A 111,797-nucleotide genomic window follows, 5' to 3' on the forward strand; every position below is an offset into this window, starting at 1 on the left:
GCGCGCGTGCCTCGGCGAGGCAGGCGTGGAGGCCGGTCGCGTTTGCGGACCCCCGTGATTCATCGTTTCCGGTCGCGCCCGGCATCGGCGGCGAGAGCGGGCCGCCGCCGACATGCGCGTCGAGCCGGGCGAACGTGGGGCTGGGGACGGGGTTGGGCACCGGTCGCGCGGCTTCGCGTGCGGTTTCCTCACCATGGGACTGATCGGCGGAAGAGCCGGGGCCATCCGCCCAGCGCGTAATCGACGGGACCGCGGTAACCCGCCGCTCGGGGGCAGGCAGTTCGTCGTCATCTTCGCTCTGCGGGCGCGCCCCGCTGTCGAGCGCCTGATCGATCTGGAGCAGCAGCGCATCGGTGGTCAGCTGGTCGGCGACTTCCTTCCAGTTGATCACGCCATAGATGAAGTCGATCGTCTCGTCGTCGGACGAGAAGGGCAGCAGGATCCCGCGATAGAGCACGGTCGCGCCGGTATCGTTGACGAATTCCGCCTCGAACCCGATCGGTGCCTCATTGGCGAGGATCTGCAGATAGTGGTCGGTAATCCGGCTCAGAAGCGATCGGCTGGGCACGTCGGCCAGCGTCCGGATCGGGTGATCGCAATGGCATTCGCCGGCCAGCTTGTCGCCCAGGAACACGATCGCGGGGTCTTCCGTGCCGCTGGTGAAATCCAGAAGCACGCTGTTTTCGCTGAAATCGGGCAGCCGGTCGGATTCGATATCCTCCACGCTGGGGAAAGTCCGGTCGCCCAGCAGTCCCGCCCAGTAGTTATAGGCGCGCACCTGCATCCGGCGCTCGTCCTGGCCGACGAGGGAGGGCGGCGTCTCGTCCACCGACAGCTCGCCGTCGGTGTCGTTCTCCTCCCACGACGTGTCGTCCTGCAGTTCGTCGAACACGCCAGGATTTCCGCGCAAGCTATCCATCACCAAAACAGACCCTTTTTAAACTTCGGGTCCGTTGTGCAGCACCGTGGTAAATTTAAGGTTATGCTTCGCCCCGGGAAGGCGCGCCGTCGGCGGGTATGGCTCTAGCGGCTGAGATAGCGCATCCGGATCGTCTGATAGACCGGCGAATCCGCGCCCACGGTAAAGGCTGCGGCGGAGAATTGCGGCGGGCCGAAGCGGACCTTGGCATCGCGCGAGAAGCCGAACCCCTCCTTTGGGATGAACAGCGTCTTGTCCGCCTTGCCGTTGCCGTTCTCGTCATGCAGCAGCGAGATCGCATATTCGCCCGGCTGAACGTCGTTGAATACGATGGTAACCCGCGCATTGGCCCGCACGACCCGCTTTTGCGAGGTCTCGTCGTTGGCGCAATCGGGGAAGGTGCCCGATCTGTCGGTCAGACAGGCGAGCACGGTGCCCTGCGTCGAACGCAGGTCGACCACGGTGACCACCACATCCTGCCGCACCCCCGGCGCATTGCCGAGCGTGAGCATCGCCGCGGTGGCGAGCGTCAGGGTTGAAAGCTTTTCGAGAGACCTCGATCGGTTTTGCATAAACGATCCCAGAACCGGAAATAGAGTCCGTAATTGCATTGGTAGCGTTCGTGGTGGAGCTGGTGATGGCTCGCGGTGATGATCCATCCGCCCACAGGCGACCGGACCAGCCATCGCGGAAACATCTCCCACCCCATATGATTCGTCACCCCCATGACGGTCATCACGGTCAGCACCACCCCCAGCATAGCGATGTGAATCGGCACGAGGAAGACGAGCAGCGGGATAACCACCGCACCTGTGAGTGCTTCTATCGGATGAAAGCTCATTGCAGCCCATGCGGTCGGCGGGCGGCTGGCGTGATGGACCGCGTGTGCCACGCGGAACACGCGCGGCTCGTGCATCCAGCGATGCGTCCAGTAGAACCAGGTGTCGTGCGCGAAAAGATACAGGAACACCGATAGCGGCAGATACCATAGCGGGTAGGCATTCCAGTCGGCGTAGATCCGGGTCCAGCCCAGGCTGTTCCAGCCCCAGGCGACAACTCCTGCGGGAATGCCGTAGATCGCGGCGGACACCAGCGACCAGCCGATCTCGCGCCGGATCTGCCCGCTGAGCCCCTTGTGATGGCCGGGCCGCACCCGCGTCGTCAGCGCGGCGAAGGCCCCGCTGATCGCGAGATAGCGCAGCGCCACGATGGCGACCATCGCCATGGTGGAAAGGATCAGGGCAATCAGCATGATGGCGCGCCTTATGCCGCGCGCGCGAAGATTAGGCGAGGGGCTTGTGCGATGCCCCGGCATGCAGCCATTTTACCTCGCTGCTCCGCTATTTCTCGCCGCCCCAGGGCGCGCAATCGGGATCGCAGGCGACGGTCGTGCGGCGCATCGCGGTGCGGGCGAGCCGCTCCACCTCGACCTTGCGCCGCGCCGGAGCCAGAGGATGGCGCGCCGCCGGGCGGATGATCTCCGCATCGTAGCCATCGGCGACGATCAGCCCGCACCGTTCGGGCAGGAAGGCTTCTCCTTCGAGGATTGCCCGGTCGAGATGCGTACCGATGCCCCAATAGAACTTGTCGCAATGATCCAGATAATCGGTCCACTTGGCATCGCCCGTCAGGTCGGCGCGCGACACCTTGATCTCGACGATGATCACGTGGCCCTTGGCATCGATCCCCATCAGATCCGCGCGGCGGCCCCCGCGCAGCGGCATCTCGGTGGTGCACCAGATATCGTTGCGCGCAAACAGCCGCATGATCCCGCGCGCCGCGCCGCTGGCATCGCACGGATGCTGCGCCGCTGCGGGCGCCGGGCTGGTGGAAGGGTCGAGCAGGAAAGACGATTCGGCCATGCACCCCAAGAACAGGAGGTGAACACCGCTGTCAAGCGCAGCGTGGTCAGCCGCGCGTTGCCAGCGCCGCTTCGCGCAGGGTCGCCGCGCGGCCGCGCTGGTATTCGCGCCACAGGCAATGTGCCGCGGGGCGCGGATCGGCGCTCGTCCCGTGCGCGGCGAGCAGCGCGTCGAGCCCGAAGCGCATCGTCGCCACCAGTTCGTCGAGCGCCAGGATGGAGGCTTGCATGCGGCCAGCGTCGGCTCTGGTGAGGCGGGCGATCAGTGCCTGGGCGGGGGCGTCGAACTCGGGCGCGGGCTGCCCCGCGAGCAGCGCGACCACCCGGGCGGCATCTTCCACCGCCGCCCATTGCTCGATCAGGGTCGCATTGCCCCGCTCGAACCCGTCGCTGTCGCTGCCGGGCGCGCGGACGGGCGGATGGCCGGGAAAATGATCGGGGGCGAGATCGCTCATGACTGCACAAGGCTAGCGACCGTCCCTTGCCAATCCGCTAACGCGTGGCAAGATGATGCGCGGCGAGGATTTTCCGTTGGCGCACATCCGTTCGCTTTGCTAAGCGCGCCATCCGCATCGCGCGATGCACCCGTAGCTCAGCTGGATAGAGCGCTGCCCTCCGAAGGCAGATGTCAACAGGGTAGGTGAAAAAGAGGAGACGAAAAAGGCCTATAGGAACAAGGATTTGCGAGACTCTCGTTCTGATCTTTCAACTCGCGAAAAATTCACGTAAGCACTGCGTAAGCAGTTGCGACACGGTAAGCACCCATAGCTCAGCTGGATAGAGCGTCGCCCTCCGAAGGCGAAGGCCCCAGGTTCGAATCCTGGTGGGTGCGCCATTTTCTCCATATGTTTCATAGCGTTGAATCTCCCACGTCCGAGCGACGCAGCTTTCGGACGACGCATTGCGCTCACTAAGCTTCGTGCTGGGCGAAGCGTTCACCTTCGCTCGATAACTGCTCCGATGAACTAAATTCCTCCATTACTCAAATCGCTAATGCTCCCTGCAGGGCACTGACGCCAGACATTGTTTGTCCGCCAACGCACTTACTTGGAAGCTTATGTACTTTTGGGATCGGACGCTAAATTTGCCTTGGCCAAGTTCGACGTCGAATCGGGGGTTCCTGAAAGACTTGCGCAGGCTCAAAGCGCGGGCACCTACCCATAACTGGAAGACTGAAGGGCTTTCAGTCGGTGTCCCACTTGAACAATTGCGTCGAGTGCCGGGATCAACTCAAGACCCAAGGGCGTTAGCTCATACTCCGTCGATGGTGGCGAGGTCCGCCTCACGTGACGAATGAGCACGCCCCTTTCTTCCAGTTCCGACAAGCGAGCCGAAAGCACTTTGGCCGAAATGGGCGGGATATCGGCCCGAAGCTCACTGAAACGCCGGGGGCCGGCGCGCAGCGACCAGATCACATTCGGCGCCCAAGCCCCCGCGATCACCGCCATGCATTCCGTCAGCATGCAGGGCTCCGGCGGTTCGGGGCTTCGATTGCGCCTCATCTTGAGAGCCATGGCGGTTACCAAGTTTCCGTTGAGTAAGTCAATTATTGAGGTAACCATTGGTTATCATGTTGTCAATGGAAACCGAAACCGTCATCTACCCTCGTATCGAACACCATAGGAGATCGATACACCATGAAACTGTTCTACAAGCCTGGTGCCTGCTCGCTGGCGAGTCACCTCATTTTGCATGAGATCGGACGTTCGTTCGAAATCGAGCTCGTTGACACCGTGAGCGGACAAACAGCCAACGGGAACGACTATCGGAAGATTAATCCCAAGGGTTATGTGCCAGCGCTACAACTTGATGACGGTCAAGTCCTCACAGAGGGGCCAGCGATATTGCAGTACCTGGCTGATGGCGCGACAACCGCCGAGCTCGCGCCGAAGATCGGAACATTCGCGCGCGCACGTATGCTCGAACAACTTACCTTCGTTTCCTCCGAACTGCACAAGGCATTCGGACCTTTATTTCGTGATGATTCGACCGAACCGGAAAAGTCTGCGGCGCGAGAGGCCGTGGCGAAGAAATTCGATCATGTCGAAGCTTCGCTCGCGGATGGCGAGAAGCATCAGATGGAAGAGTCGTTTACTATCGCTGATGCCTACCTCTTCGTCGTTGCGAACTGGGCGAATTTCACGGGTATCGATCTGGCGAGATGGCCAAGGCTTTCTGCGTTTGTGTCCCGCGTCTTCGATCGACCCGCAGCCCAAGCTGCCATGCGCGCGGAAGGATTGATCCAATGACGTCCGAGGATCACATAGCGGTGTCCAGGCTGATGAAGTCGTATTTTGAAGGGCTGCATCACGCCGACAGCACCGCGCTGCGCCGCGTCTTTCACCCGCATCTCGCATATGTCTGCGCGACCGAAGGTGACGAACTTTACCTCGATCTCGATAGCTATATGGCCCGCGTCGACAAACGCGAGCCACCTGCAAAGCAGGGCGAGCCGCGCGACGAAGCCGTGCTGGAGATCGCATTTGGAGGCGACCGGCTGGCCCGCGTAACGGCGCGGATGCGCATGATGGGCCGGGACTATCTAGATTTTCTGACCCTTATCCGGGACGGCACCGAATGGCGGATCGTCACGAAAGTCTTCACATACATCTCACGCAAGGATTGAACAATGCCGTACGTCAATATCAAGGTCACCCGCGAAGGCGGACCGGATGGCAATGGACCGTCATCCGAGGAGAAAGCGCAGCTCATAAAGGGTGTAACGGACCTCTTGAGCGAGGTTCTGGGAAAAAGCCCCGCCACGACAGTGGTAGTGATTGATGAGATGGAACTGGAGAACTGGGGAATTGGTGGCCTGCCAGTCCCGGAGTTCCGGAAGCAGACGAGATGAAGACACGTCTGACCGAGCGCCTCGATATCGTCCATCCCCTGATCCAGGCGCCCATGGCTTTTGCTGCGGGCGGGGCCTTGGCCAAGGCTGTGTCCGACGCCGGGGCGCTCGGTATGATCGGCGGCGGCTATGGCGATGCGGCGTGGATCGATGAGCAGTTCGCCATCGCCAACGGAAGTCGCGTCGGTTGCGGCTTCATCACATGGGCGCTGGCGAGACAACCAGAATTGCTTGATCAAGCGCTTGAGCTCGGCGCAGCGGCCATTTTCCTATCCTTCGGCGATCCAGCGACCTTTTCAGAAAAGGTGAGAAAGGCCGGCGTTCCGCTTGTATGCCAAGTCCAGACCCTTCGAGACGCCAAGCGTGCAATCGAAGTGGGGGCCGATGTTATCGTCGCGCAAGGGGCTGAAGCCGGCGGACATGGCGAAACACGTGGTACTATGGCGCTTGTTCCTGAGATTGCGGATGAAATTGCGCGAACGGGTAGCGCGGCTGCGTTATGCGCTGCGGGCGGAATAGCGGACGGTCGTGGTTTGGCTGCCTCCTTGATGCTCGGCGCAGACGGCGTAGTCGTGGGCACGCGATTTTGGGCGACTGCAGAAGCTCTCGCGCATCGGAAAATCATGGCGGCCGCAATTGGCGCTGATGGCGACGCGACATTACGCACCCGCGTCGTTGATATCGCGCGCAAAATCGAATGGTCAGAGCGCTACACAGGGCGCGTCCTGTCTAACGAGTTCGTCCAGCGTTGGCATGGTCGCGAAGATCAACTTCAGGCAGTGATCGAGCATGAAGTCGCATCTTGGGCTCATGCGCAGGAATCGGGAGATGCAACAATTGCAGCGCCGTTCGTCGGTGAGGCGATAGGACTTGTTCACGACACGCCCGGAGCTGCGGATATCGTAAAATCACTCATCGTGAGGGCAAAGCAATTGCTAACACGCTTTGACAACTTAGAGGTCTAGCGCGCGACAAGCGTTGCGGCGAACAGCACGACAATGACTGATATCTCAGATTTGCAGACCCTACGCGGTGTCGAAATCCGCCACTTGCGTTACTTCATTGGCGCAGTTGAAAACGGAAGTCTTCGTCGTGCAAGCATTGCCTTGAAGGTGCAGGAATCGACAATAAGCCGCGCAGTTCGTGATCTTGAGGATAGGCTCGGCGCCTCGCTTTTTCATCGACAGGTCGGCGGAGTTTGTTTGACAATTGCTGGCGAGCACTTTTTGAAACGTACACGGATCATCCTTCAGCAACTCGAGGATGGCGTTCGAGATGTTTCGGCGGTCGGACGTTGTGAGGTAGGTCGGATCAAGGTCGGTATTTTCTCATCGATTGCTTCGGGATTTCTCGCGAACTTGCTGCGAACCTATGGAAGCAACTATGCTACCGTCATGATCGACCTCATCGATGGCAATCCGACTGAACATGTCTCAGCGGTACGACGGCTTGGTTTGGATGTGGCGTTCATCACCGGAATACAACGGTGGCGTGACTGTGAGACTACAGCTCTGTGGTCTGAACGGGTCTTTGTCGCACTACCTGATGATCACGTATTGGCCGCCAATAGCGAGCTCGACTGGTCGGATTTGATCGATGCACGGTTCATTGTCGGCGAAGCAACGTCTGGCAAAGAAATTCATAAATACCTAGTGCAGCGGTTCGCTTGTCTCGGCTGTCATCCTGAGATCGTGGTTCAGCGGATCGGTCGGGACAATCTCCTGTCGCTGGTGGCGGCGGGACGCGGGCTCACGATCGTTAGCGAGGCGATGACAGTAGCGCGGCTCCCTGGTGTTTCTTATCGTCCGATGGCCGGCGAAGTTATTCCTTATAGTGCGGTCTGGTCTCAGCGGAACGATAATCCAGCACTCCGCCGTTTGCTGAGCATGGCGCGTCAGATGTCATGCACCGCTGCTTCGTGATGGGCCATCAACGCGCGGTGTGACGCGACGGCCGCTGTCTTTGCGCGCCTTTGCAAATCCCCGATCCGTCGCCATGAAGCGCGCCAACATGGGCGCGATAAGTTTGGCCGGTTCATTCTTCTGTCCGGTTTCACGAGCCAGAGCGTCAGCATAGGCAACGAGATCGCGATGGATGTCGGCGGGCAGTTCGATGTTCAGTTTGACGGGTTTGTCGTCGGGAATTGTCCCGAGTTTCAGCTTGGTCATGCTTCAGCTCCGGTAGGGTTCGAGAATGAGATCGCGGGTGACCATCACGCGCACCGGGAAGCCCGGTCGAACGGTCAGGGTCGGCGGAATTGAAATCTGACGGCGGACAATTTCGTCGCCGGCGCGGCCGACGGTATCCTGTGTCCCCTCACGAATGGCGCGCGCGATATCGTCATCATCGTCGGCGCCAAGCTCCACCCCGATATTCAGGAAGGTGGCGAGCCCGGCCGCCATGAACAGACGTCCCCAATGATGATCGACGCCATCTTCGAGCCCGGCGTAGCCGGCTTCGTCGGCGCCGGGCTGGCGTTCAAGAGTGATGGAGCGGCCGTTGGGCAGAATCAGCCGGGTCCAGGCAAAGAGCACCCGGCTCTGCCCGAAGGCGACGCGGCTGTCATACTCGCCGATGAGGCGCGAGCCTTGCGGGATCAGCAGGAAACGCCCGGTCGGACTGTCATAGACATGGGATGTCACCTGGGCGGTAATCTGGCCGGGAAGATCGGAGCGCAGGCCGGTAATAAGCGCCGCCGGAATGACCGCGCCGGCCTGGACGACATAGGGGCTCGGCGGATCGGTAGGCCGGTCAGTACTCGTCGTGCGGCGATCGGCAGGTTCGTCGAGAAACGCCTCGCGCCGTTCCGTCGCGTCCGGCGCGGCGGAAGCCGTATTGGCGGGAAAGAATGACTCGGCGGTGGGCGGAGCGGCAGCCACTTGCGTGGTTGGCGATGGTTCCCGAACGGTGGTGTTGGCATCGGCGAAGAGTTGGCTGAGGCGAGCCGCTTCCATTTCCTGGGCGCGGCGCTGTTCCTCCGGATCGGCGACCGGGGTGGTGACAACTGGTGAGGGGACCGGCTCGCCGCGCTGCTGAGCCGACAGGATCGGCCGTCCGAGCTCGCCAGGCAGTGGCGGGCCGAGCTGCGGCACATCCGTGTAATCCGCCGGGAGGCGCGACAGGCCTTCGGCTTCCTGAATGCGCTCTGTGGAATAGAGCTCTTGCGGACCATCGACAGGTTCGCGGTCCTGCAGCGCAACGATCAGGATGGCCCCGAGCCCAAGACCGCCTACCGTTCCCAGAACCATGAGCGTCCGGCGTGAGAGCCGCATCACACGCGGTGGATCGGCGCGCAGTCTCAGCGACTCCGCGATGTCCTTCCCGTCTTCGATCTCCGGCCGTTTCTCGGTTTTCTCGCTCATTCGCGACCTCCACTGGAGGAACGGCGTGCGGTTACGGCCTGCCGCACGCCATCGGTGCGGACGATCCGTACCCGCTTCTGTTCGTCGCCGAGGCGCAGCTCGGCGGCGGCGAAGAGCCGGTCGACGATCATGTAGTTGCGGCGGATGCGGTAGTTGACGAGTTGGCCTTCGCCTTCGGGCCCAATGACAAAAAGTGGCGGCATCTCGCCCTGACCGATTCCGCGCGGAAACTCGATGAAGACCTGCCGCCCGTCATCGAAGGCGCGCCGCGGCCGCCAGGGCGCGCGGTCGCCTTCGATCCGGTAGCGGAAGCGCAGAGAGTCGAGCGCGACGTCGCGTTCGATCGGCAGAGCAGCCTCAGCCTCGGCGTTACGGCGTCTGAGGGCGATCAGCGCGTCCTCGGCATAGGTCCAGGAGACCGACGCCATATAGGCGGACGGATTCGCCCTCAGTTCGAGATGATAGGTCCGCCGATCCGTATTGATGACGAGATTGGTCTGAAGATCGGGCCGTGTCGGTTTGACGAGGATATGGATGCGCTGGGAAGCGCCCGAGCCGCTCTGCGTATCGCCGATAATCCAGCGTGCCGTGTCGCCGGCGGCGATGGGACCGGAGCCGGTCAGCTTCTCGCCAGGCTGAAGCGCGATGTCGGTGATCTGGCCTGGCGAGGTATAGACCTGATAAAGCGCACCCTCGCTATACGGATAGAGCTGGACGGCATTGATGAAACCGTCGCGCACCGGCTCCATTCGGGCGGCGGCGTTCGCCTCGGTCACGCGTTCGGCAGGATCGGTGGGCTCCGGCTCGCCCTCTTCGCCATCAACAGGCTTGAGCTGTCCCGGAAGGGGCAGCGGTTCGGTTCGCTCGACGATCCGCACCGGACGTTCCGGTTCCGGGAGAAGCGTCGCTTCGATGGCGGGATCGTCATAGGCGATTTCGGGCGGCTTGAAGGTCGCGCATCCCGACAAGGTGGTGGCGGCCAAAAGGACGGCGATGGAGGCTTTGCGAGGCGAACGTGTTCTTGTCATTGGGCAGTCTCCCGGGACCAGTTGATGGCGTTGACGAAAATGCCGAGCGGGTTCTTGCGCAGGCGCGCGGCGTCGCGCGGCTGTTGCAGGACGATGGTGAGAATGGCGGTCCAGCGCTCGGTCGCAGCGAGTTGCCCGTTCGTGTAACGGCGCTCGATCCAGGCAATGCGGAAACTGCTCTCCGAAGCGCGGATGACGCTTGAGACCTCAACCGAGATCTGCGTTTCGCCGACCTCGGCGAAGGGGTCGTTCACGCGGGCATAGTCGTTGAGGGCGACCGCCCCTCTGTCGGTGGTGAAGTCATAGGCGCGCAGCCAGTTCTGGCGCAGCACGATCGGATCGGCGGGGATCTGGCGCACATTCTCGATGAAACGCGACAGGTGATAGGCGATCTGCGGGTCTGTCGGGCGGTAGTCTGCGGTTGCGGGCGCTACGGCTTGCGCCGCGCCGAGCCGGTCCACTTCGACGACATAGGGCGTGATCGTCCCTTGCGTGGATTGCCACGTCAGGGCCGCGCTGAGCCCCGCCGACAGCAGCAGGCACCCGAACGCCATCAGCCGCCAGTTCCTGGCCTGGACGCGCGCCGAACCGATGCGTTCATCCCAGGCCTGGGCGGCTTTCTGATAGGGCGTGCCGGGCTCGGGGGTCTTGGAATAGCGAACGCTCGGGCGACGGAACATCATGATTTCTCCGAAAGGCTGACAGCGGTCCCGCCACCGCCATGGTCGCCGGAGCGAACGACATGGGCGGCGGTGGCGGCGCCGTGATGAAGGGTTTGCTGGTGTTTCATGCGGCGGGCCCAGGCGGGCGGCCCGCTTGGTGATCCTGGCGCGGACGCCGACCTTTCGGGGGCGTTGGTGAACCTGCCGCCGGTGGCTTCGAATGCTGCACGCGAACCGGACCGGTAGCTCTCGCTCATGGAACGACGAAGCGGACTTGTCGCGGCGCCGACACCGGCTTGTCCGACACTGGCTATGCCTGCCGCGACACCGGGAGCGCCGCCGCCAGCGGCCGTGCTTCCCATGTGGTAGGCGGTCGATGCCCCGCCGGCGAGCGCCGCGGTTCCACGGACCCCTGCGCCTGCCGCGCCGGCGGCGAGCTTTGCGCCCGCCACGCCACCCATTGCCATGCCGCCTGCGGCGAGACCGGTTCCGACCGCGGCGCCAGCGCCGAGCTGTGGTCCGCCTGAGACGATCCCGTTGGCGATACCCGGACCGAAAATGCCGAGCGCCAGCATGGAGAGCGCGGCGAGTACGATCGCCATGGCGTCCTCGATGGTCGGCTCGCCCGTAAAGCCAGCGGTGAACTCGCCGAAGATGGTCGAGCCGATGCCGACGATCACGGCGAGCACCAGCACCTTGACGCCTGACGAGATCACGAGCCCCAGCACGCGCTCGGCCATGAAGGCGGTCTTGTTGAAGAGCCCGAAGGGCACGAGGATGAAGCCGGCCAATGTCGCCAGCTTGAACTCGATCAGGGTGACGAAGAGCTGGATCGCGAGAATGAAGAAGGAGAGGAGAACGACGAGCCAGGCGAACAGCAGGATCGAGATCTGGAGGAAGTTCTCGAAGAAGGAGACGAAGCCCATCAACTCGGCGATCGAGGCGAGGATGGGTCGCCCGGCCTCAAGGCCAATTTCGGCGATGCGGCCGGGCTGGAGAAGCTCGGTGGCGCTCAAGGCTCCGCCCGAGGCGATGAGACCCAGCCCCGCGAAGCTTTCGAAAACGATGCGGGCGAGCGTGTTCCAGTTACCGATAATGTAGGCGAAGACGCCGACGAAGAGCGTCTTCTTGATAAGTCTGGCGAGAATGTCGTCGTCGGCGCCCCAGGCCCAGAACAGCGCGGCGAGTGTCACATCAATGACGATCAGCGTGGTCGCGAGGAAGGCGACGTCGCCTCCGAGCAGGCCGAAGCCGGAGTCGATGTAGGAGGTAAAGACCTGCAGGAACCGATCGATGACGCCAACGCCGTCCATGCCCTATTCCTTCTCGGAATTGTCGCCGGGAAGACCAAGAAAGCGGCGGCGATGCTCGGCCCAAGCGGCGCGGCAGGCTGTATCGGTGTCCAGATCTTCCGGCGTCATCGTCCGGCACCGCGCCAGCTCTTCCTGCAATGGATCGTCGCCCACCGACGGCTCCACCGGCGCTTCCGGAGCGGCATTGTTCGCCAACTCGATGGCTGCGAAGAGCGCCGCGAGCGCGCCGAGGCCGAAGGCGATGAGCCGTAGGATCTGGTCGGGGGAGCCTCGCATCGCGCCTTACCGGAACATGGTGACGGTGGTCGGTGCGTAGCCGCTTCCATAGTCGAGGAAGCGATCGAGGTTCTCGCGGGCCTGAGCCTCGGCGGAAGCCCTTCGGGCTGCGTCCAGCGCCTGCGCGCGGTTCTGCGCGGCGATGGCGGCGGTCAAATCCGTCATCTGCTGACTTTGCAGCGCGAGAAGCTGATTGCCGGCCTGTGTCGCCTGCAGGGCGCCGGTCGCGCTCTGGCTCTGGGAGACAAGATTGCTGAGCTCGGCGCGCGTTCCTTCGATATTGTCGACGACGCCCGCCTGAACCTTCAGGGCGTCCTCGTATCCGGCAACAGAGGTGCGCCAGCGCGCCTCGGCATTGGCGATCATGTCGGCAAAATCGCCGTTCGCGGCCGCCTCGCCATACTGTTCGTTGAACGCGGTTTCGATCTCGGAGACCTGATAGGCGATGTTCTGCGCCTCGTTCAGGAGATCCTGGGTGCGGGCGATCGTGTTCTGAAGCTGGGTGAGCGAGGAATGTGGCAGGCTCGCGAGATTGCGCGCCTGATTGATCAGCATCTGCGCTTCGTTCTGAAGCTGCTTGATCTGGTTGTTGATCTGTTCGAGCGTCCGCGCGGCGGTCAGCACGTTTTCGGCGTAATTCGACGGATCGAAAACGATGTCGCCAAAGCCGAACAGCGCATGGGCCGGTTGCACCGGCGCGAAGGCGATAGCGCCGGTCATCATGAGGGCGGCGAGTTTCTTACGCATGTGTATTCTCCTTGGTTTGAGGTGAAGAATCTGGATCGGGGACCGGGCCGAGCAGTTCGACGGCCCAGTCGAGTCCGAGCCGGGCGAGCCAGGCGGCGGCGAAGCCGTCCCGCCTGTGTTCGGCGAGGATGTCGGTGATGGCGGCCTGGTCGGATTTGGAGGATGCCGCGGTGAACGCGAGCGCGACCTCGCCGAGGCCGAGCGAGAAGAGCCGGTTGCCCCGCCGCGACTGGCAGTAATAGTCACGCTTCGGCATGGCCCGCGCGACGATCTCGATCTGGCGTTCGTTAAGACCGAAGCGGCGATAAATATCGGCAATCTGCGGCTCGAAGGCGCGTTCGTTCGGCAGGAAGATCCGTGTGGGGCAACTTTCGACGATGGCTGGCGCGATGGCGGAATTGTCGATATCGGCGAGCGACTGGGTGGCGAAGAGGACGAAGGCGTTCTTCTTTCTCAGCGTCTTCAGCCATTCACGGAGCTGACCGCCGAAGGTGCCGTCATCGAGCGCGAGCCAGCCTTCGTCGACGATGATCAGGCCCGGACGCCCGTCGAGGCGCTCCTCGATCCGATGAAACAGATAGGCGAGCACGGCGGGCGTCGCGGCCGATCCGATCAGCCCTTCGGTCTCGAAGGCCTGGAAATCGGCTGTTCCCAGTTCCTCCGTCTCGGCGTCCAGCAACCGTCCGAAGGGGCCGCCAAGACAGAACGGCGCCAGCGCCTGTTTGAGTTCGGTCGACTGCAACAGGACCGACAAGCCTGTCAGGGTGCGTTCCTCGACGGGCGCCGAGGCGAGCGAGGTTAGCGCCGACCAGAGATGATCCCGTGCCACCGGATCGACAGTGACGCCTTCGCGAGCGATCAGGCCGGACAACCAGTCCTGCGCCCAAGCGCGCTCGCTCGTCTCGTCGATATTGCGGAGCGGCTGGAGTTGGACGGCTGCCTCATTCTCAGACAACGCTCCGGCGAGATCCTGCCAGTCGCCCCCGCAGGCAACCGTCGCGCAGCGGATCGAACCCCCGAAATCGAAGGCAAAAACCTGCGCGCCGGCATAGCGGCGGAACTGCAGCGCCATCAGCGCCAGGAGCACCGACTTGCCCGAACCGGTGGGACCGACGACCAGCGTATGGCCGACATCACCGACATGAGGTGAAAAGCGGAACGGTGTCGACCCTTCCGTCTCGGCGTAAAACAGCGGCGGGCCGCCCAGATGATCGTTGCGCGCCGGCCCCGCCCAGATCGCCGAGATCGGGATCATGTGGACGAGATTGAGGGTCGAGACCGGCGGCTGGCGAACATTCGCGTAGAGGTGGCCGGGCAGCGAACCGAGCCAGGCTTCGATGGCGTTGACAGTTTCCGGCATGCAGGTGAAATCGCGGCCCTGTATGACCTTCTCGGCCGCCTTCAGCTTGGCGTCGGCGACCGCTTCGTCCTCGTCCCAGACCGTCAGCGTGGCGGTAACATAGGCGGCGCCCGCCATGTCCGCGCCGAGCTCCTGCAAAGCTTCGTCAGCGTCGGCGGCCTTGTTCGATGCATCGGAATCAAGCAGCGTCGAGGCCTCGTTGGTCATCACCTCCTTCAGGATAGCGGCGATGGATTTGCGCTTGGCGAACCACTGTCGGCGAATGCGGGTGAGGAGCCTGGTCGCGTCTGTCTTGTCGAGGCAGACGGCGCGCGACACCCAGCGATATTCGAAGGCCTGAGCGTTGAGTTCGTCGAGCAGGCCTGGCCATGTGGCGGTCGGGAACCCGGTGATGGTCAGCGTACGGAGATGATCATCACCCAGCTTCGGCGCCAACCCGCCGACAAGCGCACTGTCGGCCAGGAGCGCGTCGAGATGCATCGGCGTTTCCGGGACGCGCACGCGCTGGCGCCGGGTTGAAACCGTCGAATGGAGATAGGTCAGCGTCTCCTCGTCGGAGAGCCAGACCGCTTCCGGCATGAAGCCATCCAGAAGGTCGAGCAGACGATCCGTGCGCGCGGTAAAGCTTGCGACATGCTCCTGCGGGTTCAGACCCTTCTCCGGCGCGTCCTCATAGAGCCAGCGCCCGGCGCGGCTGGCATCGTCCGCTGGCGGCATCCAGGCGAAGGTCAGGAAATAGGCGCTCTCGAAATGGCTCGATGCTTCTTCGAACTGCGCCCGTCGTTCCGCATCGACCAGAGCCGAAACAGGATCGGGAAATTGCGAGAGCGGATAGTCCCGGGCGGGCAGTCGTTGCGCTTCGACGAAGACAGCCCAGCCGGAGCCGAGCCGGCGCAGGGCGTTGTTCAGCCTTCCCGAGACGGCGACGAGCTCCGCAGGCGTTGCGGAGTCGAGGTCAGGTCCCCGAAACCGCGCGATGCGCTGCAGGCTGCCGTCCTTGTTGAGGATGATGCCCGGCCCGATCAGCGCTGCCCAGGGCAGGAAGTCGGCGAGCAGCGAGGTTTTGGAGCGGTATTCGGCAAGGCGCATCATCGCTCAGACTCCGAACCAGGTTGGAAAACGAAGATGCCGCCGGGCGACGTCGACGATCTGGGCGTCATGCTTGGCAGCCCAGACGGCGAGCAGATGGCCGACGAGCCAGAGCGCGATCCCGACCACCCAGAGCCTGAGCCCAAGGCCGACTGCGGCCGCGAGCGTGCCGTTGGCGATGGCGATCGCACGCGGCGCGCCGCCGAGCAGGATCGGCTCGACCAGCGCGCGGTGAACCGGTGCATGAAAACCAGGGATTTCGGCCGCGCCTTCCATCAAATCAGCGCTCCGCCGCCGAAGGAGAAGAAGGACAGGAAGAAGCTCGACGCAGCGAAAGCGATCGACAGGCCAAAGACGATCTGCACCAGCCGGCGGAACCCGCCCGAGGAGTCGCCGAAAGCGAGCGTCAGACCAGTTATGATGATGATGATCACCGCAACGATCTTGGCGACCGGTCCTTCGATCGATTCCAGGATCGATTGGAGCGGCGCCTCCCAGGGCATGCCCGACCCGGCTGCATGGGCGGGCGCAGCAAGCAGAACGCCGACGGCGAGGGCCGTCGCATAGAGTGGCCAGCGTGGGTAAAGAATGGTGGTTCTGGTCATGAATGGTCTCCTGTCTGGGGGTGAAGAAGGGGCTGGAGCCGATAGTCGCCGGTCGCATCGAGGCGTTCGACGCGGGCGAGTTCGGACAACCGCCGCGCCGATCCGCGGCCCGAGAGGACGGCGATCAGGTCGATCGTCTCGGCGATCATCGCGCGCGGCACAGTGACGACGGCTTCCTGGATGAGTTGTTCGAGGCGGCGCAGCGTGCCGAGTGCCGAGCCGGCATGGATCGTGCCGATGCCGCCCGGGTGGCCGGTGCCCCAAGCCTTCAGAAGATCGAGCGCTTCGGCGCCGCGCACCTCGCCGATGGGAATGCGGTCGGGCCGCAGGCGAAGCGAGGAACGAACGAGGTCGGAAAGCGACGCGACGCCATCCTTGGTCCGCAGCGCGACAAGGTTCGGCGTCAGGCATTGGAGTTCGCGCGTGTCCTCGATCAGAACGACGCGATCCGCGGATTTGGCGACTTCCGCCAGCAGTGCGTTTGTGAGCGTCGTCTTGCCGGTCGAGGTGCCGCCGGCGACGAGGATGTTGGCACGCGTTGTGATGGCCTCGCGCAATGCCGTCGCCGCATTGTCCGGCATGATCCCGGCGGCGATATAGTCTTCAAGCGTGAAGACGGCGACCGCTGGCTTGCGGATGGAGAAGACAGGTGCAGCGACGACCGGCGGCAGCAAGCCTTCGAACCGCTCGCCTGTTCCAGGTAGCTCCGCAGACACGCGCGGGGCGCCGGCATGGACTTCTGCGCCGACATGGTGAGCGACCAAACGGACGATGCGCTCACCGTCAGCGGCTGATAGTTCTTCGCCCGTATCGGCGAGCCCCTCGCTCAGCCGGTCGACCCATAGACGCCCGTCAGGATTGAGCATCACCTCGACGACGCCCGGGTCCGCAAGCCAGGTGGCGACATGCGGCCCGAGCGCCGTGCGAAGCATGCGGGAGCCGCGTTCGATCGCTTCGGTTCTGAAAGGTTGGTCGGTCATTCGCGGCCCCGCAATTCTTTACGGGGCTCATCAAGAAGACCGTTAATGGGTCAGCAGCAACAGTGTTGTGGGCGTAGTAGTAGAAGGGCGTGTGAAGGCAGGAAAATGCGTAGGTAGCAGGATTGGAACACGGTCGGCTTTTCGGACTTTGCTGTTGCTTGTTTCGGTGACCCCAACGGCAGATTTAGCGAACCAGCGCAAAGCACCAAGAAGGTTGACAATGTAAAACGATCGTTTTACATTTGCACCATGAAAATAAGAAATCGTATCATCACTGCGGCGGAGACCGCTTTCGACCATTGCGGATTTACCGCTACGGGCATGGACCGTCTCACGGAGACTGCCAATGTCTCAAGCCGAACGCTCTACAAGCATCTTGGCAACAAGAACGCACTTATCGTTGCAGCTCTGGAACATCGCCGCCGACGTTTTTTCGCACAGCTCGATGTCCAAAGCGTGGATGCACTTTTCGCAGCCTTGCTCGACTGGACCGAAGCCGAAGGTGCGCGGGGCTGCCTTTTCTTGCGCGCGACTGGCGAGACGGGTGGGGAAGTTCCCGAGATTTCAGACGCGGTTACTGCCTACAGGACTGACCTGCGCGATTTGATCGAACGTCTTGTCGTGGCGGAGACCGGAAGCACCCACGAGACCGATACTATTCTGGTTCTCTTCGAAGGAGCCGTCACGGCTGCCTGCTATCGCGGCACTCAGGCCATCGCAGCGGCACGAACGGCTGCCGCTGTCGTGTTGAAACAGCCGCGACAACCTCAATAAGGATCACCGAAATGCGATTGCTCACTGTCTTTGCTCATCCCTTTCGGGACAAATATCCCTCAACTGTCATGGAGGCCTTTCACGCCCCCCTCCGCGAAGTAAAATGCGAGATTGATGTTCTAGATTTGCACCGGGAAGGCTTCGATCCGCGTTTCACCGAGGAGGACCATGCCCATTTTTGGGGCGGGCCCATCCCACCTGAGATCACCGCGGCACACGAGCGAGTAAACAAGGCTGACAGATTGGCGTTTATCTTCCCGGTCTATTGGTGGGGCATGCCCGCCTTGATGAAAGGTTGGATCGAGCGTGTCTTTACCATCGGATGGGCCTATCAGTTTGGCGACGGCGTTGATGATCGGGGAAAGGGTGCAAAATCTTCGCTCTTGGACAACAAACCAACTACCTTGATCGGCATAGCCGGATCGAAACAACAGACTTATGAAAGATATGGCTATGATGCCGCGATGCGCACCCAAATTGAGGTGGGCACATTCGCCTATTGCGGGATCAAAGATATCGAAAGCCATCTGATCTTTGATGTGGAAGGGGATCATAACGCAGACAAGCGTGATGCCGGATTGGTCATGGCCCGCGGGATTGCCGAGGAATTCATTGCTCCGGATCGTTTGGCAAGGGATGCCAAGGCTGATCACTTGCTCAAAAGGGCGAGTTGAAATGCAGGCTCAGGTCATGAACGCAGTTCTACTGATCGGTCATGGAGGCGTTGAGAAGCTCCAATTCCGTACGGATGTGCCTATTCCAGAACCCAAACCCGATGAGGTTCTTATTCGCGTAACCGCAGCGGGGGTGAACAACACGGATATCAACACACGCCTCGGCTGGTATTCAAAGTCGGTTACTGGGGCGACCCACGCAGATTCCGTGACAACATCTAACGAAGACGCCGGGTGGTCAGATACGCCCATCACCTTCCCACGCATTCAAGGGGCAGATGTCTGCGGTCACATCGTTGAGGTGGGGACGGATGTTGATACTGCACGCATCGGACAACGTGTTCTGATCCGCAATATGCTGCGCAGCTATGTGGACTGTCGGTCTTTCGAGTGCTGGACATTGGGCAGCGAATGCGATGGCGGGTTTGCTGATTACGTGGTGGCCCCCGCGCGTGAGGTATACGTGGTCGAATGCGATTGGTCGGACGCAGCCTTGGCGGCTGTGCCCTGCGCCTATTCGACCGCCGAAAACATGCTGACACGCGCTGGAGCCGGAGCGGAGCGCTTGCTGATCACAGGCGCTTCGGGTGGTGTGGGGTCGGCTGCAATTCAGCTCGCCAAACGCCGTGGAGCGCATGTGACTGCCTTGGCGAGTAATGATAAGACCGCAGCTGTCCAATCCCTGGGAGCCGATGTAGTCCTTGATCGCAGAGACCACCCAACAGACAAGATCGGCCAAGGACAAATCGACGTGGTCGTCGATCTCGTGGGCGGCGGGGCCGTGCAATCTCTCCTTGAAACGCTAAAGCGCGGCGGGCGCTACGCCATTGCCGGTGCCATTGCCGGGCCGCTTGCGGAAATCGATCTGCGCACAATCTATCTGAAGGATATTTCGGTCCTAGGGTGCACGTTCCAGGAAGACGGAGTTTTTGCAAACCTGATCCGCTACATCGAAAGAGGCGAGATTGATGCGCCCGAGCCGAAACTCTACCCGCTCAAGAAAATCGCACAGGCTCAACAGGATTTCATGCGAAAGGCACATACAGGGAAGATTGTGTTGGTCCCGTGAGGTAATCTCCGTAGATTATCGACTGCGAAAGCAGCCGTTTGCAGCTCCGCGGCAACTTTTTAAGAAGGGTCCAAAGCCGTCATTGCTCAGATCGGAGACCTGCAATGTCCTCCGATACTTCCTTCACCAGCGAGTTCCCCTTGGCAAGACGCCGGCCGAGCGTCTCCACAAAACCCTCATAGCGCTCACGCCCCTTAGCCTGCGCCGCGTCGCGCTTCGTGTCGGGCAGCGGGGGAGTCGTCGTGAGCCAGAACCGGACGAAGAGCGCCAGCGCTTCGGTGGTAATGGTCTGGTTGCGCTCCAGGCGTTCGACGGCGCGGGTCAGGCGATCGAGACGCCTGGTGATGGCGGCCTCGCGCTGGTCAGCGGCATCCGGCGATAGATAAGAGGCGAGCGCCGCCTCCACGACTTGCGATTTGGAAACCTTTCGGCGTGCTGCCAACGCTTCGAGCTCCGCTGTCAGCGATGGGTCGAAATACACATTGAGCCGGTCCTTCTTCATGGCGGGCCTCAAAGCTCGATGCCGTCATCGGGATCGAGCGAGGCCTGGCGCGCGATGCTTTTAAACCGCCCCTGCATCTGCCGGGCACGCTGCGCATCATCATCCGGCTCATCATCAAGACCTGCGAATTCCTCCCGTGCCGGCACCGTTCGTTCCGGAGCGATGTCTTCATGCTCGGGCAGTTCCGGTTCGCGACGGATGCCACCGTCACTGTCTTCACCCGCATCGCCGGAAGTCTTCTTCCTAGAGTCGGGTGCAGCGATGGACGCCCGGCCGTTCCAATCATCCGTTTGCGGTTTGTCGGACGCGGCGCGATCGGCAACCAGGTGCGGCGGTTTGACGATGCGTGACTTGAACTGCGGGTCGGCATAGTAACGCGCCTTCTTCCCCCGGATTGGCGGTGCGCCGGAGACGAGCACGATCTCGTCGTCCGGCGGCAATTGCATGATCTCGCCGGGGGTCAGCAGAGCGCGAGCCGTCTCCTGCCGCGAGACCATGAGGTGGCCGAGCCAGGGCGACAATCTGTGTCCGGCATAGTTCTTCATCGCCCGCATCTCGGTCGCCATGCCGAGGGCGTCAGAAACGCGCTTCGCGGTGCGCTCGTCATTGGTCGCGAAACTCACCCGGACATGGCAGTTGTCGAGGATGGCATTGTTCTGGCCATAGGCTTTCTCGATCTGATTGAGGGACTGGGCGATGAGGAATGCCTTGAGCCCATAGCCCGCCATGAAGGCGAGCTGGCTTTCGAAGAAATCGAGCCGACCGAGCGCTGGAAACTCGTCGAGCATCAGCAACAGGCGATGGCGCCTGCGATCGGTGTTCAGCTTTTCGGTCAGTCTGCGCCCGATCTGATTGAGCACGAGCCGGACCAGCGGCTTGGTGCGGCTGATGTCGGAGGGCGGCACAACGAGATAGAGCGTCGTCGGCCGTGTTCCGAAAACAAGATCCTCGATCCGCCAATCGCAGCGGCTGGTGACCCTGGCGACGACCGGGTCACGATAAAGACTGAGGAAACTCATTGCGGTCGACAGAACGCCCGAGCGTTCGTTCTCGGCCTTGTTGAGCAGCTCGCGCGCTGCTTGCGCCACGACCGGGTGCGGTCGGTCGCCGAGATGGGGCGTACGCATCATGGCCGCAAGCGTCGACTCGACCGGTCGTCCTGGATCGGAGAGCAAGGCGGCGACGCCGGCGAGCGTCTTGTCGGCCTCGGCATAGAGGACATGCAGGATCGCGCCGACAAGCAGCGAATGGCTTGTCTTCTCCCAATGGTTCCGGCGTTCGAGCAGGCCTTCGGGATCGACCAGGATATCGGCGATGTTCTGAACGTCGCGCACCTCGCTGTCGCCGCGCCGGACTTCGAGTAGCGGATTGTAGGCCGCGCTCTTCGCGTCGGTCGGATCGAACAGGAGGGTGCGGGAAAAGCGCGATCGCCAGCCGGCCGTGAGGTCCCAGTTTTCGCCCTTGATGTCATGGACGATAGCCGAGCCCGGCCAGGTCAACAGGCTCGGCACGACAAGCCCGACGCCCTTGCCGGAGCGGGTCGGTGCAAAACACAGGACATGCTCGGGACCGTCGTGACGGAGATAGCGGTTCTCGAAACGGCCGAGCACCACGCCGTCCTGGGCGAGCAGACCGGACGATTCAACGTCTTTGCGCTCCGCCCATCGTGCCGAGCCATAGGTGGTCACGTCCCGCGCCTCGCGAGCGCGCAGGACGGAGAGGAAGATGGCGACGGCGATCGCGGCGATCCCGCCGCTGCCGGCAATGATTGCGCCTTCAACGAAAACCCGCGGCGCGTAGGCGTCGTAGAAATACCACCAGCCGAAGAAGCTCCAGGGCGGATAGATCGGCCAGCCGAGAACGTCCGTCATCGGCGCGCCGAGTTGCGGCTGAAAGCCGAGACGCCATGCGGTCCACTGGGTCGCGGCCCAGATGAAGCTGAGCGCGACCAGCGTGACGATGATGATCTGGCCCCAGAGGATTCTGGCAGCCTGTGTCTGCTGGGTCTTGATCGGCATATCTTCTCCTTCCGGTGCAGCGCTCAGAGGCTGAGGCCCCGCTTGCGGCCGAGGCTCCAGTCGATCCCGCCGCCGGGCGTCATCGTCCCCGACACGCTTTGGCTGAGGTGGCGTTCGAGCTGGGGCTTCCAGGGGACGAGTTCGAAGCCGAGGCCGTCATCGATCATGGCGAAACGGCCCGAGGCGAGGTCGAGGCGCTGGCGATAGGTTCCGGCGATGCGCTCGCCTTCTGCGGGTTTGCGGCGCGGCAGGCCCGTCTCGGCTACGATCTTCGCCGCTGTCGCGTCGAGCTCTCGGTCGCGCAGCGTCTTCAGAAGATCGCGGGCGAAGGTGATGCGCCGACCGTTCCTGGTCGCCAGTCCTTCGGCGACGAGATGATCGCCACGTCGGTCCAGTGCCTCGCGAACTTCGGCGCCGAAACCGTCCATGCTGAGCGGCGCGTGATCCCTGGCCAGTTGCAGGCGGTCGAGCCAGGTCGCGCCGTTGGCGCCGATCTGGTTTTCGAGGTTGAGATCGGAGCGTCCGACCAGGGCCATGCGCTGGCGGTCGCTGTCGCCTGAACGCCAGACCCGCGTTTCGACAATGCCGCCTTCGGGCGTGTCGCCTGCGGCGTCGAGATCATGGAACCGCAGATGATGCACCCGGCCGTCGACAGCGTCGATCACGGCATAGGATTCGCCCCTCAGTTCATCATGAAGGCCGCGTTCGACCAGTCGACCGAGCACGGGAGTGTCCGGCGCAGCCTCGATCGCGAAGTCCGTTTGTGCGCGGCTAGGTCCGCTCGCCATGGCCCGATGCATGGTCTTGATGATGTCGCCACGCTCGGCAAGATCGCGCAGCGTCTGTTCTGCGCCAGGCTTCAGCGACCAGACCGCGGGGTCGAGCCTGTCCGCGAGACCGAGCCGTTCCAGTGTCTGCGCGCGGCCGATCAGCAGACTGCGCAATTCCGGATCGCGCGGTTCCGGCGAACCGGGTCGCAGATCGGCGACGCCGGCGCCGTCATCGGTGAGGCCCTGGAGCGCGCGGTCGAGGCCCGTCCAACGCTCTGCCGTGACCTCGGCCTGAAGCCCCGCGGCAATTTCGCGTTCACTGCGCGGCCCCAGCTCCAGCTCGACCAATTTCTCGGCGCGGCCGCGAAGACCCCGGCTGATATAGTCGCGAGAGATGACGAGGTCTTTTCCGTTCTCGGCACGGCCGCGCACCAGTATGTGCACATGCGGGTTGTCGGTGTTCCAATGATCGACGCCGATCCAGTCGAGGCCGGTGCCGAGATCGCGCTCGGCCTGTTTCATCAGGTCGCGCGTGAAAGCGCGGATATCTTCGAGGCGGTCGGCGTCTTCGGGCGAGACGATAAAGCGGAAATGATGCCGATCGTCTTCGCATTGCCCGGCGAAGGCACGATCATCAATGCCGTCCGCGTCGGCACTGAACATACCGGCTTCACGGCCGTCGCGCGTCACGCCCTCACGCTTGAGATAGGCGATATGCTTGGCGAGCGGCGCGGAGCGAAAGCGTGCACCGCGATGGCGGACGACGCGCGCCTTGACGACGACGCGTCGCTGCGTGCGGGACAGCCCGCGCGCCGCAGCGGTGAAACGTCCGCGGCCGAATTGTGAGCTTCGTCCGCGCGCCTTCGAACCGCCCAGCTTGTATCCGGTGTATCCGGCCTTGCGGGCGGCGCCCATGACCTGGCCGACGAAGCTCTGCGCCTTCCGGGCGCTTGTCCCCTTATTGCGGATACGGCCGGGCCGGATGCGCATGTCATTGTCGCGGTCGGTCATGACAAGGTGCCCGTTTGAAAGAGCGCGGCACGGTGAAACTCGTGTGAAAACAAGTGGTTAGATCGTGGGGCGGCACTGTGCCCCTCGCCGCGGCGGGCGAAATTTCGAACAACAACAACGACATAGCGCGCATCGGTGCTGCGCCTTTTATCTCGCCCTCCCGTCGTTGTTGCGCCGTCCGTCTCCGCCCTCCGTGCCGGGAACACACTGAAACGCGACGGACCGCGCTGGAATGCGATCAGCGATCTCATTGCTGATCCCCGGTTCGATTTGGCGCGAAGAGGCTGTCCGAAGCACCGGATGTGTGCGGAGGATAAACGCCTGAACCGCCGCTCGGGCGCGTTGCATCGGCAGAGTCTTGTCGGTCGGCATGCGCGGCGAAGAGTGGCGCCATGCGCCAGTCCATGACCATGACAGCGCTCTGCTGTTGTGGTTCTGCTGCATCCGGAAGACCGATAAGTGGTTCGAGCGCCGCCACATAGGCGCGGGTCTCACGGGGTAGCGGGCGGCCGGTCGCCAGGTGCTCGGCATAGCGCGTCGGTCCGGCGTTGTAGGCAGCGAGAAAGCCCGGCGACCCGAAGCGGTCATGCAGTTCGCGCAGGTAAGCGGCACCCGCTAGAATATTGTCGCGCGGATCGAACGGATTGCGCCCCAGACCGTAACGCGCGCGCAACTCATCCCACGTACCGGGCATGATCTGCATCAGCCCCATGGCGCCTTTTGGGCTGACGGCGCGCGCATCCCCGGCGCTTTCTGCGCGCATGACGGCGGCGACCCAGTGCGCCGGGATGCCGAACCGCTGCGCAGCTTCGGCGATATAGGCCGCATGGGGATTGCTGTGTGGCGCCGTCCCGGAGGGTGCGGTTTCTGCAGACACGCCGGTGGAAAAAACCACGCCGGAGAGCAGGCCGCAGAGGACGAGCCTCGCCATCAGTGCGCAGAGCTGAGACGGTTTAGCCGCGGTCATCGCGCTTCTCGGGGCGCTTTGCGGGACGGTTCCAATGCAGCGCCCAATGTCCGTCCTCGGCATCCGTCTCGAAGAGATTGGCGCGGATCGGAAAAGCGAATGTCGGATCGTCGATTTGCAAAGAGAGGTATTCGCCGGCCTTCTCGCCGGTGCGTTTCCAGCCGGCACCGATCTCCGGCCCATCATCACCACCATGATGGATGCGATAGTCGGGCGCGTTCTCGCTGTCCGACGGCGCTGCCGGGACGAGGGTGAGTTCGCGGTAGAGAATGAGCGTGTGAAGCCGACCGACAAAGCCGGTTTCCGTGCGCGTGAATAGGCCGATCTGAGCCATGGGAGGGTTCCTTTCATTTGCGGTCGGAAGAATCTGGAGGGGCGTCGGCGCGGCGCTCGGCGCGCCAGACATAGCGGCCATCGCCTTGGTTCTTGGTGAGTATCGGGATGGCGCGGCCGATCACGGCGTTCGCCGGGAGCGCGCCGAAATAGCGACCGTCGAGACTGTCGGGATGGCTCGGATTCAGGAGGAATAGTTCCGTCTCGGCGACGATATGGCATCCCTGCCATACGGGCAGATCGCGTCCGAAGCGGTCGCTTGGTTGCGCCTGCGCCATGGTAATGTCGCCGACCGTGACGACGGCGCCGTCACGACAAATGCGCTGTCCGGGAAGCGCAACGATGTGCTTGAGGAGCGGTACGCCGTCGGGCAGGTAGCCGCGCTCGTCGAGATAGATCGCAAGCGATTTCGGAGGATCGACAACGACCAGATCGCCGACAGAAAGATCGTCGTCCGAACCGACGGCGTACAGCCCGATCGGCGCACTCGCGGAGACGTTCCAGATCAGCTTCGGACTGACATGGACGAAGACCAGTCCGCCGATCGCGAGCGCCGAGAAACAGGTCGACATGACGTAACCGAGCCGGGTCATGATACGCTCCCCGCCGTGGCAGTGCGCTGTGTCTGTGGATCGGGCGGACAGGTCTGGCGCAGAAGCCATGCGCGGTGTTGAGTGGCTGTGTAGGAGCGCGGCCCCAAGCCTGCAGACAGCCTGTTATGAACGTGGCGCCAGTAGTCCGGCGCGGCGTCCGCCGGGTCGATGCCGAGGGCTTCGATTTCATCGACGATCTGGAGAACCCGTTCGACCTTGGGCCAGCCGGACAGGCGCAGCAAACTGTCGCCGCCGGGTGTCACATACGGAACGGTCGCGTAGGGCTCGCCCGGTCGGGGCGCACGCAGAATGTCGATCCGGCTTATCGCCGTGCCGAAGTCATTTGCCTGCCATCGGACGAAGGCAAAGACAGCGCCGGGATCGAATGCGGCGGTGCTGCGACTGCGGCTCTGAATCGTACTCCGCACGATTCGGCCGAAGCGAATCCAGTGCTCGATCCGCTTCTCGATCCAGACGAGTTCGACAGTGGCGCCGCCGCTCATGAGCGGGCCTTCCGCACATAGGCGGGTGAGATCGCGGCATGCCGCTTGGCGGGCGGAACCTCTTGGCCCGTGTCATCCGAGGTTGAATGCTTCTCACCGCGGCTGACCCAGGCCTGCAGATCCTCGATCGCATAGACCACACGCCCGCCGATCTTCGAATAGCGCGGCCCCGTGCCATAGGTGCGGTGCTTTTCGAGGGTTCTGCCCGACAGGCCGAGAAAACGGGCCGCCTCGGGTGTTCTCAGATAGCGTGGGGGAAGTCCGGCATTGGGGTCTGGCATGGGTCGCGTCTCCGGTTAGGCCGTCCCGCTGCAGGATGCGCGGGACTGTCGGAGACGAGAAAAGCGTGAGATGACCCCCTGGAGGGATGACGATCAGCGTACAGCGAAAACGTCACCCCCTAAACTACGGCAGTAAATGACGCTGCAGCGGGCTCGATCAGAACGGGATTTCATCATCCAGATTGGCGGCCGGTGTCTGCCGCGAGGCTTCTATGCGCTCGATGAATGCAAGCGAGGCGAGGACACAATCGATGATGAATTGCGCTTCGGAAACCTCAAGTAGCTCATTGTCGTGCGCGAAGGAGCGCTTGTTGCGCGCTTGGTTCAGACCGTCGAAGAGCTTGTGCTGAACGCGGAGTGTCGGCAGGGCGAACTCGCTGACGGCGCCTTCATCACGTAAGGCCTTGCCGTATGCGCCGAATATGGCGTCGAGCGGAGTCTTTGCATCGACGACCTGGTCCCGCGATGCGAGCAGATCGCGGAAGCGTTTGACGCAATAGGTATGCACACGATCCAGTGCGACATCCGGTTTTTCCGCTACAAGATCGGCGGCGATGGACGCACGTAGTTTGGGCAGCGTGGTGTCGCGCGAGAAGTCCTTGAACGCGTCGTCGAGGTTCAGCGTAGACGCATTTTCAAGCTCATTCGTGAACTGCTCAAGCCATGCTTTCAGGCGCTCTTCTTTCGCGGCGTCCGCATCCACATAGCCATCGAGACTGCAACGATACGCCCACAAGACGCGAAGAACCTGAGCGACGAGGCGCGGTTCAGCGACCTCGACAAAGCCTCTGAGTGTTTTGCCCTTGCTCGCGCCTTCGACCTGGAAGCGTTCTTGGAATATCTGGATGTCGAAATTTTCCTCAAACCACTCGGCCATGGTTCGGTCGGAAAAGTCGAGAACGTAGCCGCCGCCACTATGAAATATCTGGTCAAAGACAGCTCGTTGCTGAGACGGCAGCCGGCGCGTGCGTCCGATAATCCTGGGAAGGTTGGAATCAAGGTCTTGCGAAGGCTGAGTCATCCGATGAACATACCGAAAACCTTCCGTGGCGCACAGTCACTGTGAAGTATTGGCGGCCTCAGCGGCCTTTGCCCTGAAGAAGTTGGCGATAACCGCGATCGATCATCATCCGCCCGTAAGTGGCCAGCCGCGCAACCTGCGCCTTGAGCGAACTGGTCTTCCACGGTTCGGCGGCGACGCGATCAGCGCCGAAGAAGGCCGTGGCAATGGCACGATAGCTGGCGCCGCTCTGGCGTCCGTCGATCGTGCGGAGGGCGCGTTTCAGTCGCTCGCGCCGATGTGGCGTAATCGGCGGATCTGAGTCGCGCTCGATAAGTTGGCGATACAGTCTGTCAGCGGCAGCAAGCCGAACGGGCCAGGCGTCATCGAGAGGAAGCAGGAGACCTACAGGCCGATCATCGACCAGATTACCGACAAGATTGACGCCGTTCTCCAATCGCATCCACGACAGTCCGTCGTCGCCCGTTTCGCGATCTGTGATGCTGTCGGGAGGAATGGCGGCGGTCAGGCCGATGTCGGGCAGAGACGCGATCAGGTGAACCACTGCGGGTGCAGCGGAAGGCAGCCAGAAGACCGGGGCGCCAAGTGCGTTGAGCTCCGGGTCTACCGGGAAATCGCAACCCCCAATCGGCTGGAGCGCCGCCGCCCTCCTGCATCATGTCGTAGTCTTTGCGATAATGCGTGTTCCGCCGAAGGCACTCCCAGGCAAGCCCCGAGATGTCGAGCTGATCGAAATGATCATATTGGTGATCGTCGCGCCAGTCGGCCGGCATGGCGAACTTCTCCCAATCACACGCCGAAATGTTGGACGGCGTCAGCTAGTTGGGATGTTTCGCCGTAAATCGGCGGGTGCATAGTACGGGCACAAGCATCGTGCGATGCGTACAGTGCATCGCTACCGCCTATTCCAGGGGAAGACCGTTCCTGAGAATGTCCCGATATCCTTGTTCGGTCATCCAACGCGCGCGGGACAGGTGGCTGTCGTGCACACGGCGGGCCCGCTCCGGCTCCGCCCTCGCGTCGATGCCAAGCAAGACCGGCGACACCTCTTCCAGCGATGCTCCGGCGTCATTGGCGTCGAGAAGTCGCATGTAAAGCTTGAGGTGATCGCGATCATAGACGGTCACGGCCGCATCGTTCGGCGGGGCATCTGCGATCGTAAGCGGGGTGGCGGGCATCGGCGTCCTGGCGAGTGTGGCACAATTGTTAATGAACCGGAAACCATGACGCATGCAAGCGCCGGCCGGTTGAAATGCCGCCGGTGCGACGACTGCGGTGCGCTTCGGTCGGCATGTCGTCCGCGTATTATAATACGTCGCATCAAAATACGCGATCCGCATTTTACTTGCGGATGGATATTCGTGACGTTTTTGGAAAGAATCTCAAGCACTACCGGATGAAAATCGGCATCAGCCAGGACGCGCTGGCGGCCAAAATGGGCGTTGATCGCGCCCATGTGAGTTCGATGGAGCGCGGCCAGCAGAACGTGACCATCATCACCCTTTGGCATGCGGCGCTCGCGCTTGACGTGAAGCCGGCTGCACTTCTCGACGATCAGGCTCAGGATTAGAATTAGAGGCGCCCCGCCCGCTGAGCGGGGCGCCGGAAGCGTCAGTCGCCGTTCTGGCGGCGGGACCGCGACCAGATGAGACTGAAGCTCTCTTCGCCCTCGATGACGGTGTCGTCGAAGAGGTTGGCGTAGATCGGCGCGGTGAAGCTTGGATCGTCGAGCTTGAGGCTCAGATAGTCGCGACCTTCGTTCGAGCGTTTGGACCAAGCGGCGCCGATTTCGACGCGGCCTACGAAGACGCGGTGCGAGGGAGCGTTGTCGTTAGATGACCCCTCTTCAGGGACGATGCGGACGTTCTTCGCCTGAACATTCAGGGTGACGATCTCGCCGACGAACTCGTTGCCGGTCTTCTTGAAGGTTCCGATGGTGGCCATGTCAGTTCTCCTTTTGGCTTTCGAGCCCGCGCCCATCGCGGCCTCGATGGCGATCGGCACGGCCGGGGCGACCGCCGACGCAGTCCTTGCGACCCGCAGCGCAAGCGGAGGACAGCGGAGACGGAGTTTCTTGTTCCGCGAGGAATGGGCGAAGCCCAGGGGACGAAAGTCCGGCTCCGCCGTTGCGGCCAAGGGGGTCGAGGCATCAGCCGATCCCGGCCAGATCAGTCCATGAGAGGCTGAGACGGGCGTGGGGGAGGTTCAGGAGACCTGTAGAAAGTCGCCTGCGAATACCGATAAACGCCGGCAATATGTTTTGAAGGGTGGTCGCCCGCATTGGGCCAAGAGAAGAATGACGTCATCCGGGAGAGGGCAGATCGACAAGGCTGTGACCTGTCGTCGTCCGACGCGGCGCCCGATCGGCCCCCGCTGCCAGCGCACGAATTCGGCCACAGGACTCTCTAGCGAACCCGGTGCACGCGCGGCCAATTTCAGTCGATAAGCTGACAACTGGACGGAGCGGTTGGGAAAGGAGCTATGCGGACAAAACCGCCAACCGGACGGCACCAATGAATGTCCTCTTCGCGGCAAAATAGAATTTGTATCTGAGGCAACAAATGCCCGGCGACCATTGGCCGCCGGGCACTCGATAAAGGCACTCGTTACTTACTTGATTGCCAGAATGTCGAAGTTACTGACGTTGGCGACCACGCCGTCGTCCCAACCGCCCTCGACCAGAACCGACGCTTTTTCGTTCAGAAGCCCGGCAACCTGCCCAGCAAAGTGTGCCTCGCGACCTGAGTTGTCGGCGAAGATGTCAAAGATTGCGAAGTTGTTTTCGTCAATCTGCAAAGCCGCCCAGAACAGCGTCTTTGGCTCTGTATCGGCCACGATCGGGCCAGCCGCCGTCAACAATGCAGCCAGATTATCGGCCTGTCCTGGAGCCGCTTCGAGCCGGATATATGTTGCAGTTGTGGCACTGTAGAGATCAACCGGTGCTTTGGCTGACAGAACGTCCGAGTTGTTGATGTTGGCGACAACTCCAGCATCCCAACCGCCGTCTACTAATGTGTCTGCGTTTCCATTCAGTGCGCCTGCGACAGCACCTGAAAAATGGGCATTGCGGGCAGCTTCATCCTCAAAGACATCGAAGATCGCTAGGCTGTCGCCTGCTTGCAAAGCAAACCAGAGTTTGGTGCCGGGCTCGGTTTCTGCGACCAGTGGGGCAGCACCTGCAAGAAACTCGGCAAATGCGTCGGTCTGGCCGGATGCGGCGGGCATTTCGATAAAGCTGGCAGTGTGATCGTTCATGACGTTTTCCTGTGCGTTTGCGGAAGTTGTTGCAGAAATCAAAGCGAGTGCTGAGATGGTGTGAAGGATTATGGATTTCATTGGTCTTCTTCTGAGTTTGGGTTCATCGTTCGTTTTCGATGAGCCCTTGTCCCATGTGCCACCCTCATGACTCCAATCTTGAAGTCCTATACTTCGATAGGCATTGACTATGATTGATGCGCGGTTGAAGTTGCGTATGAGGAGGACGTCATGGAAATGAATCAGGTCCGCTACTTTTTGGCGGTTTGCGAGCATCGCAATTTCACCCATGCCGCGAGTGCTTCCAACGTATCGCAACCCTCGCTTACGGCGGCGATCAAAAAACTTGAGGACGAATTGGGCGATGCATTGTTCATCCGAGATCGTGCTGGCTGCCGCCTGACAGCGCTTGGTAAGCTTATGCAGCCAAGATTGGAACGTATGCAGTCTGAGGCAAGGGAGGCAAAAGCCGAGGCTGTCCGACATACGCGGCTAGAAAGAGTCCCGATTAGCATCGGAATAGGTGAAACGATAGGCCATGCCAAAGTCTCGGAGGCCGTCGAACGGTTTCGTCAACGCGTGCCGCAAGCCGAGATAGAACTGATCGTCGACGCAAACGACACTTTGTTGGCGGGACTTCGCGAGGGAGAATTTGATCTCGTGATATCAACAGTAGAGGTCAGTGAGGAGCTTTATCGCATAGACCCACTCTATCAAGAGGCCTATCGTGTGGTTGTGGCGAAAGGTCATCCCCTGTCTGAGTTGCCGGCCGTATCGCTTGCTGATTTGGCAGATACAACCATGTTGGATCGCCCAAATTGTGAAATGCGAGAGGCATTGCATGGGGCGTGCACGGACCATGGTCATACGCTCTATGCGGCATACCGGTCAAACCGCGTGGACTGGTTGGTCGAGCTCGCGCGGCGAGGCTCGGGGGCCGTTATCCTTCCCGAAACGTCGATCCCTGACCATGACAATCTCGTCTCACTTCCGGTAGCCGACATGGAAATTGCAAGAGATGTGGCAGCGCTTCGTTTCCGCCATCAGGCTTCTCGCTCAGAAACAAACGAACTGGTGCGGGAGTTTTCGCGGAACTGAGCTTTGTAAAGAGCGGACATTGGCGCTTCGTGCAGCATCGGTCAAAGTGGGCTCAAACCGGTCATTCGCCGCACCCCGCGCGAACGGCCGCAGTCAGCTTAGCGTAGGATTCCACACTCTCCCGCAAACGACCCCTTATGAGTAGTCAGAAAGATAACCGGCAGGCCAATCTGACGCGCGGCATCCGCGTCGAGATCGCCAGCCTCGTCTACAACATCATCGAGGTCGTCGTATCCGTCACCGTGGGACTTCTGACCGGCAGCGCGGCACTGGTAAGCTGGGGTCTCGACAGCACGGTCGAAGCCACCTCAGCCGCGACGCTGATCTGGCGCTTGAAGGGGGAGAAGGACGGTGCCGGCAAGCGCACGGTCCTGCACCGCAAGAAGGTCGCGCTCTACGTGGTTGCCTGTGCCTTCTGGATCGTCGTCGCGGCGATCCTCTACGAGGCGGTCTCCGCCTTCATTTCGCAGAAGGCGCCGGGCTTCAACTGGTGGGGTATCGCGATTCTGGGTGCTTCGCTCGTGGTCAACCCGTTCCTCGCCTGGGGCAAGTATCGCTATGGCAAACGGCTCGATGCGCCCGCCCTGAAGTACGATGCCAAGGACACCATGATCTGCCAGTATCAGACAATCGTGGTGTTGGCCGGGATCGGTCTGACGCAATGGATGGGCTGGTGGTGGGCCGACCCGGTCGCGGCGCTTCTGATCGTGCCCTACGTTGCGTGGGAAGCGTTTGAGGCCACCAAGGATGCGCGGTCGGTCGAGCCGGAGGAGGCCGACGCTACTGCCGACGCCTGACGTTGCGCATGATGAACCGGGATTTAGGCATGGGCGGCAGTTCTTCGGTTTCCAGATCCAGATCCTGATCTGGCACTTCGTAGTCGATGGCGTTCACGAAGAAACTGCAAAACGCCTTCATCTGGCTGATCGCGATCCACTCGCCCGGACAACGGTGGTTCCTGTGGTGATCACCACCGCCCTGCGGAATGAAGTCGTAGGGGGTGACCTCCCGATCGTGAAACCGCTCGGGCCGGAACTCTTGCGGCGCGTCCCACGAGCGAGCGTCGGTATTTGTGCCGTAGAGGTCGAGCAGAACCCTGTACCCTTTGGAAAAGCGATATCCGCGCCACTCGAAATCACTCTTCACCCGTGCCGCGACCGCGGGAAAGAACGGATACAGACGGCGGACCTCTTGCACGAAAGGTTCGAGCTGTCCCTCGTCGTCCTTCAGCTTTTGCCGCCACTCGGGATGCCGATGCAGGGCATGCGCCGCCTGGGCGATGAACGCAGAGACGGCGACGATCGGGCGTACTACGTTCAGAAGCTCCACGGCGGCAACCTTGGAGGTCAGCAGCTCCCCATTCAGATCGCGCCACGTCGCGACGACATGGGCGGCGCTTTCCTGTCCTGTCTGAAGGCTTCCGTCGCGCAGCCGTTCAATAATCCCGGCTGTCCAACGCTCTGCGCGATGCCGCGCCAGACGCGCACCCCAGTGCTTCCAGCCGACCGCCCCGGCGTCTTGGAAGAGCGCCGTCATCTGCGCCGTCCGCGTCTCGACCTCCGCTTCGGGAAGCGGCACGCCCGACCAGGCGCAGGCAGCTCTGGTGAGGATTTCGCGCACTTCGTCGTAGAGAACGACCTTCTCCGCCGCTTGCCAGTCCCGTGCGTAGCGGTCCAACAGGTCCCGCGTCGTGTTTTCGAGAGCTTCGATCCGCTCCGACGCCATGAGTGACATAAACATCCGCTTCCGATGACGGTGGGCCTCGCCATCGAGCCCCTGGATGCCCTTTTCGCCGAGCAGGGTTCTCTGGATACGCTTCGGCATCGAGCCTGCGCGCACGAGCCCATCCTCGGAATAGAAGACCTCCGCAGCTGCGGCACCAGTCATGCAGATCGTCTTTTGAAAGAGGATGCGGGTCTCGAACAGGTCGCCCTCAAGATCGCGGCATGTGTCCGGAATGAACTCATATGGGTTGCGCAGCAGGGCAAGCGTGCTGTCGATGCCCTTTGCGGATGGAATGCTGGACATCGATTATTTCCCCGTAACGTTTTCTTCTCGGTGGTTACGTTCGGGCTTGTTCTGCGCCGAGCGGAAGCTGTCCCAGAACAGCAGGGCCGCACCGCAGAAAATCGCCACATCCGCAAGATTGAAGGACGGCCAGTGGTATGTTCCGTAATGGAAATCCAGAAAATCCGGGACGGCCTGATAACGCAGCCGGTCGAGGACATTGCCGAGCGCGCCGCCGATGATCAGACCGAGAGCGGCAGCCGTCAGCCTGTCCGGCGCGCGCCACAACCAGATCAGCAGCCATGCCACGATCACGCCAGCAAGCGCGATGAGACCCCACCAAGGCACGATCCCGCCCAGCATACCGAAGCTGACTCCATCGTTCAGAACCCGCACGAGATTGAGAAAGGGTAGAACCTCGACGCCGCGCTCAAGCGCCGGTGTGTTCAGCGCAAGCGCCTTGGTACCCTGATCGAGGCCGAACGCCGCGATCGCGCAGAGCCCGCCCAGAACGCGGCTGTTCATGCCGCTGCCTTCAGATCGGCCCGCGCATCGCGGATGATTGCCCAAGACGAGTGCAGGAACAGTCCGGCGATGCCGAAGGCGACGATGAGGTCCGGCCAGGCGCTGCCCAGCCACGCCACGAGACCGGCGGCAACGACAACCGCCGCATTGCCGATGGCGTCGTTGCGCGAGAATAGCCAGACGGCCCGCATGTTCGCGTCGCCCTTGCGGAACCGCAGCAGCGGCAGAACGGAGATGACGTTGACGACAAGGGCGATCATGCCAAGCAGGCCCATTAGACCTGCATCCGGCGTCGTCCGTTCGAAGACTCGCACGATGGTCGTGCCGAGGACGCCAAGGCCGAGCAGGCCGAGGAAGATGCCTTGGATCAAGGCCGACCGTGCCCGCCAGGCGAGGCTCCAGCCGATGGCCAGCAGGCCAAGGAAGGTGATCGCGCCGTCGCCGATGAAATCGAGCGCATCGGCCTTCACGGCCTGCGATCCGGAAATGAAACCGCCGATCATTTCGAGGACCCCGTATCCCACGTTCAGGATCACGACGATCCAGAGGGCACGGCGGTAGGCCGGGTCCTGATGGGCGGGATTCGGCGGAATGTCTTCATCGCCCTCGATCCGGTCGAAGCCATAGCCTGTCACCGCGACTGCCTTTTCGATGTCCGGCAGGCGCACTTCGGGTGCAGTCAGTGTCATGATGTGCGTCGCGGCCGACACTTTCACATCGCCGGGCGCGACCCCGGCTGCCTGTGCCGCCCGCTCGATCTGCGCGGCATCCTTGGCGCAATCCATACCGGAAACCCGGTAACGGACGGGCGGGACATCTGCCGTCGATCCGGCATTTTCGGTGTTGGCCATGGTCGCGCTATTCCTGCTAGGATGAATCGAAGAACAACATATCAGCGAGGAGTGATATGGCGCAATTGGTCGATGACCGCAAGAGCGCAACCATCGAGCGACGGGCGAAGCTGTTCCGCGGCTTCGCGGACCCGAGCCGCCTGGCCATCCTCGGTGCACTTTGCAACGAGCCATTGGCCGTTCACGAGCTCGTCGAGCGGACCGAACTATCGCAACCCAACGTCTCCAACCATCTGAGGTGCCTGCTGGACTGCGGGCTTGTCGCCAGCGACCGCGAAGGGCGCTTCATCCGTTACCGTATCAGCAACCCGCGCATCACGGTCCTTCTGAACGATGTGGACGCACTTCTCGACGTGGTCGCAAAGGGTGTTGAGGCGTGTGACAATTATCGTGAGGCGTGAGTCAGAACGGACGGCCGGTCGACTCGGCGCAGATCGGTTGGAAAGATGTTGTCCGTGTGCAGGGTCCGACCGGAATCCTGCTGAGGTTCGACAAGCTGGCTTCGGAAGAGACACCATTCATGTATCACTGCCACATCCTCGAACACGAGGATGCGGGCATGATGGGGCAGTTTACGGTCACATAACAGGACCCCACCCGCTCGACACCGGGCGTCGTCAAGAGCTTACGTCTTCTTGCGGCGTTCTATCAGGTGCCGGTGTCGCCTTGTTGAAACGCATTACGGAGTATGTCTAGACCCGAACGGAGAACACCTCGCTAAGCTGCGGGTCCGCCGAAGCGGCCGTCCAGTCGCTCGGCAGCATTCGTCAAAAAGGGCTCGAAGTATGAATTCGCTGCGATCGCTTCGAACGGCCGCTTTCAAACCGGCTGAGGTGATTCTGGCGCTGCAAGGGACGCAATGCGCAGCCATGCAGTGACACCGACAATGATCGCGCCGACGCTGGCGAAGACGAGCGTCAAAGTCTCACCTGCGCCGCCGACTTGTGAGAGACCTTTCACTGCATGGAACCCAGCAAGACCTGCCGGCAAGGCGTAAAGTGCCCCGAGCGCAAGGCGGATGATCGGTGAGCGGATCGTTGCAAAGGCCACCTGCCCGAGAACAAGAGCTGCGGCGCCGACAAACAGTGCGACAACAATGGAGCCGATCAGTCCCGCATCGCTTTCAAACGCATAGTAGCCGACGGTGATGGCGACGAAGAAGGGAAGCGCATATACGGCCAAGCTGAACAGAAGCCAGCAGAGAAAACCGAGGCCGATGACACTGAGCAATGCGGACAGGAACATGGCGGTCTCCTTGTCGAGGGAGCGCCTCCACCAACCGCCACGGCGCTTCTGGCAGTATAGCGAAGAGTAACGCGTGCCGGAACCGTCCGGCGCGCATCAGGTGATGCATATGGCGCATCACGTCGCCTGCGTTGAACTTTGCCGGGACCGGAAGTCGTAAAGCGGCACGCCGAGCTTGCGGGCCTTGTCGGCGAGATTGTCGGTGATCCCGGACCCCGGAAAGAGGATGAGTCCGATGGGCATGGCCTCGAGAAGCACGTCGTTGCGCTTGAACGGTGCGGCCTTGCCGTGGCGTTTCCAGTCCGGCTTGAAGACGATTTGCTGGCATTTGCGGGCGTCGGCCCAGCAGGCGGCGATCTTCTCGGCGCCTTTGGGCGATCCGCCATGCAGCAGCACCATGTCGGCGTGTTTGGCCATCACTCGGTCGAGCGCCTTCCAGATGGCCCGATGATCGGTGACGTCGAGCCCGCCAGAGAATGCGACGCGTGGCCCGGTTGGCAGAAGTGGTTCGATCTCCGCGCGCCGCTTCGCCGTCAGATAGTCGCGGCTGTCGATCATGGAGGCCGTCAGCGTGCGGTGGCTGATCCGCGATCCCGAGTGCGGACGCCAGGTCTGGCCAATATGGGTCTCGAAGTGATCAGCGGCGATGTCGCGCATGAGTTCGTAGGCGTTGCGCCGCTCGATCAGCGTGACGCCCTGCGCCGTCAGGGCTTCGAGTTCGACAGAGCGTACTTCGGAACCGTCCTGTTCGCGCTGCGAGCGTTTCTGGGCCTGTTCGTTGTCGTCGAGGTCGCGATCGACACGGGCCGCTGTGCGATGAAACAGGTTCGTCACGGACCAAAAAAGGTCTTCGAGGTCCGGTTCCAGCCGCGTGTCGCCCAGCGTCGCGGCGAGCGCGTCGAAGATGTCCGTCATCGCGCCCTGGAGGGCGTCGATTTCGGGTAAAGGTCTCGAATCGGGCTCGTCGGCGAAAGGCCGATAGCCGTAGAGTTGCAATTCTTCGAGCACGGCGGCGGTTGCGGAACTGGCGTGTCGTTCGATGGTCTCGGCTGTCATGGGATCGTCTCCTGTTCGGCGTGGGCCGCGCCTCTCGCGGCCTTCCCGAGCGACGGAAAAGCGGGGGCTGGCCGGGACTGCACCGCCGTTCCCGGCGGCCGGAGCCACAGGCGGAGGACGGCGGAGGCGGCGCTCTTTTGCTTCGCGATGCAAAGCCGGGCGCACACATGGTCTGTTTTGCCACGCGGAACGCGTGGGTGGGCCCGGCGGCGGAAAAGAGCGCCGCCGCAGCCGTTGCCTGCCGGGCCGGGCTCCGCTCCGTCTCGCTCCTCCCGGAAGGCCGAAGGCGTGACTCTCGGGCAAGGAGACGACGATGTAGGCGAGAGCCGCGACAGGCCTGCTCAGCTGCTCAGGGATCGCAGGAAAGCAGCCGCGATAGATCAGCCGTGGCCAATTGCGGGCCGAGATGCGCCCGCAGGTCTTCTCGTCCGAGCTTGCGGAGATCTTCGTTGAAATCATCGCCAAGGGGAGCAAGCCGGATCGTCTCGATGCCGACGGCATCTGCGCGTTCCGTCAGTTTGTCAGCCGCCATGGCGCCTGCTTCGTCGGCGTCGGCCGCGATATAGAGACGCCGAAGCCCTGCCGGCAGGATCAGCGCGGCGAGATGGTTGGCCGATAACGCGGCGATGACCGGCAGGTCGGGTAACGCCATGCGCAGTGACAGCGTGCTTTCAAGCCCTTCGCCGGCAGTGAGAATGTCGGTCGCGATGCCGACCCGCACACCGTGCCCGAGCAGATGCCCCATCGCCTTGCGCGGTGAGTCAAGCGGGGCCTTGCGAGCCGTCGCCGGATCGAGCCAGGTGCGGTGGACGCCGGTGAGATTGCCTTGTCCGTCCGTGACCTTCGCGAGCAATGCGGGCCAAGTCTCCGACGGTGCATCTTTCGGCTGACCTTCACGCCAATAGTAGCAGCACGGATGAAATCGCAGCGCTGGCGCGCCGCCAAGCCCGGAAAGACCGCGTCGATGAAGATAGCGCTCGGCGAGCGTTCCACCGAGCGGTCTTCCCATGGCGAAGAGGCGCCGTGCAGCCTCCGGCGATCCGGTGGAGGCAACCACGCGTTCGCGAGTTGGCGGTTCAGGTCGTGGGAGGTTCAGAAAGATCCTTGCCTCATCAAGCGTCTCGCCGAAGGAACGAAGTTGGCGGGCGCCGGCAATGAGATCTAGCAGGTCACCATGTTCGCCCGTGGCGGCGTCGGTCCATTTGCCGGCAGCGCCAGGACCGTGGGTTGGTCCAGTGAGGCGAACGTAAAGACTGCGACCGGGCGTGTTCTCGATGTCGCCGACGATCCAGTAGCGGCCCTGCTTGCGGCCGTTGGAGAGGTAATGGCGGCAGACGGCCTCCGCCTCGCGGCCGAGCCGTCCTGCAATCTCGGATGCAGCGCTGTTCATTTGCGCCTCCATGCTGAGAGCAAAAAAGAAGGAGCCCGCCACAATGGGCGGGCTCCAGGGGCGGCTGCGGGAGCCGTTGGGGGGCTTGGCTCCCGGTCACTCGGCCGCAGTGGCGAAGGCGTTGCCGGTGACAGGTTCATCATCGGTGATGACGGCGGAATCGCCCATGGCCGGTTTGCCGCCGTTATCCGCCGATTGCGCTTCGCTTTCAGGGAGAGTCGGCATGCGCAGTACTTCGGGCAACCAACCGGTTCCTTCGAGAAGCTCTTCGGCCGCCGCGACCATGTCCGGTTTCTTGAGGCCGGCGATGCGGTCGGATGCTTCCGCGCCCTTCGCCTCGCGCACGGCCTCCAGAATGCGGGCCTTGGTGACGCGAGCGAGATAGCTCTCGCTGGTCGGCGCCCAGCCGGCCGCCGCCATGTCGAGCCCGAGCGTTGCCGCCAGCACGTCGGCATGGGCGAGCGCCCGCGGACGGCGGTTGTACGGTTCCTGGACGGCGTTGACGGTCATGGCGACGCAATGCGCGAACAGCGCCTCGCGGCTATCGTTGTCGAACCCGACCAGCGCCTCCCACAGATCCTCAGGCGCTTTCGGCAGCGCCCCTAGCCAGCTCGTCGTGCGATCGTCGATGCTGAGCGCGTAAGCCGTGTCGCCCAGGCCCGGCACCTGGGCGCCGAAACCGGCGCTGTGCGGGGTGACCTCGACGCAGCTATCCAGCGGATAGTGATAGAAGAGCCGAAGCGTCATCGCATGCAGGGCAGCGAAGAACGCCGTCTGCGGATCGTTGGCGAGCGCGTCGCGCAGGGCGAGCGTGCGATGCGCTGTCAGTTCCATGACGAGGCGATCGGATAGCGGCTTCAGGCTATCGTCTTCTTCTTCGGTCTCATCGCTGGAATCCACGATCTTGGCGTCATCGACCTGCTCATCAGCGGGAGCGTCGGTCAAATCGGCACCATCCTGACCATCGGTCTCGACCGGGGGTTCGTCCTCGGGACGGACATAGCCGCGCTCGACGCGCAAGCGACCGTCATGGCCGATGCTGACGAAGACGCCGGCCATGGCGATTTCGTCCGGCTCGAAGCGGACGGGCCGCTCCTGCAAGGTCTCCATCGCCGTTTCGATCTCGCCGAGCCGGATGTCGATCTCTTCCGGGAACTCCTCGGCGCTGGCGTACTCGTCTTCGAGCCGATCGTATTCAGCCTTGAGCGCTTCTAAGCTGGCCGTCTCCTCGTCGCTCATCGGCTCGGGCTCGCCGATAATCCGGCGCAGACCGTAGGTGTGGCCGTAAGGGAAGTCGGTTCCGATCTCGATCCATTTCCAGCCTTCGGCGCGGATCGCTTCGGCCTCCCGTTCGAGCTTTTCGTCGACGAGCTTCGCAAGCAGGCCGGCGTCCTGCAGCCAACCGCCATCATCGGACTGGAAGAGATCGCGCAGGATGACGCCGCCGGCGGCTTCATAGGCGTCGAGCCCGACGAACTGCGCCCGGCGATCGGAAGCGCGCACGGCGCCTTCTGTCAGCATACGGCGGATTTCGTAGGGCTGCTTTACGTAGGTCCGCTTGATCGATTCCCAGACCTGTTCCTGGCGCTCATGATCGGGATTGATCGTGAAGGCCATGAGCTGGTCGAGCGTCATTTCCTCCTCGGCATAGGCGTCGAGGAGCGACGGCGCGAGGGCAGCGAGCTTAAGCCGTTGCTTGACGACATTCGCCGAGACGAAGAAGGCCGCCGCGATCTCTTCCTCGCTCTTGCCCTTCTCCCGCATCGCCTGGAAGGCGCGGAACTGGTCGAGCGGATGAAGCGGCGCACGCTGAACATTTTCGGCGAGGCTGTCCTCTTCGGCGAGGCCGTCGGTGCGCACGATGCAGGGCACAGGCGCGGTGCGGTTCAGCCGCTTCTGCTTAACCAGAAGTTCGAGCGCCCGGTAGCGGCGTCCGCCGGCGGGGATCTCGAACATGCCGGTTTCAGCGCCGTCCTCGTCCAGCACCGGCCGGACGGTGATCGAGGATAAAAGCGTGCGCCGGGCGATGTCCTCGGCAAGCTCCTCGATCGAGACGCCGGCCTTGACGCGCCGGACATTGGACTGGCTCAGCACCAGCTTGTTGAAGGGGATGTCGCGCGAGGCGCTCAAGCGTATTTTCTGAGACTTGGTCATGTCAGTTCTCCGCGACGGGCCGGCCGAAAGCCTCTCTCTCGACCTCCAAACCCGTCACGAAAAAACCGGCCTGCCTCTTCCTCTTCAGGAAGCGACGGACCGAAGACAGACAGAGCGTCGATTTCAGACTACGCCGCGCGCTCCAGAAGTTTCTTCGCCTTGCCCTCCATATCGAGCCGGGCGTCCTGCTGCGGCTTCGACCGGGCGACCGCGGTGATGCCCTGCACGAAGTCGAACACGGACTCGGGCGGGCGACCTTCCTCGACAAGGACCGTCTCGACGATCCTGGCCGTCTCCGCCTTGGAGAAGCCCCGCTTGCGGAGGAAGTCGGTGCGGTCGTCGTCACTGCGGGCGACGATCCGCTCGCGCGCCGCACGGATACCTTCGACGAAGGGGCGTGGCGAGGAATCGGCGAAGCGGGTCAGCGCCGGCGCCGCCTCATGCGCGAAGCGATTGGCGGCGTATTTCGAATGCCGGATGCTGATCTCCTGGAAATCCTCGACGCCCCAGAGATTGCGGTTCTGGCAGACGGCCCGCAGATAGAAGCTGGCGATGCCAAGCGTCTTCGCGCCGACCTCCGAGTTCCAGCAATAGAACCCCCGGAAATAAAGGTCCGGCGATCCATCCGGCAGCTTGCCCGCCTCGATCGGGTTCATATCGTCGACCAGGAAGAGGAAAACGTCGCGATCCGAGGCGTAGAGCGTCGTCGTGTCCCTGATGATGTCGACCATCGGGTTGTAGGTGCCGCTCGACCAATCGAGCGTGCCAGGAACCTTCCAGCGCGTGTCGCCGGTGCCGTTGCCTGCGATCTTCTGCACGGCGGCGACAAGTTCGTGGTCATAGATGCGGCCATAGTCAGGCCCAGTGACGGCGCGCAACTCCGTGCGCCCGTCCTCGGTCTCCAACGTCTTGATCTGCTCGGCGCGGTGCGCGGTGAGCCCGTACTGCAGATTGATGCCCGCGAGCGGCGCCGGAAGCTGGCGCAGATAGGCCGCAGGCGCGCTGACCAGGCTGGCGAGCTGGCCGAAGCTCCAATGGGTCGGTGCCACCGGCGCCTCCGCATCGGGCAGGACAAGCGCCAGGTTTTCCGGATCGTCGCGATGCGCCTCGACGCGGATCGCGGCGCTTTCGATCGTCCGCGTGCGGCTGCGCTCGGCGCGGCCCTTCACCGAGGCGTAGAGCTCCGACAGGGACAGATAGCGCTCGTCATCCGGCCGGGAAAACCATTCCGAGGAGACGCGGCCGATCCGCTCGCCGCGCGATGCATCCACTTTATAACCGCCGCTCGCGTCGCGCCGGCCGTCCAGAGTTTCAAGGTTCGTCATGGGTCAATCTCCGCGACGGGCCGGCCGGGAGCCTCTCTCTCGACCTCCAAACCCGTCACGGCGAAAGCCGCCGAACTCTTGCTCTCTGGGGGCGTTGCGGGGTCTCCCCGCAGAAGGGGTCGACCGGGACCTGGGCCCGGACGCAGGGGAAGGCTTTCCCCAGACAGACTTCCAACGAGCAGTCGACTTGGTACCAATTAGCGGAACATTGACTCCCAATCAGCCGAAGCGGAACTTCCGCTCCTCCGACAGCCCGGTCCGTAGGGAGATGCCCCTCTTCCTTTGCTGGCTGGATCAGGGTTCTGCGGTCGACTTCACCAACGCTTTGTCTTTCCCTTCACCGTTGTGTGTGATACAAAACCTCACACTATGAATTCTGAAGTGCGAGAATATATATCCATGCCCCAGGCCCGATCCCAGCGCGATATCGCCCGCGATCTTCTCGCGGCGCGTGGGATTCTGCGCCTTGCGGAACTCAGAGACGCCGGCGTGACCGCCGCAACCGTCAGCCGCATGGAGAAGGATGGTGAGGTGATCCGCCTGGCGCGCGGGCTCTACCAGCTTCCTGACGCAGAGCTCGACGCAAACCATAGCCTTGCCGAAGCGGCCAAGCGTTTCCCCAAGGGCGTGATTTGCCTCGTCTCGGCGCTCGCCTTTCACGGACTCACGGATCAGCTTCCCAGGAAGGTGTGGATGGCGATCGGTCGGAACGACTGGACGCCGAAACCGAGCGACATGCCGATCCGTGTGCTGCGTTTCTCGGACGATCTGCTTGCTGAAAGCGTCGAGACGCATGTGATTGAAGGCGTATCGGTCAAGATATTTGGCGTGGCGAAGACCGTTGCTGACTGCTTCCGGCATCGTGGCAAGATCGGTCTTCCTGTCGCGCTTGAGGGCCTGCAGGAATCCCTGCGTCAACGTAAAGCCACGCCGGCCGAGATCGCCAGGGCTGCTGATACAGGCGGGGTCGGCACGGTGATCCGCCCCTATCTGGAGGCGCTGACCGCCAATGGCTAAGGAGATCAGGAATATCGGCGCCTCGGTGCGCGCGCGGCTCCTCAACCTATCCAAGGCGAACGGGCAGAGCTTCGATCTGGTGCTCACGCGCTTCGCGCTGGAGCGCCTTCTGTTCCGGCTCAGCCAGTCACCCCATGCCGACCGCTTCGTGCTGAAAGGCGCCATGCTGATGATGAGCTGGTTCGACGATCCGCACCGCGGGACGCGCGATCTCGATCTGCTGGGTTTCGGCGACCCGAGCGAAGCCGCGATGCTGGCGACATTCCGGGACATCCTCGCTCAGGATGCCGAAGACGGCGTCGTGTTCGATCCGGACACGCTGCGCATCGATCGCATTCGCGAGGAGCTCGACTATGGCGGTCTCCGGCTGCGTGCGATCGCTTCGGTCGGCGGCGCCCGGATCAACCTCACGATCGACATCGGCTTTGGCGATGCGCTGGAGCCTGGGGCGGAAGTCGTCGACTACCCCGTCATGCTCGACCTCCCCGCGCCGAGGCTGCGTGCCTATGCGCGAGAGACGGTCATTGCCGAGAAGTTCCAGGCGATGGTGGCGCTGGGCCGGGTGAACAGCCGGATGAAGGACTTCTACGACATCTGGGTTCTCAGCCGGTCATTCACCTTCGATGACGACAGGCTTGCGCAGGCTATCGCGGCGACTTTCGCGCGGCGCAAGACACCGATACCGACCGAGCTGCCCGATGCGCTCACCCCGGCATTTGCGGCGGATGAACAGAAGCAGCGGCAGTGGCGCGCCTTTGTCGAAGACCTTTCCGTGAATCCTGGCGAATTGGGCGACGTGGTAGGAGAGCTAAGAGTTTTTCTTATGCCTTACGCCTCCGTCGCGAGAGCAATCTGAAGACAAGGCGGACTGATCCGTCCGACGCGCCGACGCAAGGGTCGTGATTTCGACCGCGGATATAGTGGGGTTACATGACGCCCCACTTTCTCCTACACATATGTGTATCCATTGGCTACACTGCACCGATGGAAAAGGATGTCGGGCTACGCATCAGGGTACAGCGTGAGCTGCGCGAGCAGTTCGTGGCCGCCTGCCGTGCCGAAGACAAGCCGGCCGCGCAGGTGATACGCGAATTTATGCGCTCATACGTGAGCGACCAAAAGCGGTCGCAAGTCGTTGCCGACTCGACCAACAAGAATACGATGGGGTCGCATGGCAATAAAGAAATCTGAAATCTATCGTTCGCTCTGGGCAAGCTGCGACGCGCTTCGCGGCGGCATGGATGCGAGCCAATATAAGGACTACGTGCTCTCGCTGCTGTTCATCAAATACATCAGCGACAAGTACGCAGGCGAGCCCTACGCCCCGATCACCGTACCGGATGGCGCAAGTTTCGCCGACATGGTGGCGCTCAAGGGAAAGCCGGATATTGGCGACCAGATCAACAAGAAGATCATCGCCCCGCTTGCGAGCGAGAACCAGCAGCTCTCACAGGCCGACTTCCCTGACTTCAACGACTCGGTGAAGCTCGGCGACGGGAAGGAGAAGGCCGATCGTCTCACCAACCTGATTGCGATCTTCGAAAGCCCTTCCCTCGATTTCAAGGGCAACCGCGCGGACGGCGATGATATTCTGGGCGATGCCTATGAATATCTCATGCGTCACTTCGCGACGGAGAGCGGCAAGAGCAAGGGGCAGTTCTACACGCCCGCCGAAGTCAGCCGCATCATGGCGCAGTTGCTCGGCATCAAGGATGCCGCGACCAGCTCGCAGACCACTGTTTACGATCCAACGTGCGGCTCAGGCTCGCTGCTCCTGAAGGTCGGCGATCAGGCCGGGACGACGGTCACCTTATACGGACAGGAGAAGGATGCGGCGACGAGCGGTCTCGCGCGCATGAACATGATCCTGCACGACTACCCGACTGCTGAGATCCGGCAGGGCAACTCGCTCGCCGATCCCAAGTTCCTCGATGGCGAGGCGCTCAAGACCTTCGACTATGTCGTTGCTAATCCCCCCTTCAGCGACAAGCGCTGGACAACCGGCCTCGATCCCGCCAACGATCCGCACGACCGATTCAAGGCTTACGGCGTGCCGCCTGCGAAGCAGGGCGACTACGCCTACCTTCTGCACATCATCCGTTCTTTGAAGAGCACCGGCAAAGGCGCCTGCATTCTGCCACACGGCGTTCTGTTTCGCGGCAATGCCGAGGGTGAAATCCGGCGCAAGCTCGTGCGCAAGGGCTACATCCGCGCGATCATCGGCCTGCCGGCCAACCTATTCTATGGCACCGGCATTCCCGCCTGCATTGTCGTGATCGACAAAGAAGGCGCCCACGCCCGCAAGGGCATTTTCATGATCGACGCGAGCCAGGGTTTCATAAAGAACGGGCCGAAGAACCGGCTGCGCTCGCAGGACATCCACCGCATCGTCGATGCCTTCTGGAAGGGCAAGGACATTCCCGCCTATGCCCGCATGGTGCCGCTCGAAGAGATTGAAAAGAAGAACGACTTCAACCTCAACCTACCCCGCTACATCGATAGCCAAAAGGAAGTGGATCGGCAGGATATCGAGGGGCACCTTCGCGGCGGCATTCCGGCGGCCGATATCGACGCCCTGCAAGCCTATTGGGATGTTTATCCGTCACTTAAGCAGGCGCTGTTCGAAGAATGCCGCCCCGGCTACTTCGCGCTGCGGATCGACAAGGCGGATGTTCGGACAACCATCTTCGAGCACCCCGAATTCGTATCCTTCCGTGAAGATATGCGGCGGCACTTCGATGCGTGGCGCCAGCGTACCGCGGCATACCTGAAGGGCCTCGAAGCGGGCAGCCTTCCGAAGGATGTGATCTTCGAAGTCTCCGAGAACCTGCTGGCTCACTACAGCGGAAAGCCGCTGGTGGATAAGTACGACGTCTACCAGCACCTGATGGATTACTGGTCCGAGGTGATGCAGGACGATTGCTATCTAATCGCCGCCGATGGCTGGGTTGCCGAGACCTACCGCATCATCGAAAAGGGAAAGAACGGCAAGGAAAGGGATAAGGGCTGGGCCTCCGATCTGATCCCGAAGGGATACGTCGTTGCGCGCTTCTTTGCCGATGAGCAGGCCGAGATCGGCGGTCTCGCCTCAGAGCTCGAGGCCGTTGAAGCGCAGAAGGCCGACCTTGAGGAAGAGCACGGCGGGGATGAGGGCGCGTTCGCTGAGCTGGAGAAGATCAATAAAGTGAATGTTAACGCCCGCCTCAAGGAGATCAAAGGCGATCCTGACGCCAAGGAGGAAGCCCAGATGCTCAAGAGCTGGCTGAAACTGAATGACGCCGAAAGCGATCTGAAAAAGAAGATCAAGGACGCCGAGTCGAAGCTCGATAAGGCCGCCTACGAGAAGTACCCCGACCTAACGGCTGACGAGATCAAGGCGCTTGCTGTCGATGACAAGTGGCTCGCAGCGGTACAGTCGGTGATCGAGGATGAGATGGATCGGATCAGCCATTCGCTAGCTGAACGCGTGCGCACCCTCGCAGATCGGTACGAGTTCCCGCTGCCGGAACTTATTGCACGGGTGGCGAATCTTGAAGCTAGAGTAAATATTCATCTTGAGCGCATGGGGTATCCGCAATGACGGCCCTGTTGCTCAGCTCCCTAGATGACGAAAGTTCACCGGAGCCGCCTGTTGCCGCTCTCCGTGATGTGCGCTCCGATGGTAACATCCCAAAGGGATGGGAGCTTGCACAACTCACCACCGTGGCTCAGCTAGAGAGTGGCCATACTCCTAGCAGAAAAAAACCGGAATATTGGGGGGGTGGAATTCCGTGGTTGTCACTCCATGACACGGATATTCTGGACAGTTTCGAAGTATTTAATACTTCTCAGAGCATTACGCAGAAGGGCATAGACAATTCGTCTGCGCGAGTTTTGCCCAAAGGCACGGTGGTTTTTTCCCGGACGGCTACGGTTGGCAAGGCTACGGTGCTCGGCAGGGAGATGGCCACTAGCCAGGATTTTGCCTGCTACATCTGCGGCCCTCGTGTTCAAAATCACTTTTTGGTTTATCTTTTTCGACACATGGCCCCTGAATGGCGCCGGTATATGGCGGGAAGTACCCACAACACCGTCTATATGCCGGTTTTTCGTACCCTTCGGGTTCCTCTGCCGCCGCGACCAGAACAGGAAGCTATTGCAGAAGCGTTGCGCGACGCCGATGCTCTTATCGAATCCCTTGAACGACTGATTACGAAGAAGCGTGCGGTCAAGCAGGGTGCGGCCCAAGACCTGCTTTCCGGTCGCATGCGTCTTCCGGGTTTTGGTGAGGAATGGAAATATCCGCCGTTTGGCTCCGTCTTTGAATTTCTAGCAACCGCGACGAACTCGAGAGCCGACCTCAAGCCTGAGGGCGATGCATACTATGTTCATTACGGTGATATACATACGCGTTTCCACACGCACTTGGATTTCCGTGCCTCGACCCCACCCAAGATAACCCGCGCGAGGTGTCCTGCCGCCGCGACACTCCGGAACGGTGACTGGATCATGGCCGATGCCTCTGAGGACTTTGATGGTGTGGGTAAGTCGGTTGAGGTTCGCGGGTTGGGCCCGGACGACGTCGCTGTCGCTGGCCTGCACACCTTTCTGCTGAGAGAACGGGTGCCGACTTTCGTGCCTGGTTTCAAAGGGCATCTTGGCGCGGCGGAATATCTCCGAAAACAGTACATGCGCGTCATGACGGGCATGAAGGTCTATGGCGTTTCCAAAACTGCGTTGCGCGATCTTTTGATCCCAGTTCCACCCGCCGACGAGCAAGCTGCCTTGGTCGAAGTCCTCGATGACTTCAACGCGGATATTGCTGCTTTGGAGACCAGACTCGGAAAGGCCCGTCAGATCAAACAGGGCATGATGCACGAGTTGCTGACGGGGAGGGTGCGGCTGGTATGAGCGATGTGCGCAAGGCGGAGAGAGCGACCCAGCGGCGCGTAATCGAGTTATTTCGCGATCAGCTTGAATATCGCTTTCACGGTGACTGGTCTGACCGGGCTGGCAACAGCAACATCGAGGAAGGGCATCTCACCGCCTGGCTTGAGCGCCGGGGATACACGGCGGGGCAGATCAGCGCCGCGCTGCTGCGCTTGCGCACCGAGGCGACGAACAGCAGCCGGAGCCTCTACGCCAACAACGAGGCCGTCTATGGGCTCTTGCGTTATGGCGTGGCGGTGAAGGTCGAGGCCGGAAAGCCGTCCGAGACCGTGCATCTGATCGACTGGAACGAGCCGCTCAAGAACGACTTCGCAATTGCTGAAGAGGTAACCCTTAAGGGCGGGCATGAGCGTCGACCCGATCTCGTTCTGTATGTGAACGGAATTGCCGTTGGCGTGCTGGAGTTGAAGAACAGCCGCGTCAGCATCGGCGATGGTATTCGGCAGAGCCTCTCCAACCAGCGGCCCGAATTCAATGCGTGGTTCTTTTCCACGGTGCAGTTCGTCTTCGCCGGCAATGACGCCGAGGGACTGCAATACGGCGCCATCGGCACGCAGGCGAAATACTTCCTGAAATGGAAGGAGGACGAGCAGGAGGATGATGGTTATAAGCTCGACAAGTATCTTGCGAAGCTCTGCCGCAAGGAGCGGCTGATCGAGCTGATGCGCGACTTCATCCTGTTCGACGCCGGCGTCAAGAAGCTGCCCCGCCCGCATCAGTATTTCGGGATCAGGGAAGCGCAGGAATTCGTCAGACGCCGCGAGGGCGGCATCATCTGGCACACGCAGGGTTCCGGCAAGAGCATCGTCATGGTGCTGCTTGCCAAGTGGATTCTGGAGAACAATCCAAACGCGCGCGTAGCCATCATCACCGACCGCGATGAACTCGACAAGCAGATCGAAGGGGTGTTCGAGGGCGTTGGCGAGCCAATCGCACGGGCCAAAAGCGGGCGCGATCTACTGGCAAAGCTGAGCGAGGCGACGCCGCGGTTGCTCTGCTCGCTCGTGCACAAGTTCGGCAAGCGTGATGTCGAAGACTTCGACGCCTGGATCAAGGACATGGAAGGGCAGCCGAGCCCGACCATGGGCGAGATATTCGTGTTCGTGGACGAGTGCCACCGGACGCAGAGCGGCAAGCTGCACCGCGCCATGAAGGCGATGATGCCGAACGCCGTTTTCGTCGGCTTCACCGGAACGCCGCTGCTGAAACGCGACCGGGCGACGACGCTGGAAGTCTTCGGCCGCTATATCCACACCTACAAATTCAGCGAAGCGGTCGAGGACAAGGTCGTGCTCGACCTTGTTTATGAGGCGCGCGATATCGATCAGCGCCTTGGTTCGGAAGAGAAGATTGAAGGCTGGTTCGAGGCCAAAACGAAGGGGCTCAACGACTGGCAGAAGGACGAGCTGCGCAAGCGATGGGGGACGATGCAGAGCGTGCTCAGTTCGCGCTCGCGCATGAACCGCGTGGTCGAGGATGTGCTGTTCGATTTCAGCGTTAAGCCGCGCCTGTCGAGCCAGCGCGGAAACGCCATTCTGGTGGCGTCGAGCATCTTCGAGGCCTGCCGCTATTTCGAGCTGTTTCAGGGCACGACGCTGAAAGGAAAATGCGCCCTCATCACCTCTTACAATCCCAATGCGCAGGATGTGACAAAGGAGGAGATCGGCGCGAACTCCGAAACCGACAAGCAATATGTCTACAACACCTATACGGGGCTGTTGAAGGATGTGGTGCCGCAAGGCGGCAAGACCAAGACCGAAACCTACGAGGACGAGGCGAAGGCGCTGTTCGTAAGACAGCCCGCTAACATGAAGCTGCTGATCGTGGTGGACAAGCTGCTGACTGGCTTTGACGCGCCGGCCTGCACGTACCTTTACATCGACAAATCGATGCAGGATCACGGGCTCTTTCAGGCAATCTGCCGGACCAACCGGCTTGACGGCGAGGACAAGGAGTTCGGCTACATCGTCGATTATAAGGACCTGTTCAAGAAGGTCGAGAATGCGATTGCCGTCTATTCGTCCGAACTGGATGACAGCGCGCCGGGCGGTTCGCCGGAAGTGCTGTTGCAAGATCGCCTGACGAAGGGCCGCGAGCGCCTCGAAGATGCGCTCGAAGCTATCGAAGTGCTATGCGAGCCGGTCGAGCCGCCGAAGGGCGATCTCGACTACATTCACTATTTTTGCGGCAACACCGAAATTCCGTCGGACCTGCTGGAGCGTGAGCCGCAGCGCGCGATGCTTTACAAGACCGTCGCCAGCCTTGTGCGCGCCTATGCCGGTATAGCCGATGAGATGGAAGAAGCAGGGTACGACCAGGCCGACATCAAGCGGATCAAACACCGGGTTGAGCACTACCTTGCCATTCGCGACATCGTCCGCAACGCCAGCGGCGAAACGCTCGACCTCAAGGCGTATGAGGCCGACATGCGCCACCTGATTGATACCTATATCGAGGCGGACGAGCCGAGGAAGATTTCTCCGTTCGATGAAATCAGCCTGCTCGACCTGATCGTCAAATCTGGCATCGCCGATGCGATCGCCTCGCGGCTGGGCAGCCTGAAGGGCAACAAGGACGCCATCGCCGAGACGATCGAGAACAACGTTCGCAGCAAGATCATCAAGGAGCATCTGAACGATCCTGCCTTCTATGACAGCATGGCGGCACTGCTGAGCGAGATCATCAGGAACCGGCGCGAGAAGGCGATCCAGTACGAGGAATATCTCAGGCAAATCGCCGCGTTGATTAACCGCGTCGATGCGGGCAAGGCCGACAGCACGCCGCCGCGCCTCGACACGCCCGGCAAGCGCGCCCTCTACAACAACCTCGAGAACGATGAAGATCTGGCGTTGCGGCTGGATCTGGCGGTCAGGACGAATGCGCCTGACGGCTGGCGCGGTGTCGAACCGAAGGAGCGCGTCATCAAGAAATCCCTCTACCGGGAGCTTGGCGACAAGGACGAGGTCGAGCGCGTCTTTCTCATCATCAAGGCCCAGAAGGAGTATTGATGATCAGCGAATTGCAGCTTGGCGATCTCTCAGTCGATGTGGTGCTGAAGGACATCAAGAATGTCCATCTCAGCGTTCACCCGCCGACTGGCCGCGTGCGCATCGCCGCGCCCTGCAATATGAGTGAGGACGCGATCCGGCTGTTCGCGATTTCAAAGCTGGGCTGGATTAAGCGCCATCAGCGCCGGCAACAGGCGCAGGAGCGCGAAACCCCGCGGGAATATATCGAACGCGAGAGCCATTACCTCTGGGGGCGGCGCTATCTTCTGCGCATCGTCGAGGGCGCTTCACGCAGCTACGTCGCAAGAAGCCATCGTCACATCGAGCTTGGCATTCCTGCCGGGACCGATCTTGAGAAGCGGCGCGCCATGCTCGACGGCTGGTACCGCGAAGAACTGCGCGGGGCGGCGGCGGCGCTGATCGACCGGCAGCAGCAGCAGCTTGGCGTAAAGGTGCGGCGCTTTTTCATTCAGCGCATGAAGACGAAGTGGGGCGGCAGCAGCCCGCAGCGCGGAACCATCCGTCTAAATCTGGAGCTGGCCAAGAAAGACATTGAGTGCCTAGATTACGTGATCCTGCACGAGCTCGCACACTTCATCGTGCCCGACCATAGCGAAGGGTTCATCACACTACTCGACCAGCACATGCCGAATTGGCGGCAGGTGAAGAAGCACTTGAACGACCTTCCACTGGGGGAGTGGCCGCCAAACAAATAGAAACGTGACGGGGGGCTCATGAGGCAGCACAGCGCTACATTCGCAAATTTTATTTGCCGGTTCGGCGATGAGAAGGTTCTTCTCGACTACGCCGAGGAAATCGTAATTCCAGCCTTCACGCGCGACACCTACGTTCGCAGCTATGGCCAGCGCACGCACTATCATTTTTACGAAGTCGAACTCGTCGATCTTTCAGGCGACCGCGAGTTGCCGGTTTTGGCGCTGGCGGGGCGGTTCATCAAAGATACGGAACTCACGCGGCATCAGATATTCGATGCTAAACAGGGGCTTATTAAGGACGAGCAACGGATGCGCTCGGCGCCCTCCGTCTTCTTCGTCTTGCTCCTGAACAATCACCGTCTGATTTATTTCCCGGAGACGCCGCATGCCCCCGACCTCAATGCCTTCAAGGCGACTGCCGAGCAGTTCCTTCGCCGCCGCCATAAGGAATATGTCGATGAGCTATACGACGCGCTGAAGGCCGAGGGCGAGAAGGTCACCAAGAAGGCCCTGTTTGAAACGCATCCGGCGCCAACGCTTGAGGTGATTGCCCTCACCGGCGCCGACGATATCACCGCGTTTGTGAAGCGCTACGGCGTTCTCAAGCGTATCGACTTTCGCATTGTGCGGCCCAACGACGATATCGACGCTGGCGAGATTCTCGGTCAGGTGCGTGAATTCAGCCGGGGGCTCAACGCCGACCGCACCAACCTCACCACCGCCAACAATGAGGGCCTCAATATCCAGGCATCGATTGAGGCGGTCACGGCAGCGACCGAAACCGGCAATCAGGAAGTCAAGCTGACGGGCGTGGATGAGAACGGCAACCATCTCGCCGGCAACAATGATAAATTCCAGATCACAGCGCCAGTCGAGAACATTCCGCCGGCGCGCGCCGGTCTGACTCGCCGGCTCTTTGAGATTTACGAGACCATGACGCAGAACGGGGCCATCCGAGCCCCGGCAATGGACCGCGCCGTAGAGAAAATCAGACAGCTTGTAAGGCTGCTATAAATGAACTGGCAGGACCGCCTCATAAGCGAGAAGAGTCTTTTCGCCGTTTACCGGAAGGCGCGAAAGGTCGCGTCCGCGCCCATTAATGCGCGGTTGGCGTGGGGCGTCTTTGTTGTCATGGTGCTCGCACTGGCGGCAAACGCCTGGTTCGGCATGCCCGTAGCCCCCTATCGGTCGTTGATCGTCGGCATCCGCGAGGTTGCCGATGCGGGCTTTACGTTCACGACGGCCATTCTCGGTTTTCTGATCGCCGGCTTCGCCATCTTCGCCAGCATCACCAAGCCCGGTGTCTTCATCCTGCTTGCAAAGCTCGACCACAAGAAGGAAGGCGTCTCCCGGCTCCAGTTCATCTTTTTCAATTTTCTTCTGGTATTCATTCACTTCCTGACATTTCTGGCGCTGTGCCTGATCGTCAAGGTGACGCTGTATAGCGGTGGCCCTTTTTCCGGCGCTTTGCGCTGGGTGGCTGAGAACCGCCAGATCGTGATCGTCATTGGCGCGAGTTTCATGTTCGCGGTGATGACGGCATGGCTCGTCTTCCTGCTGATGCTCCTAAAGTCCTTTATCTGGAACCTGTATCAGGCAGTCCTAGTAACGATCCTGACAGAAGCCGAGCTGGCGGAGCAGGAAGTGGCGCGCGATCAGTGATACATATCGACGGGTGTCGGAGGGAGTGTGGCCAGTAGCGGCCACAAAAATCCACGCACAATTATACAGCACAATTGACGTGTGATTGCAGGGCACCGCACGCGGCGCGACGCGCGCCAAGCTACGCCAACCTCAGCACCCCGTGTACACGCCAGAGCGTTTGAAGGGTTGGAATGTCGTCAGCGGCAAATTCCGCACGTATGGAAACCGCCAGCGCGCTCCCCTTTATTCCGACGTTTTCCAAGATGCGCACACCCGGGGAAATCTCACCACCAAGTCGCTTGAGGAATGCGAAGCTATCCGTTGTCGCGCCCGTGGTCGCCACAACGATCCTGTCCTCAAGGCGCGCAATTTCATCGGCAGACAGGCTCTTCACGGCCTCAAGTAGCACAATGTCGCCGCTTCGGATGATCGGATAGGCGCTATCGTCGGTTACGCGGGCAGCCACGAGAGTCCTGTCCAGTATCTTGCTGGCGTCGATCGGGCAGGCTTCCTCCCTGCCGTCAAAGCTCTCCTGGTCGTAGAGTACGCCAGCGACCGGCAGCAGCCGGGTTTTTGACCTCGGCAGCACCAGAGTTGGGGGCACTCTGTCGGTTCCGGTCCGGTCGCAGGCGAGGACGACACGGGACGGGTCGCGCCGGTCGGCTAGCAGCCGGCGCAGGTAAATCTTGCCGTCGCTCAGCGCGATCACCGGATCGCCGTCGCCGGCCTCCTGTTCGAGAGACACGATGACGACCTGCCCCTGAAGAGCGAAGGAGCCGAGTCCCGGCGATCTCACGCCATACAAGGCGATTTCGCCCAATTCATTCAGATTGAAAGTCTCACCCGGCTGCGCGAGCGCCAGCACGTTCGCGCTACTCCGGGCGCTTACTTCGCCAAGCAACGGTAGCGGCGTTTTGGCGAGCGCCACCGGCGCGGGGGCGGGAGGCGTGTCGATCAGGAAAAGGTCCCGGTCCTCTCGCGTCAACCGTCCCATGAAACGCGCATATGCTGCGGAGCAGCTCCGCAATAGCCGGTCGATATGGTCGAAGACCTCGGAAACCTGTTCCGCCTCGTAGGGTGTGATTTCATGCAGGCGGTGATGCGCCTTGTTGATGATGGTGTAGAAGGGAGCCGTGTTGCGCAGCGCCACGTGCGAGAGCAACGCCTCGAAAGGCGCTTCGTCAAACGGTCGCTCGCCGTTGCTCCGCGCCGAGCGGAGAGCGTTGACCAGATCGGCCAATGTCGGCTTGTGCATGACCATAGGGTCGGTCGCCAGAAGGTCCCAAAGCCGGTTCTCGACGTAGAGCCTGACCTTGCTCATGAATTGCTGGGCCTTGGCCGCGTTGTTCTCATCGGCCTGCCAGTCCTTCTGCAGTTCGTAAATCTCTTCCACCGCAGGGCTGACCGCTGCCGTCAGGCGGGAGCTTGATATCGGATTGATCACCAGAGCGTGCCACGAGGGCACGACGGTGGATTGCCTAGGAAGTTTGTCCCTTATGGCCGCGAGAAACCGGTAATCGTTTGACGTGATCACCGGCCGCATGTTGTGTGCCGGCATGTCGGGGATTGCCGCCGCCAGGTTCTCCGCGTTTATGGGATCAAAGTGGGTCTGCGGATCATCGAGCAGCATGCAGTCGATGCCTCCTACGTTCGACCGGACACGTTCCCACAGGCTGAAGACGAAGGCCCACACGCACGCCCGCAGCAAAGAGGAGTTCATGATCTTGTGCGCCGGCACCTGCATGTCGCCGATCCCCGCGCGTAGGCCGATGCCCTTTTCTTCCGTGGCGTCGAACCCGCTATAGCTTGGGCCGCCGAGATAATGCGGGCTGTATATCCTCCCCAGCCATTCCTTCGTTCCTTGGTCGAGAATTTGGATCAGGCCGGACACCTGCTGAAACACCAGGTTCTCGAGGCCTGCAAATTCCTCCATCGCATCGGCGGCTCTATCAATTAGCGCCAACCTCGCGATGTACGTGGCGTATTGCTTGCGGCTCGTTTCCAGCTCGTCGAACTGGCGCAGGAGGGATACGATGGGCGCCGTGTTCTCGACGCACATCCGCAGCGTCTCGATCTGCTCGCGCAGCGGCAGCTTGTCCGGCTGGGTTTCCTCTGCATCGGTCTGCCCGGCGTTTCCGGTTTCCGGCTGAGTCGGCACCCCGATATAGCGCTCGACAAGCTTCTTGAGGGCATCCGCGCTTGCGGAGCGATGCTTCGAAAGCCGGATCGCCTGAACGATGTTTCCGACCCGCGTGGCAAGCAGCCCTGCCTTGAATTCTTCCGGCCAGTTCAGCGGCTTTGCCGCAGGCATGTCGCGCAGCGCGGCGGCGGTGACGGAAACTTCCCAAAGCGGGGCAGCTTTGCGCCCTAGACCCTGAAGCCGTCCTCCGAATGTCCGGTCTGCCAGCAGTTCTTCCAGGTATGCCTTGCGATAGATATCCAGCAGCCCGGCAGGCGGCGCCTTGTCGGCGAACGCGCGCAGGGTTTCCGGTAGCCGCTCCAAGAACTCGCGGGCCGCATCCTGCTCCCACTCCACGGCGCCTTTCGCCGCGTCCGCATCAGCCTCGGCGCACAGCCGCAGCGCGTCCTTTACGCCATTGTCCACCAGCGCATCAGGCGGCACGTCATCCAGGTCCGTGCCGCAGACCGGACAGTTCTCCAGTTCCGCGCCTTCATGATGTTCGCGGTGCCACGCGGCGACCTTCGTATAAAGCTGCCACCGCGCTGCCTCCTGCTTGTTCCGCAGCCGCTCTGCTACGGCGGTCGCGCGCGAGACCATGTCCACGATCAGGCACTCCGCCGTGCCAATATCACCACCGGTAGCGGCACGCAGACTCTTAATGAGGGCAACCGATGGCAATCCGCCGAGCGCGGCCGGCGTCAGCAGATCGGCAGCAGCACGCAACTGTTGCAGCATGCCGTCAACATCCTGTTTCGAGGCCAGTTGCAGCGCTTGCCCGATGATCGCTTCTGATGCGCTTTCGAGGCTCATCTTCCTTTTCTCAAGCCGCTTCCGCGCGTCGGAGATCGAGTTCTTGCTCTGATCCTTACTCGTCTCCTCGTCCGGCGCGACCACGCTCGCCGGATCGCCAAGGTCCGGCTGTGCGGACCACGCATCATGGATGGCCTGCCGCTTGCGCTTGAATTGACCCAGCGTCTGGCTGGCGTCGTTTTCGGTTTTCTTTCGCTCATCTGTCCTGAGTCGCTTGACCACTCTCGTGGACCTGCGGCCCAGGTCTTCCAGCGGCTTGAGGCCGGTCAACTGGGCGACTGCCTGCGCAAATGTCGTCTTCTCGTCGAAGCGCATATGCGCGGCGATTCCGGGCATCAGCGTGCCCGCCTCGATCGCCACTTCGGGAAGGCCGAGGTCTTCGAGTCCGGTCACGGACATGCTGATCCTGCCGCGGTCGCTCACACTCAGCGTCCGCCGTACGACGCATATCTCGTCCGATCCTTCAGCGTGAAACGTCAGTTGCGCCCAGGTGTCGATTCTCGGCCTGTCGCCAAGCGCTTCGAGTTCGCCGCCCGACGGGATCGGGACGATCGGCGGGAGCGTAAAGCCCGGCCCTCTGCCCTGTGTTTCATCGTCACCGTCACCTGCCGTCCGGTAAACCTCCATCGGTTCATGGACATCATCAGGCATATGCTGCGAGCGCAGTGCTTTGCCTGTCAGGCACCAGATAATCACATTCTGCAGCGCGGTTTTGCCGGCGCCGTTGAAGCCGCTGATCAGGGTTACGTCGCGCTCGATGTCGAGCGCGAAATCCTCAGGATCTTCGCCCTGCGCGCCACAATGCCTGTGCAGCCCGGCAATCCGGTGGGCTTCGATGCGTCTCAGTCTCCACAACCGTCTCGGCGCGCTTGCCGCGCTCTTTATCTCTTTTGGAGCCGGAGCCTCATCCGCAAGGGCATTTAGTATGTCCTCGATCTCGCGGGCCTGCACAGTCTTGGCACGGGGCCAGAGATCGCGGTGGCGGGCGTAGTAGGAGAGAATTCGCCGCGAATCGTCGTTCCTGAGGACGAACGGCTCCCCGCCGGAGGGGATTGCGACCGGGTGCCCTGCCAGCAACGCGGATAGCAGTTCTTCGAGTCCGCAGTCCACGAGACTGATCGGCGTGGGATCGGCTCCTGCGCTGCCCGTTTCCACTATGTTTCGCCCCCCTTGGCTATTGCCTGAAACTTTGCCAGCGCCTGTTCAAGGTCGGCACATCCCGACTGCCGCAGGATTTCCGTTTCGTAGCCCGGCGATAGTGCGGTTTCGATGCCGTTCTCTTTCGCTGCGATCAAATAGCTGATGCCGTCTCGTCCGGGAGCGGCTTTTCCGACACTTTCAATCGCATGAGTTGCCAGCGTCTCTGCGGTCAGCGGCACAATATTGGCAGCAATTTCCGTGTAGAGCACGACTTTCACGTCCGCGAAATTCTCAAGCCTCCTCACCACCACGGTATTCGGGCCGATCTTCTTCGGTGGAACATAGGCGCGGCCGCTGCCGACCTTGCGGGTCTCGCGGCGCCATAACCGGTTCGCGGCTTCGCCTTCCGACGCATCAAGAACAAACACCTGGCCCAGGACGGGATTGCCGCCATGCTGCACCGGGACCAGCGTAGGGGCGCCGCCGCGGCTCCCGCTCTTACGTGCGAATTCGATATTGAAGGGCGTGCGGACATTTGCCACCGCGTGAATGGTGGCGTCGGCGAGTTCCTCGCCCGGTTCGCCGATCAGCGAACCGTACGCCAGTATCCCGACCTCGAAATTCGTATCACTCATGCTGCGGTCTGTTTCTCGGGCGCAGCCGTCGCGCGCGGCGAAACCCGAATGCGCCCTCTCTCACCGGGGTGTGCGGCACTCTCTTTCAGGCGCCACATGAAGCCGATGTCGAGGCTCATGCCGAGCGCCTGTGCCGCTGTCACGACGGCCCGGCACGCGCCGTTGGCATCCTGTCCCTGCACGGAAACGTCGATCTCCGGCAAGTGGCCGTAGCCTTCGTCTTCCTTGCGGCCCTCGACCATGTTGACCGGGCAAATCCGCTGAAGCTCATCGAAGCTGCCGACGCGCTGCATCGCCCGCCGCAGCATTTCATCGAGCAGCGAATTCCAGTTCGGCTTTGTCAGCCGCTTCCCGTCGATTGCCGCATCCAGCAGCTTGGTGTGGGTCAGGCGGGGTAGAGCGCGCGCATCGATCTCCCGTTCGGACAAGCCATCTGCGCTTTCCTCCGGGACCGATTGTCCCGTCCTCTGTTCCAAAGCGTCCAGCGCACGCAGAATCACCGCTTCCGGTGTATCCACGAATGGTTTGGCGTGCCGCTGGAGGCGCTGAAACGCGCTATCACTTAGGGAAATATCGGGCATCGCCTCCTCCTGTACGAAAATACGAGTATATGAGAATATGAACAGTATGGAGAATGTCAAGCGAGTCAAAGCGAAACGCGCTGCCCTGCGGCAGCGGCTCCGGGCGCCCCATCTGGGGTGAACCGGACGCCGCAGAGCAGGTTTCCGTCCTGAGTCTGCCGGCGGCGGATGGGATTTCCACTCCTCGCATGGCCATGCCCGAAGCATAGAAACGAGGGGTATTTTGGAGCTGTGGGACGACGGTTGTGCTTTAGCAGTCGCCTCTCATCAAACCGCCGGTCTCGATTCTGTCAGCATTTGATCGATCGCGCTCTGTCGGGATTGCCGATCCAGCGTGTAGGTATTCCGCCTGAACTCGACGCCTTCAAGAAGGGCCTTCACGTAGCCGGATACCGTGTCCGCAGCCATGATCAGCGTGGAGTCGAGCGTGTGGACGTACTTGCTCGTGACCGATCCCTTCGCATGTCCAATCAGCGCGGCGATAGTGATTTCGGTGAACCCCAGATCGTTTGCTATGCTCGCGAAACTGTGCCGCAGTACGTGAGGTGTCACGTCCCAGAGTGGCGTGTCCTTGAACAGCCTCTTCCAGCTCTGTGGAAAATTCCCGACCGCGTTGTCGATGCCCTGGCCCGGAAAGACATAGGTTCCGGTTCTGTGCGGTCGTTCCTTCTCCAGATATTCCACGACCGGAAGGCCCACAGGACGAACCGAGGAGCCTTCCTTGCTATCGACTAGTCGCAGGCAGCTACCCTCAAGATCGACCTCGCTCCATTTGAGGCTGACGATTTCTCCGCGCCGGCAGCCGGTCAGCGTAATCAGCCTGAGGATCTCGGCATGTATCCTGTAACGGTCGTTTCCCTGCGCCTCCTCGAGAATGCTGCCTAGAATCCGATACTCGGCTTCGCTTAGCCGGCGGTCGCGAACCTGGTATTTCGGCTTGCGGAGGCCATGCGTAGGATTGTGCTCGATCACCCCGGCCTCAACTGCATATGAGAAGATACCGCCAAGCAGACCCATTGTCCGGATCGCGGTGCCGCGGCCGCCGCGGACGATGGCCTTGCCGCGGAGCTTTTCGGTCTTCATGGTCACGCGCGTCTTGCCGGCAATGATGTCCTTCATCAGATTGTTCATGTCCGGCTTGGTAATGTCCCGCACACGTCGTGTCCCGAGAAGGGGAATGATGTGCCTGCGGATACGGCCGACATCGGTGGCGATGGTGGTGTCCTTCTTCGGTCTGCCGCCTTTTCCCAGGATGAGGCCGGCCTCCATGTCGGAGATGTACTGCTCGCAGAGCTGCTTGATGGTTAGCGCCTTCCGATCTTCTTCTCGTTCTTCTGCAGGGTCGCCACCTTGAGCAACCCGACCGAGTTGCGCTTTCGCCTCACGACGCGCGGTCTCTGGGGTCCAGACACCATGAAGGCCGATCGTGTAGCGACGTGAGCGTCCACGTGAACGGTACTGGATCACATAGCTCCGCTTCCCGGACGCGAAGACGCGAAGGCCAAATCCTGGGAGTTCATCGTCCCAGATCACGTAGTCCTTGCTGCCTGTCTCGGCCGTATCGACGAGCCGCTTGGTGATCTTTGCCATGCTCCAGTCCCTGCCGGACCCGACTTTCGCGTAAGCACCACGTAAGCACTTGGCGGTAAATTCGGGCGTATTCTCGGATAGGGACTACGGAGCGTCGATCCTGAAAAGCAATGTTTTTCAGACGCTTATCGTGCTCTGGCGTACCCTATCGCGCAATTCGGATGGGGTACTTGACCAGCTCCGAAGGCAGAGGCCACAGGTTCGAATCCTGTCGGGTGCGCCAGTTTTCTCAAAGCATCAGAGTTGCGCCACAACGCGCCCCTGTTGGCGGAGAAAGCGTGACGTTGCGCTCGTGCGCGGTGGTTTTCCGGGCACGAGCCGTTGGTCTTGGTCTGCTCAAAAGTCGGCGGAGATCGAGGCGCGCACCGTGCCTGGGCGACCCTGCAGCAGCGCGTTCGAGAAGGTGGCGAAGGCAGAGGCCCAGTAGGCTTGGTTGCCGACATTCTCGACCGCGAGCCTGAGCGTCACCGGCACATCGCCCGCCGCGAAGACGTGGCGTGCGCCCAGGTCGAACACCGCCCAGCTGTCGATCTCCAGCGTGTTGGCCGCGTCGACATATTGCTCGCCGGTGTAGAGCGCGCGGCCGGTCAGGGTCACGCCCGGCACGAAGGGCGGATCCCATTCGACATCGGAGTTGGCGGTGCCGCCTTCGGCCGAGGGCGCGCCGGCGAACGTGGAGTCGTAATCTTCCCCCAGCGCTGCATCGATCTCGTCATGGAAGATCAGCGGCAGTCCGGTGATGCACAGCATCAGCAGGAACAGCGCGGGAATCAGGCTGCTCCACTTGTGAACCACGTACCAGAATCGGATTGCGCCGCGCGACATGGCGGCGCTTTAAGAGGCTGCGCATGTAAGTGGAACGCATTCGCATTATCCGCGAGGCGTGCTCCGCTCGCTTCCCGCTTGACCCTGCGTGCGGGCTTATGCAGCATCGGTTGCAAAGCGCCACGTAATCGCGAAGGCGCATGGGAGAGAGACATGAGCGACGATATTCTGACCGAGGTGAAGGACGGCGTCCTCGTCATCACCATCAACCGGCCCGACGCCAAAAACGCGATGAACAAGGCGGCAGCCGAAGCGATCGCCGCCGCGCTCGACCGGCTCGATGCCGAAGACGATCTGCGCGTGGCGATCCTGACCGGGGCGGGCGGCACTTTCTGTTCGGGCATGGACCTGAAGGGCTTCCTGCGCGGCGAGAGCCCGATCGTAGAAGGGCGCGGCTTCGGCGGGTTAACGCAGAAGAGCCCGGCCAAGCCGATCATCGCCGCAGTCGAGGGCTATGCGCTGGCAGGCGGGCTCGAACTGATGATCTCGTGCGACATGGTGGTCGCCCATAGCGGTGCGAAATTCGGCATTCCCGAGGTCAAGCGCGGCCTCATTGCGGCGGCCGGCGGCCTGATGAAACTGCCCGACCAGATCCCGCCCAAGATCGCGATGGAGCTGGCGCTGACCGGCGATTTCATCGACGCGCCGCGCGCCTACGAGCTCGGGCTGGTCAACCGGGTGACCGATGGCAGCGTGATGGACGGGGCGATGGAGCTGGCAAAGGCGATCGCCGCCAACGGTCCGCTCGCGGTGAAAGTCTCCAAGCAGGTGATCGAGGAATCGCGCGGCTGGAGCCTCGAATCGCGGTGGGACGAGCAGGGCAAGCTGATGCCCCAGGTCTTCATGAGCGAGGACGCGCGCGAAGGCGCGGCGGCCTTCGCCGAAAAGCGCGCGCCCAACTGGAAGGGCAAGTAGTGGCGGGCCCGCTCGCAGGGCTGCGCATCGTCGAATTTGCAGGCATCGGGCCCGGCCCGTTCTGCGGCATGATGCTGGCGGACCACGGCGCCGAGGTGATCCGCATCGACCGCGCCAGCGGCGGGCGGGGCGGCTCGCAGCCTATCTCCAACAAGGATATCCTCGCGCGCGGGCGCAAGTCGATCGCGCTCAACCTGAAGAGCGAGCAGGGCATCGCGCTCGCGCGAAAGCTGTGCGCCAGCGCCGACGGGTTGATCGAGGGGTTCCGGCCTGGGGTGATGGAGCGGCTGGGGCTGGGGCCCGAGGTGCTGCTCGCCGACAATCCCAAGCTCATCTACGGCCGGATGACCGGGTGGGGGCAGACGGGGCCTTACGCGCCCTATGCCGGGCATGACATCAACTACATCGCGCTCGCCGGGGCGCTCGCCCATTTCGGGCGTGCGGGCGAGAAGCCGACCCCGCCGATCAACATGGTCGGCGATTTCGGCGGCGGCGGGATGATGCTCGCCTTCGGGATGGTCTCCGCGCTGCTCAACGTCGCTCGTGGCGGGGAGGGCCAGGTGATCGATGCCGCGATGACCGATGGCACCGCAGTGCTCATGGGCATGATCCATGGCATGGCCAACCAGGGCCTGTGGCGCGAAGAGACAGGCACAAACCTGCTCGATACCGGCGCGCATTTCTACGACACCTACGAGACTGCCGACGGCAAGTTCGTCAGCATCGGCAGCATCGAGCCGCAATTCTATGCCGAGCTGCGCGCGCGGCTGGGCCTTGCGGAAGACCCGGACTTCGACGCGCAGATGAACCCGTCGCAGTGGCCCGCGCTCAAGGACAAGCTCGCCGCGATCTTCAGAACCAAGACCCGCGCCGAGTGGGACGAGGCTCTGGAACATAGCGACGTCTGCTACGCCCCGGTGCTGACCATGAGCGAGGCGCGCGAGCATCCGCACATCGCCGCGCGCGAGACCTTTATCGAGGTCGCCGACAGCCCGCAGCCTGCGCCCGCGCCGCGCTATTCGGGCACGGCAACCGCGACACCTTCGCCCGCGCCGATGCCGGGGGACGATACTTCCGACATCCTCGCGCAGTTGGGCCTGAGCGAGGGTGAGATTGCGGAATTTCGGGAATCCGGCGCGGTTTCCTAGCGCAGCGAACCGATTGCAGTTTGCAACCGGTTCGCTAGTCTCGTCCGCAAAACAAAAGCTTCGAGAGGATCACCAATGCCTGCATTAGACGTGCCGCAGCCCGAATTCATGGACGAAGAAGAGATCGCGGTGTTCGCCGACGCGGTCGGCAAGTTCTACGAAAAGCACGCCCCCGAATCCCGCGTCCTCAAGTGGCGCGATGATGGCCAGGTCGACCGCGAATTCTGGCGCGAGGCGGGCGAGGCGGGATTGCTCGGTGCGTCCGTGCCCGAGGAATATGGCGGCCACGGCGGCGATTTCCGGCACGAGATGGTCGTGATCGACCAGCAGGGCCGGCACAATGTCGAAGGCTTCGCCGCCAGCCTGCACAACACGATCATCCTGCCCTACCTCGTGCGCCACGGGACCGAAGAGCAGAAGAAGAAATACCTGCCGCGCCTGGTCTCCGGCGACCTTGTCAGCGCGATCGCCATGACCGAGCCGGGCGTGGGATCGGACCTGCAATCGATCACCACCACCGCGCTGAAGGATGGCAACGGCTACAAGATCAACGGGGCCAAGACCTACATCTCCAACGGCCAGATCGCCGACTTCATCATCGTCGTCGCCAAGACCGACCCGAACGAACGCGCAAAGGGCATCTCGCTGATGCTGCTGGAGACCGAAGGCGCGGAAGGGTTCCAGCGGGGCAAGAAGCTCGACAAGATCGGGCTCGATTCGCAGGACACCAGCGAGCTGTTCTTCGACGATGTGTTCGTCCCTGCGGAGAACGTGCTCGGCGGGGAGGAAGGCAAGGGCTTCTACCAGCTGATGGGCGAGCTGCCGCAGGAACGCCTGATCATCGCGATGGGCGCGATGTCGACGATCGAGCGCGCGCTGGAGGAAACGCTTGCCTTCACCAAGGAGCGCAAGGCCTTCGGCAAGACGATCTGGGATTTCCAGAACACCCAGTTCACGCTTGCGGAGCTGAAGGCGCGGGCAACCGCGGCCAAGGTCTTCGTCAATCACTGCATCGCGCAGCATCTGGAGGGCAAGCTGGACGTGCCGACCGCGTGCATGGCCAAGCTGTGGCTGACCGAGTTGCAGGGCGAAGTGGTCGACAAGTGCCTGCAGCTGCATGGCGGATCGGGCTATATCAACGATTACCCCATCGCGCGCATGTTCCGCGACAGCCGCGTCAGCCGCATCTTCGGCGGGTCGAACGAGATCATGAAGATGGTGATCGCGCGCGGCATGTAGGGCGATCGCCATTGTCTCGGAACCGGCCCGCACCCGGGGGTGTGGGCTGGCACCGCAGCTCCCATACCGCCCCCGTTAACCTGTTTGCAAAAGCGTGTCCCAGCCCGGGTTCGGGCGCTTTGTGCGGCTTGAGTAGGCGCATGGACGGTGTTTGATTAATGTTAGTCAGACATTTGCCGATAACCGATTCGGACCGTCAAGCAGGGGGAAAGCGCACATGGCCGTCATCGCCGTCTACAGCATGAAGGGTGGAGTCGGGAAAACGACCATGGCGGTGGACCTCGCCTGGCGCTTCTCGCAGACCGGTGGTCATGAGACCCTGCTCTACGATCTCGATCCGCAGGGCGGGGCGGGTTTCCTGCTGGGCCATGAAGAGCGCAAGGTGCAGAAGGCGATCTCCGCCTTCCACCACGCCCGCGCCCCGCGCGACCTGATCGAGCCGACCCGATACGACCGCCTCTCTCTGATCGGGGCCGACCAGAGCCTGCGCGATCTCCCCGTGCAGCTGGCCCGCATCGGCGCGAAGAAGCGGCTGGCGCAGATGCTCAACTTCATGAAGGGCGAGTATCCGCGCATCGTGCTCGACTGCCCGCCGATGATCAACGAGGTGAGCGAGCAGATCATGGAAGCCGCCGACCTGATCGTGGTCCCGCTGCCCGCCTCCCCGCTCGCCGCGCGCGCGTTCGGCTTTATTCGCGCGGAACTGGCGAAGCGCCCGGGCCATCCGCCGGTGCTTCCGGTGCTCTCGATGTACGACCAGCGGCGCAAGCTGCACCGCTGGGTGCGCGAGAATGCGGGTGCCAACTGGCCCGTCGTCCCAGCGAGCAGCCATGTCGAGCAGGTCGCGGTGCGGCGCGAGCCGATCGCCGCCTTCGCCAACTGGTCGCCTGCCGCCAAGGGGCTCGAGCATCTGCACCAGGCGCTCGAGGCGAAGCTCGATCAGATGGGCCTCGGAGGGACGCCGCCGGGTGGTGGCCAGCGCGCGCTTCCCGGCCCGCAAAGCCGCCCGCATGCTGCGCCCCAGGCCGAGGATTCGCGCGTCGTGCCGATCCGCAGCTCAACCTCTGCCGAGCGGCGCGATGCGCCTGACGCCACGCGGGGCAACCGCCGTGCGTCCGAGGGGCTGGCCCGCCGCGCCTTCAGCTTCTGAGCCGATTGCGTGACACCGCGCGCGCAAGCGGCGCGCGCAACTTGTCATTCATCCCCTTGCGCCTACATTCACAGGCGAAAGGACTCGGTTTTTCATGAGCGAACAGAACACGCCCGACGGGCAGGGCCCTGGCGGTCCGGGGGGCGGCGGCCCCAACCCGTGGATCCGCAGCCTGATGATCTGGGGCGGGGTCTTCCTCGCCCTGCTGCTTGCGGTCTCGATGTTCGGCGGTGCCAGCCAGAACACCGGCACCACGATCAGCTATTCCGACTTCCGCGACCGCGTGGCGAGCGGCACCGTCAAGGAGGTGCAGATCTCCGACGACCGGATTACCGGCGTGCTCAAGAACGACGAGACGTTCAACACCGTGCCGGTCGGCAACGACAGCGGCCTGACCAAGCTGCTCGACGATAATGGTGTCACCTATTCGGGCACACCCAAGGAGCAGATGAGCATTTTCTGGGTCATCCTGATCCAGTCGCTGCCCTTCCTGCTGATCCTGGGCATCGCTTTCTTCGCGCTGCGGCAGGTGCAGAAGAATGGCGGCGCGGGCGGCGCGATGGGCTTCGGCAAGTCGAAGGCCAAGATGCTGACCGAAAAGCAGGGCCGGGTGACGTTCAAGGATGTCGCAGGGATCGACGAAGCGCGCGAAGAGCTGGAAGAAATCGTCGAATTTCTGAAGGACCCGCAGCGCTTCTCCAAGCTGGGCGGCACGATCCCCAAGGGCGCGCTGCTGGTCGGCTCGCCCGGTACGGGTAAGACGCTGCTGGCCCGCGCGATCGCGGGCGAGGCGGGCGTGCCGTTCTTCACCATTTCGGGCTCCGACTTCGTCGAGATGTTCGTGGGTGTCGGTGCTTCCCGCGTGCGCGACATGTTCGAACAGGCGAAGAAGAACGCGCCGTGCATCCTGTTCATCGACGAAATCGACGCCGTGGGCCGTAGCCGCGGCCACGGCCTCGGCAATTCGAACGACGAGCGCGAGCAGACGCTCAACCAGCTGCTGGTCGAGATGGACGGCTTCGAAGCCAACGAAGGCATCATCATCATCGCAGCGACCAACCGCCCCGACGTGCTCGACCCCGCGCTGCTGCGCCCGGGCCGGTTCGACCGTCAGGTCGTGGTGCCCGTGCCCGACATCGAAGGGCGCGAGAAGATCCTCGACGTGCACATGAAAAAGGTGCCGCTGGCGCCCGACGTGAACCCGCGCACCATCGCGCGCGGCACGCCCGGCTTCTCCGGCGCAGACCTCGCCAACCTCGTCAACGAAGCCGCGCTGCTGGCTGCCCGTCGCAACAAGCGGCTGGTCGCGATGCAGGAATTCGAGGACGCGAAGGACAAGGTCATGATGGGCAGCGAACGCCGCTCCATGGTCATGACCGACGACGAGAAGAAGATGACCGCCTATCACGAGGCGGGTCACGCGCTCGTCTCGCTGAACGAGCCGGCATCGGACCCGATCCACAAGGCGACGATCATCCCGCGCGGCCGTGCGCTGGGCATGGTGATGCGCCTGCCCGAGCGGGACAATTACTCGTACCACCGCGACAAGATGCATGCCGACCTCGCCGTCGCCATGGGGGGGCGCGTCGCCGAAGAGCTGATCTTCGGGCACGACAAGGTGTCGAGCGGTGCCAGCTCCGACATCCAGTACGCCACCTCGCTGGCGCGCAACATGGTCACCAAGTGGGGCATGTCCGACAAGCTCGGCCCGCTCCAGTACGAGGAGCAGCAGGAAGGCTACCTCGGCATGGGCCAGTCGGCGCGCACGATGGGTTCGGGCGAGACCAACAAGCTGATCGATGCGGAAATCCGTGCGCTGGTCGAAGGGGCGCACAAGCGTGCGACCCAGATCTTGACCGACAAGGAAGACCAGCTCCACCTGCTCGCCCAGTCGATGCTCGAATTCGAGACGCTGACGGGCGACGAGATCGACCAGCTGCTCAAGGACGGCAAGCTCGACCGACCGGACGAGCCGCGGGGGCCGCGCAAGCCGCGCAGCGTCGGCGGATCGGCGGTGCCCAAGGCGGGCAAGCGCTTCGGCGGGGAAGGTGGCACTGCTCCGCAAGGCGCGTAACGCCCTCTGCCTGGCTGATCTGTAGCTGGCTTAATATTCAGGCCTCCCGCGCGACTGGACCTCCAGTCACCCGGGAGGCCCTTTTTCATGTCCCGCATCGGCATTTCGCCAATTTGCTGCTCTCGCCACGCGTCAGCTGGGCTAGAGGTCGCATGGGCGGCGGGAACCCCGCTCGCCCGATGATGGTTAACATTTGCGAATACGCCAGGGAGTACTTGCCATGAACCGCCCGAATACCGCTCTTCTGCTTGCCCTTTCCGCCGCCTCGATGGGCCTCGTCGCCTGTTCCGAGGAAACCCAGGAAAGCGGCAAGGCGTTCGCCGAAGGTGCCGCCGCCGACACCGCCGCCAATGCCGAAGTGGTGGGCGAGAAGCTGGAAGAAGCGACCGTGGTCGCGGCCGACAAGGTCAGCGAAGGGGCCGCCGATCTGCGCGACGACGTGGCCGAGAAGCGCGAGACATCCGAGCCCACCGACGGCGAGCTCGACGGGACGGATTGACCTCCTGCTGGCACTGCCCCGGCGCACCGGCGTGCCGGGGCGGTACTAGAAAGCGCCCAGCAACAGCAGGGTCTGCAGGAATAGCGAGAGCACGATAAAGATCGCGAACAGCAGCACGAGCAGCCGCCAGATCGCCGACCAGCGCGACAGCGCGTAACCCTGCTTCAGCTGGCGGTAGATATGCAGCGGCGCGATCGTCGCGAAGATCGTGAACAGCCACCCCAACCCGACACCCGCCTTCGCCAGCAGCGACAGCGCGATGAACATCAGCGACATGAAGCTGAGCGAATAGGTCACGAACACCGCGTGGTCGTAGGCCTTGAACTCGCGCCGCCACGCGAACAGGAGCCAGACAAACGGCAGCGATAGCGGGATCAGCAGCCACGAGAATTTGTAGCTGTTGGACTGCAGCTTGTAGAGCATCAGCCCGGGGTTCTTGCGCCATTTCTCGTTGAGGTGATGCAGGAACTCGCTGCCGCCCGGATCGCCGATCGTGACGTGCATGCCGGGGTCGCCGAAATCCTTGCCCGTCAGGACCGATCGACCGGCCTCGATCGATGCGATCTCCTCATCGACATCGGCAATCTCCCCGCGGATCCGGCTGGCTTCCGCCTCGTCGTCGGTGGCGTCGAGGCTTGTCGCCAGTTCGGCGCGCTGGCTGGTCAGATCCTCGCGCTCCTTCTCGAGCGCGCTGTCGATCTGCTTCATGTCGGGCGCGGAGATATCGGTCGGGGTGGTGAAGCCGACCGCCTGGAACACCGCAAACATCAGGAACACGGTGAACAGGAACATCGCCATCGGCGAGACGAAGAACGCGCGCTCGCCTGCGATATAGCGGCGGGTGAGATCGCCCGGCCGCCACGCGAGCAGCGGCAGCGTGTGCCACAGCTTGCCGTCGAGGTGCAGCACGCCGTGGACCAGATCGTGCCCTACGGCGGACAGGGTGCGATGCAGGTGCGCCGCCTGACCGCAGGTGTGGCAATGCGGGCCGACCAGCTCGGTCCCGCAATTGAGGCAGGCGGTTTCGGCGAAGTGTCCGTCCGCGTCGAGCGCGCTCCCGCCACTCTCACGCGAAATCGCGCGCGCGAACAGGCCGCCTTCGCTTGCCGTACCGATTGCCTCGGGAATATCGCTCATGCCCGTCTGCCCCCTGACCGTCCGCCTGCGCCTCTAGCACAAGCACATCGCCCGTCGAGCCGTCACGCGCGCAGTCGTCAGCCCAGCATGCCGAGCCTGACGAGGACGATCCGAGCGCCGATGAGGATCACGGTCAGCAGCACCAGCAGGGGGGCAAGCCGCAGCAGCGTGGTCGCCCGGTCGAGCCGCGCATGATCGCGCAGCCGCCATGCGTTGAGGACCACCATCGCGCTGACCAGCGGGGCGAGCACGAATTGCGCCGGCAGCCCCAGCTGGTGCAGCGCGAGTGCGAGCGCGATAAACGCGGCCGAGCCGCCCAGCGCTTCGCCCGCGAAGATCACTGGCCATTGCGGGTGGCGCATGCCCGTGGCGGGGCAGGTCAGCCGCGCGGAGAGCGCGCCCAGAGGCAGCAGCAGCCAGCCCAGCGTCCACAATTCGCCGAGGAAGGTCAGCAGCGCGGAGGCGCCGCGATCCTGCTCGGCAGCGTCCGTCTGGTCGATCTCGCCTCGTCGCCAGGCGAGGTTCGCCTGCTCGACGAAGAACGCCGCCGACTGCGCCCGCTCGCGCCGTTCCGCGCTGTCCACGTCCGAAGCATCGGGTGTCTCTTCCCCGATGTCGCCCACCACCGTGGCCAATGCTTGATCGGTGCCTGACAGCGCCCGGTCGATCGCGATATCCTCGCCCGCCCGGCCGCTCGGCTCGCTCACCAGGTCGAGCGCGAGCAGCAGCACCATCCCGGCAAGGAACACCGCCAGCGCGCGGATCAGCGGGTCGGCGAAACGGCCGCCGAGCATCGGCGCTCGCTCGGTTGCGGGAGGGGAGGCGTCGGGCATGATGCCGTCATAGCGTGCCTCTTCCCCAACGCCAGCCTGTGCGACCGTGCCTAACGGGAACGTATGGAGAACGTCGCTCGTTGCACAGGAAAGGAGACACGTACCGTGGAAGAGATCACCCAGCACCCCAAGGCCGAGCCGACCTCGAATGCCGAGAAGGCTCCCGAAAACTGGACCACCGGCGATGAACGGATGACCGGCGCGCAGGCCAGCTATCTGAAAACGCTGGCGGAAGAGGCTGGCGAGCCGGAGGCGTTCGATCCCGGCCTGAGCAAGGCCGATGCGTCGCTGCGCATCGATGCGCTGCAGGAAAAGACCGGCCGCGGAAGCGGGGACTAACCCTTCGCGAGCGCTCGCTCGATCTTGGTCCACAGGGCCTTGAACGCGCGCGCGCCCGGGCTGCGCGGGGCGAAGGCGCCGACCGGGGCCTGCTGCGCCGCGCATTGTTCGATCGCGCTCGACGCGGGGATCACCGCCCAGTCCGCTGAGGCCGCGATCGCATCGCGGTGAAGCGTGCGGCGACGATCAACCATCGAGAATACCGGCATGATCGGCGGGGCCTTCTTGCCCTCCGCCCCCACTTCCTCGCGCACGATCTCAAGCGCGCGGGCGGACAGGGGCGAGGGCGGGATCGGCACGATCACGAGGTCGGCAGCGCGCACGATCTGGCTGGAGAGTTCGTTGAGCACCGGCGGGCAATCGAGCAGCAGCCGGTCGTAATCCTTGATCAGGTCGGCGGTCAGCTTCGCGATCCGGTTCTTCTTGCCGATCTCGGCCAGCTGCGCGTCGATCGCACGGATCGATTCGTCCGCCGGCAGCAGGTCGAGCCGGGGGTAGCCGGTCTTGCGGATCAGCTTGGCAGGATCGATCTCCTTGCTGATCACGCTGGTCGCGAGCCGTTTCTTCTTCGGATCGACGCCCAGCAGGAAGCCCGCGCCGCCCGCCGCATCCAGATCCCACAGCAGCGTCCGGCGGCTGGAATGGGTCGCTGCGCACCATGCCAGGTTGGCGGCGAAAGTGGTTTTACCGACCCCGCCCTTCACGCTGTAGATCGCGACGACCGCCATGCCTGCCCGTCTCCTTCTGCGCGCGGGTGAAGAGGCGCGCCGTGTTGCAGCTTCATTACATATATCAGTTTGCTCCCCGCAAAAGCGGGGTTCTCTCCGGTTCGCATGGTCTGGATGAACAGGCCCCGAAACGAAAAACGGGGCGGCACCTCCTGAGAGGTCCGCCCCGCTTCAATCTGTTCGGGAGGGCTGCGTGTCAGCCCAAGGCAGATCAGCCTTCGTAGTCGCCGCCGACCGAGGTCGAACGGGCCGGGGTCGCCGCGGTCACGCGCAGCGCTTCGGCCGACTGGCTGAGCGAGCCGATTTCATCGACCTCGTCATCGTCGTCCGGCAGGATCTTCTGCAGGTTGGTGACCATGCTTTCCTGCAGGTCCTTGGGCTTCACGGTCTGCTCGGCAATTTCGCGCAGCGCGACGACCGGGTTCTTGTCGCGGTCGCGGTCGAGGGTGATTTCCGCACCGCCCGAGATTTCGCGCGCGCGCTCTGCGGCCAGCAGCACGAGATCGAAGCGGTTGGGAATCTTGTCGACGCAATCTTCAACGGTAACGCGCGCCATAAGCGGAGGCACTCCATGCACTTAAATTTCGGGATCGAAGTGACCTATAGGGGCTTGCGCCGCGATTTTCAACGTGAATCCGGTGCGTGGCCCCGCGCCTGATCCTCGCCCCTACTCTTCCCCGAAGTCCGAATAGTCGCGGTACGAGGGCGAGCTGAACTTGGTGTATTCGCTCTGGAAGATCAGCGGCACGTTGCCGGTGGAGCCGTGACGCTGCTTGGCGACAATCAGCAGCGCCTTGTTCACCAGCTTCTGATGCTCCTCCATCCAGTCCTGGTATTTCTGCGCGTCGTCGGGCGATTCGGAGCCGTCGGGCACGTTGGGCATCTGCGCCTTGTGGTAATATTCGGCGCGGTAGATGAACCACACCATGTCGGCGTCCTGCTCGATCGAGCCCGATTCGCGCAGGTCGGCGAGCTGGGGTTTCTTGTCCTCGCGCTGTTCCACCGCACGGCTGAGCTGCGAGAGCGCGATCACCGGCAGTTCCAGCTCCTTGGCCATGGTCTTGAGGCCACGGCTGATCTCCGAAATCTCGTTCACGCGGTTGTCGTTGGCGCGGCCCGAGCCCTGCAGCAGCTGCAGGTAGTCGACCACGACGAGGCCGATCTTGTTCTTCCGCTTCAGCCGCCGCGCGCGCATGCGCAGCGCATCGATGGTCAGCGCGGGGGTGTCGTCGATATAGAGCGGCAGGTCGGCGAGGCGCTGGCTCGCTTCGGAAAGCCGGGTGAATTCATCGCGCCCGATATCGCCCGAACGCAGCTTTTCCGAGCTGATCTCCGCCTGTTCCGCAAGGATACGCGTGGCGAGCTGGTCGGCGCTCATTTCGAGGCTGAAAAACGCGACCGGCGCACCGCCGCTGTCCGGCCCGCCGTCACGCATCTGCTTCAAATATTCGTACGCGGTGTTGAACGCGATGTTGGTCGCGAGCGAGGTCTTGCCCATGCCCGGACGCCCGGCGAGGATCACGAGGTCGGAATTGTGCAGACCCGCGGTCTTGTCGTCGATGGTCGAGAGGCCGGTGGTCCGGCCAGACAGGCCGCGATCCGAATTCATCGCCTTCTGCGCCAGCTTCAGTGCCGCGATCGAGGCATCCTTGAAGGTGCTCGCGTCGGAGCCGATGTTGGTCCCCTCGGCAATCTCGTAGAGTGCGGCCTCGGCCTTCTCGATCTGCTTGAGCGGCTCGACCGTTTCCGAGGTATCGAGCGCACCGCCCACCAGCGCGCGGCCCACCGTCACCAGTTCGCGCAGCAGCGCGAGGTCGTAGATCTGTTCGGCCAGCTGGCGCGTTGCGAGCAGTCCGTGACCGTCCGCGGTCAGCCGCGCGAGATAGGTCGTCCCGCCGAGCGGTTCGAGATGCTCGTTACCATCGAAATAGGGCTTGAGCGTCACCGGGCTCGCGGTCGCGCCGCGCTCCATCATGGTCAGCACGCGTTCCATGATCAGGCGGTGCGCGGGGACGAAGAAATGCTCGGGCCGCAGGGGGTTGGGCAGTTCCTCGTAGACCGAATTGTCGATCAGCACCGCGCCGAGGAAGGCGGCCTCGGCCTCCACGTTGGAGGGCAGCGAGCGGCCTTCCTCGCCAACGGCGGTGGCGGGGGCGTCGCCTGCGGAACTGGCGGGGGCGGAATCGAGGATCAGACTGCTATCGGACATTGCCCGCTTCTTGTGCGAGGCGGCGGCGGCCCGCAAGCGATCCGCCCAGGAGAAATGCCTCGCCCCCCTGTGAATATCGCGCACAAGCGTTAAGCGCCTTGCCCGAGGCCCCGATAGTCTGCGAAGGCAACCCGTAACGACATGGCCGATTATCGCATCTCTAACATCTCGCTCGACGACTCGACGATCCTGTGGCGCAATGCCGATGTCGAGCAGGAGCGGCGGGTGGCGATCTTCGATCTGATCGAGGAGAACACCTTCAAGCCGGTCCGTTCTGCGGAGCGCGGGGCGCACGGCCCCTATCATCTCGCGCTGTCGGTGCGCGACGACCGGCTCGCGCTCGATGTCACGACCGAGGGTGGGGACGAACTGGAGACGATCCTGCTGGGCCTGGCGCGCTTCCGCCGCCCGATCCGCGACTATTTCGCGATCTGCGACAGCTATTATCAGGCGATTCGCAAGGCGACCCCGGCAGAGATCGAGACGATCGACATGGCCCGCCGCGGCGTCCACAACCGCGCGGCCGAGCTGCTGGTCGAGCGGCTGGAGGGCAAGGTCGAGACCGATTTCGCGACTGCGCGGCGGCTGTTCACGCTGATCTGCGTCCTGCACATTCGTGGCTAGGCGCAAGATGGCCCGCAAGACGAAGCGCCCGCTATGGCTCAAGGCGTTGCTGGTGCTGCTGATCGCCGCGCCGGTGGGCGTCGCCGTGTGGCTTTATCAGGATCTGCGCCACTGGCGGCCGGAGGAAAGCGCGTTTCCCGAACAGGGCGTGGACCTTTCGCGCGGCACTGCGGGCGTCAATTTCGAGGTGCTGAAAGGCAGCGGCGCCGATTTCGTCTATCTGTCCGCCAGCGCGGGCGATGGCGAGCGGTCGGCGGAATTCACCCGCGCGCTGGTCGCCGCGCGCAAGGCAGGGCTGGAGGTCGGTGCGGTCCACCGATTCGATCCCTGCGTCCCGGCAGACGGGCAGTCGGCCAATTTCGTCACCATCGTACCGCGCGATCCCGCGCTGCTGCCGCCTGCGATCGAGCTGAGCGATCCCGGCGCAGACTGCATCGATCCAGTCGATAGCGGGCAGGTGCGCAGCGAACTGACGATCCTTGCCAACCAGATAGAGGCCCATGCGGGCAAGCCGGCGATCCTCAAGGTGAGCCGCGAGTTCGAGGCCGCGCACGGCGTCGCCGCGCGGATCGAGCGCAACCTGTGGCTGGTGCGCACGCGGTTCGAGCCGGATTACGGCGGGCGGCCCTGGCTGCTGTGGACCGCGAACGAGAATTATGTAGGCCCCGGTAGCGAGGAGCCGATCGAATGGATGGTGGTGCGACCGTGAATGATGACGAACTGATTGCCGCAGCGCGCGAGGCGGCGGCCACGGCCTATGCGCCCTATTCGGACTATCCGGTCGGCGCCGCGCTGCGCTTTGCCGACGGGGCGATCATCACCGGCACCAATATCGAGAACGCGAGCTACGGCCTGTCGCTGTGCGCGGAGACGGTCGCGGTCGCCAAGGCGCTGGCCGAAGGGCGGCGCGGTGGTCTGGAGCGGCTCGCGGTGACCGGCCCGAAGGGCAAGGGCGGCGATGCCCCGATCACCCCGTGCGGGCGGTGCCGCCAGGTGCTCAACGAAATCGCCCAGCTGGGCGGCACGGACCCGGCGATCCTGTGCGTCGGTGCGCACGAGGTGATGGAACTGCGCCTGTCGGACCTGTTGCCCCACGGCTTCGGCCCCGCGCACCTCGATTAACCGCAACTCCCTTCCCCATGGGGAGGGGCGGGGGGTGGGGGGCCCAGACATCGGCCCGGGGTGCACCCCCACCCAACCTCCCCCTTGAGGGGGAGGGGCAAGCTAGGCCTTAGCCCTCGTCGCTCTCCAGCCATTCGAGCAGCGCGCCGAGGCAATCGCGGGCGAGCAGCTTGGAGCGTTCGGGGCTCCATCCCTGCAGTTCGTCGGGATAGTCGGCATTGTCCTTGAACGGCATTTCCAGGGTCATCGCGGTCGCGGCATAGCGTTCCGCCACCTGGTTGGTGCTGATCGTCAGGTTGGCCTTGCCCGGACCGGACTTGGGATAGCCCTTGGCGGTCTGGAAATCGGGGCTGCGGCGTTCGAGAATGCGCTGGTAGCGATAGAATCGCTCGCCATGCTCGTCGCTCCAGCTGGGGATGCCCTCGAACCCGGCGAGGAACACGGCGTCGATCGCCTCGTCGCCGTGGACGTCCATCGCGAAATGCACCCCGGTATCGTCCATCGCATTGCGGATCGCGAGCACTTCGGGCGAATTCTCCGCAGTGGGTTCGGCCCATTCGCGGTTGAGGTTCACGCCCTTGGCATTGGTCCGCAGGTGGCCGCGGCGGCTGCCGTCGGGGTTGCAGTTGGGCACCACGTGGAACCGGCACTTCTCGCGCAGCGCGCGGCCCAGCGTATCTGCCGGATTGCCGAGCACTTCGAGCGCGCCTTCCATCCACCATTCGGCCATGCTCTCGCCCGGGTGCTGGCGGCCGTAGAGCCACACCTGCGTCTCGCCCTCGCCCATTTCGAGGCAGTCGAGCGGCTGCCCGTCGAGCGTTTCGCCCAGCTTGCGGTAGGTCACGCCTTCGGTGCTGGCGCATTCGGCGACCAGATCGTGGTGCCGTTCCATCGAGAACGGCGCGAAATAGGCGAACCACACCAGATCGCAGGTCGGGGTGAAGCGGATCGTCAGCGTGCCGCCTTCCTCGTCCTTGTCGAAGGTGGAGGGCGCGCGGCCCCAGAAGGCGCGGTCTTCGCTGACGCAGGCGTTGTAGTCGGGCCAGCCCGCCGGATAGGCGCTGTCGTTCAGGCCGACGATCTTGATCACCAGTTCGCGCCCGCCGGTATTGGCGACGCGGAAGTGGAACCACTGCTTGAATTCGCTCTGGTAATCGTTCTTCAGACGCAGCATCGCGCTCGCCTGGTGCACGGTCATGACCTCGATGCTGCCGCTGTCGAAGCCTGTGTCGATGGTGATATTGCTCAAGGATTGACCTCCACTTCGATGGTTTCACCGCTGTTGCCGGGGAAGCCCCGGAACAGCGCCTCGGCGAGAGCCGCTGCCGCTGCGTCGTTTTGCGCAAGACGGGAGCCGACCGGCGCGTCGAGTCGCGCGCGCCCTTCCCACAACACGGTGCCGCTTGTCACGTCGCGAAGACTGACAGAGAGGCGGGTGATCACCCGCTCGTCCGCGCCGCCGCCCAGATTGATGCCGACGCCCAGCCCTACTCCGCCGCCGTAGCTGCCCGCCGAACCGCCCGCGCCGACCGAGACCGGGCTGCTCCGCCCGCCTTCGGTCAGCTGTTCGCGCTCGACACTGACGCTGGCGAGCTGCCGCGCTGCGGGCCGCGCGTTCTCGGCATAGCCGAACGTGCTCAGCTCGCGCGCCACGGCCTGCGTGTAAGGCAGCATCGCGAGGCCCTGCTCTTCTGACCCGGGCGCGGTTTCCACCCTGAGCGTGGTGTCGCCCAGCTGCGCGCGCGAATCGGGCGCGATGAAGCGGGTCACCTCGATCGGGCCGGCAGGGCGCGCGGTGGTGCAGGCGGAAAGCGGCAGCGCGGCGATCGCTGCGATAAGGGCGAATGTCCTGTGGCGGGCGGTCATGGCGGTGTGCATCCTCTGGCGATAGTGCTTGAATTCGGGCGCGAAACCGGGTCTGGCATGGCGGTAACGCATGGACCGGGCAAAGCGTGCCCCGTGGCGTTGGGCCGCGCAGGTGCCCGCGACCGCGATGCTTGACTTTAGAGCCTTCGTGACTAGATAGCGCCGCAATGATGCCGGCATCGCAGGCTGTTCTGCGGTGCCGTTTCTTTTGCAGTCGATTTTTTTCGGTCGATGATTTTTCCAGGGTAGTGCCATGAAGATTCGCAACAGCCTCAAGTCGCTCAAGAACCGTCACCGCGATAACCGCGTGATCCGTCGTCGCGGCCGGACCTATGTGATCAACAAGACCAACAAGCGGATGAAGGCGCGCCAGGGCTGATTCGCCCCGGTGGCTGCTATCATCGGATAGAGTTTCGCGAGCGGAGCGTGGGGCCACCGGGCCCCGCGCTCCCTTCGTTGCGTCGGTTGGCGACGCCATGAAAAAGCCCTCCAGGCCATAATGGCCGGAGGGCTTTTCCTTTGCCGGTCGTCTGGGAGGCCGACCGGCAGGTGGATCGTTCGATCAGGCTTCTTCGGTCTTGCAGCTGGCGAGGGTCGCCTCGTCCACATCCTTGCCCGCGACCGAGAAGCTTGCGATCGGGCCGAATTCGCCGGCCAGCTTCTTGCACACCAGTTCGGGGCGCGAGCGGGCCTTGGTGCCGACGCATACGGTGCCCGAGCAGATGAAGGTGCCGCCGCGGATGATCTCGGTCCGCTTTTCGACCGGCTGCTGCAGCGTGGCGCGGTAATAGGCACCCGACTGCGCGTAGGCCGGTGCGGGGGTCACCGTGGCGCCGAAGGTGAGCGCGGTGGTCAGCACGGCAACGCTGCCGATGGCAAGCTGGCGAAGGGGGTTCACGCGGTTGGTCATCTCGATCTCCTGTTGGCGATAATCGGGCCGCAGAATTGGCCGGTAGCTTTAGGTTGCGAATCACTACCTATCTGACTAGGTTGCAGGTTGCAACTAAAAATCGAGTTTCAATTTTGTGACCCCGCGCATTTGGGGTAAGCCTGCCATTTGGAGAGGTTGACGATGGGTACAGACGTTCGCGAACCGCTGAAGGAGCTGAGCGCCTGCGGGCTGCCCGCCGCGCTGGAGGTGATGGGCGAACGCTGGAGCTTCATGATCCTGCGCGCCAGCTTCAACGGCGTGCACCACTTCGAAGAATTCCTGAGCGAGCTGGGCATTGCCCGCAATATCCTGTCCAACCGCCTCAGCCGGCTGGTCGAACATGGCATTCTGGACCGGGTGCAGGACGAACAGGATCGCCGCCGGGTCGAATATGCGCTGACCGAAAAGGGCTTCGACCTGCTGCCCGCGATGGTTTCGCTGCGGCACTGGGGCCTCAAATACGGCGTCGAAGGTATCGGGATGGACCCGGTGATCGTGGACGAGCGTGACCGGATGCCGATCGGCCCGGTCGCGATGCTGGCGCATGACGGGCGCATTCTGGGCCCGGCGGACCTCAACATGATGGCCCGCAAGGATCTGCCCGAAGCCGGGCGCAACCGCCGCGAAGGTGCCCCTGCCGACGGCGAGGCCGCGCAGGACCTGCCGCGCGAAGCGGCGGAGTAACAGCCCGCGGGCCACGCCGCTTGGCGCAAGGCGCTGTTCGCGCATCGATATTGATTGCGCGGAGCACCGCCGCGGATTATAAAAGCACCACGTTACCGGGCCCCTCTGGCGAGTGCGTTTTGCGCGCTCGTGATGTCGGAACGAGATGTTATCCGCAGCTCAACCCGGTCCGTTCCCATGACTTTTTCGCACCCGATGCGCGTTTCGTTGATGACCGAATCTCCTCGCCCCGTGCGGTGCGGGGGTGCCGCATGATGCCGGCCATCGTCTATCTCCTCGATGCGGCGATCGTGATCGCGGCCGTTCTCTCCGCGTGGTTCTGGCTACGCGCGAGCGGGAAGCGCGTGCGCCGGGTCAGCAAGCACGAAACCTTCGACTATGCCGATATCAACCGGCTGGTCGTCGCCCTCAACCGCGCGCAGATCCTCAACGCCAGAGCAGCCAAGGCCACCGCCGCAGCTGCCCTGCTGGGTGGGCTGCGCGTCCTGCTGGATTTCCTCCCATGACGATTCTTCTCCTGATTGGGGGCCTCGTCCTGCTGGTGGTGGGCGGCGAGCTGCTGGTGCGCGGCGCAGTCGCGATTGCGGGCAAGCTGGGCGTATCGCCGCTGATGATCGGCCTGACCATCGTCGGCATGGGCACTTCGATGCCCGAACTCGCCGCGAGCGTGCAGGCGGCCCTCGCAGGCTCGCCCGGAATTGCGCTGGGCAATATCGTCGGCTCCAACATCGCCAACAGCATGCTGATCCTCGGCGTGGCGGCGCTGCTCGCGCCGATAGCGGTCGCGCGCGGCACGCTGTGGCGCGATGGCGGTGTCGGCGTGCTGGCGGCGGTCGCGCTGCTGGCACTCGGCCTGACCACCGGGCTGGGCAGGGTGGCCGGGCTGACGCTGATCGTGCTGATGGTCGGCTACCTCGTGCTCGCCTACCGGCAGGAAAAGCGCGCCGCCGCGCACAGCGCCGCGTTCGACAAGGCTGCGGCGCTGGAGAATATCGACCCCGCGCTCGGTACCCAGACGCAGCGTCAGTCGGGCTGGGCCGTGTCGCTCGCCTTTCTGATCGCGGGGCTGGCCTGCATCGTCGGGGGCGGCACGCTGCTGGTCAATGCGGCGGTCACCATCGCCAGAGAATTCGGCATGTCGGAAACGCTGGTCGGCCTGACCATCGTGGCGGTCGGCACCTCGCTGCCCGAGCTGGTGACGTCAGCGGTGGCCGCGCTGCGCAAGCAGTCCGAAGTCGCGCTGGGCAACGTGCTGGGATCGAACATCTACAACGTGTTGTTCATCGGCGGGGTCACGGGAACGATCGCGCCCACGACGGTGCCCCAATCGATCCTCGGCTTCGATCTGCCGCTGCTAATCGCGGTCTCGCTGGGGGTGATGGTGCTGGCATGGACCGGCGCGCGACTCTCGCGGATCGAAGGTCTGGCTCTGGTGGCCGGTTACGCGCTCTATATCGCCTTCACCGCCGGGCTTATCTAGCGCCAGTGCCCGCCGGTGGCATTTTCGGGCTCGCGACGTAGCTCTCTCGCTCAGCAGTACTTGTTGACCGGATTGCCCAGGCACAGGTTCTTCTCGTACCGCTGCCAGTTGGCGATATCGCGCGCCGAGCTGCCGAAGGGTGTGGTCGGCGCGCGGTAGGTGCCGGGCGAGGTGTAGCCTGCGTTATAGGCCTGCGATCGCCATGCGCTGGCCTGCTGTGCAGCCGCCTCGCGCCGCATCTGCGCCTCCCGGGCGGCGTCTGCCTGCCGATCCTCGTAGTCGACGCGCTTCTTCAGTCGCGCGGCGTCGGGGCAGCTTTCCTGCAATCCCGTTTCGCACGCCTTGCGATGGAACCGGTAGGCGCGGCGATGATCCCAGTTGGCCTCCAGCGCCTCCGCCCAGACGCGGCAGGCGCTGCCCGATTCGTACCGCTCGCACAGCGTCTCGGCGAGGTCGTAGGTGATCGCGTTGTAGAAGCCCTTCTCGTTCCGGAAATAGGCCAGCGCGCGGTAACACGTGTCGGGAAGGGCTCCCTGCATGCACATGTCGGCCATCACCAGCGCGCGCTTGCCCGGATCGGTGGTTTCGAAATCGTCCCACGGACGGCACAGATCGGATATTCCCGCAAAGCAGGAAACGCGCGCGAACATGTGGGAGATGGGGTGCGGGTCTTCCGCGAAAGTCGTGTTCTTGAACCGGCGATAGCCGATTTCGCAGCGGTCCTGATCCCCGGCAAGGCAGGCCTTCATCCAGGTGGTTGCGACATCGCGGTCGGTGCGTTCGAACAGCTGCGCGGCCAGCTCGACTGCTTGGTCGCATGCGGCGCGGTTCTGCGAACTGCATGCCTCAAGGCTGGACCACCACTGCGCGCGTGCGGCCTGGGTATCGGTGCCCTGCGCTGCTGCGACCCCTCCAGTCGACAGCAGCAGCAGGGCAAGGACGAACGAGACCAGCCGGGACGGCATCAGCTATTATCGGTCTCGCAATCGTCCAGCGCGGTCCACACCGCGCCCGTACCGGTCCAGGTGAAGGGGCCATAGCTGTTCCCATCCATCTCGACGGAAAACGAGCTCGCCCCCTTCAATGCGGCGTAGGTGGCATCCGATGCCGCACCCGGACCCCAGCCGGCCCAGGCATATTCCTGAAAGCCGCCGACATCGTATCCGCCCGAGCGCGAGGGCGCGCTGCTGCCGGTGTCGAACACCACCGTGACGGGGTAGTTAGCGTCGGGATCGGCTTGGCGGAATTTCTGGATGAACGGGCCGTAGAGCGACACGCCCAGATTACCGTCGCGCAACCGGCGCGAGAATTCGGCGCGGATCTGCTCGCCATCGCCATCTGTGCCGAACAGGCTGACCCGGCACACGCCGTTGCCATAGTCGACCGCCATGCCGTTCGTGTCGGGCTTGGGCCCGTCGACGATGGTCAGGCTCTGCAAGGCAAGGGCAGGCGACAGGGCGAGCCCGAGGGCGAAGGCGATACTCATGGACGAAGCTCCCGGCGAAGTGGAGTTCGCAAGGTAGCCGGGGCGCCGGCGGGCTCCAGTTACAAACCCTGTCAGGTTTGCCCGCGCGGACTATCGGGCGCGTTTCAGCCCCACACCTCGATCTGGTCGCGACGTTCGACGCGGATCGGCAGGTCGATGTCGATCAGGTCGGACAGCTCATGTTCGGCGAACAGCGCCTTGGCCGCGGGATGGCGACCCGCCGCGATCAGCCGCTGCCACAGGAAGAAGGTGTAAGGCTGCACGCCGCCGGTATAGGCCACGCCGCGGAACGAGGTTTCGACCGTGCCGATCACGCGGCGGTGCGGCCTGTCCGTCACCGGATCGCCGGCCTTGGGCTGATGCTGCGCCACGTAGTCGCGCAGGAAGGCGAGCCGGTCGGTCAGGTCGGGGATCAGTTCGCGGCCGATCTGCGCGAGCAGCGGCGCAAGTGTTTCGGGCAGGTCGCCATCGGGGAACTCGGGTGCGGGCGTGGGATAGTCCACGCTGTCGAGATCGGGCGCATGCATCCGCTCGACCCAGCGGAACACGTTCGGCGCCTCGCGCTGCATGATCGCGAGCGGCACCGGATCGCGCCCCAGATGCGCGAAGAGCGGGCCGAACATTGCATAATCGGCAATGCTCGGGCTCGCGCCCAGCAGGAACGGGTAGTCCTCGAAATGCGGGTCGAGATGGGCGAGCAGCTCGTGATAGCTTCGCTCGATCTGTGGAATCGTCGCCGCATCGACGCCCAGCATCGGCAGGTAGGAGTGCATCCGGCCCATCGTCGCCTCGGCGCGGCTCGTATCGCTGCCGGTGGCGAAGGCGTGGCGCAGGAAAGCCTCCTGCTCCCCCAGATAGCTCCAGCGATAATGCATCGCGTGCCGGGTCAGGCCGACGACGGCATAGATCTCGAACAGATGCGCCAGCGCCAGCAGGCGTGCGTCGGCGGGGTAAGCGGGGTGCGGCACCGGGCCATGCGCGGTGCCCTCGCGCTCGAAATGGTCGATGATGTCGACCGTGTCCTGGATGATCGTGCCGTCCGCCAGCTCCACCACCGGGATGATCGCGCGGCCAATCGCGGGGAGGATGCGCTCCGCAAAATCGGGCTGGGTCGGCGGGCGTTCGATATAGGCGATGCGCTGCTTGCGCAGATAGCTGCGCGCACGGCCGGTGTAGAGGGAATGTGGCAGGCCCCACAGGGTAACGGGTTTGGTCATGCCCGCCGTGGTCCGGCCTGCGCGCGGCAAGGTCAAGCCTGACCTGCCACGCGCAAACCGTCGCCCGGGGGGAGGGTGCGGGGAGGGAACCCGGGCGAAGGGGAAAGGATCAGGCGGGGGCGGTCTGTTCCTCCCGCGTCTCTGCCGCAGCGGGCAGGCCCGCCTTGAGGAGGAAGAACCCGGCCAGCGCGGCGATCACGGACCCGGCCAGCACCCCGATCTTGACCGCGTCGACCTGTGCTGCGCTGTCGAAGGCGAGGTTGCCGATGAACAGGCTCATGGTGAAACCGATCGCGGCGAGCAGCGATACGCCGTGGACCTGTCGCCAGCCGACATTCTCCGGCAGGCGCGCCAGCCCGGTCTTCACCGCGATAAAGGCGAAGCCGAAGATGCCGATCTGCTTGCCGATCAGCAGGCCCAGCGCGATGCCCAGCGGCAGCGGTGCGAGCAGGTCGGCAAATTCCAGCCCGCCCAGCGAGACGCCCGCATTGGCGAAGCCGAAGATCGGGATCACCAGGAAGGCGACCCACGGGTGCAGGAAGTGCTCCATCCTCTCGAGTGGCTGCGATCCGTCGCGTGCGCGCATCGGGATGGTCATCGCTGCGGCGACGCCGGCCAGCGTGGCATGGACGCCCGACTTGAGGATGAACACCCACAGCACGATCGCGAGCAGGATGTAGGGGATGCTCGACCCGACCTTGAACCGGTTGAGCACGATCATCGCCGCCAGCGCCAGCGCGCCGCCGCCCAGCATCGCGGTGTCGATCGAGCCGGAATAGAACAGCGCGATGATGGTGATCGCGCCGATATCGTCGATCACCGCGATCGCCAGCAGCAGCGCCTTGAGCGCCACCGGCACCCGCGGGCCGAGCAGCGAGAGGATGCCCAGCGCGAAGGCGATGTCGGTCGCGGCAGGGATCGCCCAGCCGGAGATATTGGCCGGGCTGCCCATGTTGAGGCCGACGAAGATCAGCGCAGGCATCGCCATCCCGCCGATCGCCGCGACCAGCGGGAGCGAGGCCTGGTTCCAGCTCGAAAGCTGGCCTTCCACCACCTCGCGCTTCACCTCCAGCCCGACGAGGAAGAAGAACACCGCCATCAGCCCGTCGTTGATCCACAGCAGCAGCGGCTTGTCGATCGCGAAGCTGCCGACCGCCACGGTGACGGGGGTGTCGAGCGCGCCGAAATAGCTGCCCGAGAACATGGTGTTCGCCGCCAGCAGCGCGAGCGCCGCGGCGGCGATGAGGACGATGCCGCCCGCGCTTTCCTGCTTCAGGAAGTCGCGCAGGGCGGCTGCTGCCGATACGATCATGAAATGCTCATCCCTTGGCCGTGGTGCGATCGGGCTGCGAAAGCGCGGCGATCCTGTCCTTCAGGCGGAGCCGCAGGCGCTTGAGCCGCTTGACCTCTTCCTGTCGCGCCAGCGCGCGGGTGGTGTCGATCAGACGATCCAGCGCGCGGTGGCGCTGGCGCAGGTTGTCGAGGCGTGGCTGGCTCATGCTTGCTCTCCTTATGCTGGAAACAACCTAGGGCCGCGCTGCAATTGATACCAATTGATTTGCAGAGCCGATCCGATAGGCACTATCTATCACCGCATGGTTTCGCTCCGCCAGCTCGAATATCTCGTCGCGCTCGACGATCACGGCCATTTCGGTCGCGCGGCCAATGCGCTCAACGTCACCCAGCCGACGCTGAGCCAGCAGGTGAAGCAGCTTGAGGTGCGGCTGGGGTGCGACCTGGTCGAACGCACCTCGACCGGCGCGATCCCGACCCCGGTGGGGCGACAGGTGGTCGAGCGTGCGCGGCAGGTGCTGATCGGGGTCGACGATATCCGCAAGCTCGCCGCGCAAGCCTCGGGCGGGCTCGTCGGCACGATCCGTTTCGGGGTGACGCCCACGCTCGGCCCCTATCTGATGCCGGTGGTGATCTCGCGCCTGCACCGCGCCTATCCCGATGTGCGGATGCATGTGCGCGACGGTATTCCGGACGAGCAGCTGGACGATCTGCGGCGCGGCCATCTCGACCTGATGCTCGCCCCCCTGCCGCTGACCGGCGACGATATCGAGATTCAGCCGCTGTTTCGCGAACGGCTGGTGCTGGTCGCCCCGCCCGACGATCCGCTGTTCGACCGGGCGAGCGTCACCCGCGCCGATCTCGCCGGCGCGGCGCTGCTGGGGCTGGACAAGCGGCACCACCACCACCGGCAGGTGATGCGCACGGCGGAAGAGCTCGGCGCGCAGGTGCTGGGCGATTACGAGGGCACCAGCCTCGATTCGATCTGCCAGATGGCCGCCAGCGGGCTGGGGCTGGCGCTGCTGCCCGAACTCTACCTGCTGTCCGATGCGAGCGCGAACAACTCGGTCCGCCGGATCGAGGTGGAGGACTGGTCCGCCAGCCGATCGATCGCAGCCGTCTGGCGCCGCGGCTCCCCGCTCGAAGCAATGTTTGCCGAGATCGCCGAACGGATCGCGCACGAGGCGCGGGCGACGCTGGAGGGGGTGGGGGGCTAGGGAGGCACGGCGTAGCCGGTGTCGCGCACGCTATCGCGTTCAATTCGCTTGTCGGCCGATGGGGAATGTGTTCCCCTCCATGCATGAAGCGCGGACTTCTTCTCGGCATTATGGCCTGTCTTGTTCCGGCCCAGAGTGGTGCGGCCAAGGACGAGCCGACAATTGCGCTGCAGGATGTCGAGCGTGCCGACGCGATGGCGATCGCCGATCGTCTGCTGCCGCCAGAGATCCTCTCGACCGTGATCGAGGGCACGGTGCGCCGCGTGTGGCTCCCCGGCAACGTGTTTGTCGCAAACTATCGGACCGCTCCGCGCCCAACCGAACCGGACCTGTGCGAAAGGACGCTCTATTCCGTCCGGATGAGCGGTGGCCAGCCGCCGCCGGGGACGGTCAGTGGCGGTACCGATCTCACGATAGGCTCGATCGAGGCAACTCAGCTGGAAGCAGTCGTCTTTCCTGCCGCTCGCGCCGATGCGGAAAGCTGCCGCCTGACCGAGGGTTACATTGCGCTGGGCCCGGGCATGAGTCCGGCCGAGCCGGAGATGAGGCTCGCGGCCTATCGCCGTCTGGTCGAGAGGATGCGCGCCGCGAGGGGGGCCGCGCCGCTGGAATTCGAGATCGTGTGCAAGCCGCTCGACGATCCTCCATGCACCGACCCGCGGGCCGCGCTGGCCAACCTGCCGCTGGCCGCGCTCTTCAGGATCGATCTCGATAGTGCGCGCTACGAAATCATCAGCGAAGAGGGCCGCGTGAGCTTCAGGCAGAGGCTGCCGGTCGAACCGGCTCGCGACTACAAAGTGGTGTTCGAATTCGGGCCGTCGGACGGGGATGCCATGTCGTGGCGCGTGTCATGGGAGGAGGGCACGCCAGAGCCTGCGATGTTGCTCGAAAGACAGGCGATCATCTATCACTAGCAAGAGGCCGGGTTTTTGGCCGCGAAACTGCGGCCCGGTTATTGCGAAGGCTGTCCTACACGCGCCCATCGCGCTAGCCCCTAAGGCGCTCTTTCACACCGTCGATCTGCCGCCGGAAATGCGCCTCAAAAGGTCCGCAGGTTTTCGCCCCCTGGACTGTGTGTCAGGTGTGTCAGGGCCGACCCTCCAGCCGGCCCCGACAGGTCTTGCTCACTCCGCGATTCGCAGCACGTCGCCCTGCCGCGCGGCCTCGATCTCCTCTGCCGAGAAGGGCAGGCGGTTCCATGCCTTGATCGCGTAGGCCTCGGTCTGGTCCGCGTAGTGCGGAGAGGCGGGGTTGGTCGATTGCGAATAGCTCAGGATCGCGTCGGCCACCGGCCCGTCCTCGTCGAAGCCGACGATCTGGATGTAGCTGGTTCCGTGGAACGGCGTGATCCCGCCCTCGATCGGGTTGGCATACTGCACGTTGAGGATGCCCGCATCGCCCGGTCCGCCATGGATCGGGATCCGCGTGCCGTTGCGCGGTGCGAACTGGACCTCGCCCCACGGCGCGTCGAGCGCGATGCCCTTCGCCTCGACCTCGCCCGCCGCCTCGACCAGCGCGGCGAGCAGCTTGGTGCCCGCCTCGCCTTGCGTGTTGAGATCGCGCGGGGTGTTGACCGGGTCGGCGGGGGCGAACGGGGTGCTCCACAGGTCGGGGCGCTTGCTCACCTTGTCCCAGAAGCTGGTGAAGAGGAATGCGCCGCGGCTGTCGATCTCGACCCGGCGGTCCCACCCCGCGAGCACGCCGCACGCGGCCTTCGCCGCCGGTTCTGCCTCGCAGATGGATAGCAGCGGGTCGACCACCATCTCCGCCGCGAGGCTGCGGTTGGAGAAGGCCAGCGCCTGCGCGCGCTCGCGGGTCAGCGGGCCGATCGCCAGCACCGCGTCGGTCTCCTGGAAGTTGGCGCGGGTGCGCAGCGTCACCGGCTCGCCCCAGGCGCCAAGGATGGGGGAGAGCCGCTTGTTGGGTGCGCTCGCATTGCTCAGCCAGTAGCTGTCGTTGCTGTTGGTCACCGAATCGCGGCGCTGCTGGATCGCCTGCTCGCTGGCGGGCAGCAGGCCGGGGACGGGCGTGCCCTTCGTGACGGTCCAGTTGCACTCCGACCGGGCGCCGTCGAGCAGCGTCAGGCGCGAGGCGACGAGGCCGGAGAAGGGCGTGGCGCACTCCGCGACCTTCTCCGCCGACACGTTCGGCACCGAAGTGACATCGGCGTGCAGCGCATTGCCATAACGGTCGGCGACGATCGTGTTGACCCAGGGAATGCCCAGCGTCTCGGTCACGGCCTTGCGCACGTCGTCGACATTGGTCGCCTGCGCTATCCGCACCCATGTGCCCAGCGCGCGCTGGTTGGCGCTGTTCGCGTCGCGCATCGAGAAGGCCATTGTGTCGGTCCACGCGAGACCGACCTGCGGCATCGCCACGAGGGGTCCGTAGATGGTCGAATAGAGCGTGCGCTCCACCGGCTCCGCCCCATCGGGCATCGGCACGCTGACGGTGCGCTTGGTCATCTCCATCGGCTTGCCGTCGACCAAGTACCGGGTCGGGTTCGCCGGATCGAGCGCGAGCTGGAACAGCGTGAAGTGCCGCGCGGCGGTGACGGTGTGGGTCCACGCGATGTCGCGGTTGAAGCCCAGCGTCGGGATCGGGCCGCCCGCCAGCGTGCTGCCCATCACGTCCAGCTTGCCGGGGATGGTGGCGTGGACCTGCCAGAAGCGGTTGGGCCCCTGCCACGGGAAGTGCGGGTTGCCGATCACGAGGCCGCGCCCGTCTTGCGTCACGTCTCCGCCGAAGGCCCAGCCGTTGGAGCCCACGCCCATGTCCTCTCGCTCGGGCAGGTCCATCGCGGAGGCCTGCGCGGGCACACCCGGAGGCGCTGCGTTGGCAATCGCGGGGAGGAAGGGCATCGCGCTCGCCAGCAGCATCTGCTTCTCGGTCAGGCGCAGCATGTCGTCATTGGTGATCGGCTTGACCCACGGCTTGCCCCGGCATTCGGCGGGGATGCCTTCGGTGCCAGCGTCACGCAGGAAGCGGTTGTACCCGGCGACATAGCCCGCCGCGAGGAGGTTCGCCTCGCGCCCCTGGGCACCCGCGCCGGCGCGCAGGCGCGGCAGGTCGATCACGGAGCGCATGAAGACGTCGGAACTGAGGTTGTCGACCTCCTGAGAGCCGTGGAGCACCGTGCCTTCCGGCCCGAAATACATCGAGCGTTCGCCCCGGATGGTAACGAACTCCTCGGCCAGCAGGCAGAAGTTGTCCTGCGCATAGGCATAGGCGACGCCGTAGCCGATCCCCTCCCAGCTGTCCGCAGTCACATGCGGAATGCCATAGTCGGTGCGTACGATGGTCGCGTCGAGATCGTCCTGCGCCTGCGCCGCAACCCCGGTCACAGACGCTGCGGCCAATGCCGCCCAACCGATCATCCTCATAGTCCACCCTCTCCTGTGTCTTTTGCGGGAGGGCTATGGGGCGGGCCGCAACTTTGCAATCCCATTCCCGCGATCGGGCTGGAGGCTAGGCGCGCGGTGCCTGCCGCCGATAGCTGAGCGCCTCGGCCACATGGACCCGGCCGACCTGTTTGCTGTGCGAAAGGTCGGCGATGGTCCGCGCCACCCGCAGCATCCGCACATAGGATCGCGCGGACAGCCGCATCGCCTCCGCCGCCTGCATCAGCAGCGCGCGGCCTGCCTCATCGGGCGTGGCGAAGCGCTCCAGCATGTCACCGTCGAGCTCGGCATTGGTACGCACGCTGGCCTCTTCGCCGCGCCTGCCCTGCACCGCGCGAGCCGCCGCGACCCGCGCTGCGACCTCGGCGCTCCCCTCGGCAGGGGGCGGCAGCGCGAGGTCGGCGGCGCTGACCGGCTCGACCTCGACATGCAGATCGATCCGGTCGAGCATCGGCCCGCTGACCTTGCTCTGGTAATCGGCGGCGCACTTGGGCGCGCGGCTGCAGGCGAGCGAAGGGTCGCCCAGATGGCCGCAGCGGCACGGGTTCATCGCCGCAATCAGCTGGACTCTCGCGGGGAAGCTGACATGCGCATTGGCGCGCGCCACGTCGACCTTGCCCGTCTCAAGCGGCTGGCGGAGTGAATCGAGCACCGGGCGCTGGAATTCCGGTATGGTGGAGCTATTGCACCAAATCTGAGATAGAGAGCTGATCCATAAAGAAAAAGCGCTGTCCGAATCGGATAAAGACCAACCTATGGGGAGCGCATTTTAAGGGTGGGCGAGCCCACCCTTAAAATTTTCGCGGGCATGCCCGCCCCTCAATTTTCGCTTGCTGGTTTTTTCGCCAAGGCCTGCGCACCATGCTTGCCGATCGCGAATGCGCCGGATCCATCGGGTGCCCCTGGGATCTGCAGCCAATCGACTCCCATTGCCGTCATACACTGCAGGAAGAACACGGCGCTAAACTTACCGCGGCTCATCTTGCTCTTGATTGCCCCTTCGGTGTCCTCGACGCCGATCTCGGCCAGAGCATCCCGCAGCGAGGCATAGGACATCCCACGCGTCATTAGCTGACCCCGAACCAGGTTGCGGGCCAACTGCTCCCAATCGTCTTCATGCGTCCTTGTCATATGCCAATTATAGAAGCGGGATGCGAACTCGGCAACTCAGGTGTCATATACGACACTTTCTGATTGAAATTGGCCGCTGGGTGTCGTATATGACACTTCAATGGCCACGCGTGCAACCAAACCATTCAAGCGTAAGAAGCAGGGGCAGCACTGGCTCAAGAATCCTGCCAGCCGCACGCTAAGCATCCACGATGTTTTCAGAATGGGCGAAGAGGGCTGTAGAGATTTCTTCTTGCGAGCCAGATGGCCTGACGGAAATCCTGTCTGTCCTGACTGCGGTTCGCGGCGAACCTACAACATCAAGTCCCAGAACCGATTCAAATGCGCGAACTCGGAGTGCTACAAGTTCTTCTCGATCACCAGCGGGACGATGTTCGCGCATAAGCGCATAAGCTATCTCGAGCTTATGCTCATCGTCCGCGCCATGGCGGTCCATGCCAAGGGAGCGGCCTCGATCTGGCTCTCCCACGACTACGATCACGACTATAAGACTGTCTGGGTGCTGACCGACAAGCTGCGCGAGGTGATGTTCCTCGACCAGGAAGACGTTCAGCTCGTCGGCGAGGTGGAGATCGATGGTGCCTACTTCGGGGGCTACCTCAAGCAGGCCAACAAAAAGGACGAGCGGATCGATCGGCGGCGTATTCCCCTCAACGGGCGTAAACGGCAGTGTGTTGTCCTCCTTCGCGAGAGAGGCGGCCAAGGTCGTCTCCTAACCCGGACTTTCAAAAGCGAACGTCAGGCTGTCTCCTGGATCACCGAGAGCGTTGACCGCACCGCCCTAATCCTTGCCGACGAGGGCTCGGGTTGGGAGCCGCTTTATGCCAGCCATCAGCTCGAGCGAGTGAACCACAAGGAAGAATACTGCACCGACGAAGGTGTCCATACCAACGGCGCCGAAAGTGCTTTCTCCCGCATGCGTAGAGCCGAGATCGGCGTCCACCACCACATTGCTGGAGACTACCTCGATTTCTACGCCGCAGATGGTGCCTGGCGCGAAGAGAACCGACGTCTCGATGACCGGGCCAAGGTCGAGAAGCTCATCCGCGCTGCAATGGGCCTACCGCCCTCGCGCACTTTCGCCGGCTACTGGCAGACATCAGGACCGCGACGCGAGAACGACCGCAATCACGACGTGCTGAGAGCACTCGGTATCAACGACAACGATTAACGCCCACTAGGGCCACATCTCTGGATCCCGACGGTGGGTGACCATCGGAAGGAGATAGATGATGGAAAATGTAATTGGGATTATAGCGCTGGCCTTGTTTTCGCTCTTGCCAGAAACCGTGTCAGGAGATCTGGACCCAACTCCCGTCTTCAACGCGGAACGCCTCGGCTCGGTCGCGGCATTGCCCGGACCCATCCTTGTAGTGCAGCGCCACATTCAAGCTCCCGTCGGCGGGCACGATGCTCTGACTGGTAACAGAAAGTTCTTCTCCGGCCTGAAGAACGGATCGTCTGAGGGGGAGATCGTCCCCGCCAATTTTCAAGGCGATATTGGTGGCTACGCCCGTGCCAGCATTGATCAGCCTCAGCTTACCACTTTCGATGCTTCCGGCAGGACGCACGGTAAGCAGCGGCAGCATGCCTTCCTTCATCAAGCTTACCGCTCTGCTGGCGTCGCGCGCGGCCACAGCAGCAATGGATACGGCCAAGACGGTAGCGACGAAGGCCAAAGCACTAATAAGGGCCGCGAAAGAGGAGACCCTGTAGTTTTCAGCTCCGATCCGGTTTCCATAACGGGAAGCAGCGACGCTCGCCCATTGAGCACAAAGATCGGAATATCCCGTATCCATCGGAGGATCTTGGCAAGTGTGTCTATGGTCGTCGGACTCATATTCGGTCCCCTCCTGATCGGCTGGGTTCTCTTTGGTGGCAAGCCGCTCCTCACGCGATATCGGGAGAACGACGCCATCTTGGGAGGCATCATAACGAATATAGGCTTCGCGGCCTTTATCTACCTCGCCTTCATCCCCATCGGCTTCCAGAGTTCTTGAAGGCTGGTCCAGTTCCGTGTGAGGTGATGCGGTCATCCGATCATATGCCGCTGACGTTTCGATCGTTCCTTGAACAAACAACCAACCGAACACCAAGATCAATAAGATGATGAATATGACCGTTTTGGGATGGCCCCGCATCCATTCCCGGTCCTCTAAAAGTGTTTCTCTCATTGGCCCCCGCATGACGCAGTCCGGCTAAGATTCGGTGAATCACAGGCATTCCGCATGCCGCCAACTCCCCAACAACTCTGAAGGATTAGCTCCATGGCTCCCAATACTCGCGCCGCTGCCCGCGGCCGCGCGCCATCCTCCGCTTGGCTGTCACGCAACACGCATCCTATAAGCCCCCCTAAACAGGGGAAATCTTCCATGCAGAACAATAAGGTCCGCGAACTCGCCAACTTCATCTGGAACACCGCGGATACTCTCAGAGGCAAATTCAAGGCACATGATTACGGCAAGGTGATCCTGCCTTTCTTCGTGCTGCGACGCCTCGACTGCCTCCTCGCTGAGACCCAGGAAGCCACGATCGAGATGGCTGACACACTGCCCGAAGGCATTGACGAGGATACGCGCGACCTGCTGCTCTTCGACGTCGCGAACGCCGGGAAAGTCTACAACTTATCTCCGCTTACTTTCGCCAGGATCAAGGGACAGAACCCCTCCGACCTTCACGACAACCTCATCGCTTACATCACTGGCTTCTCAGCCAACATGCGTGACATCTTCATCGACAAGTTCAAGTTCCTCGAGCAGCTCAAGGAACTGAAAGATCACGACATCTTGTGGGAAGTATTCGAACAGTTCACTGACGTCGACCTTAGCCCGAACGAAGTTTCCAACCTTGAGATGGGTTACGCATTCGAGGAACTGATACGCCGCTTCTCGGAGCAGTCCAACGAGACGGCTGGTGAGCATTTTACGCCGCGTGAAGTCGTCCACCTAATCGTCGACTTGCTCATCGCCAATGACAAGGCTCTGACTGGCCGCGGACTTATCCGCACCGTCTATGACCCAGCCTGTGGCACAGGCGGGATCCTGTCGATCGCCGAAGCAGAAATTAAAGCAATCAACGAAGGGGTGCGGGTCGAACTCTACGGTCAGGAACAGAACAAAGAGTCCTATGCGATCTGCCGCTCCGATATGTTGGTGACCGGGCACGACCCTGAGAGCCTGACTCAGAAGTTTATGCGATCTGGCAGTGGCTTGCGATGAGGCGGGTGAGGCGGCGGATGTGGGCGATGGTAGTCCATGCGGTGGAACTTTCGATAGTTCTTTCCCAGTCCTTTGCGAGCCGTCGACATCTGCCGAGCCAGGCGAAGGTGCGCTCGACCACCCAGCGGCGCGGGAGCAGAACAAAGCCCCTGGCGGTGTCGCAGCGGCGCACGATCTCGAGCGTCCATTGCCCATGCCCTTGAAGCGCGCCGATGAGCTTGTCGCCTGCGTAGCCCCCATCGGCGAAGAGGTGGCGCAGCCACGGGAAGCGGTAGCGGATTGCCTTGATGAGATCGACCGCCCCGTCGCGATCCTGAATGCTGGCAGCGTGGATGGTGACGAACAACATCAGTCCGAGCGTATCGGTGATGATGTGACGCTTGCGTCCCATGATCTTCTTGCCCGCATCGTAGCCCCGTGGGCCGCCACTCTCGGTGGTCTTGACGCTCTGGCTATCGATCACCCCGGCGCTGGGGCTGGCCTCGCGCCCTTCGATCTGGCGCGCAGCCATCACCAGCAGGTGATTGATCGTCTGCCATAGGCCGCTGTCGCGCCAGGCATAGAAATAGCGTTGAACCGTCGAGAGCGGAGGGAAATCCTTGGGCAGCATCCGCCATTGGCAACCGCTTGTTGCCAGATAGAGGATCGCGTTCATCACCTCGCGCAGGTCGGCGCAGCGCGGCCTGCCGCCAGGTTTCGCGGGCGGCAACAGAGGCTCGATCAAGGCCCACTCGGCATCGCGCAAATCGCTTGGATAACGTAGACCCGGGCGGCTATGCTGCTGCCGGGAGGTATCGGTCCACATCGCTTATTCCTCGGTCGTTTCTGGCGAAACCCCGGAATCAGCGATGCACCAGCGCGTCAAGCGCAACCAGCTGATATCTCCCAACTACTTTTGAAGACAGGCTCTGAGCAGATTGCTTTCGGAGACACGCTCGCCAACGATCAGCACCGCGGCCAACGCTTTCACTGGATGATGTCGAACCCGCCCTACGGCGTTGACTGGAAGGCATCAGCCGACGCGGTCAAGGCGGAATGGAAGGAGTTGGGCGACGAAGGCCGCTTTGGTGCCGGCCTGCCGCGCATCTCGGACGGTCAACTTCTGTTCTTGCAACACATGATCTCCAAGATGCGTGACGACGAGCAGGGTTCGCAGATCGGAATCGTTATGAATGGCGCTCCGATGGGGACGGGCGACGCAGGTTCTGGAGAGAGCGAAATTAGGCGTTGGCTCTTCGAAAGTGACTATGTGACCGCGATAATAGCTCTTCCCCCTGATCTTTTCTACAATACTGGCATCCAGACCTTCATCTGGATATTGAACAATCGCAAACCGGATTTTCAAAAAAATAAGGTGCTTATCATCGATGCATCTTCAGAAGATTTCTTCCAGCCACTTAGAAAAAGCCTCGGCGACAAGGCTAATTTTATCACCGATGAGGCCAGATCAAAGATAGTCAACGCTTTCGCCGATGGCTTCTCTGGAAAAGGCAGTAGCTTCGCCGAGGTATTCCCGGTGAGCTCGTTCGCCTACCGGCTGATCAGGATTCAGCAGCCAAAGAGAAGGCGCTTCAGCGTTGATGAAGATGGCATGGCTCGCCTTTCTGAAACAAAGCCCTTTTCCCAATTAGAGCAGCTCGAAAAGGATCTGCTAATCAGTATCCTCAGCGATCCAATCTTCGGCAAATCATGGTCGGATGGGAATGCCTTTCATGCGAAGGTGGCAGGCGCGGCGACTGATAAGGAATTCAAGATTACCGCTCCCCTTAGATCCGCGATCGAAGATTCCTTTGGCACGCTTGATCCAGAGGCGGAAATCATCCGCGACAGTAAAGGAAAACCTGAGCCCGATAAGCTGCTGCAATACTTCGAGCGCGTGCCGGTTGATAGAAAATGGGAAGAGTTTTTCGCTGAGGAGGTCGAGCCATTCGCTCCGGGCGCGTGGGTTGACACGAAATACATCGATCGGACTGACAAGAAGGTTGGCCGCCTCGGCTATTCCGTTCCCTACAACACGTTGTTTGCCAAATTCGAACGGCCGCCGGCCCTTTCAGACGTGAATGCCAACATAGCAGCACTGGAAGACAGCCTCGCGCAACTTTTGACGAAGGTGATCTCAAAATGACGTTGCAAGAGACCGTATTTGGCGAAGCGCCTCCAGCCCATTGGGAAATCACCAAGGTTAAACATGTCCTTCGGTTAAAGAAGGGTAATCTCAACGCTGGTATGGTCGAAAAAAACCTGCTGTCACTTAGCTATGGACGGATCGTGCGCCGCGATATCGAAAGCAGCGAAGGTCTCGTTCCGGAGTCATACGAAGGGTATCAGATCGTCGAGCCAGGCGACATAATCCTTCGATTGACTGACTTTCAGAACGACAAAAAGAGCCTGAGGCAAGGGCTGGTCACTGAGCGAGGAATTATCACATCGGCGTATGACGCGGTAACATGTCGGGAGTCCGACCTCTCCGAATACTGGTATTACTTCCTCTACGCGCTTGACCTCTGCAAATACTACTACTCGCTTGGAAGCGGTGTCCGTCAATCGATCTCCTTTGCAGACTTTCCGAATGACTGGATCAGCGTTCCACCTCGTGATGAACAACGGTCCATCACCGATCGTATCAGAGTCGGCATCGATGAATGTGACGATCTGATTTCCATCGTCGGAGGAAATCGCGCCGCGCAAGTCGCACTGCCCGGTTCACTCCTTCATTCCTTATGGGTTCGAAAGGCCTCTACCGTCATCGAGGAAATCAGCGGAGGCAAGCTTGATAGCGAAGACGAAGCAATCATCAGCGCTGAAGGGAATTCGCAACAATGAAAAAACCCCATAAAGCGTCGCAGGTCCACCTCGAGGATGTGCTTGAACACCACATGGTCGACGAGCTCGTAGAGCATCAGGGCTATCGTCTGCGGACCGACGCTGACTACGACCGCGATCTAGCTCTTGATCCGCAACTCACCGTCGAGTTCGTGAAGTCAACCCAGCCGTCCGAATGGGAGAAGCTGGAGAGCCATTACGGCAGTTCGGCCGAAAAGGAATTTCTGACCCAAGTCGCGGCCAATCTGAAGCGCTCCGGGACCCTACCGGTATTGCGTCAAGGCATCAAAATCGTGCCGGGGATCAAGTTCGTCCTGTGTGCTTTCCAGCCTGCCTCGAACGTCAATCCGGCTCTGCAACGCCGTTACGAAGCCAACATCCTCTCAGTCACACGCCAAGTTCACTACAGCCGGCGCAACGAGAACGCGATCGACGTAGTGGCCTTCGTCAACGGGATTCCGGTGGTAACCTTCGAGCTGAAAAACGAGCTTACCGGTTCCACTTTCCGCCACGCTGAGAAGCAGTATCGCAAGGATCGCTCGCCTGCCAACGAGCCACTGCTGACCTTTAAGCGTGGCGCACTCGTTCACTTCGCGATGGATACCTGCAACGTGTCGATGACGACCAGACTCATGAACGGAAAGACCCGCTTCCTCCCGTTCAACCGTGGGCGCGACAAAGGCGCAGGAAACCCTGACATCAAGGACGAGCAACGCACCGCTTACATGTGGGCCGACCAGCCCGAAGGGCGCGCCGTGCTCTCGCGCGAAGTGCTGCTCGATATCATCGGCAATCTTCTGCATCTCGAGACCGAGGAAGTGTTTCTGCCAGACGGATCGCTGGACAAACGCGAGACGATGATCTTCCCGCGCTTTCAGCAGCTCGATGCCGTCCGGCGGATTATGGCCGATGCGCGTCAGCACGGCACCGGTCGTAATTACCTGGTCCAGCATTCGGCGGGATCAGGCAAGACGAACACCATCGCCTGGACCGCGCATCGCATCATCACGCTGCACGATGACGACGACGCTCCCTTGTTCGATACCGCGATTATCGTCAGCGATCGTCTCGTCCTCGACCGTCAGCTCCAGAGCACCGTCCAGAAACTCGCACAGACGCCCGGGGTGGTGAAGATCATTGATGGCACGTCAAAGCAGCTCAAAGCCGCGCTCGACAGCGGTGCCCGTATCATTGTGACCACCATCCAGAAGTTCTCAACTGAACATCTGAGCACCATCACAGGCCAAGCGGGTCGGAAGTTCGCCGTCATCATCGACGAAGCCCATGGCAGCCAGTCTGGCAAGAGTGCTCAAGCGATGTCGGAGGCGCTGTCGCGCGACGAGGAGCGCACAGCAGAGACCTTCGAGGACCTTGTTGCAGCCTACCAAGACGCCCGCGGCCCACAGCCGAACATCAGCTATTTCGCCTTCACCGCAACGCCCCGGACAGCCACACTGGAGCGCTTTGGGCGCAAGGGCGAAAACGGCACCCCCGAGCCGTTCCATCTCTACTCGATGAAGCAAGCGATCGAGGAGGGCTTCATCCTCGACGTTCTCCAGAATTACATGACCTACAAGGCATATTACCAGTTGGAAAAGGCCATCGAGGACGATCCCGACCTCGACACGAAGCGGAGCCGGCGACGCATCGCACGGTTCGCATCCTTGCACCCGGCAGCCATCGACCAGAAGGTGGAGGTTATTGTCGAACACTTCCGCCGCCACGTAGCGCGCGAACTGGATGGCCAGGGTAAGGCCATGATCGTCACGCAAAGCCGCGAGCACGCCTACAACTACTACAGGCGCCTGCAAGGTTACATCGACGCCAATGGATACGACGACCTCAAGGCACTCGTCGCCTTCTCGGGGCCGCTGCGCATCGATGGGGAAACCTACACCGAAGCAGAACTGAACGGGTTCGCCGAAGCGGAACTACCCAAGCGATTCGATGGCGACCAATATCAAGTGCTCATCGTCGCCGAGAAATATCAGACCGGCTTTGATCAGCCCAAGCTCGTAGCCATGTATCTCGACCGGAAGCTCGCGGGTCTACAGGCAGTGCAGACCCTGTCTCGTCTCAACCGGATCTATCCCGAAAAGCGGCGAACCTACGTTCTGGATTTCCAGAACACGATCGAGGATATCCAGACGGCATTCGAGCCCTTTTATGGTGAGACCAGCTTGGAGGCGAACTCGGATCCCAACCAGATCTACACGCTCGAACGCCAGATGCACGATTTCGGCATCATCCACGATGACGAAGTCGAGCGGTTCGCCGAAATCTATTACCGGTCGGAGCTAGATGGTCATGACCGTGCAAAGCTCGAAGGCATTGTCCGGCTCGCGGTCATGCGCTTCGAGACGGAAGACGAGGAAGAGCAGGAAGAATTCAGGCAGGTCGTGAAGAGCTACCTGCGCTTCTACAGCTTCCTCAGCCAAATCATGGCTCTCGGCGACACTGACCTTGAAAAGCTCTACTCTTACTGCACCTGGCTCCACCGGTTGCTGCCAAATCGAGAGATGCCGGCAGATATCGAGATTACCGACGACATGGTGCGGCTGCAGGCCGTGACCCTGAAGGAGAAGGAAAAGGGGTCCGCTTCGCTCGCGCCCGACGCAGGGGCGCAACTCAGCCCTATCAGCGAGTTTGGGGCGAAGCCCTATACCGAAGAAGAGCAGCGCTCTCTTTCCGAGATCGTGTCATCATTCAACGAGCGTCACGGGACCGACTTCACCGACGCAGACTTCGTGCGCTACGAAGCGGTCAACGAGGAAATCATGAACGATGATCTCGTGGAGATGCTCCGCAACAATCCCGAGGACGTCGTCTACAAGGCATTCGCCGAGATGTTCTTCCGCGGCTCGGTTCGGTCGTTCCAGCGAGATAACGAAATGAAGAGCGCCATGCTCACTGACCCGAAGGTTCGAGAGCAGATCACACGGCATTTCTTTAGACGTGCGCGCCGTCTGGCCAATGAGGACAGGGACGCGGCCTGACCTTTCCACTATAGAACATTGATAGAACAATTGCCTACACCGTGAACGGTGGATAGGGATGCCTGATGAACGACTCACTGAATAAGCGCGATTATTTCGACATTGGCCTTGTCGTCCCGTTGGAAGACGAGCTGCTCCAGATGATCAACCAATTTCCCCCAATCGAAGACAGGGGAACCGACACGGTATGGTGCCACGTCGTCGACAGTGGGTGCGCTGAAGTGCGAATGATCGTCATTCAGCAGCAATCGATGGGAAACCGCAATGCGACAAATGCAGCACAATACCTGCATGAGCGCTTCGACATCGGACTGACAGTCTGCCTCGGAATTGCAGGTGGCATCAGCAATGACCTCGACCTCGCGGACATCTGCTACAGTGGCCACATCGCCGACGTGCTCGACAACAACAAGGTAGTGGACATCGACGAAGGCAAGGCCCTCGATATCGAATTCTCTCCCACGCACTACTCGACGCCGACGCGCTTCACGCAGGCATTCAACTTCATGCGGACTCAGCCGAAATTGATCCCGGTTTACGACGCATGGCAGCAGGCGCGTGAAGCCATCGCCGCGAAAGACATTCCAAATGAGGTTCCCAGCCACGGTGATACCACTGAAAGGGTCGGGAAGACTAAGACCAAGGATGGCACAATCGTCTGCGGAATGGTCGACAAGAGCGCGCTCTATAACAAGAAGCTCAAGGGCATAGAGCGCGCCCTTCTCGCAATCGAAACTGAATCTGGCGGTGTGTTCTCACAGGCGAAGTATCGCGACGACAAGCCGGCGATGACTATTCGAGGAATTTCCGACTACGCGGATGGCAACAAAACCAAGCTCGAGAACGCGACCAAGGGAGCTGTGAGGAAGATGGCTGCGGCCAACGCCGCAAGCTTTCTTCATCTTAACATCACGAGCAATCCCTACTTTCAGCGTGCCCTCCTCGATCTGCGGGGCGGTGGCGATGATTTGCTGGACTTCGGAGAGGACGATCAAGCTGATGTCCCGTTGAAGCAGGTTATGCAGGCGATCGAAACTGAGATCGACGAAACACTTCGACGTCTATCGCCGGAATACAAATTGCAGGAGAAAGGCTATCGACTGCCCGTTCCCCGCATTCGCAAGACGCCGCAAGCTGGTGACCCGGTGGAATCGCAACAAGAAGCGATTGATGTCCGCGAGGTCCTCAAATCGCGCGAACGCACGCTGATCAACATTCCGCGCTCTTACCCCGATCAGAGCCTTCCTTGGGTAATCGCCTCAGACCTGCTCACCTGTGAGATCGACGATCGACAAGTCATCCCGATCGTTATTGATGGCGAAGCTATCCGCGGGAAGAAGGATACCTTTGAAAATGCCACGCCCGTAGAGTTGACAAAATTGGCGCAGACCGATGGCGTGAAACTGGTCTTCATCGTGGAGAATATGCCGTTTTCTTCGAAGCACCGGATCGACACAATCCTGGAGCAGTGCGACGCATATCCCGATGCCCGATTCATCTTCGTGAGCCGTGGTGACGACGCCTTGATCGGCGAGACCTCGTTCATGAATCGCTCTGCCGCTGCTCCGTATGATTCCGGTAAGGTCTCCTTCTTGGAGATCGCATTCTTTCTCGAAAAGAATTTCGAGATGGGCAGCCAAGAATCCGAAGTTATTGCCAACCGGCTATACAGGACTTTCGACAGCTTCCGCCTCGATGCCCATCCCACCTACTTCGCTGGAATTCCAAAAGAGACGCTCACGGCTCTCCTTAATGCCAATCGTCGCTCCGAATTGATCCAGCTGGCCGTCGTAGGCTTCCTCACATTCCTCGTAGCGGGCGACCAGGCAGACGTTAGTCTCGGTCGCACAACCCGCGAACGCTTCTTGCGCAAGCTGGTCGTCGAGATGAGGCTCGAGAAGCGGAGCTTCGACGAATCGGCACTGGTCGCGTTCGCCAAGGATTTCGCAGACAAGCATGATTTCCAGATCAAGCCGTTGCAGTTCATCAACGATTTCGTCGACAATGGGATCATGCACTTCGAGCAAGGACGAGCGCGGATCTCGCTCCCGTTCATCGAATCTTACTTGCTGGCCGAAGAGCTGCACGACCACCCCGATCTGGCCGCGCGCTACTTCCAGATGGTCGAGCCATTCGATTACCGGGCGTTCGAACTATATGCCGAAATCGGGGCGTCCAACGAAATCGTGCAGGCGGTCATCGATACGCTCAAAGCGGCAACAGACGAGCTGAAGGAACGCAACCCCGGCGAGAATATCATGCTTTCCGAGGATATATCGCCAATCGCGATAAGGCGGACCGAAGCGACCGACAGGATGCGCGAACGACTGAAAAACGCTGCCAAGGCGGTTCGCGAAGGATCCCGAAATGCTGAACAGAAGCAGCAGATGCTCGACGTTTCAGAGCAGGTCCGCGAGGAAGCCGGCAAGCAGTTTGCTGACGATGACGACGATGCGATGAGCGCCCGCTACGAGCACCTCGATCGCTTGGGCGCTGCTTGGACTCGGGCAGTGGTGCTATTGGGACAAGGAGCCGAGCATCTCGAGGCCAAGGAGAAGCGCGATCTTAGCGCGAAAGTGGTCGATGGCGCGGCCGTGGCTCTCGACGAATGGAGCCGGATCAACCTCGAGCTCGACTTTGGCAAAATGAAGGAAGATCTGACCACCGACGAAGCGCTGAACGCCAAAGAATTCCCCGACGATATTGCCGACCGACGCAAGTTCGTTGAGAGCATCATCGACGTGATGGAATATGCCATACTGGCACAGCCCATTCGTCAGATATTCGGCTACCTGGCAGAGCAGGCTCGACATCCTGCCCTCTATATGAGCGTCGACAAGTCAGAGGTCGAGGGCAAGCTTGAGAGGCTGATCAAGGCGTCCTGGATGGTCGACCTCATGCCTAAGAATGGCAAAAAGTTCCTGAAGGAAAGCATGAGGGATCTGCCGCGCGCGAGCTTCCTGCGATACACAATCGCGAGCCACTACCTTTCGCGCCTGTTCTGGGCCCATTGGGACAAGGAAAACCGGACGGTGATGCTGGAAGCGGCTCAAGATGTCGTGAAGCCCCTAGGAGTGAATATCGACAAGCCCAAGCTCGAGAGGCTGATCAAGGACAATGATTGACCTTGTGGGGTTGGGATATGCCTCGGTGAATAGGTCACTGGGGATTCAGCGACCACACAAGCAAGCCTTCATTGCCGCGCTCGGATGAGACGAGACCGCGATCTCGCATATTTCGCAAGGCGGCTCCCACCCTCTTCTGAATCGTCTTGAGCAATTTGGTGTCGGCCGCATTGAGTTCACGTTCAGCCATCAGACGGAGCGTGATCGCCTTGCTATCCAGCGCTTCACCAGTGGTTCGGAGCATATGCAGGATTGAGCGTGTAACCTGGCCCTTGAAGGCAACGTGACGCGGAGGCAGCGGCTTCGCCTTCACTTCCGCGAGATCAGCCTCAGGGTCGAAAAGCAGGATCGTCTGGTCGATGTGATCGAGATTGATCAGTGCTTCTCGTAACCGGTCCTGCAGTCCCTCGACGAGGCCTGCTATCTCGCTTCGCTTCGTCATCAGGCCTGATAAGACATTCGGGCGATCAGTTGCGGCTAGTTCTGGAAACGTGTCTGAGGTTGTCATGGACTCGCTTGGTAACGGAAAACCTGTTATCATTCATTAGGATATTTTGGTGCAATAGCTCCGCCATACCGTGGAATTCGGGCAGTTCGTCGAGGAACAGTACGCCCAGATGCGCGAGGGAGACCTCGCCGGGCCGCACTTTCAGCCCGCCACCGGTCAGCGCCGCCATGCTCGCCGAATGGTGCGGCGCGCGAAACGGTCGCGAGCGGCTGATCCGCCCGCCCTCCAGCAGCCCGGCGACCGACTGCACCATGCTCACCTCCAGCGCCTCGGCTGGCGTGAGCGGAGGAAGGATGCCGGGCAGGCACGCGGCGAGCAGGCTCTTACCCGCTCCCGGCGGCCCGCTCATCAGCAGGTTGTGGCCCCCCGCCGCCGCGATCTCCAGCGCGCGCTTCGCAGTCTCCTGCCCCTTCACCTGTTTGAGATCGGGCCCGGGCACCGCCTCTTCGACCTCGCCAAGCTGCGGCGCGGAGAGTTGTTGGGTGCCCTTCAGATGGCCGAGCAGGCTGACCAGATCGGGCGCGGCGATCACCGGGATGCCGCTTGCCCAGCGGGCCTCCGCGCCCTGCACGGCGGGGCAGATCAGCCCGCACTCGGCCTCGCTCGCATGCATCGCGGCGAGCAGCACGCCGGGCGAGCCGACGATGCGGCCATCCAGCGCGAGTTCGCCCACCGCAACGAAATCGGTCAGCTGCTCGCGATCGACCACGCCCATCGCGCCGAGCAGCGCGAGCGCGATCGGCAGGTCGTAATGCGATCCGTCCTTGGGCAGGTCGGCGGGCGAGAGGTTCACCGTGATCCGCTTGGGTGGGAGCGCGAGGCCCATCGCGGCGAGCGCGGCCTGCACCCGCTCGCGGCTCTCGCTCACTGCCTTGTCCGGCAGGCCCACGACGCTGAAGCGCGGCAGGCCCGAGGCGAGCTGGCACTGCACCTCGACGCTGCGGGCTTCGAGCCCGAGATAGGCGACCGTGCGCACCAGCGCGACCACAAGCAGGCCCTCCCCCAAGAGCGACCGCCACGCGGCCAGCCCCGCAATGTCTGCCGCTTCGCCGCTGGCTTGTCGAGTTGGCAATCTTGCGCGAACCCTGAAAGGGTTAGCGGCGTGGCAACCATTTTCACGAGGGCAATGGTAACGCGACGGGCGGCAAGAATTTGCCGGTGCGTTGGCAAATCCCCCTCATACCCGCACTGATCGCGTCTCTCGGCCTGCTCCCTTCCCCCTTGCAGGCCGAGAGCTGGGTGATTCAGGTGACGGAAACGGAAGAGTGGATCGAGGAGAGCGATCCGCGCTTCTACGAGGACGATGCGGCGCCCGAATTCCTCTACGCCGAAGATTTCGTCGACGAGCCGCGGCTGGAATACGCCATCGCCGATCGCGCGATTTCGTCTTTCCGGGCTCGCGCGCCCAGCGCGATCGCCGCGTTCGGCCCGTTCCGCGTGGTCGACCCTTCGCGCGCGGTTCTGGTGGGCACCACCAATGCGGCGACACCGGGCCAGTTCGCCGCATTGCTGAACGCGTATCCGGGGCTGCGCACGCTCGACCTGGTGGAGGCACCGGGGACGGAGAACGACCGCGCCAATCTGGAAGTCGGGCGGATGATCCGTGAGGCGGGGTTGACCACGCGGGTGCCCGCAGGCGGATCGGTCCGCTCGGGCGCGGTCGAGCTGTTCCTCGCCGGCGTCCGGCGCGAGGTCGAGGATGGCGCACGCTTCGCGGTCCATTCCTGGCGCGACAATCGCGGGCGCGAGGCGCGCGACTTTGCCGCCGGGGCACCAGAGCACCGCTATTACCTCGACTATTACCGCGAAATGGGGATGAGCGATGAGGGCGCGCGCAGTTTCTACGCGATGACCAATTCGGTACCCAACGCCCGGGCCCGCTGGCTCGATGCTCAGGACATGCGCGGGTGGCTCGCGCGCACGATCGGTGCGGCCGCGAACGACAACGCGCCGGAGGTGGCACCACGCATCGCCTATCTTGACGTGACCGCCGCGATCCCTTAGTGGCGCGCGCTTGAAGTTCCGGCCTTTCGGGTCGGAGGCACCTGAGACCGATTCGCGCCTCGCGCGGTTGGTCGATCCAGTTTTCTCGAGGGTATCATGAAGCGGACTTTCCAGCCCAGCAATCTCGTTCGTGCGCGTCGCCACGGCTTTTTCGCGCGCAAGGCGACCACCGGCGGCCGCAAGGTTCTCGCCGCACGCCGCAAGCGTGGCCGCAAGAAGCTTTGCGCGTAAGCCGATTCGGTTTTTACGCGAGCGAGGGCTCTCGTGCCTGACGCTCAAGCTTGCGGGCTCCCGATCGGGGGCCCGTTTGCCTTTCCGGGTTCCATGAGCACGCGTGTAACCAGCCAGGATGTGTTGACCGCCCGCGCGGATTTCCTCGCGGCGAATCGCGGTCTGCGCGTGCCCGCGCGCGGTTTCGTGCTGCTGGTGCGCCCCAACGAGGGGCGCGGGATGCGCTACGGCATCACCGTGACCAAGAAGATCGGCAACGCGGTCGTGCGCAACCGGATGAAGCGCCGCTTTCGCGAGCTGCTGTGGGCCCATCTGCCCGAACACGGCCTGCCCGATCACGATCATGTGCTGATCGGCCGCGATGGCGGGGTGGAACGCGATTTCGCTAAGCTTTCCAGCGAACTGGTCGGCGCACTCGAAAAGGCTGCGCGCGGCGAAGGGCAGCGCGGGCGTCCGCCGCGCAGGAAGCGTACGAAATGAAGCCGGTCAGACGTGTCATGGTGCTGCTGATCCGCGGCTGGCAGCTTGGCCCCAGCGCGATCCTGCCGCCCTCCTGCCGGTTCCAGCCCAGCTGTTCCCAATATGCGATCGAGGCGATCGAGAAGCATGGGCCAATCAAGGGTGGATGGCTGGGCTTCAAGCGTATAATGCGCTGTCATCCATGGGGTGGCCACGGCCCGGACCCGGTGCCCTAGGGCCAAGGCCCAACCCCGCTCCCTTTCGCGTTACGATTACCAGCAGGACCGCAGTTCTTGGACAACCAGCGCAATCTCATCCTCGCCGTGGTGCTGTGCGGCATCCTGATTCTCGGCTACGAAGCCGCGGTCACCTATTACTATCCGACCCCGCCGGAGACCGAGCAGGTCGACCGGGCGACGACGGCGGAACAGCGCGTTACGCAGGACACGGCGCAAAATCCCGCCATCGCCGCAGCCGCGATCGATGAAGCGGTCGATCTCGACGAAGCGCTGAGTGCGGGCAACCGCGTCGCGATCGATGCGCCGCGTGTGGAAGGGTCGATCAACCTCGTCGGCGCGAAGATCGACGATATCGAGCTCAAGGATCACCGCGCGACGGTCGACAAGGATAGCGGCCCGGTGCAGCTGTTCGCGCCCGCCGGCACGCCGATCCAGAACTTTGCGCAGTTCGGCTTCGTGGGCGAGGGCACGCAGGTGCCTGGTGCGGACACCGTGTGGCAGGCGAGCGGCGAGGCGCTGACGCCCGACACCCCGATTGATCTCAGGTGGGACAATGCGCAGGGCCAGCGCTTCCGCATCCGCCTGTCGATCGACGACAACTACATGATCACCGCGGAGCAGACCGTTGCCAATACCGGCGACGCGCCGGTGGTCGTCTCCCCCTTCGCGACCATTACCCGCACCAGCCTGACCGCGAGCAAGAGCACCTGGATTTCGCATTCCGGGCCGATCGGCACCTTCGGCGGCACGGTCGACTATGGGCCGGACTACGACGACGTGGTCGAACAGAAGGTGGTCTCCGGCGCGGCCGACCCGGCATGGCTCGGCTTTACCGACATCTACTGGCTGGGCGCGCTGATCCCCGAAGCCGGGAGCGCGCCTGACACCGGTTTCCGCTCGCTCGGCGACAATCTGTTTCGCGCCGACCTGATCTACAATCCGGCGACGCTGCAGCCTGGTCGCCAGATCACCCGCACCTCGCGGCTGTTCGCGGGCGCGAAGGAAAGCGGCGTTCTCGACGCCTATCAGGATGCCGGCATCGCGCAGTTCGGTCTGGCGATCGACTGGGGCTGGTTCCGCTGGTTCGAGAAGCCGATCCTGTGGTTGCTGCGCCAGATCTTCTCGGTCGTCGGCAATTTCGGCGTCGCGATCATCCTGCTGACCTGCATCGTGCGCGGTCTGATGTTCCCGATCGCGCAGAAGGGCTTCTCCAGCATGGCGAGCATGAAGGCGATCCAGCCGGAAATGAAAAAGCTGCAGGAGAAGCACAAGGACGACAAGGTCACCCAGCAGCAGGAAATGCAGAAGCTGTTCAAGGAACGCGGTGTCAATCCGGTTGCCGGATGCCTGCCGATGCTGCTGCAGATTCCAGTGTTCTTCGCGCTATACAAGGTGCTGATCCTCGCGATCGAGATGCGCCACCAGCCGTTCATTTTCTGGATCAGGGACCTGTCCGCGCCCGACCCGGCGCATATCCTCAACCTGTTCGGCATGCTTCCGTTCGAGGTGCCGGGCATGCTTGCTCTCGGCCCGCTCGCGCTGCTGCTGGGCTTCACCATGTGGCTCACCTTCCGCCTCAATCCGGCGGCGATGGACCCGGTGCAGCAGCAGGTCTTCTCGATCATGCCGTGGGTGATGATGTTCGTGATGTCGCCTTTCGCAGCCGGGCTGCTGCTGTACTGGAACACCTCCAACATCCTGACGCTGGCACAGCAGAAGTACCTCTATTCCAAGCATCCGCAGCTGCGTGAGGCGGCGGAGAAGGAGCGGGCGGAAAAGGCAGCCAAGGCCCAGTCGGAAAGCAAGGCGTGAGCGCGCCCGGCCCGGGCCCGCAGACGCCTGAGGAGGTCGCCGCTGCGCGCATGGTGAGCGGGCGGGTCGAATTCCTGCTGTCCGCCCCGCAGCTCAAGTTCCTGCCCGAACCGACCGTGCCGGAAATCGCGCTGGCGGGCCGCTCCAACGTGGGCAAAAGCTCGCTGCTCAACGCGCTGACCATGCGCAAAGGCATCGCGCGTGCCTCGGTCACGCCGGGACGCACGCAGGAGCTCAATATTTTCGAGGTGGGCCAGCCGACCCAGTTCCGGCTGGTCGACATGCCCGGATACGGCTTTGCCAAGGCGCCCAAGAGCGTGGTCGAGAAATGGCAGAACGTGGTCCGCACCTACCTGCGCGGACGGCCGGTGCTGGCGCGCGCCCTCGTCCTGGTCGACAGCCGCCACGGTCTCAAGGACACCGACCGGGCGATGATGAAGATGCTCGACGAGGCGGCGGTGGGCTATCGCATCGTCCTGACCAAGAGCGACAAGATCAAGGCGAGCGCGCTGGCCGAAACGCACGACAAGGTCGCCGCCGAGGCCAAGAAGCATCCCGCAGCCTACCCCGAAATCCACCTGACCAGTGCCGAAAAGGGGCAGGGGATTGCGGCCCTGCGCGCAGCGATTGTTGCCGACGCGCTGACCCCGTAAGCCTCCTCCCTGTCATCGCCGCCACGCTCGACAGCGGCGAGGCGGCGCTCTAGGCGCGAGGTTCATCCCGGTAAGGCCCGACGCGACAGACCCATGAAACTGATTATCGGCAACAAGAACTATTCCAGCTGGAGCCTGCGCGGCTGGCTGGCATGCAAGCAGGCGGGCCTCTCCTTCGAAGAGCTGCTCGTCCCGCTGTTCGGCGAGGATTGGGACGCGCTCAAGCAGAAGGAGGGCGACCTCACGCCCTCGTCCGGCAAGGTGCCGGTGCTGTGGGATAACGAGGCGGTCGTGTGGGACAGTCTCGCGATCCTCGAATATCTGGCCGACAAGGTCGGTCGCGATCGCTTCTGGCCCAAGGAAGATGCGGCGCGCGCGATGGCCCGCGCAATGGTCGCCGAAATGCACAGTTCGTACCTGTCGCTGCGGCGCGAATGCCCGATGAATATTCGCGCGCGGCATACGGACGTGAAGATTTCCGAGGGCACCCGGCACGATGTCGTGCGCATCCTCGGCCTGTGGGCGGAGGCGCGTGCGCGGTTCGGCAGTGGCGGGCCGTTCCTGTTCGGCACCTTCGGCGCGGCGGATATTTTCTACGCCCCCGTAGTCAGCCGTTTCATCACCTATGGCTTCGGTGTACCGGGCTTCGCCGACAGCTACATGCAGGCGGTCTGGACGCACGACTGGCTCCAGCAATGGATTGCCGCCGCCGAGGACGAACAATGGGTCATCGAACAATACGAAAGCGTGCCACAGGCTTGAGGCGCGGGGTTGGCATGCGCATCGGCGCTGCGCTGGCGGGAATCGCCTTGCTGCTGCCGAGCGCGGGCCATGCCTGGGGCTACTACGCGCACGGCATCACCGCAGAGATCGCGCAGGCCAATATCCGGCCCGAGACGCGCACAAAGCTCGACAGGCTGTTCGCCGCCGAGCCGCTGATCGGCACGCCCGACTGCCCGTTGGGCAATCTGGTGGAGGCGGCGACCTGGCCCGATTGCATCCGGCGCGAGGGCTGGCGCTGGGGCTATACCTCCGCCTGGCATTACCAGACCGAGCCGGTGACCGAAGACTACGACGTGCGCAAGAACTGCTCCGGCGGCAATTGCGTCAGCGCGCAGATCGAGCGGAATTTCCGCATTCTCGCCGACGAGAGCCTGCCCGCCAATGTCCGCCTGCAGGCGCTCGCCTTCGTGGTCCACTTCACCGGCGACATCCACATGCCGCTGCACTCGGGCGATCTGGACGACCGCGGCGGCAACGACCGCGAGGCCGCCTACGGCATCGCGCCGGGCCTCAACCTCCACTGGATCTGGGATGGCCCGCTGGCCGAACGCGCGATCACCAGCGCGCGGCCCTCTCTGGTGCGCCGCTACACCGCCGCCGAGCGTGCCGAGCTGGCGGGCGGCACGCCTGCCGACTGGGGCCGCGAGAGCTGGGCGACGGCGCGCGATTTCGTCTATCCCAACGCCTTCGACCGCAGCCCGCTCGACGGCCCGCTGCCCGACGAGACCGTGCTGACGCAGCAGGCGATCGAAACGGCAGTCCCCGTCTCGCAGCGCCGCGTCACGCAGGCCGGGCTGCGGATCGCGGAGCTGCTCGACCGGGCGATGGAGCCGGGGCCGCTGCCTGAGCCCGCGCGCGATTAAGGCGTGCGCTTCGCCGCGTAACGCGTGCCATCCTTGCGGGCGTATCCTTCGGCGTCGAACACCATGTCGATATCGGGATATGCGCCCGAATCCTCGGCCTTCGGCCCCGCGCTGATCGCGATGAACACGCAGTCGGCGTCGCTGCGGTTCTGCAGATGGTGGCCGTTCTCCATGCCAGCGGGCCAGGCGAGGACATCGCCGGGGTGGATGATGCTCTCGCCCTCATCCTCGACCAGCACCGCCTCGCCCGCCAGCATCACGACCAGCTCGTCCTCCGCGCTGTGCCAGTGGCGCTGGCTCGACCACGCGCCGGGCTTGAGCGTCACATGGCTCGCCCCCATCCGCGTCAGTCCGGCAACGGGCGCAAGACGGCGATACCAGCGGCCCTGCACTTCGCGGTCGAAGGGGGCGGGATAGCCGGTCGCGTTGGTCTGAGGGATCGCATCGAGATCGAGCTTGGGCATTGGCGAAGTCTCCTGCTAGCGCGCAAGACATGACTGATGTTCTCGACCTCGCCAAGCGGCTGATCGCCGCGCCCAGCGTCACCCCCGCAACCGGAGCGGTGTTCGATGAGATGCAGGCGATGCTGGAGCCGCTCGGCTTCACCGTCCATCGCTTCACGCGCGGTAGCGGGCCTGCCGGGTCGGACGAGGCCCCGGTCGAAAACCTGTTCGCGATCCGCGCCGGAGCAGGGCCGAAGCACTTCGCCTTTGCCGGGCACCTCGATGTGGTTCCGCCGGGAGAGGGCTGGGAAAGCGGCGCATTTGCGCCCGAAACCAGGGGCGACCTGCTCTACGGGCGCGGCGCGGTCGACATGAAGGGCGCGATCGCCTGCATGGTTGCCGCCGTTGCGGAGGTGCCCGCCGATGCCGGGACGATCAGCTTCATCATCACCGGGGACGAGGAGGGGCCCGCGCTGCACGGCACCCGCGCGCTGATCGATTTCATGCACGCGAACGATCATGCGCCCGACCTGTGCCTCGTGGGCGAACCCACCAGCGTCAACCGGCTGGGCGACATGATGAAGATCGGCCGCCGGGGCTCGGTCAACATGTGGCTTAGCGCCAAGGGCACGCAGGGCCACGTTGCCTATCCGCATCTGGCCGACAACCCGATCCCGCGACTGGTCGCCGCGATGGCGGAACTGGAAGCGCTCGAGCTGGACGAGGGCACCGACTGGTTCCAGCCGAGCAATCTGGAGATCACGGATATCGAAGTCGGCAATCCGGCGCACAACGTCATTCCCGGCGAGGCGCGGGCGCGGCTGTCCATCCGCTTCAACGATCTGCACTCGGGTGCCTCGCTGAGCGAGAAAGTCACCACGATCTGCGCCCGTCATCAGGTCGATGTGCGTCCCGTCATCTCGGGCGAGCCGTTCCTGACCCCGCCGGGCGAGTTTTCCGGCATGATCGCCGCTGCGGTGGAGGCGGAGACGGGCGTGGTGCCCGAAGCCTCCACCAGCGGGGGGACGTCGGACGCCCGGTTTCTGCGCAGCGTCTGCCCGGTGATCGAGTTCGGGCTGGTCAACGCGACCATGCACAAGACCGACGAAGCGGTCGCGGTGGCGGACCTTGCCGTCCTTGCGCGGATTTATGCGCGGGTTGCACGCGCCGCATTGGAGAGCTGAACGCGCAAGGCTTGCCGTCTTCCTCCGGCAACGGCACTAGAGGCGGCTAGAGATTCTAGGGGGAAGTGAATGTTCAAGGCCTGGTTCGCCACACCGCTGTGGGCGCGCGTGCTGCTCGCGCTGATACTGGGCGCGATCGTTGGGTATTTCTGGGGCGAGGATGCCGAGAGCATCAAGATCG

General features: G+C 62.7%; 114 protein-coding genes, 1 tRNA gene and 3 pseudogenes (2 of these 118 running past the window's edge). 55 read left to right on the forward strand and 63 right to left on the reverse strand.

Annotated elements, in window-relative coordinates; translation table 11 throughout:
- The 5 genes from VO57_003445 to VO57_003465 form a co-directional block, all read right to left on the reverse strand.
- Positions 1–892: the 5' portion of a hypothetical protein gene (locus tag VO57_003445; protein ID XBL70410.1), read on the reverse strand. 569 nt of this gene lie to the left of the window's left edge; only the first 892 of its 1,461 coding nucleotides appear in the window; the start codon lies at positions 890–892; its stop codon lies off the left edge, out of view.
- 131 nt (positions 893–1,023) lie between these two features.
- Positions 1,024–1,431, reverse strand: a complete 408-nt coding sequence (locus VO57_003450; protein XBL70411.1) for a DUF2141 domain-containing protein — start codon at positions 1,429–1,431, stop codon at positions 1,024–1,026.
- A 17-nt stretch (positions 1,432–1,448) separates the two neighbouring features.
- Positions 1,449–2,171, reverse strand: a complete 723-nt coding sequence (locus tag VO57_003455) for a sterol desaturase family protein (protein XBL70412.1) — start codon at positions 2,169–2,171, stop codon at positions 1,449–1,451.
- A gap of 88 nt (positions 2,172–2,259) precedes the next feature.
- Positions 2,260–2,781 (reverse strand): MmcB family DNA repair protein, encoded by a 522-nt coding sequence (locus VO57_003460; GenBank protein XBL70413.1) that lies wholly within the window; start codon positions 2,779–2,781, stop codon positions 2,260–2,262.
- Positions 2,782–2,827: 46 nt separating this feature from the next.
- The gene (locus VO57_003465; protein XBL70414.1) at positions 2,828–3,235 is read right to left on the reverse strand and encodes a hypothetical protein; all 408 of its coding nucleotides are present in this window, start codon (positions 3,233–3,235) and stop codon (positions 2,828–2,830) included.
- 303 nt (positions 3,236–3,538) lie between these two features.
- On the opposite strand from VO57_003465, the gene VO57_003470 reads away from it, so the two are divergent.
- The 6 genes from VO57_003470 (at position 3,539) to VO57_003495 (ending at position 7,553) form a co-directional block, all read left to right on the forward strand.
- Positions 3,539–3,615, forward strand: a tRNA-Arg gene (locus VO57_003470).
- Positions 3,616–4,417: 802 nt separating this feature from the next.
- Positions 4,418–5,029 (forward strand): glutathione transferase GstA, encoded by a 612-nt coding sequence (gene gstA, locus VO57_003475; protein ID XBL70415.1) that lies wholly within the window; start codon positions 4,418–4,420, stop codon positions 5,027–5,029.
- Positions 5,026–5,406, forward strand: a complete 381-nt coding sequence (locus VO57_003480; GenBank protein ID XBL70416.1) for a nuclear transport factor 2 family protein — start codon at positions 5,026–5,028, stop codon at positions 5,404–5,406. The genes gstA and VO57_003480 overlap by 4 nt, the downstream gene beginning before the upstream one ends.
- Positions 5,407–5,409: 3 nt before the next feature.
- Entirely contained in the window at positions 5,410–5,631 is a 222-nt protein-coding gene (locus VO57_003485; protein XBL70417.1) for a 4-oxalocrotonate tautomerase family protein, read from the forward strand.
- Complete coding sequence (locus tag VO57_003490; GenBank protein XBL70418.1) at positions 5,628–6,596, forward strand: nitronate monooxygenase; 969 nt, start codon at positions 5,628–5,630, stop codon at positions 6,594–6,596. The genes VO57_003485 and VO57_003490 overlap by 4 nt, the downstream gene beginning before the upstream one ends.
- A gap of 33 nt (positions 6,597–6,629) precedes the next feature.
- A complete protein-coding gene (locus VO57_003495; GenBank protein XBL70419.1) occupies positions 6,630–7,553 on the forward strand; it encodes a LysR family transcriptional regulator in 924 nt (307 codons plus the stop codon).
- Here the strand turns inward: VO57_003495 and VO57_003500 are convergent.
- From VO57_003500 to trbB, 11 genes are read right to left on the reverse strand one after another with little or no spacing between them, the layout of a single operon-like run.
- The gene (locus tag VO57_003500) at positions 7,533–7,799 is read right to left on the reverse strand and encodes a DUF2274 domain-containing protein (GenBank protein XBL70420.1); all 267 of its coding nucleotides are present in this window, start codon (positions 7,797–7,799) and stop codon (positions 7,533–7,535) included. The two genes, VO57_003495 and VO57_003500, sit on opposite strands and share 21 nt — an antisense overlap.
- Before the next feature lie 3 nt (positions 7,800–7,802).
- Positions 7,803–8,993: a TrbI/VirB10 family protein gene (locus VO57_003505; protein ID XBL70421.1), complete on the reverse strand. Its 1,191-nt coding sequence runs from the start codon at positions 8,991–8,993 to the stop codon at positions 7,803–7,805.
- A complete protein-coding gene (trbG, locus tag VO57_003510; protein ID XBL70422.1) occupies positions 8,990–10,021 on the reverse strand; it encodes a P-type conjugative transfer protein TrbG in 1,032 nt (343 codons plus the stop codon). Before trbG ends, VO57_003505 begins: the two co-directional genes overlap by 4 nt.
- The gene (trbF, locus tag VO57_003515) at positions 10,018–10,701 is read right to left on the reverse strand and encodes a conjugal transfer protein TrbF (protein XBL71388.1); all 684 of its coding nucleotides are present in this window, start codon (positions 10,699–10,701) and stop codon (positions 10,018–10,020) included. The genes trbG and trbF overlap by 4 nt, the downstream gene beginning before the upstream one ends.
- On the reverse strand, positions 10,701–11,996 hold the full coding sequence (trbL, locus tag VO57_003520; protein ID XBL70423.1) for a P-type conjugative transfer protein TrbL: 1,296 nt from the start codon (positions 11,994–11,996) through the stop codon (positions 10,701–10,703). The genes trbF and trbL overlap by 1 nt, the downstream gene beginning before the upstream one ends.
- A 3-nt stretch (positions 11,997–11,999) precedes the next feature.
- Entirely contained in the window at positions 12,000–12,272 is a 273-nt protein-coding gene (gene trbK-alt / locus VO57_003525; protein ID XBL70424.1) for a putative entry exclusion protein TrbK-alt, read from the reverse strand.
- A gap of 6 nt (positions 12,273–12,278) precedes the next feature.
- Entirely contained in the window at positions 12,279–13,019 is a 741-nt protein-coding gene (trbJ, locus tag VO57_003530) for a P-type conjugative transfer protein TrbJ (protein XBL70425.1), read from the reverse strand.
- Positions 13,012–15,471: a conjugal transfer protein TrbE gene (gene trbE, locus VO57_003535; GenBank protein ID XBL70426.1), complete on the reverse strand. Its 2,460-nt coding sequence runs from the start codon at positions 15,469–15,471 to the stop codon at positions 13,012–13,014. Before trbE ends, trbJ begins: the two co-directional genes overlap by 8 nt.
- 3 nt (positions 15,472–15,474) lie before the next feature.
- The gene (locus tag VO57_003540; protein XBL70427.1) at positions 15,475–15,744 is read right to left on the reverse strand and encodes a VirB3 family type IV secretion system protein; all 270 of its coding nucleotides are present in this window, start codon (positions 15,742–15,744) and stop codon (positions 15,475–15,477) included.
- On the reverse strand, positions 15,744–16,073 hold the full coding sequence (locus tag VO57_003545) for a TrbC/VirB2 family protein (GenBank protein ID XBL70428.1): 330 nt from the start codon (positions 16,071–16,073) through the stop codon (positions 15,744–15,746). Before VO57_003545 ends, VO57_003540 begins: the two co-directional genes overlap by 1 nt.
- On the reverse strand, positions 16,070–17,053 hold the full coding sequence (trbB, locus tag VO57_003550; protein XBL70429.1) for a P-type conjugative transfer ATPase TrbB: 984 nt from the start codon (positions 17,051–17,053) through the stop codon (positions 16,070–16,072). Before trbB ends, VO57_003545 begins: the two co-directional genes overlap by 4 nt.
- 249 nt (positions 17,054–17,302) lie before the next feature.
- Here trbB and VO57_003555 point away from each other — a divergent pair, with 249 nt between their 5' ends.
- From VO57_003555 to VO57_003565, 3 genes are read left to right on the forward strand one after another with little or no spacing between them, the layout of a single operon-like run.
- Positions 17,303–17,827, forward strand: coding sequence for a TetR/AcrR family transcriptional regulator (locus tag VO57_003555; protein ID XBL70430.1), 525 nt, complete (start codon positions 17,303–17,305; stop codon positions 17,825–17,827).
- Positions 17,828–17,838: 11 nt separating this feature from the next.
- Positions 17,839–18,501 (forward strand): NAD(P)H-dependent oxidoreductase, encoded by a 663-nt coding sequence (locus VO57_003560; protein XBL70431.1) that lies wholly within the window; start codon positions 17,839–17,841, stop codon positions 18,499–18,501.
- Between the two features lie 16 nt (positions 18,502–18,517).
- Positions 18,518–19,570 (forward strand): alcohol dehydrogenase family protein, encoded by a 1,053-nt coding sequence (locus VO57_003565; protein XBL70432.1) that lies wholly within the window; start codon positions 18,518–18,520, stop codon positions 19,568–19,570.
- A 79-nt stretch (positions 19,571–19,649) separates the two neighbouring features.
- On the opposite strand, the gene VO57_003570 is transcribed toward VO57_003565, so the two are convergent.
- The 11 genes from VO57_003570 to VO57_003620 form a co-directional block, all read right to left on the reverse strand.
- Positions 19,650–20,072 carry a CopG family transcriptional regulator gene (locus tag VO57_003570; GenBank protein XBL70433.1) on the reverse strand — a complete coding sequence of 141 codons (423 nt, stop codon included), beginning with the start codon at positions 20,070–20,072 and terminating at the stop codon, positions 19,650–19,652.
- Positions 20,073–20,080: 8 nt separating this feature from the next.
- Positions 20,081–22,090: a conjugal transfer protein TraG gene (locus VO57_003575; protein ID XBL70434.1), complete on the reverse strand. Its 2,010-nt coding sequence runs from the start codon at positions 22,088–22,090 to the stop codon at positions 20,081–20,083.
- A gap of 23 nt (positions 22,091–22,113) precedes the next feature.
- Entirely contained in the window at positions 22,114–23,871 is a 1,758-nt protein-coding gene (locus tag VO57_003580) for a DUF3363 domain-containing protein (protein ID XBL70435.1), read from the reverse strand.
- 247 nt (positions 23,872–24,118) lie between these two features.
- Entirely contained in the window at positions 24,119–24,802 is a 684-nt protein-coding gene (locus VO57_003585) for a lytic transglycosylase domain-containing protein (GenBank protein XBL70436.1), read from the reverse strand.
- 22 nt (positions 24,803–24,824) lie between these two features.
- A complete protein-coding gene (locus tag VO57_003590; GenBank protein XBL70437.1) occupies positions 24,825–25,172 on the reverse strand; it encodes a DUF736 domain-containing protein in 348 nt (115 codons plus the stop codon).
- 13 nt (positions 25,173–25,185) lie between these two features.
- Positions 25,186–25,764, reverse strand: a complete 579-nt coding sequence (locus tag VO57_003595) for a S26 family signal peptidase (protein ID XBL70438.1) — start codon at positions 25,762–25,764, stop codon at positions 25,186–25,188.
- Positions 25,761–26,267, reverse strand: a complete 507-nt coding sequence (locus VO57_003600) for a DUF2840 domain-containing protein (protein XBL70439.1) — start codon at positions 26,265–26,267, stop codon at positions 25,761–25,763. The genes VO57_003595 and VO57_003600 overlap by 4 nt, the downstream gene beginning before the upstream one ends.
- On the reverse strand, positions 26,264–26,548 hold the full coding sequence (locus VO57_003605; GenBank protein XBL70440.1) for a helix-turn-helix domain-containing protein: 285 nt from the start codon (positions 26,546–26,548) through the stop codon (positions 26,264–26,266). The genes VO57_003600 and VO57_003605 overlap by 4 nt, the downstream gene beginning before the upstream one ends.
- Positions 26,549–26,705: 157 nt before the next feature.
- Entirely contained in the window at positions 26,706–27,569 is an 864-nt protein-coding gene (locus tag VO57_003610; GenBank protein ID XBL70441.1) for a hypothetical protein, read from the reverse strand.
- A gap of 58 nt (positions 27,570–27,627) precedes the next feature.
- Positions 27,628–28,113: a DUF2285 domain-containing protein gene (locus tag VO57_003615; GenBank protein ID XBL70442.1), complete on the reverse strand. Its 486-nt coding sequence runs from the start codon at positions 28,111–28,113 to the stop codon at positions 27,628–27,630.
- 358 nt (positions 28,114–28,471) lie between these two features.
- On the reverse strand, positions 28,472–28,747 hold the full coding sequence (locus tag VO57_003620; protein ID XBL70443.1) for a DUF2285 domain-containing protein: 276 nt from the start codon (positions 28,745–28,747) through the stop codon (positions 28,472–28,474).
- 173 nt (positions 28,748–28,920) lie between these two features.
- Between VO57_003620 and VO57_003625 the strand changes: the two genes are divergently transcribed.
- Positions 28,921–29,139, forward strand: coding sequence for a helix-turn-helix transcriptional regulator (locus tag VO57_003625; protein XBL70444.1), 219 nt, complete (start codon positions 28,921–28,923; stop codon positions 29,137–29,139).
- A 41-nt stretch (positions 29,140–29,180) separates the two neighbouring features.
- Here VO57_003625 and VO57_003630 read toward each other — a convergent pair whose 3' ends face one another.
- The gene (locus tag VO57_003630) at positions 29,181–29,513 is read right to left on the reverse strand and encodes a DUF736 domain-containing protein (protein ID XBL70445.1); all 333 of its coding nucleotides are present in this window, start codon (positions 29,511–29,513) and stop codon (positions 29,181–29,183) included.
- A gap of 666 nt (positions 29,514–30,179) precedes the next feature.
- On the reverse strand, positions 30,180–30,824 hold the full coding sequence (locus VO57_003635) for a hypothetical protein (GenBank protein ID XBL70446.1): 645 nt from the start codon (positions 30,822–30,824) through the stop codon (positions 30,180–30,182).
- Between the two features lie 231 nt (positions 30,825–31,055).
- Here VO57_003635 and VO57_003640 point away from each other — a divergent pair, with 231 nt between their 5' ends.
- Complete coding sequence (locus VO57_003640) at positions 31,056–31,922, forward strand: LysR family transcriptional regulator (protein XBL70447.1); 867 nt, start codon at positions 31,056–31,058, stop codon at positions 31,920–31,922.
- 137 nt (positions 31,923–32,059) lie between these two features.
- Entirely contained in the window at positions 32,060–32,719 is a 660-nt protein-coding gene (locus VO57_003645) for a cation transporter (GenBank protein ID XBL70448.1), read from the forward strand.
- Here the strand turns inward: VO57_003645 and VO57_003650 are convergent.
- The 3 genes from VO57_003650 to VO57_003660 are packed head-to-tail and all read right to left on the reverse strand — an operon-like array spanning position 32,703 to position 35,239.
- Positions 32,703–33,950 (reverse strand): cytochrome P450, encoded by a 1,248-nt coding sequence (locus VO57_003650; GenBank protein ID XBL70449.1) that lies wholly within the window; start codon positions 33,948–33,950, stop codon positions 32,703–32,705. The two genes, VO57_003645 and VO57_003650, sit on opposite strands and share 17 nt — an antisense overlap.
- A 3-nt stretch (positions 33,951–33,953) precedes the next feature.
- Complete coding sequence (gene lspA / locus VO57_003655; protein XBL70450.1) at positions 33,954–34,454, reverse strand: signal peptidase II; 501 nt, start codon at positions 34,452–34,454, stop codon at positions 33,954–33,956.
- Positions 34,451–35,239 carry a cation transporter gene (locus VO57_003660; GenBank protein XBL71389.1) on the reverse strand — a complete coding sequence of 263 codons (789 nt, stop codon included), beginning with the start codon at positions 35,237–35,239 and terminating at the stop codon, positions 34,451–34,453. Before VO57_003660 ends, lspA begins: the two co-directional genes overlap by 4 nt.
- A gap of 122 nt (positions 35,240–35,361) precedes the next feature.
- On the opposite strand from VO57_003660, the gene VO57_003665 reads away from it, so the two are divergent.
- The gene (locus tag VO57_003665) at positions 35,362–35,706 is read left to right on the forward strand and encodes a metalloregulator ArsR/SmtB family transcription factor (protein ID XBL70451.1); all 345 of its coding nucleotides are present in this window, start codon (positions 35,362–35,364) and stop codon (positions 35,704–35,706) included.
- A 35-nt stretch (positions 35,707–35,741) separates the two neighbouring features.
- Positions 35,742–35,891: pseudogene (locus VO57_003670) on the forward strand (multicopper oxidase domain-containing protein).
- A 233-nt stretch (positions 35,892–36,124) separates the two neighbouring features.
- On the opposite strand, the gene VO57_003675 reads toward VO57_003670, so the two are convergent.
- From VO57_003675 to VO57_003695, 5 genes are all read right to left on the reverse strand, one after another.
- A complete protein-coding gene (locus tag VO57_003675) occupies positions 36,125–36,550 on the reverse strand; it encodes a hypothetical protein (protein ID XBL70452.1) in 426 nt (141 codons plus the stop codon).
- 117 nt (positions 36,551–36,667) lie between these two features.
- Positions 36,668–37,606 carry a DUF2493 domain-containing protein gene (locus VO57_003680; GenBank protein XBL70453.1) on the reverse strand — a complete coding sequence of 313 codons (939 nt, stop codon included), beginning with the start codon at positions 37,604–37,606 and terminating at the stop codon, positions 36,668–36,670.
- Positions 37,607–37,955: 349 nt separating this feature from the next.
- Positions 37,956–38,996 carry a toprim domain-containing protein gene (locus tag VO57_003685; GenBank protein ID XBL70454.1) on the reverse strand — a complete coding sequence of 347 codons (1,041 nt, stop codon included), beginning with the start codon at positions 38,994–38,996 and terminating at the stop codon, positions 37,956–37,958.
- 96 nt (positions 38,997–39,092) lie between these two features.
- Entirely contained in the window at positions 39,093–41,150 is a 2,058-nt protein-coding gene (locus VO57_003690; protein ID XBL70455.1) for a ParB/RepB/Spo0J family partition protein, read from the reverse strand.
- A gap of 128 nt (positions 41,151–41,278) precedes the next feature.
- On the reverse strand, positions 41,279–42,475 hold the full coding sequence (locus tag VO57_003695; protein ID XBL70456.1) for a DUF932 domain-containing protein: 1,197 nt from the start codon (positions 42,473–42,475) through the stop codon (positions 41,279–41,281).
- Between the two features lie 399 nt (positions 42,476–42,874).
- On the opposite strand from VO57_003695, the gene VO57_003700 reads away from it, so the two are divergent.
- From VO57_003700 to VO57_003740, 9 genes are all read left to right on the forward strand, one after another.
- Positions 42,875–43,492 carry a type IV toxin-antitoxin system AbiEi family antitoxin domain-containing protein gene (locus VO57_003700; GenBank protein ID XBL70457.1) on the forward strand — a complete coding sequence of 206 codons (618 nt, stop codon included), beginning with the start codon at positions 42,875–42,877 and terminating at the stop codon, positions 43,490–43,492.
- Positions 43,485–44,348: a nucleotidyl transferase AbiEii/AbiGii toxin family protein gene (locus VO57_003705; GenBank protein XBL70458.1), complete on the forward strand. Its 864-nt coding sequence runs from the start codon at positions 43,485–43,487 to the stop codon at positions 44,346–44,348. Before VO57_003700 ends, VO57_003705 begins: the two co-directional genes overlap by 8 nt.
- A 128-nt stretch (positions 44,349–44,476) precedes the next feature.
- Complete coding sequence (locus VO57_003710) at positions 44,477–44,683, forward strand: hypothetical protein (GenBank protein ID XBL70459.1); 207 nt, start codon at positions 44,477–44,479, stop codon at positions 44,681–44,683.
- The gene (locus tag VO57_003715; GenBank protein ID XBL70460.1) at positions 44,664–47,072 is read left to right on the forward strand and encodes a type I restriction-modification system subunit M; all 2,409 of its coding nucleotides are present in this window, start codon (positions 44,664–44,666) and stop codon (positions 47,070–47,072) included. Before VO57_003710 ends, VO57_003715 begins: the two co-directional genes overlap by 20 nt.
- Positions 47,069–48,382 carry a restriction endonuclease subunit S gene (locus VO57_003720; GenBank protein XBL70461.1) on the forward strand — a complete coding sequence of 438 codons (1,314 nt, stop codon included), beginning with the start codon at positions 47,069–47,071 and terminating at the stop codon, positions 48,380–48,382. Before VO57_003715 ends, VO57_003720 begins: the two co-directional genes overlap by 4 nt.
- A complete protein-coding gene (locus tag VO57_003725) occupies positions 48,379–51,429 on the forward strand; it encodes an HsdR family type I site-specific deoxyribonuclease (protein XBL70462.1) in 3,051 nt (1,016 codons plus the stop codon). Before VO57_003720 ends, VO57_003725 begins: the two co-directional genes overlap by 4 nt.
- Entirely contained in the window at positions 51,429–52,145 is a 717-nt protein-coding gene (locus VO57_003730; protein ID XBL70463.1) for a SprT family zinc-dependent metalloprotease, read from the forward strand. The genes VO57_003725 and VO57_003730 overlap by 1 nt, the downstream gene beginning before the upstream one ends.
- A gap of 18 nt (positions 52,146–52,163) precedes the next feature.
- Entirely contained in the window at positions 52,164–53,159 is a 996-nt protein-coding gene (locus tag VO57_003735; protein XBL70464.1) for a hypothetical protein, read from the forward strand.
- On the forward strand, positions 53,160–53,807 hold the full coding sequence (locus tag VO57_003740; protein XBL70465.1) for a hypothetical protein: 648 nt from the start codon (positions 53,160–53,162) through the stop codon (positions 53,805–53,807). It begins immediately after the preceding gene.
- Between the two features lie 121 nt (positions 53,808–53,928).
- Here VO57_003740 and VO57_003745 read toward each other — a convergent pair whose 3' ends face one another.
- From VO57_003745 to VO57_003765, 5 genes are all read right to left on the reverse strand, one after another.
- Positions 53,929–57,936, reverse strand: a complete 4,008-nt coding sequence (locus VO57_003745) for an ATP-binding protein (protein XBL70466.1) — start codon at positions 57,934–57,936, stop codon at positions 53,929–53,931.
- Entirely contained in the window at positions 57,936–58,556 is a 621-nt protein-coding gene (locus VO57_003750; protein ID XBL70467.1) for a hypothetical protein, read from the reverse strand. Before VO57_003750 ends, VO57_003745 begins: the two co-directional genes overlap by 1 nt.
- Positions 58,553–59,137, reverse strand: a complete 585-nt coding sequence (locus VO57_003755) for a hypothetical protein (protein XBL70468.1) — start codon at positions 59,135–59,137, stop codon at positions 58,553–58,555. Before VO57_003755 ends, VO57_003750 begins: the two co-directional genes overlap by 4 nt.
- Before the next feature lie 267 nt (positions 59,138–59,404).
- Positions 59,405–60,727 (reverse strand): tyrosine-type recombinase/integrase, encoded by a 1,323-nt coding sequence (locus VO57_003760; GenBank protein XBL70469.1) that lies wholly within the window; start codon positions 60,725–60,727, stop codon positions 59,405–59,407.
- Positions 60,728–61,063: 336 nt separating this feature from the next.
- The gene (locus VO57_003765; GenBank protein ID XBL70470.1) at positions 61,064–61,552 is read right to left on the reverse strand and encodes a PepSY domain-containing protein; all 489 of its coding nucleotides are present in this window, start codon (positions 61,550–61,552) and stop codon (positions 61,064–61,066) included.
- Between the two features lie 153 nt (positions 61,553–61,705).
- Here VO57_003765 and VO57_003770 point away from each other — a divergent pair, with 153 nt between their 5' ends.
- The 6 genes from VO57_003770 to VO57_003795 all read left to right on the forward strand — a co-directional run bounded on the left by VO57_003770 (position 61,706) and on the right by VO57_003795 (position 68,577).
- Positions 61,706–62,467 (forward strand): crotonase/enoyl-CoA hydratase family protein, encoded by a 762-nt coding sequence (locus tag VO57_003770; GenBank protein ID XBL70471.1) that lies wholly within the window; start codon positions 61,706–61,708, stop codon positions 62,465–62,467.
- Complete coding sequence (locus VO57_003775) at positions 62,467–63,615, forward strand: CaiB/BaiF CoA-transferase family protein (protein XBL70472.1); 1,149 nt, start codon at positions 62,467–62,469, stop codon at positions 63,613–63,615. Before VO57_003770 ends, VO57_003775 begins: the two co-directional genes overlap by 1 nt.
- Positions 63,616–63,690: 75 nt before the next feature.
- Entirely contained in the window at positions 63,691–64,854 is a 1,164-nt protein-coding gene (locus tag VO57_003780; GenBank protein XBL70473.1) for an acyl-CoA dehydrogenase family protein, read from the forward strand.
- Positions 64,855–65,071: 217 nt separating this feature from the next.
- Complete coding sequence (locus tag VO57_003785; protein XBL70474.1) at positions 65,072–66,004, forward strand: ParA family protein; 933 nt, start codon at positions 65,072–65,074, stop codon at positions 66,002–66,004.
- Positions 66,005–66,098: 94 nt separating this feature from the next.
- Positions 66,099–68,078 carry an ATP-dependent zinc metalloprotease FtsH gene (gene ftsH / locus VO57_003790; protein ID XBL70475.1) on the forward strand — a complete coding sequence of 660 codons (1,980 nt, stop codon included), beginning with the start codon at positions 66,099–66,101 and terminating at the stop codon, positions 68,076–68,078.
- A gap of 220 nt (positions 68,079–68,298) precedes the next feature.
- Complete coding sequence (locus VO57_003795; protein ID XBL70476.1) at positions 68,299–68,577, forward strand: hypothetical protein; 279 nt, start codon at positions 68,299–68,301, stop codon at positions 68,575–68,577.
- A gap of 45 nt (positions 68,578–68,622) precedes the next feature.
- On the opposite strand, the gene VO57_003800 is transcribed toward VO57_003795, so the two are convergent.
- Together VO57_003800 and VO57_003805 are read right to left on the reverse strand one after the other, a co-directional pair.
- Positions 68,623–69,714 carry a DUF3667 domain-containing protein gene (locus VO57_003800; GenBank protein XBL70477.1) on the reverse strand — a complete coding sequence of 364 codons (1,092 nt, stop codon included), beginning with the start codon at positions 69,712–69,714 and terminating at the stop codon, positions 68,623–68,625.
- 77 nt (positions 69,715–69,791) lie between these two features.
- Positions 69,792–70,547, reverse strand: a complete 756-nt coding sequence (locus VO57_003805) for a hypothetical protein (GenBank protein XBL70478.1) — start codon at positions 70,545–70,547, stop codon at positions 69,792–69,794.
- Between the two features lie 105 nt (positions 70,548–70,652).
- Between VO57_003805 and VO57_003810 the strand changes: the two genes are divergently transcribed.
- Positions 70,653–70,886, forward strand: a complete 234-nt coding sequence (locus VO57_003810; protein XBL70479.1) for a DUF3072 domain-containing protein — start codon at positions 70,653–70,655, stop codon at positions 70,884–70,886.
- Here VO57_003810 and VO57_003815 read toward each other — a convergent pair.
- From VO57_003815 to VO57_003825, 3 genes are all read right to left on the reverse strand, one after another.
- Positions 70,883–71,614, reverse strand: a complete 732-nt coding sequence (locus VO57_003815) for a ParA family protein (protein XBL70480.1) — start codon at positions 71,612–71,614, stop codon at positions 70,883–70,885. The two genes, VO57_003810 and VO57_003815, sit on opposite strands and share 4 nt — an antisense overlap.
- Positions 71,615–71,825: 211 nt before the next feature.
- On the reverse strand, positions 71,826–72,170 hold the full coding sequence (gene rpoZ / locus VO57_003820; protein XBL70481.1) for a DNA-directed RNA polymerase subunit omega: 345 nt from the start codon (positions 72,168–72,170) through the stop codon (positions 71,826–71,828).
- 111 nt (positions 72,171–72,281) lie between these two features.
- Positions 72,282–73,823 carry a replicative DNA helicase gene (locus VO57_003825; GenBank protein XBL70482.1) on the reverse strand — a complete coding sequence of 514 codons (1,542 nt, stop codon included), beginning with the start codon at positions 73,821–73,823 and terminating at the stop codon, positions 72,282–72,284.
- 141 nt (positions 73,824–73,964) lie between these two features.
- On the opposite strand from VO57_003825, the gene VO57_003830 reads away from it, so the two are divergent.
- Genes VO57_003830 through VO57_003840 form a run of 3 tightly spaced genes read left to right on the forward strand, consistent with a single transcriptional unit; the run spans position 73,965 to position 75,569 of the window.
- Positions 73,965–74,447 (forward strand): UPF0262 family protein, encoded by a 483-nt coding sequence (locus tag VO57_003830; protein XBL70483.1) that lies wholly within the window; start codon positions 73,965–73,967, stop codon positions 74,445–74,447.
- A gap of 7 nt (positions 74,448–74,454) precedes the next feature.
- A complete protein-coding gene (locus tag VO57_003835; protein ID XBL70484.1) occupies positions 74,455–75,156 on the forward strand; it encodes a glycoside hydrolase family 25 protein in 702 nt (233 codons plus the stop codon).
- On the forward strand, positions 75,135–75,569 hold the full coding sequence (locus VO57_003840; GenBank protein XBL70485.1) for a cytidine deaminase: 435 nt from the start codon (positions 75,135–75,137) through the stop codon (positions 75,567–75,569). The genes VO57_003835 and VO57_003840 overlap by 22 nt, the downstream gene beginning before the upstream one ends.
- Positions 75,570–75,678: 109 nt before the next feature.
- On the opposite strand, the gene VO57_003845 is transcribed toward VO57_003840, so the two are convergent.
- Together VO57_003845 and VO57_003850 are read right to left on the reverse strand one after the other, a co-directional pair.
- Positions 75,679–76,818 carry a M14-type cytosolic carboxypeptidase gene (locus VO57_003845; protein ID XBL70486.1) on the reverse strand — a complete coding sequence of 380 codons (1,140 nt, stop codon included), beginning with the start codon at positions 76,816–76,818 and terminating at the stop codon, positions 75,679–75,681.
- Positions 76,815–77,435, reverse strand: coding sequence for a hypothetical protein (locus VO57_003850; GenBank protein ID XBL70487.1), 621 nt, complete (start codon positions 77,433–77,435; stop codon positions 76,815–76,817). Before VO57_003850 ends, VO57_003845 begins: the two co-directional genes overlap by 4 nt.
- A gap of 253 nt (positions 77,436–77,688) precedes the next feature.
- Between VO57_003850 and ykgO the strand changes: the two genes are divergently transcribed.
- Positions 77,689–77,814: a type B 50S ribosomal protein L36 gene (gene ykgO, locus VO57_003855; GenBank protein ID XBL70488.1), complete on the forward strand. Its 126-nt coding sequence runs from the start codon at positions 77,689–77,691 to the stop codon at positions 77,812–77,814.
- A gap of 183 nt (positions 77,815–77,997) precedes the next feature.
- Here the strand turns inward: ykgO and VO57_003860 are convergent, their stop codons facing one another.
- Complete coding sequence (locus VO57_003860) at positions 77,998–78,345, reverse strand: hypothetical protein (protein ID XBL70489.1); 348 nt, start codon at positions 78,343–78,345, stop codon at positions 77,998–78,000.
- A 162-nt stretch (positions 78,346–78,507) separates the two neighbouring features.
- Here VO57_003860 and VO57_003865 point away from each other — a divergent pair, with 162 nt between their 5' ends.
- The 3 genes from VO57_003865 (at position 78,508) to VO57_003875 (ending at position 80,530) form a co-directional block, all read left to right on the forward strand.
- Positions 78,508–79,050: a helix-turn-helix domain-containing protein gene (locus tag VO57_003865; protein XBL70490.1), complete on the forward strand. Its 543-nt coding sequence runs from the start codon at positions 78,508–78,510 to the stop codon at positions 79,048–79,050.
- A 251-nt stretch (positions 79,051–79,301) separates the two neighbouring features.
- Positions 79,302–79,556 carry a hypothetical protein gene (locus tag VO57_003870; protein XBL70491.1) on the forward strand — a complete coding sequence of 85 codons (255 nt, stop codon included), beginning with the start codon at positions 79,302–79,304 and terminating at the stop codon, positions 79,554–79,556.
- Positions 79,553–80,530 carry a calcium/sodium antiporter gene (locus VO57_003875; protein XBL70492.1) on the forward strand — a complete coding sequence of 326 codons (978 nt, stop codon included), beginning with the start codon at positions 79,553–79,555 and terminating at the stop codon, positions 80,528–80,530. Before VO57_003870 ends, VO57_003875 begins: the two co-directional genes overlap by 4 nt.
- 50 nt (positions 80,531–80,580) lie before the next feature.
- Here the strand turns inward: VO57_003875 and VO57_003880 are convergent, their stop codons facing one another.
- The 5 genes from VO57_003880 to VO57_003900 all read right to left on the reverse strand — a co-directional run bounded on the left by VO57_003880 (position 80,581) and on the right by VO57_003900 (position 84,732).
- Positions 80,581–81,495, reverse strand: coding sequence for a hypothetical protein (locus VO57_003880; GenBank protein XBL70493.1), 915 nt, complete (start codon positions 81,493–81,495; stop codon positions 80,581–80,583).
- Positions 81,495–82,016 (reverse strand): hypothetical protein, encoded by a 522-nt coding sequence (locus VO57_003885; GenBank protein XBL70494.1) that lies wholly within the window; start codon positions 82,014–82,016, stop codon positions 81,495–81,497. Before VO57_003885 ends, VO57_003880 begins: the two co-directional genes overlap by 1 nt.
- Positions 82,017–82,120: 104 nt before the next feature.
- Positions 82,121–83,233, reverse strand: a complete 1,113-nt coding sequence (locus tag VO57_003890; protein ID XBL70495.1) for a glutathione S-transferase family protein — start codon at positions 83,231–83,233, stop codon at positions 82,121–82,123.
- Positions 83,234–83,342: 109 nt separating this feature from the next.
- On the reverse strand, positions 83,343–84,545 hold the full coding sequence (gene nhaA, locus VO57_003895) for a Na+/H+ antiporter NhaA (GenBank protein ID XBL70496.1): 1,203 nt from the start codon (positions 84,543–84,545) through the stop codon (positions 83,343–83,345).
- Positions 84,546–84,552: 7 nt separating this feature from the next.
- Positions 84,553–84,732 carry a DUF465 domain-containing protein gene (locus tag VO57_003900; GenBank protein XBL70497.1) on the reverse strand — a complete coding sequence of 60 codons (180 nt, stop codon included), beginning with the start codon at positions 84,730–84,732 and terminating at the stop codon, positions 84,553–84,555.
- Positions 84,733–84,828: 96 nt separating this feature from the next.
- On the opposite strand from VO57_003900, the gene VO57_003905 reads away from it, so the two are divergent.
- The gene (locus VO57_003905) at positions 84,829–85,743 is read left to right on the forward strand and encodes a hydrogen peroxide-inducible genes activator (protein ID XBL70498.1); all 915 of its coding nucleotides are present in this window, start codon (positions 84,829–84,831) and stop codon (positions 85,741–85,743) included.
- 83 nt (positions 85,744–85,826) lie between these two features.
- A complete protein-coding gene (locus tag VO57_003910; GenBank protein ID XBL70499.1) occupies positions 85,827–86,657 on the forward strand; it encodes a hypothetical protein in 831 nt (276 codons plus the stop codon).
- Between the two features lie 210 nt (positions 86,658–86,867).
- Here VO57_003910 and VO57_003915 read toward each other — a convergent pair whose 3' ends face one another.
- The 3 genes and pseudogenes from VO57_003915 to VO57_003925 all read right to left on the reverse strand — a co-directional run bounded on the left by VO57_003915 (position 86,868) and on the right by VO57_003925 (position 90,200).
- A complete protein-coding gene (locus VO57_003915; protein ID XBL70500.1) occupies positions 86,868–89,126 on the reverse strand; it encodes a penicillin acylase family protein in 2,259 nt (752 codons plus the stop codon).
- 85 nt (positions 89,127–89,211) lie between these two features.
- Positions 89,212–89,817, reverse strand: a pseudogene (locus VO57_003920) (ATP-binding protein).
- A gap of 146 nt (positions 89,818–89,963) precedes the next feature.
- The gene (locus VO57_003925) at positions 89,964–90,200 is read right to left on the reverse strand and encodes a DUF6471 domain-containing protein (GenBank protein XBL70501.1); all 237 of its coding nucleotides are present in this window, start codon (positions 90,198–90,200) and stop codon (positions 89,964–89,966) included.
- Between the two features lie 175 nt (positions 90,201–90,375).
- Here VO57_003925 and VO57_003930 point away from each other — a divergent pair, with 175 nt between their 5' ends.
- Positions 90,376–91,446 (forward strand): IS1595 family transposase, encoded by a 1,071-nt coding sequence (locus VO57_003930; GenBank protein XBL70502.1) that lies wholly within the window; start codon positions 90,376–90,378, stop codon positions 91,444–91,446.
- Between the two features lie 121 nt (positions 91,447–91,567).
- Here VO57_003930 and VO57_003935 read toward each other — a convergent pair whose 3' ends face one another.
- On the reverse strand, positions 91,568–92,449 hold the full coding sequence (locus VO57_003935; GenBank protein XBL70503.1) for a hypothetical protein: 882 nt from the start codon (positions 92,447–92,449) through the stop codon (positions 91,568–91,570).
- A 93-nt stretch (positions 92,450–92,542) separates the two neighbouring features.
- Here VO57_003935 and VO57_003940 point away from each other — a divergent pair, with 93 nt between their 5' ends.
- Positions 92,543–93,493, forward strand: coding sequence for a type I restriction-modification system subunit M N-terminal domain-containing protein (locus VO57_003940; protein ID XBL70504.1), 951 nt, complete (start codon positions 92,543–92,545; stop codon positions 93,491–93,493).
- On the opposite strand, the gene VO57_003945 is transcribed toward VO57_003940, so the two are convergent.
- Positions 93,465–94,298 carry an IS5 family transposase gene (locus VO57_003945; protein XBL70505.1) on the reverse strand — a complete coding sequence of 278 codons (834 nt, stop codon included), beginning with the start codon at positions 94,296–94,298 and terminating at the stop codon, positions 93,465–93,467. The genes VO57_003940 and VO57_003945 overlap by 29 nt on opposite strands.
- Here VO57_003945 and VO57_003950 point away from each other — a divergent pair.
- From VO57_003950 to VO57_003965, 4 genes are all read left to right on the forward strand, one after another.
- Positions 94,269–95,618: an N-6 DNA methylase gene (locus tag VO57_003950; protein XBL70506.1), complete on the forward strand. Its 1,350-nt coding sequence runs from the start codon at positions 94,269–94,271 to the stop codon at positions 95,616–95,618. The two genes, VO57_003945 and VO57_003950, sit on opposite strands and share 30 nt — an antisense overlap.
- Positions 95,615–96,316, forward strand: a complete 702-nt coding sequence (locus VO57_003955) for a restriction endonuclease subunit S (protein XBL70507.1) — start codon at positions 95,615–95,617, stop codon at positions 96,314–96,316. Before VO57_003950 ends, VO57_003955 begins: the two co-directional genes overlap by 4 nt.
- The gene (locus VO57_003960) at positions 96,313–99,312 is read left to right on the forward strand and encodes a type I restriction endonuclease (protein XBL70508.1); all 3,000 of its coding nucleotides are present in this window, start codon (positions 96,313–96,315) and stop codon (positions 99,310–99,312) included. The genes VO57_003955 and VO57_003960 overlap by 4 nt, the downstream gene beginning before the upstream one ends.
- A gap of 65 nt (positions 99,313–99,377) precedes the next feature.
- Complete coding sequence (locus tag VO57_003965) at positions 99,378–102,437, forward strand: hypothetical protein (protein XBL70509.1); 3,060 nt, start codon at positions 99,378–99,380, stop codon at positions 102,435–102,437.
- A gap of 34 nt (positions 102,438–102,471) precedes the next feature.
- Here the strand turns inward: VO57_003965 and VO57_003970 are convergent, their stop codons facing one another.
- Complete coding sequence (locus VO57_003970; protein XBL70510.1) at positions 102,472–102,879, reverse strand: hypothetical protein; 408 nt, start codon at positions 102,877–102,879, stop codon at positions 102,472–102,474.
- Between the two features lie 139 nt (positions 102,880–103,018).
- Positions 103,019–103,933, reverse strand: a pseudogene (locus tag VO57_003975) (ATP-binding protein).
- A 170-nt stretch (positions 103,934–104,103) separates the two neighbouring features.
- On the opposite strand from VO57_003975, the gene VO57_003980 reads away from it, so the two are divergent.
- From VO57_003980 to VO57_004015, 8 genes are all read left to right on the forward strand, one after another.
- Positions 104,104–104,949, forward strand: a complete 846-nt coding sequence (locus tag VO57_003980) for an alpha/beta hydrolase (GenBank protein XBL70511.1) — start codon at positions 104,104–104,106, stop codon at positions 104,947–104,949.
- Positions 104,950–105,045: 96 nt separating this feature from the next.
- The gene (gene rpmH / locus VO57_003985) at positions 105,046–105,180 is read left to right on the forward strand and encodes a 50S ribosomal protein L34 (protein ID XBL70512.1); all 135 of its coding nucleotides are present in this window, start codon (positions 105,046–105,048) and stop codon (positions 105,178–105,180) included.
- 93 nt (positions 105,181–105,273) lie between these two features.
- Positions 105,274–105,660 (forward strand): ribonuclease P protein component, encoded by a 387-nt coding sequence (gene rnpA / locus VO57_003990; GenBank protein XBL70513.1) that lies wholly within the window; start codon positions 105,274–105,276, stop codon positions 105,658–105,660.
- Positions 105,657–105,875, forward strand: coding sequence for a membrane protein insertion efficiency factor YidD (yidD, locus tag VO57_003995; protein ID XBL70514.1), 219 nt, complete (start codon positions 105,657–105,659; stop codon positions 105,873–105,875). Before rnpA ends, yidD begins: the two co-directional genes overlap by 4 nt.
- A gap of 57 nt (positions 105,876–105,932) precedes the next feature.
- Positions 105,933–107,690, forward strand: a complete 1,758-nt coding sequence (gene yidC / locus VO57_004000) for a membrane protein insertase YidC (protein XBL70515.1) — start codon at positions 105,933–105,935, stop codon at positions 107,688–107,690.
- 50 nt (positions 107,691–107,740) lie between these two features.
- Positions 107,741–108,343: a ribosome biogenesis GTP-binding protein YihA/YsxC gene (gene yihA, locus VO57_004005; protein ID XBL71390.1), complete on the forward strand. Its 603-nt coding sequence runs from the start codon at positions 107,741–107,743 to the stop codon at positions 108,341–108,343.
- A 93-nt stretch (positions 108,344–108,436) separates the two neighbouring features.
- Entirely contained in the window at positions 108,437–109,105 is a 669-nt protein-coding gene (locus VO57_004010) for a glutathione S-transferase family protein (GenBank protein XBL70516.1), read from the forward strand.
- A gap of 14 nt (positions 109,106–109,119) precedes the next feature.
- The gene (locus VO57_004015; protein ID XBL70517.1) at positions 109,120–109,989 is read left to right on the forward strand and encodes a S1/P1 nuclease; all 870 of its coding nucleotides are present in this window, start codon (positions 109,120–109,122) and stop codon (positions 109,987–109,989) included.
- Here the strand turns inward: VO57_004015 and VO57_004020 are convergent.
- Positions 109,986–110,453 (reverse strand): cupin domain-containing protein, encoded by a 468-nt coding sequence (locus VO57_004020; protein XBL70518.1) that lies wholly within the window; start codon positions 110,451–110,453, stop codon positions 109,986–109,988. The two genes, VO57_004015 and VO57_004020, sit on opposite strands and share 4 nt — an antisense overlap.
- A gap of 29 nt (positions 110,454–110,482) precedes the next feature.
- On the opposite strand from VO57_004020, the gene dapE reads away from it, so the two are divergent.
- Complete coding sequence (dapE, locus tag VO57_004025) at positions 110,483–111,616, forward strand: succinyl-diaminopimelate desuccinylase (protein XBL70519.1); 1,134 nt, start codon at positions 110,483–110,485, stop codon at positions 111,614–111,616.
- A 69-nt stretch (positions 111,617–111,685) separates the two neighbouring features.
- A protein-coding gene (locus VO57_004030; protein XBL70520.1) for a dicarboxylate/amino acid:cation symporter crosses the window boundary here: on the forward strand, positions 111,686–111,797 show its 5' end (the start). The gene runs 1,169 nt beyond the window's last position; 112 of the gene's 1,281 nt are visible here — the first part of the coding sequence; the start codon lies at positions 111,686–111,688; the stop codon falls past the right edge of the window.

It is taken from the genome of Citromicrobium bathyomarinum, assembly GCA_001306305.2.
In the GTDB taxonomy this organism is placed as follows: domain Bacteria; phylum Pseudomonadota; class Alphaproteobacteria; order Sphingomonadales; family Sphingomonadaceae; genus Alteriqipengyuania; species Alteriqipengyuania bathyomarina.

Coding starts and splice junctions, on each gene's coding strand:
- VO57_003450 (XBL70411.1), bottom strand. CDS start 1,431: ATGCTCACGCTCGGCAATGCGCCGGGGGTGCGGCAGGATGTGGTGGTC.
- VO57_003455 (XBL70412.1), bottom strand. CDS start 2,171: ATGCTGATTGCCCTGATCCTTTCCACCATGGCGATGGTCGCCATCGTG.
- VO57_003460 (XBL70413.1), bottom strand. CDS start 2,781: ATGGCCGAATCGTCTTTCCTGCTCGACCCTTCCACCAGCCCGGCGCCC.
- VO57_003465 (XBL70414.1), bottom strand. CDS start 3,235: ATGAGCGATCTCGCCCCCGATCATTTTCCCGGCCATCCGCCCGTCCGC.
- gstA (XBL70415.1), top strand. CDS start 4,418: ATGAAACTGTTCTACAAGCCTGGTGCCTGCTCGCTGGCGAGTCACCTC.
- VO57_003480 (XBL70416.1), top strand. CDS start 5,026: ATGACGTCCGAGGATCACATAGCGGTGTCCAGGCTGATGAAGTCGTAT.
- VO57_003485 (XBL70417.1), top strand. CDS start 5,410: ATGCCGTACGTCAATATCAAGGTCACCCGCGAAGGCGGACCGGATGGC.
- VO57_003490 (XBL70418.1), top strand. CDS start 5,628: ATGAAGACACGTCTGACCGAGCGCCTCGATATCGTCCATCCCCTGATC.
- VO57_003495 (XBL70419.1), top strand. CDS start 6,630: ATGACTGATATCTCAGATTTGCAGACCCTACGCGGTGTCGAAATCCGC.
- VO57_003500 (XBL70420.1), bottom strand. CDS start 7,799: ATGACCAAGCTGAAACTCGGGACAATTCCCGACGACAAACCCGTCAAA.
- VO57_003505 (XBL70421.1), bottom strand. CDS start 8,993: ATGAGCGAGAAAACCGAGAAACGGCCGGAGATCGAAGACGGGAAGGAC.
- trbG (XBL70422.1), bottom strand. CDS start 10,021: ATGACAAGAACACGTTCGCCTCGCAAAGCCTCCATCGCCGTCCTTTTG.
- trbF (XBL71388.1), bottom strand. CDS start 10,701: ATGTTCCGTCGCCCGAGCGTTCGCTATTCCAAGACCCCCGAGCCCGGC.
- trbL (XBL70423.1), bottom strand. CDS start 11,996: ATGGACGGCGTTGGCGTCATCGATCGGTTCCTGCAGGTCTTTACCTCC.
- trbK-alt (XBL70424.1), bottom strand. CDS start 12,272: ATGCGAGGCTCCCCCGACCAGATCCTACGGCTCATCGCCTTCGGCCTC.
- trbJ (XBL70425.1), bottom strand. CDS start 13,019: ATGCGTAAGAAACTCGCCGCCCTCATGATGACCGGCGCTATCGCCTTC.
- trbE (XBL70426.1), bottom strand. CDS start 15,471: ATGATGCGCCTTGCCGAATACCGCTCCAAAACCTCGCTGCTCGCCGAC.
- VO57_003540 (XBL70427.1), bottom strand. CDS start 15,744: ATGGAAGGCGCGGCCGAAATCCCTGGTTTTCATGCACCGGTTCACCGC.
- VO57_003545 (XBL70428.1), bottom strand. CDS start 16,073: ATGACCAGAACCACCATTCTTTACCCACGCTGGCCACTCTATGCGACG.
- trbB (XBL70429.1), bottom strand. CDS start 17,053: ATGACCGACCAACCTTTCAGAACCGAAGCGATCGAACGCGGCTCCCGC.
- VO57_003555 (XBL70430.1), top strand. CDS start 17,303: ATGAAAATAAGAAATCGTATCATCACTGCGGCGGAGACCGCTTTCGAC.
- VO57_003560 (XBL70431.1), top strand. CDS start 17,839: ATGCGATTGCTCACTGTCTTTGCTCATCCCTTTCGGGACAAATATCCC.
- VO57_003565 (XBL70432.1), top strand. CDS start 18,518: ATGAACGCAGTTCTACTGATCGGTCATGGAGGCGTTGAGAAGCTCCAA.
- VO57_003570 (XBL70433.1), bottom strand. CDS start 20,072: ATGAAGAAGGACCGGCTCAATGTGTATTTCGACCCATCGCTGACAGCG.
- VO57_003575 (XBL70434.1), bottom strand. CDS start 22,090: ATGCCGATCAAGACCCAGCAGACACAGGCTGCCAGAATCCTCTGGGGC.
- VO57_003580 (XBL70435.1), bottom strand. CDS start 23,871: ATGACCGACCGCGACAATGACATGCGCATCCGGCCCGGCCGTATCCGC.
- VO57_003585 (XBL70436.1), bottom strand. CDS start 24,802: ATGGCGAGGCTCGTCCTCTGCGGCCTGCTCTCCGGCGTGGTTTTTTCC.
- VO57_003590 (XBL70437.1), bottom strand. CDS start 25,172: ATGGCTCAGATCGGCCTATTCACGCGCACGGAAACCGGCTTTGTCGGT.
- VO57_003595 (XBL70438.1), bottom strand. CDS start 25,764: ATGACCCGGCTCGGTTACGTCATGTCGACCTGTTTCTCGGCGCTCGCG.
- VO57_003600 (XBL70439.1), bottom strand. CDS start 26,267: ATGAGCGGCGGCGCCACTGTCGAACTCGTCTGGATCGAGAAGCGGATC.
- VO57_003605 (XBL70440.1), bottom strand. CDS start 26,548: ATGCCAGACCCCAATGCCGGACTTCCCCCACGCTATCTGAGAACACCC.
- VO57_003610 (XBL70441.1), bottom strand. CDS start 27,569: ATGACTCAGCCTTCGCAAGACCTTGATTCCAACCTTCCCAGGATTATC.
- VO57_003620 (XBL70443.1), bottom strand. CDS start 28,747: ATGCCCGCCACCCCGCTTACGATCGCAGATGCCCCGCCGAACGATGCG.
- VO57_003625 (XBL70444.1), top strand. CDS start 28,921: ATGGATATTCGTGACGTTTTTGGAAAGAATCTCAAGCACTACCGGATG.
- VO57_003630 (XBL70445.1), bottom strand. CDS start 29,513: ATGGCCACCATCGGAACCTTCAAGAAGACCGGCAACGAGTTCGTCGGC.
- VO57_003635 (XBL70446.1), bottom strand. CDS start 30,824: ATGAACGATCACACTGCCAGCTTTATCGAAATGCCCGCCGCATCCGGC.
- VO57_003640 (XBL70447.1), top strand. CDS start 31,056: ATGGAAATGAATCAGGTCCGCTACTTTTTGGCGGTTTGCGAGCATCGC.
- VO57_003645 (XBL70448.1), top strand. CDS start 32,060: ATGAGTAGTCAGAAAGATAACCGGCAGGCCAATCTGACGCGCGGCATC.
- VO57_003650 (XBL70449.1), bottom strand. CDS start 33,950: ATGTCCAGCATTCCATCCGCAAAGGGCATCGACAGCACGCTTGCCCTG.
- lspA (XBL70450.1), bottom strand. CDS start 34,454: ATGAACAGCCGCGTTCTGGGCGGGCTCTGCGCGATCGCGGCGTTCGGC.
- VO57_003660 (XBL71389.1), bottom strand. CDS start 35,239: ATGGATTGCGCCAAGGATGCCGCGCAGATCGAGCGGGCGGCACAGGCA.
- VO57_003665 (XBL70451.1), top strand. CDS start 35,362: ATGGCGCAATTGGTCGATGACCGCAAGAGCGCAACCATCGAGCGACGG.
- VO57_003675 (XBL70452.1), bottom strand. CDS start 36,550: ATGTTCCTGTCCGCATTGCTCAGTGTCATCGGCCTCGGTTTTCTCTGC.
- VO57_003680 (XBL70453.1), bottom strand. CDS start 37,606: ATGACAGCCGAGACCATCGAACGACACGCCAGTTCCGCAACCGCCGCC.
- VO57_003685 (XBL70454.1), bottom strand. CDS start 38,996: ATGAACAGCGCTGCATCCGAGATTGCAGGACGGCTCGGCCGCGAGGCG.
- VO57_003690 (XBL70455.1), bottom strand. CDS start 41,150: ATGACCAAGTCTCAGAAAATACGCTTGAGCGCCTCGCGCGACATCCCC.
- VO57_003695 (XBL70456.1), bottom strand. CDS start 42,475: ATGACGAACCTTGAAACTCTGGACGGCCGGCGCGACGCGAGCGGCGGT.
- VO57_003700 (XBL70457.1), top strand. CDS start 42,875: ATGCCCCAGGCCCGATCCCAGCGCGATATCGCCCGCGATCTTCTCGCG.
- VO57_003705 (XBL70458.1), top strand. CDS start 43,485: ATGGCTAAGGAGATCAGGAATATCGGCGCCTCGGTGCGCGCGCGGCTC.
- VO57_003710 (XBL70459.1), top strand. CDS start 44,477: ATGGAAAAGGATGTCGGGCTACGCATCAGGGTACAGCGTGAGCTGCGC.
- VO57_003715 (XBL70460.1), top strand. CDS start 44,664: ATGGCAATAAAGAAATCTGAAATCTATCGTTCGCTCTGGGCAAGCTGC.
- VO57_003720 (XBL70461.1), top strand. CDS start 47,069: ATGACGGCCCTGTTGCTCAGCTCCCTAGATGACGAAAGTTCACCGGAG.
- VO57_003725 (XBL70462.1), top strand. CDS start 48,379: ATGAGCGATGTGCGCAAGGCGGAGAGAGCGACCCAGCGGCGCGTAATC.
- VO57_003730 (XBL70463.1), top strand. CDS start 51,429: ATGATCAGCGAATTGCAGCTTGGCGATCTCTCAGTCGATGTGGTGCTG.
- VO57_003735 (XBL70464.1), top strand. CDS start 52,164: ATGAGGCAGCACAGCGCTACATTCGCAAATTTTATTTGCCGGTTCGGC.
- VO57_003740 (XBL70465.1), top strand. CDS start 53,160: ATGAACTGGCAGGACCGCCTCATAAGCGAGAAGAGTCTTTTCGCCGTT.
- VO57_003750 (XBL70467.1), bottom strand. CDS start 58,556: ATGAGTGATACGAATTTCGAGGTCGGGATACTGGCGTACGGTTCGCTG.
- VO57_003755 (XBL70468.1), bottom strand. CDS start 59,137: ATGCCCGATATTTCCCTAAGTGATAGCGCGTTTCAGCGCCTCCAGCGG.
- VO57_003760 (XBL70469.1), bottom strand. CDS start 60,727: ATGGCAAAGATCACCAAGCGGCTCGTCGATACGGCCGAGACAGGCAGC.
- VO57_003765 (XBL70470.1), bottom strand. CDS start 61,552: ATGTCGCGCGGCGCAATCCGATTCTGGTACGTGGTTCACAAGTGGAGC.
- VO57_003770 (XBL70471.1), top strand. CDS start 61,706: ATGAGCGACGATATTCTGACCGAGGTGAAGGACGGCGTCCTCGTCATC.
- VO57_003780 (XBL70473.1), top strand. CDS start 63,691: ATGCCTGCATTAGACGTGCCGCAGCCCGAATTCATGGACGAAGAAGAG.
- VO57_003785 (XBL70474.1), top strand. CDS start 65,072: ATGGCCGTCATCGCCGTCTACAGCATGAAGGGTGGAGTCGGGAAAACG.
- ftsH (XBL70475.1), top strand. CDS start 66,099: ATGAGCGAACAGAACACGCCCGACGGGCAGGGCCCTGGCGGTCCGGGG.
- VO57_003795 (XBL70476.1), top strand. CDS start 68,299: ATGAACCGCCCGAATACCGCTCTTCTGCTTGCCCTTTCCGCCGCCTCG.
- VO57_003800 (XBL70477.1), bottom strand. CDS start 69,714: ATGAGCGATATTCCCGAGGCAATCGGTACGGCAAGCGAAGGCGGCCTG.
- VO57_003805 (XBL70478.1), bottom strand. CDS start 70,547: ATGCCCGACGCCTCCCCTCCCGCAACCGAGCGAGCGCCGATGCTCGGC.
- VO57_003815 (XBL70480.1), bottom strand. CDS start 71,614: ATGGCGGTCGTCGCGATCTACAGCGTGAAGGGCGGGGTCGGTAAAACC.
- rpoZ (XBL70481.1), bottom strand. CDS start 72,170: ATGGCGCGCGTTACCGTTGAAGATTGCGTCGACAAGATTCCCAACCGC.
- VO57_003825 (XBL70482.1), bottom strand. CDS start 73,823: ATGTCCGATAGCAGTCTGATCCTCGATTCCGCCCCCGCCAGTTCCGCA.
- VO57_003830 (XBL70483.1), top strand. CDS start 73,965: ATGGCCGATTATCGCATCTCTAACATCTCGCTCGACGACTCGACGATC.
- VO57_003835 (XBL70484.1), top strand. CDS start 74,455: ATGGCCCGCAAGACGAAGCGCCCGCTATGGCTCAAGGCGTTGCTGGTG.
- VO57_003840 (XBL70485.1), top strand. CDS start 75,135: ATGGATGGTGGTGCGACCGTGAATGATGACGAACTGATTGCCGCAGCG.
- VO57_003850 (XBL70487.1), bottom strand. CDS start 77,435: ATGACCGCCCGCCACAGGACATTCGCCCTTATCGCAGCGATCGCCGCG.
- ykgO (XBL70488.1), top strand. CDS start 77,689: ATGAAGATTCGCAACAGCCTCAAGTCGCTCAAGAACCGTCACCGCGAT.
- VO57_003860 (XBL70489.1), bottom strand. CDS start 78,345: ATGACCAACCGCGTGAACCCCCTTCGCCAGCTTGCCATCGGCAGCGTT.
- VO57_003865 (XBL70490.1), top strand. CDS start 78,508: ATGGGTACAGACGTTCGCGAACCGCTGAAGGAGCTGAGCGCCTGCGGG.
- VO57_003870 (XBL70491.1), top strand. CDS start 79,302: ATGATGCCGGCCATCGTCTATCTCCTCGATGCGGCGATCGTGATCGCG.
- VO57_003875 (XBL70492.1), top strand. CDS start 79,553: ATGACGATTCTTCTCCTGATTGGGGGCCTCGTCCTGCTGGTGGTGGGC.
- VO57_003880 (XBL70493.1), bottom strand. CDS start 81,495: ATGCCGTCCCGGCTGGTCTCGTTCGTCCTTGCCCTGCTGCTGCTGTCG.
- VO57_003885 (XBL70494.1), bottom strand. CDS start 82,016: ATGAGTATCGCCTTCGCCCTCGGGCTCGCCCTGTCGCCTGCCCTTGCC.
- VO57_003890 (XBL70495.1), bottom strand. CDS start 83,233: ATGACCAAACCCGTTACCCTGTGGGGCCTGCCACATTCCCTCTACACC.
- nhaA (XBL70496.1), bottom strand. CDS start 84,545: ATGATCGTATCGGCAGCAGCCGCCCTGCGCGACTTCCTGAAGCAGGAA.
- VO57_003900 (XBL70497.1), bottom strand. CDS start 84,732: ATGAGCCAGCCACGCCTCGACAACCTGCGCCAGCGCCACCGCGCGCTG.
- VO57_003905 (XBL70498.1), top strand. CDS start 84,829: ATGGTTTCGCTCCGCCAGCTCGAATATCTCGTCGCGCTCGACGATCAC.
- VO57_003910 (XBL70499.1), top strand. CDS start 85,827: ATGAAGCGCGGACTTCTTCTCGGCATTATGGCCTGTCTTGTTCCGGCC.
- VO57_003915 (XBL70500.1), bottom strand. CDS start 89,126: ATGAGGATGATCGGTTGGGCGGCATTGGCCGCAGCGTCTGTGACCGGG.
- VO57_003925 (XBL70501.1), bottom strand. CDS start 90,200: ATGTCCTATGCCTCGCTGCGGGATGCTCTGGCCGAGATCGGCGTCGAG.
- VO57_003930 (XBL70502.1), top strand. CDS start 90,376: ATGGCCACGCGTGCAACCAAACCATTCAAGCGTAAGAAGCAGGGGCAG.
- VO57_003935 (XBL70503.1), bottom strand. CDS start 92,449: ATGAGAGAAACACTTTTAGAGGACCGGGAATGGATGCGGGGCCATCCC.
- VO57_003940 (XBL70504.1), top strand. CDS start 92,543: ATGGCTCCCAATACTCGCGCCGCTGCCCGCGGCCGCGCGCCATCCTCC.
- VO57_003950 (XBL70506.1), top strand. CDS start 94,269: ATGCTGCTGCCGGGAGGTATCGGTCCACATCGCTTATTCCTCGGTCGT.
- VO57_003945 (XBL70505.1), bottom strand. CDS start 94,298: ATGTGGACCGATACCTCCCGGCAGCAGCATAGCCGCCCGGGTCTACGT.
- VO57_003955 (XBL70507.1), top strand. CDS start 95,615: ATGACGTTGCAAGAGACCGTATTTGGCGAAGCGCCTCCAGCCCATTGG.
- VO57_003960 (XBL70508.1), top strand. CDS start 96,313: ATGAAAAAACCCCATAAAGCGTCGCAGGTCCACCTCGAGGATGTGCTT.
- VO57_003965 (XBL70509.1), top strand. CDS start 99,378: ATGAACGACTCACTGAATAAGCGCGATTATTTCGACATTGGCCTTGTC.
- VO57_003970 (XBL70510.1), bottom strand. CDS start 102,879: ATGACGAAGCGAAGCGAGATAGCAGGCCTCGTCGAGGGACTGCAGGAC.
- rpmH (XBL70512.1), top strand. CDS start 105,046: ATGAAGCGGACTTTCCAGCCCAGCAATCTCGTTCGTGCGCGTCGCCAC.
- rnpA (XBL70513.1), top strand. CDS start 105,274: ATGAGCACGCGTGTAACCAGCCAGGATGTGTTGACCGCCCGCGCGGAT.
- yidD (XBL70514.1), top strand. CDS start 105,657: ATGAAGCCGGTCAGACGTGTCATGGTGCTGCTGATCCGCGGCTGGCAG.
- yihA (XBL71390.1), top strand. CDS start 107,741: ATGGTGAGCGGGCGGGTCGAATTCCTGCTGTCCGCCCCGCAGCTCAAG.
- VO57_004010 (XBL70516.1), top strand. CDS start 108,437: ATGAAACTGATTATCGGCAACAAGAACTATTCCAGCTGGAGCCTGCGC.
- VO57_004015 (XBL70517.1), top strand. CDS start 109,120: ATGCGCATCGGCGCTGCGCTGGCGGGAATCGCCTTGCTGCTGCCGAGC.
- VO57_004020 (XBL70518.1), bottom strand. CDS start 110,453: ATGCCCAAGCTCGATCTCGATGCGATCCCTCAGACCAACGCGACCGGC.
- dapE (XBL70519.1), top strand. CDS start 110,483: ATGACTGATGTTCTCGACCTCGCCAAGCGGCTGATCGCCGCGCCCAGC.